This window comes from Ruegeria sp. O4 (assembly GCF_056535125.1).
The window spans coordinates 1-112,763 of record NZ_JBQERO010000002.1; the positions used below are offsets into that span (position 1 = coordinate 1).

A 112,763-nucleotide genomic window follows, 5' to 3' on the forward strand; every position below is an offset into this window, starting at 1 on the left:
ACTCAGCATTGGGCTGGAAAAGCCCTGTCGCATTCGAAAGGAAAGTGGCTTAAACGAGCACTTGGGGCGGCACAAAAACGGGACAGGTCCAAGAGCTCTCTGAATTCAGCGTTGCGTGGGTTCTTGAGAAAGCGCTCGATCTTGCCGAAATGGAGCATGGACTCTGCCTCTATGACCTGTTCGTAAAAATCTTTCGTCAATCCATTTATAGGGTTCTTCTTGGACTTGATCGAAATGGTGTCAAATGATTGCGCGCTGTCAAACGCCTCATCAATGTATGCATCCGAGTAAGAGTGGAGGGCAGAAATTACTTCAACTATGTCATCTGGTTGAAATGTGAAAGGCTGTACATCTCTGGAGTTTGGCAAAAGTTTCGCCAAGCTCGGCTTGCTTTCAAGCTCGAGGTTCAGGCGCTCTACACCAATGACATGTGCTGACTTCAATCCAAGAGCCATTAGCTCCTTATGGATTTTCCTTTCGGCCCCACCCGTTAGCTTCCGGTTGGCAAATAAAACATAGTGTTCACACATTTCATTGTTCACAAGCTTTTTGATGCGAGGGTATTCCTCTTTTTTGAGTGCTCTCTGAAATGACGTGTCCGAGTAGGAGGCGATTGGCGAAGCTGAGTGCTTCGCTTGCAGTACGAACTTTCCCTCCAATGGTAGGCTTTCGCTTGGGAACTTGTTTGCCGTACCTGTGAACTTGCCGTCTCTCCCACCGTCCGGGCCGGGTGCGAAAGGTGTTACGCCTTCGCCCAACCAATCAACTGATATTTTGACGCAAAGGTCTTCAAAATCATCGTCGCTGAGTTCGTATAGCCGGTAGTCTCTGCGCATAAATTGCCTGAATTTCAAATATTCTGCTCAACTTTGACGTTAGGTGATGAGGAATCATGAAGTCAAACCATTTAACCATTTCAACTCATTGACCCCGATCTCATCATGAGTGCCCGCTCTACTCGTAGCCACCAACCGTTTTCAATCTCGTAGCGTATAACCGGTCCCGCTCTGCGTTAAGGTCGAGCATGTCCGCTTCGGGCTGAAAATAGTGACTTCGCTTAAGTGACATTCGTATCCTCAACGATTGAACCAAGCCGTCATGTTTTAGAGTTATTTGTCGCCAAAAGCTTGATCAACCACTTGAAGCTTGACTTAACAGCGCATCGCGCCATCCGTTAACTGATGCTACGTAACTTGCTCCTGACAATTGTCGCGATTGCCTCTCTCTCGGCAACTCCTGTCGCGTCTGAGAAAATTGAAGTCGACCTGGAACTGGCCCTTCTTGTAGATGTTTCAAGGTCGATGACTGAGCGAGAACTCGAGATTCAGCGGCAGGGTTACGCCGCAGCCTTGATGTCGGATGAAGTTTTCGCCGCTGTTCAGTCGGGCCCTTTGCAACGGGTGGCTTTGACATACGTCGAGTGGGCGGGAACACAAGACGTTATTGTTGACTGGATGCTGTTAGAAACACGCGCTGATCTGGATGAGTTTGCGGGTGTTTTGACCACGCGTTTCGATCCCGCCTTGCGCCGCACTTCAATCTCTGAGGCCCTGATCTTCGGGGCATCGATGATCGAACGGAACGAATTCGAAGGTCTACGTAAAGTTATCGACGTTTCTGGCGACGGGCCTAACAATCAGGGTCGCCCGGTTTTGCAAGCCCGTGAGGCAGTATTGTCGAAGTCGATCACCATAAATGGGTTACCGCTGATGACCCGTGAGGGTATGGGGAGTCAGTGGCACCTCGACGATCTTGACGCCTACTACCGGAACTGTGTGACGGGCGGACTTGGTTCATTCGTAATCCCGGTGCTTGACTGGAAAGGCTTTGCGGAGGCCGTACGACGAAAATTGGTTCTGGAAATTGGATCAGCGCCAGCAATAGGAGAGGTTATGAAGGCGCAATACATCTCACCCTCAGACTATGACTGCCTGATTGGCGAGAAGATCTGGGAACGGAATCAACAAATCTGGAGCGAACCCTAGAAACGACCTTTGCATCAATCACCCGAGGCTCAATACTAAAAGCCAGCAGCAATTTCCTAAGGAAAACTAGTATTCTCCGCTTTCAATAGAAATGCACAGATGATGGTGAATCTTCCAAACGGTGTGAGTAGACAAACTTATTGACATCGATTTGCACGAACCGAGTGAAATTTGCACGCTTATGGGTAATTCGCATAGGGAAAACCATGGCTGGGGTGGTAGGATTCGAACCTACGATACACGGTACCAAAAACCGCTGCCTTACCACTTGGCTACACCCCAACGGTGAGCGGCTATCTACGATTGTTGATGGCAGGGTTCAAGAGCGTTTTGCAAAAAAAACGAGCGCCGTAAAATTTTTTTGAGGGCCTCTCATTTGGTGTCGATCAACACCGCTCCGGTACGGTTGCCTTCCTGTACCATCGCATGGGCGGCAGCGCATTCTTCCAGTGTAAAGACCTTATGTACGGGGCAGATCAATGCGCCATCAGCCAGTGCCTTGTGGAGTGTCTTTATTGCGGCGGCGCGCAAGTCTACGGGCAGCAGGTAGATCAGGACCGCCTCGAGTGTCACTGCCTTGAACATCATGGGTCCAAAGGGAAAGACGGGTGTCATATTCCGGGCAGATCCATATGCGTTGATACGGCCGTTTTCGGCGATGACGGCAATGTTGGTGTCAAGGTTCTGTCCAAATTCGACATCGACGATTCGACCAATTGCACGTCCATCATTTGCGTCGAGAATCTGATCCGAAAGGTGTTCACCGGAGTAGTCGAGAACGACATCTGCACCAGCTGCCTTGACCCGGTCAAAGCTGCGGGTGCTGGCCGTTGCGATCACTTTGGCTCCGGCCCATTTGGCAAGCTGGACAGCCAGATACCCGACAGTACCCGCCCCACCATGGATCAAAATGGTTTGCCCGCGCGGCGTGCCGCCCGAGAACACTGCGTGGCTTGCGGTAAGGCCCGGAATTCCAAGAATCGCTCCGGTTTCAAGTGACACCGTCTCGGGCAGTTCTACAGCCTGAGATTCAGGCAGGGTGATGTGGCTGGCAGCTGTACCGAACGCGCGTTGCCATTGCCCGTTCCAAATCCACACGCGCTGACCAATCCGCGTCGCGGGTACGCCATCGCCAACCGCTGTGATGACTCCAGCCCCGTCGCTGTGCGGAACGATCAGCGGAAACGGAGGTTCTGTGACACCCGGTCGGGTTCCCGCGCGGGCCTTGACGTCCGAGGGATTTACGCCGGAATAAGACAACTCGACCGTGACTTCACCCGGTCCAGGCGGAACTGGGGGAATATCCTGTATGCGCAAGACATCGACAGCGTCTCCGAAGGCTGAATAGGTGACTGCGCGCATAGGGTCCTCCGTTTAGGTCGAGTTAAGCGGCGATTGGGCCGGTAACTCAAACAGCTTGTCGCGCTTTTTCGGGGCGATGCGCAACCGCGGATACCGGAAATTGTCTTTCGCCTATTCCCGAATTTCGGAAGAATCGACGCCCCAAAGGTTCGATTTCAGTGTCCAGCCACGGTATCCGCCGGCGGTGATCCTGCACCAGTCCAGCGAACAGGCTCCAAGGCGCGCCACCACTCCGGTCTCGAAATGGGCATTCACGGGCGAGGTCGGGTCGGGGCGGGCATAAACAGGCAGCATCTCGGATTCGATCAGCACCGTTCGGACGCCAGACAACAAGGCATAGTGAACCCAGCCACCCGCGCCGTCGCGGTCTTGGACCTTGCGCCAGTTGCCGTATTCGGCAGTGACCTGCAGCGGCATGCCACGCCTTTTGAATACCCAATCGATTCGGTGGGTTAGGGATGGTCCGCGTCGCACGTTCCCTTCGGCTGCCTTCATCGACACATATCGGGGCAGGGGCAGGTTGGTGACCGATCCGCGTTTGACTTCGGCATGTGCGGCGCAGGCACCGAACATGACCAGAAATGCGGAAACTACCGCCAGAGATCGGCGTTTTACCGGTCGAATACCACTCACTGACTGCCCGCTCTTATGCCTGTTGATCCGGTTTTGAAAAAAGGTCGACTCAATGCCATTGGGGTTCTTGTGCCCCGCCTTATCCTGCGCCACGATGCCATGGCGCGCGTCCGTTTGCAAAGCAGTGGGAGAGCCGAGGTGCCAAGAGAACGTTTAAGTGTTGTCGTTACGCGACGGTTGCCTGAGGCAGTAGAAACCCGGTTAAGCGAATTGTTCGACGTGCGCCTGCGCGACGACGACACCCCAATGACGCGCGAAGAATTAGTAGCAGCGGTGCAGGATGCCGATGTGCTGGTGCCTACGGTGACCGATACCATTGATGGCGGGCTATTGGGTCAGGCAGGTGAAAAACTGCGGCTGATCGCCAATTACGGGGCCGGTGTCGACAATATCGATGTGGCGACGGCGCGGCAGCGCGGCATATTGGTGTCCAACACGCCCGGTGTGCTGACCGACGACACGGCAGATATGACCATGGCCCTGATTCTCGCTGTCACACGGCGCATTCCCGAAGGGTTGAGCGTCATGCAGCAAGGCGACTGGACCGGGTGGGCCCCCACCGCGTTTCTGGGTGGTCGCATTGGCGGGCGGCGTTTGGGTATTCTGGGCATGGGCCGGATCGGACAGGCCGTGGCCCGCCGCGCCAAGGCGTTTGGTATGCAGATCCATTATCACAACCGCCGCAGATTGCGCCCAGAGATTGAGCAAGAACTAGAGGCGACCTATTGGGAAAGCCTGGATCAGATGGTGGCGCGTATGGACGTGATATCAATCAACTGCCCATCGACGCCGTCGACCTTCCACCTGATGAACGCGCGCCGCCTAAAGCTGATGAAACCCTCGGCGGTGATCGTGAATACTTCGCGGGGTGAGGTTATTGACGAGAACGCTTTGACCCGGATGATCCGCGCGGGTGAAATTGCGGGCGCGGGGCTGGATGTCTACGAACAGGGAACCGGTGTGAACCCGCGCTTGCGGCAGTTGCCCAACGTGGTTCTGCTGCCGCATATGGGGTCGGCCACGCTGGAGGGCCGGGTTGAGATGGGTGAAAAGGTCATCATCAACATCAAAACCTTCGAAGATGGCCACCGCCCACCGGATCAGGTTGTGCCTGCGATGCTCTGACGCGTCGGAAAGGATCATGGATGGACGTGTTTGAAGGGGGATGCCGTTGTGGAAAACTGCGCGTCACGGCTTCGGGTTGTCCTCTTCGCGTCGGGATTTGCCATTGTCTGGACTGCCGCAAACACCACGGCGCGTTGTTTTATGCGGTGGCTATTTTTCCGGCGGATGCGGTTAAGATCACCGGAAATGTGAAAGGTTATTCTGACCGGTACTTTTGCCCTGATTGCGGATCTCCGGTATTTGCCCGAAGCGGTGCCGAAGTCGAAGTGCATCTGGGCTGTCTTGACGCGCCTGACCAATTCATACCGACATATGAATGCTGGACCAAACGGCGCGAGGCGTGGCTACCCGAATTTGCCGAGACAACCCGCTATGATCAGGATCGTCGCGCCGAAGAAACCGAACCGTAGGGGAAATGGCGAAACTTCGCTGTGATAACACGCTGCCATGCCTGATCGTTGCAGAGGGGGCAAAATCCTTACAGGATTGAAAATAAAGATTGTATTGGAGGGTTAGAACAGATGAGACATGTTTCAGCACTGCTGCTTACTACCGCACTTGCTATTTCGACACCGGGGTTCGCGCAGGAAACAGCCGATGCCGTTGCACCCGAAGCCGCGACAGAAGGGCAGGTTCAGGCGATGACCGACGAGGTTATTGCGGCCCTCGAAGCCAAGCTTGAGGGAGTCCCGGTCACATCCGAAAACTGGATGATAGCTGCGGCCAATCCGCTGGCGGTCGAGGCCGGGGCCAAAGTGCTGCGCGCGGGCGGGTCTGCCGCGGATGCGATGGTTGCCGTGCAGGTCGTGCTGGGGCTGGTCGAGCCGCAATCTTCTGGTCTGGGCGGGGGTGCGTTTCTGGTTTGGTACGACGCGGCCAGCGGGCAGATGACAACGCTGGACGGGCGCGAAACGGCCCCCCTTGCCGCTACCCCGACGCTGTTTCAGGATGAAAACGGCGAGCCGCTGAAATTCTTCGATGCGGTGGTGGGCGGATTGTCGGTGGGTACACCGGGTACGCCTGCACTGCTGGAAGAGGCGCATCGAAGATGGGGGCGCGCGTCTTGGCCCGGACTGTTTGCCGACGGAATCCGATTGGCGGATGAAGGGTTTCTGGTTTCCCCGCGTCTGGCCAGCCTTGTAGAAAACGATGCTGACCGCCTGTCGCGCTTTCCCGAAACAGCCGCATATTTCCTGCCTGACGGTCAGCCGTTGCAGCAGGGGCAGCGGTTGATGAACCCGGATTATGCCGAAACATTGCGCGTGCTGGCCAGCGATGGCGCTGCCGGTTTTTACGGAGGTGAGATCGCTGCGGATATCGTGCGAACTGTTCGCAATGCCCCAGGAAATCCCGGCGTTCTTGCAGGGGTGGATTTGGCGCTCTACCAGGTGATCGAACGTGAACCGGTCTGTGCCGAATACCGCGCCTACGAGGTTTGCGGCATGGGCCCGCCGTCGTCGGGTGCGCTGACCGTCGGGCAGATTCTGGGGATGTTGAACAGCTATGATCTTGCAGCAATGGGCGCTGAGAGCGCCGAGGCATGGCGCCTGATCGGCGATGCTTCGCGCCTCGCCTTTGCGGATCGTGGGCGGTACATGGCCGATAGCGATTTCATACCCATGCCCACCAAGGGGCTGGTTGATCCGGGTTATTTGACCCAGCGGGCAGCCTTGCTGGAAAGCGAGGTGGCCTTGTCCGAGGTCGCACCGGGCCAACCGGAATTTGACCATGCTTTGATTTGGGCGGACGACGTGTCGCTGGAGCTGCCGTCAACCTCGCATATCTCGATCGTGGACAGCTATGGCAATGTGCTGTCGATGACGACGACGATCGAGAATGGTTTTGGGTCGCGCCTGATGACAAACGGGTTCCTGCTGAACAACGAGCTTACTGATTTCTCGTTCAAGACACACAGCGACGGTGTGCCGATTGCCAACCGGCTGGAGCCTGGCAAGCGTCCGCGCTCATCCATGAGCCCGACCATCGTGTTGCAGGATGGCGAGCCGGTTCTGGCTATCGGGTCTCCGGGCGGCAGCCGGATTATCGGCTATGTCGCCAAGTCCATCATCGCCTGGGCCGATTGGGGATTGGACGTGCAGCAGGCGGTTTCCCTGCCTCATCTGGTCAACCGGTTCGGAACATATGATGTCGAGGCTGCGACTTCTGCGGAAGGATTTACAGACGCGCTTGCTCAGCTGGGTTTTGAAGTCAACGCACGCGACCTGACTTCGGGGCTGCACGCCATCGAAATCGGTGACGGGCTGAGCGGTGGTGCCGACCCGCGCCGCGAAGGGATTGCGCTGGGCGAATAGACCCTCGGTATTAGTGGGGATTGCCTGCTTTCAACGGGCCTTTTAGTCATAGGCTGAAAGGCCGAAATGTTTTGGGGCAGGGGAGGATGACAATGGTGCAGGCAACCGCATTGCCAAGGAATGAAGCTGGTATTGAAACCGTCATAAGCATTCTCAAGCAGCGCTTTGGCGACAGGTTGCAAACGGGTGCCGCTGTCCGTGAACAACATGGGCACACCACGACCTGGATCGAAAACCAAAGCCCCGATGCCGTGGTTTTCCCGCATTCGACGCAGGATGTTTCGGACATCGTCAAAACCTGCGCGGCGCACCGGGTGCCAGTGATCCCGTTCGGAACAGGAACATCACTGGAAGGGCATGTAAATGCGCCGGCGGGGGGCGTCTCGGTCGATCTGACACAAATGGATAGTGTGCTTGCAGTTCATGCCCAGGATCTGGATTGTGTCGTGCAGCCCGGTGTCACGCGCGAAGCGTTGAATACCCATCTGCGCGATCTGGGCCTGTTCTTTCCGATTGATCCCGGGGCGAATGCGTCGCTGGGTGGAATGGCTGCCACTCGCGCGTCGGGCACCAATGCGGTGCGCTATGGGACGATGAAGGACAACGTTCTCAGCCTTGAAGCCGTGATGCCAGACGGTCAGATCATCCGTACCGGGCACCGGGCCAAGAAATCTTCGGCCGGCTATGATCTGGCCCGTCTTCTGATCGGGGCGGAAGGCACGCTGGGAATCATCACCGAGCTGACATTGCGGTTGCAGGGTATCCCCGAAGCGATCAGTTCGGCCCGGTGTTCCTTTCCGACTGTCGATGCCGCGTGCCGTGCGGTGATGATGACGATTCAGTATGGCATCCCGGTTGCCCGGATCGAGTTGCTGGACGAGTTGTCGGTTCAGGCCGCCAACGCCTATTCCGGGCTGAGTCTGCCGGATACACCGTTGTTGTTGCTGGAGTTTCACGGCTCGGAAAGCGGTGCCACTGAGCAAGCTGAAACCTTTGGTCAGATCGCCGAAGAGTTTGGCGGCACGGATTTTGCAGCAACTTCGACCACCGAAGAACGGAACAAACTTTGGCAGGCGCGGCACGATATGTATTGGGCGTGTCTGCAATTGCGCCCCGGTGCGCGGGGTATTTCAACCGATGTCTGCGTACCGATCTCGCGCCTGGCCGAGTGTGTGACCGAGACGCAGAAGAAGGCTGCCGGCCTCGGCTTGTTGGCCCCCATCGTGGGCCATGTGGGGGACGGCAATTTCCATACGCTGCTGCTGATCGACATGGAAAACGTTGAAGAAGTTGCCAAGACCGAGGCGTTTGTCGGCTGGCTGAACGACATGGCGATATCCATGGAAGGCACGTGTACCGGTGAACATGGCATCGGGCAGGGAAAGAGACCGTATCTGACCAGGGAACTGGGCGCCGCCACGCGATACATGGCTGCGATCAAGGCCGCGCTGGACCCAGACAATATCATGAATCCCGGCAAGATCTTGTCGGATGACACGTAGCCATATTCACCCCCTGGTCCGTATTTGCGCCCTCAAAACGTCCACATGTCATGGTTTCAAAGGGTTGATGACAGAGGATGGTCGACATGAGCGTAAAATATCTGGCGGGGTTTGTAGCCATCTGCGGGTTGGCCGTTGTAGGGCTGGACTATGTTCAGCAAGCCAAAGCATCGGAAAGTGGTTTGGGCGTGAAAGAATATCTTGCCTCGGTCTCCTCGCGTGTCGGTCTTTCTGACGGCTGGTTCACGGCAGAGGCGCAGCCTTCGCCATCACAGGAACCGGCGGTGAAGAATCCCTCGGAAGAGAGTGGCAAATTAGTTTGCGTCTCGGTCGGAACAAGCAAACGTTGCCGTTCCGGTGGTTGAGGGCAGCGGTCCAACGAATGAATTGCGACCCGCTTTCGATATTCGGGTCGTTTTTTTCATATCACTGGTCGGATGAATGTCGCGCTATCCCCCTTAAGTACGCCATATGGTGTCAACTGATTTCAAGGGGAGACGCCCGGTTATGAAAACCCAAGTCAAAGCATTGGTCGTAGGCGGCGGCGCCGTTGGGACCTCGATTGCCTATCACCTGGCCAAAGCAGGCTGGGACGATGTGATGTTGATCGAACGGGACGAACTTACGTCCGGGTCCACCTGGCACGCCGCGGGCCTGTTGCCGCTGTTCAACATGTCTTATGCGACGACCCATATCCACAAGTATTCCGTGGATTTCTACAAGACGCTTGAGGAAGAAACCGGCCTGAATGCGGGCTTCGCGGTTGTGGGCAACCTGCGCATGGCACAGACGCAAGAGCGTATGGACGAATACATGCTCTATGCCTCGACCGCCGAAACCTGTGATGTGAAATACGAGTGGCTGACCCCGGACCAGATCAAGGAACGCTGGCCGCTGATCGAGACATCGGATCTGAAGGGCGCGATCTATCACACCGAGGACGGTTATATTAACCCTGCCGACGTGACCCAAGCGATGGCCAAGGGGGCCCGTCAGCGTGGCGTCGAAATCGTGCGCAAGATGCAGGCTGACGCCTTCCATTGGAACGGCACGCACTGGGAAGTGACCTGCACCAAGATGGTCGAAAAGGGCGGCAACCTGGTGCCTTCCGACGAGCAGGTCGTAATCACCGCCGAACATGTTGTGACCGCGTCGGGCAACCACGCGCAGCGCACTGCCAAGATGCTGGGCATCAAAATGCCTGCAATCCCGGTCGAACACACCTTTATCGTCATGGACAAAGACCCCGAGTTGGTCAAATGGCGCGAAGCAGGCAACCCAGAGCACCCCGTTGTCCGCGATGCCGACAACGAATCCTATGCACGTGAAGAACGCGGTGGCTGGATTCTTGGTATCTACGAACACGGCGCCCCTGCGCAGTTCGAATTCGGCGTTCCGGACAGCTTCCGCGCCGACCTGTTCCCGCTGGATCTGGACCGGATCGCCGAGCAGTACATGGCAATGGCCGAGCGCGTGCCGTCCTGTGCCGAATCCGGCCTGAAGGATGATTTCAACGGCCCGATCTGCTATACACCGGATGGCAACCCGCTGGTTGGTCCGGCTCCGGGTTTGCGCAACATGTGGCTGGCTGAGGGTTTCAGCTTTGGCATCACCGCTGCGGGCGGCACCGGCTATTATCTGGCACAGATGATGGTCGATGGCGAAGCCGAGATCGACATGGCATCGCTGGACCCTAAGCGTTACAGCAGCAACTGGATGACCACCGAGTTCGCGGCACGCAAGAATGAAGAATGCTACGAGCATGTCTACATCCTGCACCACCCGGATGAAGAGCGTGAAGCCTGCCGTCCGCTACGGACCGTTCCGGCCTATGATCGCCAGAAAGCCCGCGGTGCTCAATTCGGCTGGGTGAATGGCTGGGAACGCCCGAACTATTACGGCCCGCTGGACGCGCCCGAGAATTTCGACAAGGAAGCACGCTCGTTCCGCCGTGGCGGCTGGTGGCAATATGCCGTCGAAGAGGCCAAAGCGATCCGCGAAGGCGTTGGCCTGATCGACGCATCGGCCTTCACCAAGCATGTTGTCAAAGGCCCCGGTGCCACGCAGTTCCTGGATTGGTTCACCTGCAACAAGCTGCCCAAGGTCGGTCGTATCAACCTGACCTACGCGCTGACCTCGAATGGCACCACCCGCACCGAATACACCATCGTCCGCAATGGCGAGAACAACTACTACATCGTCTCTGCCGGTGCATGGACTGAGTACGACGCCGACTACCTGCGTAAAGCGGCCGAGGACAAGATGGCGGAGTTCGGTTACATCGAAATCCAGGACGTGACCACGCAATGGGGCGTCTTCGCCATCGCCGGACCCAAGTCGCGTGACGTTCTGAAAGAAGTCATCAAGGACGCCGATCCGGAAACCGCACTGTCCAACAAGCGCTTCCCATGGTTGTCGGCCCGTCAGATCGAACTGGGCATGTGCCCCGTGAACGCGATCCGCGTGGCCTATACCGGTGAGCTGGGCTGGGAACTGCACCATCCGATCGAGATGCAGAACTACCTGTTCGACCTGCTGGAAAAAGCCGGTGAAAAGCACGGCATGAAACTGGTCGGTGCCCGTGCCCAGAACTGGCTGCGTCAGGAGAAATCCTATCGCGCCTTTGGCACCGAGCTGGGCCGCGATGCGACCCCGCTGGAAGCCGACCTGCCGCGCTTTGTCGACCTGTCCAAGGACTTCCACGGCAAGGCCAAGCTGGAAGAGACCGGTGTGCGCGTCAAGTGCTGCACCTTGCTGATCGACGGTCCGGCCGATGCTGACCCGTGGGGCCGCGAGGCGCTGTATACGCCGGAAGGCGAGCGTGTAGGTCGACTGACCTCGGGCGGCTATTCTGTCGCGTTCGAGAAGTCGATCGGGATGGGCTATGTGAAGCCTGATCTGGCGGTCGAAGGCACCAAGCTGAAGGTCAAGATGCAGGACAAGTTGTGGGATGCTGTCGTGACATGCGACAGCCCCTATGATCCGAAAAACGAAACCATCCGCAAGGACGGCTGATCAATCTAAGGCCCCGGAATTTCCGGGGCCTTTTCTGTTGGTTACGCGGATAGTTCGTCGAAACATTCCAACGCCTTGGCAGCATACATCATGGCTGGTCCACCACCCATCTGAATAGCCATACCCAAAACGTCGGACACCTCTTCGCGCGTTGCGCCCGCTTTGACCAACGCATCGGTGTGCAGAGTAATGCAGGGCTCGCAGCGGAGCGACACCGACATGCCCAACGCAATAAATTCCTTGGTTTTATAGTCGAGCGTTCCGCCTTCCTTCACTGCCTTCCCAAGCGCGCCGAATGCGCGCGAAGTGTCGGGAATGGCCCCGTTGAGGTTGCGCAAACTGGTGCGCGTCGCCGAGAGCTTTTCTTGCCAAGCCATATTGAGTGCCTTTTTCATATAAGATAACGGGAATATGTGCGGGCAGTGGTAATTTGACTTTGATCTCGATCAGTTGGCCGGGCGCTCGGAAACAAATGCAAGGTTATTTGCGGGCATGTCGATGGTTTTCAGCACGCGCAACCCTACGTCCTGAAACAGGCCAAGCATATCTTCGTCATTCTTGTATCCAATGTGTGGATCTTGCCCGATCAGAGCCTCGTGAAACCTTTTGTCCCCGTCGCTTGTCAATTGGCCCGAGCGTTTGAATGGGCCGTACAAAACGAACCTCCCGTTTTCAGTCAGGGACTGAGCGATTTCGGCGAAAATGGTTCTGGTGTCCTGCCAACTGATCAAATGTATCAGGTTGATCAAGACAATCAGGTCCTGCGAAGGAAAGCGGGTATGCCAGCCCGAATTCGTTGCGTCCAGATGTTCGGCGCCTGCCACGTTGGGTAAGGCGCTGGCATAGGCGTCGATGCTATTGCGGCGCTCAGGGTCAGGTTCGGTGGGATGCCACGTCAGATCGGGCAGCAAATCAGCAAATCCACAGACATGCTGACCGGTTCCGCTTGCAATCTCCAGCGCGTGCCCGCGGCGCGGTGCCCAGTCTTGTAGCAACGCACAAAGCGCATCCAAGTTTCGCGTCGCTGCCGGGGCCACCAGTTTTCCATCCTCACCCGCGTTGGCGACACTCGCAGAGGGCGGTAGATTGCGTTTTATCATCTGTCCAACCTGTTTGGGGTCAGCGATTTGACGCTGTCTGGATCCAGCACCGGCGTGTTTCCAACGACCAGATCACACAACAACTGCGAAGCTGCCGGTGCTGTTTGGAAACCATACCCGCCTTGACCCGCAGACCAGATGAACGATGGATCAATCGGGTCAGGCCCAAGCACCAAGGTTCCATCTGGTGCGAAACTGCGCAATCCTGCCCAGTTTGTTTCGACGCGTGTTACTGGTTCGGTCATCAGTTCTTCATAGCGCGCCAGACCTTCGGCCAGCACCATATCGTCGGCATAGGCGTCCTGAGGTGGTACCGGGTCGGCTTCGGCAGGCGAAACAAGCAGCTTGCCCGCGTCCGGTTTGGCGTACCATGTTTCACCCGTGCCCAGCATCATGGGCCATCCGGATACATCATGGCCCCCGGGGGCGGGCAGCCGCGCCATTGATCGGCGGCGAGGAGTGATGCCGATAGGTGGTATCCCGGCAAGCATGGCGATCTCGTCCACCCATGCACCGGTCGCATTCACCAAATTGCGGGCTTCGAAGATTTGCCCGGCCTCGACCAGCCAATGCCGCTCTTTTCGAATACCGGTTACTTTGCTTTTCGTTGCAACGGTTCCTCCGTTCTGGCGAATGGCCCGCGCGAAGTCTTGCAACAGGCGATCGGTATCGATGTCAAACGCAGCTTCACTGATAGCCGCGAAACCCACCTTGGCCGGGTTCAGGATCGGAACGCTCGAAACCGCCTGATCGATGGGAATTCTTTCCATGTTCAGATCCTTGCGGTCGGCTTCGAAAACCACGCTTTGGTCAAACGAACCGATCAACATCAGTCCGCGCCGTGTCAGGTACCCACCGTTCTGTGTGTGCAGGAACGCGGTCCCAGCCGTGTTCAGCGCCACCACGGATGGCGGACCATAGCTTTGCTCAAACAGGGCTGCCGAGCGACCCGACGCGTGATACCCCAAGGCGTCTTCGGCCTCCAAAACCATCACGGTTCCATGTTCCGACAAGCGCGCGCCCGCACTCAACCCGGCAATTCCGCCCCCGATGACGAGGAAATCGATCATTATTTGTGTTCCTTCCGCAGCAGGTTCGCCACAAGTTTTCTGGGTTTCATTTAGCTCTCTGGGTCAAGCACTTGGCATTTCGAAGAATCTCCAAAATATATGCAGCCTTGAATTTGGGCTTCAACCCGTTCAAAGAAGTATCAAAACGAACAGGAGGGCAAGGTGACCGCAGCAGATCTTCATCCAATGGCCACTGGGCACATTCCCCGATATATCGTCGCAGCTGACGGAAGCGATTACCTTTTTTCGGCTATGGTCGTCTTCTTTGTCATTCTCGTGGTGCTGATCGGTGTTGGGTACCTGACGCTTCATTCGGTTCCGGAAAAAATGGCGCACGAGAACAACCATCCGCAATTTCAGTTGGTGGGCATTCTGGCACTGCTGGCCCTGTTTACACATAACGGGATATTCTGGATTGCCGCCGTACTGGTCGCAGGGTTTCAGTTTCCGGATTTCGCCTCCCCGCTTAGAAACATCGCCGATGCCATTCGTTCTCTTGGAGGTGCAAGTGCTCCGGAACCGGTGCCCGAGGCACCTGCTCCAACCCCTGGCGTTTCAGAAGTCACCGACGTGCAGGAGCAAAACACATGATTGAGACCCTGCTTTGCGCCCTGATCACGGTGCTGCCTGATTATCTGTTCCGCCGGTTTGTTCAGGGCAAACGTATCGGTCACGAGATCACCCTTTTCACCATGTGGTACGAATTGCGCTGGGGCCTTACGACCTGTGCCATTCTGGCGCTGACGGTAATCACCACGCTGTTCTATTTTCACCCAGCCAGTAAAACCGCAGCGTCCTATTTTCGAACCGTGACGATCCTGCCGCAACTTGGCGGTCGCGTTTCGGAAATATTCGTCAAGAATAACGAGTTGGTAACCGCTGGTCAGCCGATTTTCAGGATCGAAGATTTCAGCCAGGCAGCGCAGGTTCAGGCGGCAAATGCACAGATTGCACAGGTTCAGGCCTCGCTGCGCGTGGCTGAAACTGATCTGGCCGAGGCTGATGCCGGTATTGCCGGTGCCAAGGCGGCTTTGGCGCAGTCCTTGGAAGATCTTGAAAGAAATACGACCCTGCGCGACCAAGGTTCAAGCGCTGTCCGACTGACCGAGATTGAGCGGTTGGAAAACCTTGTTGCCGAGCGTGAGGCGCAGGTTGTTGCGGCCGAATCCAGACGTGCGGCAGTTGAACAGCAGATCGAGGAGCTGATCCCCGCGCAACTGGCCAGTGCCATAGCACAGCTGGACGCCGCGCAAACCGAGTTGGACAAAACACTGATTGTCGCCGGTGTTACCGGACGGGTCGAGCAGTTTAGCCTGCAAGTCGGTGATTACGTGAGCCCCTTGTTGCGTCCTGCTGGCATCCTCGTTCCATCGCATACCGGACATGACCGTTTTCAGGCGGCTTTCAACCAGCTGTCTGCTCAGGTGATCAAGCCAGGTATGATCGGTGAGTTGGGCTGCATGACCAAGCCTTTCACCGTTATCCCCACTGTGGTGGTCGAGGTGCAGGATGTCATACCGTCCGGCCAGATCCGTCCATCAGATGAATTGCGGGATGTACAGAACAATACTAATCCCGGATCAATTCTGGTCTTTATGGAGCCGCTGTATAAAGGTATGGCCGATGACATTCCTCCAGGCAGCAACTGTCTGGCCAATGTCTACACCGACAACCATGACCGTCTGGAACACGAGGATTTGGGCTTTTGGCAAGCTGCTTTCCTGCATGTGGTTGACACAATTGGCGTGGTCCATGCGGCAGGTTTGCGTTTGCGCCTGATCCTGATGCCGGTCAACACTCTGGTACTGACCGGGCATTGATCCGGCACCAGTAGAACAGTTCTTAAAGCGCCCGGCAGGTTCCTTGCCGGGCGCTTGCGTTCTTACAGTGCTGCTTTGAACAGCTGCGTCAGGTTTTCTTTGGTCAACTCAATCGGGTTCCCGCCGCATGAAGGGTCGATGATTGCGCCTTCGACGAGGGTTGGGATTGAGGTTTCGGTCACGCCGAGGTCTGCCAACTTTCGCGGGATACCAAGGCTGTCGTTGAATTCCTGCACAAAGGCGCGGAAGCCATCGAACCCGCCTTTGATGCCCAGATAGGCGGCAGCGTTCTGGAACCGGTCGGCGATGGCGGGGGCGTTAAAGTCCAGCACGGCAGGCATACAGACCGCGTTTGTGGTGCCGTGATGAGTGTTAAAGTGCGCGCCAACCGGGTGGCTCATGGCGTGGATCGCACCCAGTCCCTTCTGGAACGCGGTCGCGCCCATGGCCGCCGCGCTCATCATCTGGGCGCGGGCCTCAATGTCGTTGCCATCTGCGTAGGCGCGCGGCAGATAGTCTTTCACCAAACGCATACCTTCCAGTGCGATGCCCTGGCTCATCGGGTGATAAAGCGGGCTCGAATAGGCTTCGACGCAATGCGCGAAGGCGTCCAGACCGGTGCCTGCGGTGATGAATTTGGGCATCCCAACCGTCAGTTCCGGATCGCAGATCACCACCGTCGGCAGGACCTTGGGGTGGAAGATGATCTTCTTGGCGTGGGTCTCGGAATTGGTGATGACACTGGCACGACCAACCTCGGACCCGGTCCCCGCAGTCGTTGGAACCGCAATGATCGGCGCGATTGCATCCGCGTCGGCGCGGGTCCACCAGTCGCCGATATCCTCAAAGTCCCATACCGGGCGCGTCTGGCCGCACATGAAGGCGACCATCTTGCCCAGATCCAGCCCCGAGCCGCCGCCAAAGGCAATCACACCATCGTGCCCACCGGCCTTGTATGCCGCAACGCCTGCGTCGAGGTTTTTCTCATTTGGGTTTGGGTCCACATCACTGAATAGACCGCGGCCCAGACCAGCCGCCTCCATGATATCCAGCGTCGCCGATGTGATCGGCAGATCGGCCAACCCTTTGTCCGTGACCAGCAGAGGTTTCTTCATCCCGGCTGCGGCACAGGCTGCGGGCAGTTCCTTGATGCGCCCGGCACCAAATTTGATTGCGGTCGGATAGGACCAGTTTCCAACAAGTGACATGTCAGGTTTCCTTTGTGATTTGAGACCTGCTCGGGTGAGGGGGTCAGCCCCGAGCAGGCCGTCGTCCTTAGCCCGTGACCTTCTTCAGGTGGTAGGATTTTGGACGGGTGAGATTGTGATAGCCGATGACCGAAAGACCACCGCCGCGTCCGGTATTCTTGCAACCGGTCCAGCACAGCCCAGGATCCAGATAGTCGGCCCGGTTCATAAAGACGGTGCCGGTCTCGATCTGGTCGCCCACACGCGCCGCTCGGTCCACATCGCGGGTCCAAAGGCTGGCAGTCAGGCCAAATTCGCTGTCATTCATCAGCGCGATGGCCTCGGCATCCGAGGACACTTTCATGATGCCCACCACCGGGCCAAAGCTTTCGTCCCGCATCACCCGCATATCATGGGTGACATTGGTCAGGATCTGTGGCGTGAGATATGCGCCGCCGTCATCCTCGGGGAAGGCTTCAATATGCGCGACCGCACCGGCCTCAACCGCTTCGGCAATCTGCGCGCGCACCTCGTCAGCGAAACGCACATTGGCCATCGGACCAATAGTTGTTTCGGCGTCCAGCGGATTGCCCAGTTTGTAGCCTTTCACGATCTCAACGGCCTTGGCGACAAAGTCATCATACAGGCTTTCGTGAACGTAAATCCGCTCGATCCCACAGCAACACTGGCCCGAATTGAACATCGCGCCGTCGATCAACGTATCGACCGCCGCGTCCAGATCGGCGTCGTCCATGACATAACCCGGATCCTTGCCGCCCAGTTCGGTGCCCACGCCCGTAAAGGTCCCCGCCGCCGCACGCTCCATGGCCTGACCGCCACCGACCGAACCGGTGAAGTTCACAAAATCGAACGCGTTACCCGCGATTAGGTCATTGGTCACGTCGTGGCTGAGGAACACGTTCTGGAACACGTCTTCGGGCACCCCCGCCGAATGGAACGCCTGCGCCATCCGCTCACCAACCAACAAAGTCTGGGTTGCGTGCTTCAGAACAACCGTGTTGCCCGAGATCAGCGCGGGCGCCACCGTGTTGATCGCCGTCATGTAAGGATAGTTCCAAGGGGCAACTACAAAGACCACCCCATGCGGAATACGTTTGATATAGCGTTTGAAGGTTTCATCCTCGCCCACGGCAATATCGGCCAGTGACGTCTCGGCGATCTTTGCCATATGGCTGGCGCGTTCGTTGAATCCCCCAAACTCGCCGCCATAGCGCACCGGGCGGCCCATCATATGGGCCAGTTCCGGAACAATCTCATCATTCATCGCGCCAACAGCCGCGACACCCGCCATCACCAGATCAATCCGCTCCTGCAACGGCCGCGCTGCCCATCCGGCCTGTGCCGCCCGCGCCCGCGCCGCGCCCTCAAACGCAGCCTCCCGCGACAGCACCTCGCGTTCCGCATAAACCGATCCATCAATCGGCGAGACACATTGCAACATCTGCGCCATATCCACTCCATCTCTAAAGAGAGCAGGATCCCTGCTTCATCTGGCCATAAATATCCCGGGGTGCGCGAGGGGCTGGCCCCTCGCTTCCTCCATCTCAAGCCCGCTCAAAGCCGCGGGCAATTTCCCAATCGGTTACCACGCGTTCGAACTCCTCGATTTCAACCTCAGCCGCGCGGGTATAGTGATCGACAACGTCATCGCCCATGGCCGCGCGTAACATGGCCGAACCTTGCAGGGCGTTTCGTGCTGCACGCAGCGTGCCGGGGATCATTCCCGTCTCGCCCTGATAGACATCGCCCTTTGTCGGCGGCTGCAACTCCAGCCCTTCTTCGATCCCTGCGATCCCGGCCGCCAACATCCCTGCAATCGCCAGATAGGGGTTCATATCCGATCCCGGAATACGGCACTCGACCCGTATCGCCTTGGTTCCATCCCCGCACAGGCGGTACCCGGCCGTGCGGTTGTCTACCGACCAGATGATCCGCGTCGGTGCAAAGGTGCCCTTCATGAACCGCTTGTAGCTGTTGATGTACGGTGCCATGAAATACGTGTAATCAGCGGCGTATTTCAGCAGGCCGGCCATATAGCTTTTCATCAACGCCGACATGCCCAGCTCATCCGCCGCGTCATAGAACGCCGGTTGCCCATCCTTCCAAAGCGACTGATGCACATGCGACGAGCTGCCCACCCTTTCATGATGCCATTTTGGCAGGAAGGTCGCCGCATGACCGTGCTGCCAGGCGATCTCTTTCACCGCGTTCTTGGCGATCGAGTGATACTCTGCCGTGTCCATCGCAGGCGCATATTTGATGTTCAGTTCTTCCTGCCCGGCCTCGGCCTCACCTTTGGTGTTCTCGACCGGAATGCCCGCATCCCACAGGTGGTTCCGGATCGGGCGCATCACATGCTCTTCCTTGGTGGTCTGCAGAATGTGATAATCTTCGTTATAACCCGAGATCGGTTCCAGATCGCGGAACCCTTCCTTGCGGATTGCATCAAAACTTTTCGCGAACAGGAAGAATTCCAGCTCGGTGGCGCACATCGCCTCATACCCCATCGCCTTCAGGCGGTTCACCTGCTTTTTCAGGATCGAGCGCGGCGCATGTGGCACTTCCTCATGGGTGTGGTGATCCAGCACATCGCACATGACCATCGCGGTACCTTCCAGCCAGGGCACCGGGCGCAATGTGCTAAGGTCTGGCTTCATCACATAGTCGCCATAACCACGCTCCCAACTGGTCGAGGCATACCCATCCGGCGTCGCCATCTCGAGATCCGTGGCCAGCAGGTAGTTACAGCAATGCGTCTCTTCCCACGCGCCAGCCACAAAATGACCTGCATGAAAACGCTTGCCCATCAACCGACCCTGCATGTCAACCATGCAAACCAATACTGTGTCGATCGCGCCGTCTGCGACAAGCGATTTCAGGGTTTCGAAAGTCAGAGTTGCGGTCATGGAACAAACCTCATGCGTTGAGTAGGGGCGCCGCATGACAGCGCCCCTGTTTTGATATCAATCGAATGTGTAAGGTGCGCCGGCCTGGTTAATGACCGAGTTATACTCACGGAAGATGCCAACGATCTTCTGGTGAATTTCGCCTTCCTGTGCGACCTCGTCCCAGAATTCGATAGCGGCATTTTCCACTTCTTTCCATTCTGCCGCCGGAACCTGTCGCAACTGCAGTTTGTCGCCATTCGCGCGCAAGGCCGCTTCGCCGCCCCAATACCACTGGTTACGATAGGTGTGGCCTGCTTCGACACCTGCCATCACAACCGATTTCAGGTGGTCAGGCAACTCGGCCCAGCGTTCCTGGTTTGCAAACCAGGATCCGATCCACGCGCCTGAGATGTTGTTGGTCAGGAAATAGTCGGTCACATTGGCCCAGCCAACAGTGTAATCTTCAGTGATGCCCGACCAGGCCATTCCGTCCAACTCACCGGTTTGTACCGCCACTTCCGCGTCTTCGTAAGGGATATTGACTGGTACAACACCAAACTTGGCCAGGAAACGCCCGGCCGTCGGGAAGGTATAGAGCTTCAGCCCATCCAGGTCGCCAAGGCTCTTGATTTCCTTTTTGGTGTTAAAGTTGCAGGGGTCCTGACCCGCTGCCGACAGCCACGTCACGCCAACCTTCTCATATTCCGAGCGCCAGATATCAGCCAGACCGTACTGGTTGAACAGCACCGGAACGTCCAGAATATGCTTGGTGGCGAAGGGGAAATAACCACCGAACTGACGCAGCGGAGTAGGCGAAGCCATGGAATCGTCGTCTGAATGCACACCGTCAATCGTGCCGCGTTGCAGGGCCTGGAACAGTTCACCTGTCGGAACGATTTGGTCCGCATAGAACAGTTCGATCTCAAGTTCGCCATTGGCATTGGCGTTGATGTAATCGATGGCTGGCTTGGTCACATGTTCGCCCAATGCGCCACCGGCATAGGTCTGGAACCGCCACTTGATGGCGGATTGCGCTTTGACGATCGCAGGAGAGGCCAATGTGGCGGCCCCCGCCAGACCGGCGGAACTTAGAAATCTGCGTCTTGTAGTCATTGTCTTTCTCCTCTGTTTAGTCTTGCTGAACTTCGCCCCTTGCCGGGGTCTTGTGACTTAATTTCCATAGACATAATTCGGCAGCCAAAGCGCGATTTCAGGAAAGATGATGATTATGGCCAAGGCGCAGACCATCACCAGAACAAAAGGAACGATCGAACTGTAGATATCGCGCAGCGAAATCTCCGGGGGGGCCATCGCGCGCATCAGGAACAGGTTATAGCCGAATGGCGGCGTCATGTATGCGATCTGCGTGGTGATCGTATAAAGCACGCCGTACCAGATAAGATCAAAACCAAGCGCACCCACCAGCGGAACGTAAAGCGGTGCGACGATAACCAGCATGGCAGTATCGTCCAGAAACGTACCCATCAGGATAAAGCTGAGCTGCATGAGAACCAGGATCATCCACGGGGAAAGACCCAGTTTTTCGGTGAACAGGCTTTCGATTGCCTTGACCGCACCCAACCCGTCGAAGACAGCGCCAAAAGCCAGAGCCGCCAGAATGATCCACATGAACATACACGAGATGCCCAGGGTGTGCCGAATTGAATTCTCGAAAACCGTGCGTGTCAGCCGCCCTTTCAGAAAGGCAGCCAGCATGGCCGTAGTGGCGCCGATGGCGGAGGATTCCACCAACGAAGTCCAGCCGTTAACAAAAGGGACCATCATCACCATGAAAATGCCCAAGGGTAACAATCCGGCTTGCAACAGCAGCAGCTTTTCTCGCAACGGAATGTCGCGGTCTTCCGCGGGCAGGACCGGGCCGAGCGACGGGTTGATGCGGCAGCGGATGACAATGTAGATGATGAACATGGCCGCCATCATCAGCCCGGGTATCACTCCGGCAAGCCATAGCTGGCCAACGGGTTGCCGCGCGATCATGGCATAAAGAACCAGAACAACGGATGGTGGCACCAGAATCCCAAGGGATGATCCGGCCTGAATGACGCCGGTCACCATGCGCTTGTCATAGTTCCGGCGCAGCAATTCCGGCAAGGCGATCGTAGCGCCGATTGCCATACCTGCAACGGACAGCCCGTTCATTGCCGAGATCAGAACCATCAGCCCGATGGTTCCGACAGCCAGACCACCGGACAAGCCGCCCATCCAGACATGGAACATCTTGTAAAGGTCATCTGCGATCCGACTTTCGGAAAGGATGTATCCCATGAAGATGAACATGGGCAGTGTCAGCAGCGGGTACCACTTCATGACTTTGATCGCAGCGGCAAAACCCAAGTCGTAGCCGCCCCGATCCCCCCATAGGAACAAGGCCGAAACCACGGCGACACAGCCGATTGCACCAAAGACGCGCTGGCCGGTCAGCATCATAAGCATCATTGATGCGAACATCAGCAAGGCAATCATCTCGTATGACATCAGATTACCTCACGCGGGATATCGTCGCCGCACAGGCGCAAGATATCCTTGAACAACTCGGAAACGGCTTGCAGCAGCATCAGGAAGATACCGATAACCATGATCAGCTTGACCGGCCACAGGTAGGGCCGCCAGATCGTCGCGCTGCGCTCACCGCCATATTGGAAAGAATACATCAGGCTGTCCCATCCACCCCACAGCAAGATGAGCAGATAAATGATCAGGAATACGATTGTGAAGGCATCCGTCCAGGCCTTGCGGCGATGAGACCATTCGCCATAAAGCAGGTCCATTCGCACGTTTGACCCCATCTGGATCGAATAAGGGCCACCAAGCATATAGTAGGCCACCATGGCGAACTGAGCCATCTCGAGTGTCCAGAGCGACGGTACGAAAAAGGTTTTCGAGACCGAAGACCAGAACAGAATACCCATCATGACGAATATGCCGTACATGACGACGCGCCCGATCCAGCGGTTCGTTCGATCAATGACCGCCACGTAGCCCCGCAAGAACTTCATCTCGATACCTCAACTCTCATTGTTTCGCCTCTGTGTGCGAATACGCATCAATTACCGTTTGCAGGATCGGCGTCAGGATCCCGGCAATGCGGTCGACTCCCGTTGGAGTGTCGATGAGATCGTTTCGAACCTCGACCATGACATTCGGAAGCCCCCGACTGATCGCATGTTCCTGCAATGTATGCGTGACGCCATCCGTGGCAGAGTAAGGTTCGTTCAACGCGGCTTTCAGACCCGAGCCCTTGGCACAGCGCAGCATAAGTTGGGCCGCCCTGTCGTCTTCGTCATGAAGAATGCCCAGTTCGACTGATCGGGTCTTTCCATTGTAGACGGGCGTGAAGCTGTGCATCGTGACTACGACAGGCGGCCGCTCCCGTGCGTCCAGAGTAGACGACAACAGTTGTTTGAACGGCTCATAAACCTCGCGGATCCTTTGGGCACGTTGAGCGTCCGTCAGGCTTTCGTTGCCGGGGATGGAAAACACTTCGCTTACCTGCGGCATTGCATCTGCACGTTCAGGTGAGCGGTTGCAGTCGTAAACAAGTCGGCTGATGCAGGAATGAACCAGCGGCGCGTCCAAGGCCTTCGTCAGTTCGACCGAAAGCGCCAATGCGCCAATATCCCATGCTGCATGAGACAATGCTGCGTCCTCAGTCAGGCCCAATCCGTTCAATGACGCTGGGATGAATCGGCTAGCATGTTCGCATACCAAAACGCACTGCGCCCGGCCGTTGGCATTCTGCGCGCGGGCTGCTGGAGCTTCGGTTGGTAGTAGCATTGGTGTCTCGGAATCGTGGTGCATAAGAAGCATTTGTTACAGCAACCTCAGACCTGTCAAGAAAATTACTGTAGACAAAATTACAAACAATCATATCCTGTAAAAAATTTGAGAAATGAAGGTGCCGATGGCCACCGTTGCGAAACTTGTCAAACAGCGGATACAGGAAGAGCTTGACGATCTGACACGGTCAGAACGGCAGCTGGCCTCGGTACTTTTGCAGGATTATCCAATGACCGGCTTGCAATCGATCACCAAGCTGGCCGCTGCCGCGCAGGTCTCGACCCCGACGGTCATACGTATGGCACGCAAGCTGGGTTTCGACGGTTTTCCCGCCCTGCAGGACGCCCTGCGAGAAGAGGTGGCGGCACAGATCAAAAAGCCGATCTCGAAACGGGATGCCTGGGTTGTGGATGACGCGGCGGAGCATCCCACAACGCGGTTTGCGCAGGCTGTTTGGACAAATATGCGCCACACGCTGGAACGTCTGGACAAAGAGATGTTCGACACCGTTGCCCAGCTTCTGGCAAATACGGATCGCCATCTTTACGTCGTGGGCGGGCGTATCACGCGTTCAAATGCGGACTATCTGTTCAATCACATGCAGATTATTCGACCCAATGTGACGATGCTGGGCAATTCGGCAAACGTTTGGCCGCAGTACCTGCTTGATATGGATGAAACCTCGGTTCTGGTGATTTTTGATATCCGCCGATACGAGGCCTATCTCGAGAAATTGGCGCAGGTCGCATCAAGCCGCGGTGTGACGGTTATCCTGTTCACCGACCAATGGGGATCACCGATAGGCAAGACCGCCAACTACACCTTTCACGCACTGGTCGAGGCGCCATCCAGCTGGGATTCAACAATAGCGCTACAGCTGATATCGGAGACCCTGATCGCTGAAGTGCAAGAGGCACGGTGGGAAGAAAGCAAGGAACGCATCGAGGAACTTGAGCGGTTTTTCTCCTCGACGCGGATATTCCGCAGTCACGATTGAAGGCCGTACATCCACCGGGAAATATCACGGTTTTGGTCGCGCGAATTTTCACACTTCCCGCTTGACGCGCCCCGGCGCATGACTTAACCAGCGCAAACCATTTGCGGGTATAGCTTAATGGTAAAGCCCCTGCCTTCCAAGCAGGCTATGTCGGTTCGATTCCGTCTACCCGCTCCAATCCCCACTGATTTCTGCGTCAAATGGCCCTTATGGTTGGCTGTTTCTGGCAGGAATGCTTGACCGGAACGGCGGCTGGGGCCAAGAAAGCGTTCACTTTGTAGCGTTCAATACACAAGGGCCGGACATGGCAAGACAGACCGCCAATAAACCAGCACAATCAGCGGCTCCTGGCGCTAGCGAAGAGCGGGCCCGCTCAAGGAAGATCGGGGTGCTGCGGTCGCTCTGGCCTTTCATGAAACCCTACAGGCTATTGATGATCGGGGCGACACTGGCGCTGATCCTGACAGCCAGCATGACGCTGACCCTGCCATTGGCCGTGCGACGCGTTGTCGACAATTTCCGCATTCAGGACGGTGAATTGCTGGACTGGTACTTTTTGGCAGCGTTGGGCATTGCCGCTGTTCTGGCTGCGGGAACCGGTATCAGATATGCGTTGGTCACACGGTTGGGGGAACGTGTGGTTGCTGACATCCGCAAGGCTGTATTTGATCGCGTGATCGGCATGAGCCCCGAATTCTACGAACGTATTATGACCGGTGAAGTGCTGAGCAGGATTACCACCGACACGACCCTCATCCAATCGGTTCTAGGCTCATCTGTTTCCATCGCGCTGCGCAATATGCTGATGTTTATCGGCGGGCTGGTTCTGATGCTGTTGACCTCGGCCAAGCTGACCGGGCTTGTCTTGCTGCTTATCCCCGTGGTGGTGGTGCCGATATTGATTCTGGGTCGGCGTCTGCGCGTGATCAGCCGCGAAAACCAGGATTGGATTGCGGCGTCATCCGGAAACGCGGGCGAGGCATTGGGGGCGGTACAGACGGTGCAGGCCTTTACCCACGAACAAGCCAGCCGCCAGCAATTCGATGAGATGACCGAGATGTCCTATACTGTTTCACTGCGTCGGATTCAGACCCGTGCAGTGCTGACGGTGATTGTGATCTTTCTGGTATTTTCAGGTATCGTCGGCGTTCTGTGGATGGGTGCAAATGACGTGCGCAACGGTGTGATGACCGAAGGCGTTTTGATTCAATTCGTGATCTACTCGATCATCATGGCGGGTTCTGTTGCGGCCCTGTCCGAGATTTGGAGCGAGCTTCAGCGCGCAGCCGGAGCCACCGAGCGTCTTGTCGAATTGCTGAATGCCGAAGATACGGTTTCGGACCCCGTTAACCCCGCTCCTTTGCCAAAGGACGTCCGAGGCGAAATCCGGTTCGAAGATGTCAGTTTTCGCTATCCCGCGCGCCCTGATACAATCGCGCTGGATCACTTGTCGCTTCAGGTAAACCCGGGCGAGACCGTTGCCTTTGTCGGGCCGTCAGGGGCGGGCAAGACGACGATCATTCAATTGATTCAACGGTTCTATGACCCAAATTCGGGCCGGGTGATGTTGGATGGCCATGATCTGCGGGAATTGGATCGCACAGATTTCCGGAAGTATATGTCTTTGGTGCCGCAGGATCCGGTGATCTTTGCCGCCTCAGCCCGCGAAAACATTCGCTTCGGTCGTCTGGACGCAACGGATGCCGAAGTAGAAGCCGCAGCCCGTGCCGCCATCGCACATGATTTCATTGCCGCCTTGCCCGATGGGTATGACAGTTTTGTCGGCGAACGCGGTGTCATGCTGTCGGGTGGGCAAAAACAGCGTATCGCAATCGCTCGCGCCATTTTACGCGACGCACCTGTGCTGCTGCTGGACGAGGCGACCTCGGCCCTTGATGCGGAGAGTGAGCGTGCGGTGCAGGGCGCCGTGGATCAGATGCGTGCCGGCCGCACGACCCTGATTGTTGCGCACAGATTGGCGACCGTAAAGAAAGCCGACCGTATTGTCGTGCTGGAAGAAGGCCGTATCGTGGCGCAGGGCAGTCATGATGATCTGGTGTCCCAAGATGGGCTATATGCACGCCTTGCACGACTGCAGTTCACAGATGGCGTTGCGGCAGAATAGGAGTGACGCGCGGGCATTTGTCAATTCGCCGTAGCGTCATTCTACATTTTACCCCCTTTGAAGGCTAAGGCCTCGCTTGCGCGAGGGTTGTTTTGCTTCCATCTTGGTTGCGAACAACAAGCTCGTGCAAAAACACGGGAGAAAAACGGGAGGAACCACATGGCCTTTGTGGGATTGGAAGACAAGACGCGCATGGAACAGGAAATGTCGTGGGAGGATCGGGATCTGCCTGTCACCTTCCATCAGCTCCTGTCGCGCACGGCGGGGAAGTTCCCGAACCACAATGCCATCAGTTTTCAGCTTTTTTCTGGCCCCAATGACAAAGCCGAAACCCTGACCTGGTCTGAACTCCTGGGCAAGGTCAATCAGGCGGCAAACCTGTTTCGTTCGCTGGGTGTGGGCGAAAAAGACGTGGTGGCCTATGTGCTGCCAAACTGTAACGAAACACTGATTACCATGATGGGCGGTGCAGTTGCGGGGATTGTGAACCCGATCAATCCGCTGCTGGAGCCCGAGCAGATTGCGGCGATCCTGCGTGAGACAGGCGCCAAAGTGGTTGTTACATTGAAGTCTTTCCCGAAAACGGATGTTGCCCAGAAGGTGGAAGAGGCGGTGCGCCACGCGCCCAAAGTCAACACCATTCTGGAAATTGACCTGAATCGGTACCTGACGCCGCCCAAATCGTGGCTGGTTCCCTTCCTGCGCCCCAAGATGGGCGAAAAGGAAAAACTGGCACATGCGGACTACAAGAGTTTCAACAAGGAACTCGCTAAGCAACCAACGACGCTGACATTCGAGGACAGCAAGGACGATCGCGTTGCTTGTTTCTTCCACACTGGTGGGACCACCGGGATGCCCAAGGTGGCGCAGCATAAATACTCGGGCCTGATCTACAACGGCTGGCTGGGCAAAACACTGTTGTTTGACGAGAATGACGTCATCATGTGCCCGCTGCCGATGTTCCACGTCTTTGCAGTGCATGTGATCGTTATGGCCGCCGTGTCGTCGGGTGCGCATGTGATATTCCCGACACCTGCAGGTTATCGCGGTGACGGTGTATTCGACAATTTCTGGAAGCTGATCGAGCGCTGGAAGGTGAGCTTTATCATCACTGTTCCAACCGCGATATCAGCCAAGATGCAACGCCCGGTGGACGCAGATATCTCAAGTGTGAAAACCGCCTTTTCGGGTTCGGCGCCGCTGCCGGTGGAGTTGTTCCGCCGCTTCGAAGAGGCGACGGGCGTCACCATCGTCGAAGGCTACGGCCTGACCGAGGCCACCTGTCTGGTCTCGTGCAACCCCGTGGATGGCGAGAAAAAGATCGGTTCGATCGGTATTCCGTTCCCCTATACGGATGTCAAAATCCTGCTGGATGGGCCGGATGGGCCGACAGAGTGCGGCACTGATCAGATTGGTGAGATCTGCATCTCGAACCCCGGTGTGTACGCAGGCAACACGTATACTGAGGCCGACAAGAACATTGGTCTTTATCACTTTGACAAATACCTGCGTACGGGCGATCTGGGACGGTTTGACGAAGACGGCTACCTTTGGATCACCGGTCGCGCCAAGGACCTGATCATTCGCGGTGGTCACAATATCGATCCTGCTGAAATCGAAGAGGCGCTGCTGGGTCATAATGCAGTTGCCTTCGCGGGGGCGATCGGTCAGCCGGACGCGCATTCGGGCGAAGTGCCCTGTGCCTTTGTTGAATTGGTCGATGGGGCTTCGGTCACTGAAAATGAGCTGCTGGAGTATTGCAAGGTTCACGTGCATGAGCGTGCCGCGCAACCCAAGCATATAACCATTCTTGACGAGTTGCCGAAAACTGCCGTCGGCAAGGTGTTCAAGCCGGACCTGCGCAAACAGGCCATCACCCGCATTTACAACGGTGCTCTTGACGCTGCGGGGCTTGCTGCGCGGGTTGTTCTGGTGATCGACGATAAAAAGCGTGGCCTTGTCGCGCAGCTTGACGCGAACGGATCTTCGGAAGACGATGTCTCGAAAGTGCTGGGCGCATATACCCGGCCCTGGGAGTGGTCCAAATAAGCCGGAGGAACAATGGACTATGAACGCCTGATCGACGAAGAAACCTGGGCGTTCATACGCCGCACGGCCGAAAGCTATCCGGATGATGCGGTCGATTTGTCCATCGAGGACCAGCGTCGGGTCTATGTCACGATGTGCAAGCAGTTTCGCCAACCGCGCCCTGCCGGTGTCGAAACCCAGGACCTGTACGCCGATGGCGTGCCGGTCCGCCACTATACCGCCGGGCATCCGACCCGAACGGTTGTCTATTTTCATGGTGGTGGCTTTGTCGTTGGCGGGTTGGACAGCCACGATGATGTCTGTGCCGAATTTTGTGCGCAGACGGGATACCGCGTCGTTTCAGTTGACTACAGGCTGTGCCCTGAACATGTGCATCCGGCGCAGTTCCGAGATTGCTGGACGGCTGTGAAATGGGCGGCGACAGAGTATGGCGACCCGCTTGTCCTGGCCGGGGATAGTGCGGGAGGAAATCTGGCAGCAGCTATCGCCCACCATGCGCGCGGGCGGCTGGACAATATACTGGGGCAGGTGCTGATCTACCCCGGTTTTGGCGGAGACCAATCGCGCGGTTCATATCTTGAGCACGCCCATGCTCCTTTACTGACACTGGACGATATTAAATTCTACGAAACCGTCCGATACGCAGGTACCCCGCCTCAGGGCGATCCGACTTACGCGCCCTTACAGGACAATGATTTCTCGGAACTGCCGCCTACTGTTGTGATTACCGCTGATTGTGATCCGCTCCGTGATGACGGGAAGGTCTATTGCGAGCGGATCAGTGCAGCTGGTGGTCTGGCCCATTGGATCAACGAACCTGGCCTTGTCCATGGGTACCTGCGCGCGCGAACCTCGGTAAAGCGCGCAGCAGACAGTTTCGAACGGATTTCGATCGCAATCGAAGCGCTTGGGCAAGAAATCTGGCCCTACGACTGACGCCAGCCAGTTACTTCAGGAAAGGCTTAGCCTTCATCGTCTCTGCGAGGGGCGCACCCAAACGGTTCAGAATGGTCGGGGCCAATTGGACCTGATCTATCACGGTTTCAGCGTCAGGCCCGTCGGCATCACCGAAGTAATACAGCGCGGTTTCCTGTTGCAGTGGGCTGCGCCCACCGTGGTGTCCGCGCTCGTCCTGACCGTGATCGGCGGTGACGATCACCTCATACCCTAGTTGGCGCCAGCGTGGGATGAACGGGGCCAGCATCTCGTCTGCAACAAAACAGGCATGATCCATTTCCTCGCAGTCGTGATAGAAACGGTGACCCATGCTGTCCAGTGTGCAGGTGTGCAGGATGCCATAGTCCAACCCAAAGCGCAGACACAGATTGGTCAGGGTCGCAAACAGATCGACGTCGGACGGGGTCATCTGATTGTCTTTGCCGTAACCGGTCATGCTGTGAAAGCGACCGTGATTGATGGTCTGGCTCTCTGGCTCGTCATATTCGACGTCGCGGACATAGTCGAACGGGTGGCGGTTGAAGAACTGCGACCAAAAACTGTGCGTTACTGCCCCTGTCACGCCGCCGGCCTCACGTACCTGGCTAAAGATATCCTTGTGGCTCAGGCGAAAAACGTTGCCGTTTCCGGTGCAGCCGTGTTCTTGCGGGGTTACGCCCGTATGGATCGATGCATAGCAACTGGCCGAAGTTGAAGGCAGCACCGCGCGGTGCTTCCACACCCGAGCTTCGCCGCTGTCGACCCAGCCTTCGAGGTTGCCGAACAGGCGGCGGAAATTCCGGTATGGTACTCCGTCCAGGATGATCAATAGTAGTTTACGGTCCATGGTTCGGCCTTTTGATCTGAGTATTTCATGCGGACGATACGCGAGTTGAAACCATGCGCCTGCCAAATCGCGTCCCAAATAATAAATTCCCGACGTCAACCAAGATGCAAAACGCCGGGAATCCATTTCTTCAAAGTGATGTTACAGGCGCAGAGATCAGTTCCCCGCGCTTTCCATTTTGCGATGGGCAACGACCTCTTCCAGCCAGCCCAGATGCATCTCGGGCACCGAGCTCAGCAGAAGGTCTGTATAGTCGTCGAATGGCGGGCTGAGCACCTGGCTCTTTGGGCCATAGCGCGCCACGCGTCCCTGATACATCACCGCAATGCTGTCGCTGATCGCCCGAACCGTCGCCAGATCGTGGGTGATAAACAGGTAGGCCACATCCTCGATCTTCTGCAAATCCAGCAGCAGCTTGAGGATACCGTCCGCCACAAGCGGGTCGAGTGCCGATGTCACCTCGTCACAAATGATCATCTTGGGCTTGGCCGCCAAAGACCGCGCGATACACACGCGTTGCTTCTGGCCACCGGACAACTCGGCTGGGTAACGGTCGATGAACTTCTCGCCCAACTCGATCTCGTCCAGCAACTCGACAACCCGTTTGCGTTTTTCGGCACCGCGCATGTTGAAGTAGAACTCCAGCGGGCGCCCGATGATCGTGCCGACGGTCTGGCGCGGGTTCATTGCCACGTCAGCCATCTGATAGATCATCTGCAACTCGCGCAGGTCCTCGCGGGATCGTCCGGCAAGATCAGGCGAAAGCTTGCGTCCGGCAAACGTAATCTCGCCATCGCGCGGCGGCAACAGGCCGGTGATCACCCGGGCGAGTGTCGACTTACCAGAACCGGATTCGCCCACAACTGCCAGCGTCTGCCCCGGATGAAGCTCGACATTGACGTTGTGCAGCACGTCGAAATTCAATCCCTTGTAGCGCGCGGTGATACCGTCAACGCTCAACAGTGGTTCCGCTGTGGGCTGTTTTTCTTCGTGCTCGATCGAACGGACCGAGACCAGAGCTTGCGTGTACTCTTCCTGCGGGTTGTTGATGATCTGATCGGTTGACCCGTATTCAACCGTATTTCCCATCCGCAGAACCATGATTTCGTCGCTGACCTGCGCCACGACCGCAAGGTCGTGCGTGATGTAAAGAGCAGCAACACCGGTATCGCGAATGGCTTCTTTGATCGCCATCAGCACGTCGATCTGCGTGGTCACGTCCAGCGCCGTGGTAGGTTCATCGAACACCACCAGATCGGGTTCGGGGCACAGCGCCAGCGCAGTCATGCATCGCTGCAACTGTCCGCCTGAAACCTGGTGCGGGTAGCGGTCACCGATATTATCCGGGTCGGGTAGGCCTAGTTTGGCGAACAGTTCCCGCGCGCGGCCTTCGGCCTCTCTTCGCGAAAACTTCTTGTGCTCGACCGCAGCTTCGACAACCTGATCCATGATCTTCTTGGCCGGGTTGAACGACGCGGCAGCGGATTGCGACACATACGCAACCTCACCCCCGCGCAGGTTGCGGATATCGCCATGTGACGATTTCAGGATATCGCGCCCATTTACCCAAACCTCGCCGCCGGTGATTTCAACACCACCCCGGCCATAGGCCATGGAAGCGAGGCCGATGGTGGACTTACCGGCACCGGATTCTCCGATCAGCCCCAGCACCTTGCCGCGTTCGAGGTCAAAACTGACCCCGTGCACGATTTCGATGTCATGGGGTTTTTCACCCGGTGGATAGACCGTTGCACCGATCTTGAGGTCACGGACCTTGAGAAGGGTATCACTCATCCCCGGCCTCCTTTCAGCGATGTGGTTCGGTTCAGGATCCAGTCAGCCACAAGGTTGACCGAGATCGCGAGCGTCGCGATGGCAACAGCCGGGTACAAAGCTGCGCCAATGCCATACACGATGCCATCCTTGTTCTCTTTCACGATGCCGCCCCAGTCGGCCAGCGGGGGCTGGACGCCCAGCCCCAGAAACGAAAGGGTCGAGATGAAGAGGACCATAAAGATGAACCGCAGCCCGAACTCGGCCACCAGCGGTGACAGGGCGTTCGGCAGGATTTCACGGAAGATGATCCAGGCACGGCCTTCGCCGCGCAATTTGGCGGCCTCGACATAATCCATCACGTTGATGTCGACAGCAACCGATCGCGACAGGCGATACGGGCGTGTCGCGTCCAGAAGCCCCATCACCAGGATCAGGATCGGAACCGTCACCGGGACGATGGCCAGAATGACCAGCGCCAGGATCAGCGTCGGGATCGACATGACCAGATCAACTGCCCGGCTGAGCACCTGATCGGCCCAACCGCCCAGAACCGCAGCCAGCAAACCCAGCGACGTGCCGGTTACAAAGCTGAGGATCGTAGCCGCAGCAGCAATGAAGATGGTGGTGCGCCCGCCATAGATCATGCGTGTCAGTAGATCCCGACCGATATTGTCGGTGCCCAACAGGTGTTCGGCGCTTGATGGCTCCCACACATCGCCAACCACTTCGGCCATACCGTATGGTGCAATCAAAGGTGCGGCCAAGGCGACAAAGAAATAGAGACCTGTGAAAAACAGACCGATCATCGCCGAAATTGGAATATTCTTCATCATTTCGGATGCCTCAGTCTTGGGTTGGCCAGGATCGATACGATATCGGCCACCATGTTCAGCCCGATATAGACGGCGGCAAAGACCACACCACACGCCAGCACGACCGGCACGTCACGCTTGGTCACCGAGTCCACCAGGTATTGTCCCATGCCGGGATAAACGAACACCACTTCGACTACGACAACACCCACAACCAGATAGGCCAGGTTTAGCATCACCACGTTTACAATGGGCGAGATCGCGTTCGGAAAGGCGTGTCGCGCAATGACCTGAAAGTTTGACAACCCCTTCAGTTCCGCCGTTTCGATATAGGCCGACTGCATCAGGTTGAGGATCGCCGCGCGGGTCATGCGCATCATCTGCGCCAAGACCACCAGCGTCAGCACGAAAGCGGGCAACGCGATCGCATTGAGTTTTTGCCCGAATGACATCGAGTCGTTGATCATCGCAAGCGAGGAAAACCAGCCCAGCTTTACCGAGACATAGTAGATCACCACGTAGCCGATCAGAAACTCTGGTATCGACACTGTCGTAAGCGTGATGGCAGAGATCAGCTTGTCCGGCCAGCGGTTGCGGTAGCGGACTGCCAGCAGGCCCAGAAAGATGGCAAGGGGAACCGAAACCACGGCCGCGGCGCATGCCAGAAACAATGTGTTGCCCAACCGTTTGCCAATGCTTTCAGCAATGTCGAGCTTGTTGGTCAGGGACTGACCCAGATCACCCTGAACGATACCGCCCAGCCATTCGAAATAGCGGGTCAGGGCAGGCCGGTTCAGGCCCATTTCTTCGCGAAGGTTTGCAAGGGCCTCTGGGGTTGCGGACTGCCCCAGGACGGCTTGCGCTGCGTCTCCGGGAAGGGCTTCGGTCAGGCCAAAAATCAGAGCCGAAGCGCCAAACAGCAATAGGAGTCCCAGCGCAAGGCGCTGGGAAACCAGTTTGATGATAGGATGCATGATCCGTGGCCCGTTTTAGACGAACCACATTTTGCGGGACATGTTGCCGTTCATCATCTCTTGGTTCGGGTCTGATTCCCAACCATCCAGCTGATTACTGACGCCTTCAACAAAGTTGTTGAACATCGGGCAAATCAAGCCGCCTTCGTCGCGGACCATACGGCCCATCTGGCTATAGATGCCTTTGCGCTTTTCTGCATCCAGTTCTGCACGCGCCGAAAACAACAGATCGTCAAAGGCCTGAACTTTGAAACGAGTGTCGTTCCAATCCGCAGTTGACAGGTAAGCGGTAGTATACATCTGGTCTTGTACAGGGCGACCACCCCAGTACGACGCACAGAAGGGCTGGACGTTCCAGACTTCGGACCAGTAGCCATCGTTGGGCTCACGTTTGATTTCCAGCGGGATACCAGCCTGAGCGGCCGTCTGCTGGAACAGAGCTGCGGCGTCGACAGCACCTGGGAAGGCACCATCTGCAACACGCAGGATAATCGGCGAGCCATCATGGCCAGACTTTTTGTAGTGCTCGGCCGCCTTTTCGACACTGAACTCGCGCTGCTCGATTGTTTCGTCAAACAGTGGGTAGGCCGCGTTGATCGGCATATCATTACCGATCGAACCGTAGCCTCGCAGAACCTTGTCTACCAGGTCAGCCCGATTGATGGCGTATTTCAGCGCGGTGCGCAGTTCATTGTTATCAAACGGTGCCGTGTCGCAATGCATGATGAAGACATAGTGACCGCGACCAGCGGTAGAATGTACGGTCAGGTTGGGTGCGCGGCCCAACAGGTCGGCAACTTTGGGTTCCACGCGGTTGACCGCGTGGACCTGTCCGGATTGCAGGGCAGCGGTACGCGCAGTTGCGTCGTTGATGACGATGACTTCGACACTGTCGAAATTGCCGTAATCGCTGTTCCAGTGGTTTTCGTTCTTTGTAAACAAGTGACGCACACCGGGTTCGTCAACTTCCAATTTGTACGGTCCAGTCCCGATACCTGCCCCCGGATTATCCATACCGCCATCAGGCTGAATGATCAGGTGGTAATCGGCCATCAGATAGGGCAGGTCGGCGTTTGGCTCGGTCAGGGTGACCTGGAAGTTGTCGCCGTCAGCTTTCATTGACTCAATGCCCTTCATGATGCCCAGGGCACCGGACTTGGAGTCTTCGTTCGAGTGGCGCTGCATGGTTTTCAGCACGTCTTCGCTGGTCATAGTCTTGCCGTTGTGGAATTCGACACCCTGACGCAGCTTGAAAGTCCAAACCTTAGCGTCGGCGCTGCCTTCAACGCTTTCCGCCAGACGCGGCTCGATCGAGCCGTCTGGTGCAACTTCAACAAGCTGGTCACCAAACTGTTTGCCGTTCTGGAAGGGAACCGAGCTTGCGTAGGTCGCTGGGTCCAGAGAGTTAGTGGATTCACCACCCTGAAGACCAAATTTCAAATCACCGCCCTTTTTCGGCCCAGCAGCCCGAGCGGCGTCCGCGAACATTGTGCTGGCCATCGCAGCCGAAACACCCAGAGCCGCGGCTTTCCCCATGAATTCGCGGCGGGTCATTTTTCCGGCTGTGACCTGACCGGCCATATGCGTGATTTGTTCGTTCATCGATTATTCTCCCTATCGAGTGGTTTTAACCCTTTTCGGGTTTTTGTTGACGCATGAGTCAACGTTGGCTTATTTCGGCGGACCGGGCAAGGGTATTTCTCCTAGATGCCGAAGGCCGAAGCGCAAGTAACCTTGTTTGGCGCGATGCCCTTTCCACAAGAATACTATGATACAATTCTGTTTCAGGCCAGTTTCCGAGCCTTTGCGGTACGGCGCGGTGCGATATGCGTCAATTCATCCACGTATTGCGACAACCAGGTCCATGACATTGGTGCCGGTTGGCCCGGTTGTCAGCAAGGCTTGGGCTTTTTCCAGAAACGATCCGCTGTCAGCATTTCGAAGGGCGGTTATCCCGCTTTCGCTCCATGTTGCGCCGGTAATGATTCCCCCTGCCGCATTGGTCGGCCCGTCTGTGCCGTCCGTGCCGCCGACAACAACTGTAAGGTTTGGCTGCCCGGCAATCTCCTGTGCCAGTGCAAGTGCCAGCGCCTGGTTTCGCCCACCGCGCCCAGGGTGATCGGGCAAGACCACTGTCGGCTCTCCGCCGAAGACCATCACGCCCTTTTCCATGCCGCGCAGCAGTTGGCCGAGATGTGCGGCAACCTTCAGATAGTCGTCATGCAGCGCCTCTTCATCGGCCCAAACCTTTAGCCCAGCCGCTTCGGCGGCTTGTACAACCGCACTGCGGGCATGGGCGTTCGAGGCCACGATCCGCGTGACGGCCTCAAATGTGTGGCTGGAAGGCAAAGCGCCGATACCCGATCCAATGACATTGAGGTCGTCGCCCGGTACATCCGAGATGGCCAGAACGGTCGCGCGCGCGCCCGCAAAGTGCGACAGTAACCCCCCGCCTTTGATGCGGGACAGCTTGCGCCGCTCGGCGTTCATCGCACCGATATCCATCCCCTCTGAAAGCAACTTGCGGTTCAATGCTTCGAGATCGCTCAGTGATTTTCCGGGCAAAAGGTCTTCGGCCAGCGAAGATGCGCCACCCGACACCAGAAGCAGCACATGTGATCCGGGGTCCATCTGTTCCAGCGCCTTACGCAGAGCACGCCCGCCTTCAAGGCTGCGGTTGTCCGGAACCGGGTGCGAAGCTTCGATCACCTCGACAGTGTCCGGCAAGTCACGGCCGTGATCGTCCTTGGTCACAACAAGCGTGGGAACCGTGCCGAACCGCGCCAAGGCCGCCCGTGCCATGGCGGCGGCGGGCTTGCCTACGGCCAGAATACGGTCCGGTTTCGGGATGTCGTGCAGGGCGGCCTCGGTGGCGGTGTATCCGTCAACGGCCTCAACCCCGGCGCGCCAAAGTTGAACGGCTTGCTTTTCAGTATCCATCAAGTCTCCACCCAGATTGTGACCGGTCCGTCGTTGACAAGTTCAACGGCCATGTCGGCCCCGAATTGTCCAGTTTCCACCGCTACACCTTGCGCAGCAAGGTAGTTTGCGAAGGTGTTATACAGATGCTCGCCAAGTTCGGGCGGTGCTGCAGTTGAAAACCCCGGCCTGTTACCGCTTGTTGTATCTGCCGCCAGTGTAAACTGGCTGATCACCAAGGCTGACCCTTTTACATCCAGAAGCGAGCGGTTCATCTTGCCCGCATCGTCCTTGAAAATCCTGAGTCTGGCGGTTTTCCGGGCCAGTTTTTCAGCCTGGGCTTCATCGTCCCCCTGCATGGCGCAGACAAGAATCAAAAGCCCCGGACCGGATGCGCCAATGACATTGCCATCGACCGATACTTTGGCTTGCGAAACTCTTTGCAGCAATGCGCGCACGCGGTTCCCCCCCTTGGCGATTATCTTGCCTGAGCGATGGTTTAGACGCGCCAGTCGACAAAGTCACCCAGCACGGCACGATCTGTACGAAAGTTATTTGCGGGGTGCTTTCCGTCCGAATACCCAAAGGAAATCGCGCACAGGATCAGGCGGTCTTCCGAGATCCGAAAATATCTGTGCAGGAACGGGCCATACGCGGCTAATGCGGCCTGAGGAATGGTTGCCACACCCAACGCCTGCGCTGCCAACGAAAAAGCCGTAACAAACCCTCCGCAATCCATTGCGCCATATGGCCCAAGTTCCGCCGGGCTTGAGACGATGGCGCAATGCGGTGCATCGAACAGAGCGAAATTGCGCATCATTTGTCGGGCCGATCCTGCCCGGTCCCCGCGTTCCACACCGACGGCTTCATAGAGCGCCCAACCGCACGCGCGGCGGCGGTCTTGATAGACGCCGGAGTATGACGCGGGAAACGGAAGATCGGGGGCCGGTACGCCTGTTTCAGCTTCGTTTTGCATCGCAGCACGGAACCTGTCGGTCTCTGCGCCGCTTGTGATTACCAATTGCCACGGCTGCGCGTTACACCAGCTTGGGACCCGGGCCGCGCTGGCCACGATTTGTTCGATCTGCTCGTTTGGTACAGGGTCGGGCAGGAAGGCCCGGCAGGAATGGCGATTTTTCAGAAGGTTATTCAGTTCTGCAAATGACACGGGCGCCTCGTTTCTACGTCTCGACACTTAGGATGATCATGCCACGCCAGATGTACAAGAGACCGCTATTGCTGCCCGTTGGCTGCCAGATACCCGACAACCCCGGCTACGAGCAGGCCCAGAATAACGGCAATCGTGATCTTGATGGCTGACCAGGGGCGTTCCCCCTGAACCCGCCCGGTTCGGCCGTTCACCACAAATCGATAGGTTTGCCCGCGATATTTGTATGCCGCCAGCCAGATCGGTAGCAGAATATGCTTGAACGTGACGTCTCGTACCTCGGTGTCTACCGTGTGGATACGCTGCTTGTCGCCCCCAATATCGAAACGAACATCCCGTTCGATCACGCGCGCCATGTGCGCGCGGGCCTCGCTGTAGCCCTCTTTCAATTCGACCGTATACGCTTCGGCGCGAAACCCGGCGAGGTATTCTGGCTGGTAAGGCTCCAGCGCAGGCAGATCCCAAGGCTGCAGCGCGTCGGTGTAAGCCTTGGGCAGCGACTGCGAGGCCAGCACCAGGACGTCATCAAAAAACCGCGCAACACGACCCGATTTGGGTGACCAGCGCACCTTTGGAACCTGCTGCTGAACCCGTTTACCGTCCCGCATCACTGTGTGGGTTTCATAATAGATCACGCCGCGCTCACCACGGTAGGCGGACTTGGTGTCGGCATCAAAGGTCCAGTACGGAACATAGATGCCCTGCATCTTGCGGCCCTTGCGGGCATAGTCCTTCAACCCGTTTGGCGCGAACCATAACCGACCCAGCCAATCGCTCATCGCCTTGTGCGCCTCGCGCTCGTCGAAAGCAAAAGGCAGAACACCCTTTGGCTTGATATGCCGGTTCACGCCGGTGTCAGTTACCACCGGCGTGGCACAGAACGGGCATTCCGCAGCGTGCGTGTTGGGGTCGAATTCAACCTGCGCCGCGCAGTTCGGGCAGGACAGAACGCGCGTCTGTTCCAGCTCGCTGTCAGGCAGACGGTCCGCAATGGCCGCGTCAAAATCCAGTTCGCGCAGGCTGGCACCTTGCCATGGGCCCGATCCGATTGGTTCCGAATGACCACAATGATCACATGTCAGCGTACCATTGCTAGGGCTGAACCGATAATCCGCACCGCATTGCTGGCAGGGAAAGCGGTGCTCTGCAAGGTCAGGGGCGTTTGTCATACGTTACCCAATAGTGTCAGGTCAGATGGAGGAGTCTTGCGCTTCGGTCAGGCCCCCGGCGGCGGTGGCGGCAGAATGGTGAACAGTTGCGCCAGTTCCTGCACGTCACCGGCCTTTTTCCAGCCGTCCTGGCCCGCGGTCCAAACAAAGGTGTCGCGCGTCAGATCACCCTCGCTGGCCATTCGGCCCATCCTGGCTTTGGAGTATGGGCCGCTGGTCTGCCCATCCACGGCGATATGCCAAACATGCTCGACCGGCGGCGGCGGCGGGGCCGCATGAGTTGACGGTCGTGGGGCAGCGGGGGCGGGCGATCCCCACGGGCCGCTTGGCTGGGCCGCTGCCATGTTTGACATCTGCTGTGCCATCGCCATGCCCATTCCCATGCCAAGACCTGCGCCCATGCCACCGCCTTGGCTGGGGTTGCTGGCCGCAGCCGTCATTGCCTCTGCTGCGGAATACTGTGTGAATTTGCCCAGATCTCCGGCCAATCCCATCGAGGTCCGCTTGTCCAATGCGGCCTCGACCGCCGGAGGAAGCGAAATATTCTCGATGTAGAATTCCGGCATCTCCAGCCCATAGCCTTCCAACACCGGGGAAACTTCAGCCGCGATCAATTTGCCCAGATCAGCCGTGTTCGCCGCCATGTCCAATACAGGAATACCTGACCCCGAAATAACGCGGCTGAACTCCTGCACGATGATGTTGCGGACCTGAAAGCTGATCTCGCTCATGGTGAATTCGCCGTCGGTTCCGACGATTTCCACAAGGAACCTGGCCGGGTCTTTGACCCGAACGGTATAGGTACCATAGGCGCGTATGCGTGTCGGCCCGAACTCGGGGTCGCGCAGCATGATCGGGTTCTTGGTCCCCCATTTCAGGTCGTTGAACCGGGTCGTATTGACGAAGTAGATCTCGGACTTGAACGGCGACTGAAAGCCATGATCCCAGTGCTGCAACGTGGTCAGGATCGGCATGTTGTTGGTCTCTAGCATATAGAGACCTGGCGTGAACACATCCGCCAACTGCCCTTCATGCACAAATACGGCCGCCTGACCTTCGCGCACAGTCAGCTTGGCACCGTATTTGATTTCATGGCCTTCACGCTCGAACCGCCAGACCATGGTGTCGCGAGTGTCGTCAACCCAATGGATGACGTCAATGAATTCTCCGGTCAGAAAATCGAATATTCCCATTTGGGTTCTCCTGTCCTTGGTGTCAGAGCGGTTGCCCCATCATTTCCCGGGCTATGACATGCACGATGGGGCGGGCCTGATCGACTGTCACGCCGGGCTCCAGCCGCTTGTCATAAAGCATTGTCAGCAGTTTTTCGTCATGGCTCGTCAGCAGGGCAAACTCGTCATCATCATTGAAGATCGATGGGCGCGCTGCCGGGCTGTCGTTCGACAATCCCAGTCCCTGTGCGATTTCTTCGTGGATACAGCTGCGGCGGACCAGATCGGTCAGCTCGGCCCGGATCAACGCAACGGCGCGCACATATTTGTACGGAGACGCCGTTGTCGCCGAGGCAAAAACAAAACAATCGAAATTCGATCTCGGATTTGCGACCAGATCAAGCGAAGCCTGACTGATATTCGGGATCAGCTGTTTCAGTCGGGACACCACATAGGTGCTGTCGTCCTTGCCCGCGAAGAAGACGTGGAAGTTAGCGTTTCGGGAGACCACGGAAATCGGATGATCCGTCAGCCTCGCCAGGCGCGAGGCAAAGGATTGAACCCGTTCCGCATCTTGTTCCCGAACAGCGGGCAGCACGGAAGGCCCAAACTCAGTCTGGATGCGCACCGGCCCCGACCACCGGCTGAGTTGCCCGTCTGTCTGGCGGGAACCGATGGAAACGTTTTGGGTCGGATATTCGCTGTAGAACGCAATCGCTTCGAAATTTCGCGCCAGATCCTGGGCGTCATAAGGCGTATCGGGGCCGCCCCCGTCTGTCCGCAATAACCCCCGGACCAGAAGGTCGCGTTCGACACGCTGGTAAAACCGCGCCAGATCCTGACTTGCGGCAGATGGCGGTACATAGGCATTCGCCGCAACAGAAACAGGCGCCGGGCGCGCTTGTGGTGCAATCGAGGATGTCAGTGTTTCATCGCAATTGGCCAAAGCCAAAAACGCCGCCATCCCCAACCCCAGTTTCAGATATGTAATATCCCGCACGCCCAGTTCAGCCTCAGCCGGGGACAGCGGTTCCGGCGTTGTCGCCGGTCCCGTCTCGTCGCGCCTTGGCGGATGCCAGAGTGTCGCGCAGTTCCGCCTCCATCTTCTGCAACTCGGCCTCGGCGGCAGCACGTTTGGCTTTTCCTTCATCCGCAATGGCAAGGCTTTCGTTGATGGTACCGATCAGGTCTGCGTTGGCCTTTTTGACCGCTTCGATATCGAACACGCCGCGTTCCATTTCCTCGCGGATCATCTTGTTCGACTGGCGCAGATTGGCAGCATTCGAAGTCAAAAGCTCGTTGGTCAAATCGTTGGCGTCGCGCACCGCGGCGGCAGCTTCGGCGCTGCGCTGAATGGTGACGGCCTGTGCCAGTTGCGTTTCCCACAGCGGCACGGTGTTCACCAGCGTCGAGTTGATCTTTGTGACCAGCGACTTGTCGTTCTCCTGCACCAGCCGGATCGACGGCAGCGACTGCATCGTGACCTGACGCGTCAGTTTCAGATCGTGCACGCGGCGCTCCAGATCGTCACGCGCGGCGCGCATGTCACGCAGTTCCTGCGCTTTCATCACCTGTTCTTCTTCTGGCGCGGCCTGAACGGCGGCTTCCCTTTCGGGGATGTCATGGCTGTCCAACTCGGTCAGCTTTTCTTCACCCGCCGCGATATACAGCGCCAGTTCATCGTAAAAACCCAGAGTTTTCTCGTACAGCAGGTCCAGCGATTTGATGTCCTTGAGCAGTGTATGTTCATGTCCCAGAAGATCGTCGGTTATGCGGTCGATCTGCTCCTGAACTTCTTCAAACTGAGCGGTAAATTTCGCAAATGGTGCGGCTCTGCCCAGCAGCCTTTCCCACCAGCTGCGCTCGCGGCGCACGTCCAGCTCACTGACCGAAAATCCGCGGATCGTGGTCACGATATTGCGCAGGCTGTCTCCTGCCGGGCCAACATCCTTGTTGCGCACATCCGCAAGCATGGCCTGACTGATTTCCTGCAATTCGGCCTGAGCGGAAGACCCGAAAGCAACAATCGAGTTGGTGTTGCCCATGTCAATCTCGTCCATGCGCTTGCGGATCTCGGCACTCACGGGTTCATCGGCTTCTTCAAGCGAGATAACCTCGGCCTTTGGTTCGGGCAGGGCAACTGCGGTGACTTCCTGCACCAGTGTTTCGGCCTGAGCCGCCTTGTTCTTGATCTCATCGGACATGGGGATGTTCCTCGCTCAAATAATGGCCGGTCAGTCCAACCGGACGCCTTCGCGCTGCAATCTTTCGCGCAGCACGTCGATTTCGACCGTCAGATCACTGCGGTCATCCAATAGCATTTTCCGCGTACGCGCGGCGAAATTCTGTTCCAGATCATCCAGTAGCGCGACGTAGTCTGTCATCGCCTGCGCATCGCGGGTCCGGGCATAGACATCGGCGAACTTGACAGTCGCATCACGCGCGCCCTGTAGATAAACCGTCATGTATTTTCGCGCGCCAGCCAGATCGCGGGGGTCTTCCTCGACCGTTCGAAAAAGGTCACGTGCGGTGTCCTGAAACCGTTCCAAACGGGCTTCGATCCGGCGATCACCCGCGCGTTTGATGGCGTCCGTCATCTCGGAAAGACGGTTTTCCGCATCCTCAACGACCCGGGCAACGCGATCTTGCTGAAAGGTGTCAATTCCTTCCATGCCCTTGTCCTTCATCGGATCAAACCCGAAGGAGGCCGAGTGCAGCACGGTTGCTGCAGCGCCGAACAAGACAGGGGCAAGCAGGCTGACTTGCGACGCCGTTTCCGCATTCAGAAACTCGGTCCGGTAGGACGCAAGAGCGGCGCCCAGACCTGTCAGAAGGCTGGCAAAGATTTTACGGGGAAACGCAGGCCGGCGGGCAGCCTTACGGGCGTTAAACGCGGCTTCGGCCCGCAGACCTTCCCGCAGTAAAAACGCAGCTGCCGTCAGCAGGCCAGCTGCGATCAGACCAATGGTCATGCCTATCGCGCCGTCGTTCAGCGACAGAAACACCAATGGGATGGCCGGTATGAACAGGACATTGGCACGCGCGCCCGCAGGTTCGACCCGCGCGCCATCGAATTGCCCACGGGGCTGAAGAGTGTCGCCGGACGTATCATCCTGAGGGCTGTATTTGCCGCCAAATCGCTTTGCCATGCGTTACAAGCCCCCAAGCACGCCTGTGCACACGCCAAACAAAAGCACCAGCAATACGGCGTAGGCGAATTTTTGCACTCCGCTTCCGGACATCACGCTCCCCAAATAGCAGCAATCACAGAAAATTTAGGGGATACGCAGGCTTGGCGCTAGGGGGAAGGTTGCCGAACCTGCATCACTTGCGGGGATTCTTGCCGATGGGCGGGCGTTTTCTTTGTGGTCGCGTCGGGCGTTTGGGGGGCGCTTCGGGTTTGGCATCCGAATCCAGCCCAAGTTGATCGCGCATAACGCGGCGGCGGATTTCTTCGACTTCTCCCGGCTTCAGATTGCCCAATTGGAACGGGCCGTAAGAAACCCGCAACAAACGGTTCACATTAAAACCGATATCTTCCATGGCCCGACGGATTTCTCGGTTCTTTCCTTCGCGCAGACCGATGGTCAGCCAGGCATTGGCCCCTTGCTGGCGATCCAGCGTGACGGTCATCGGCTGGAACCGCTCTCCCTCAATCACCAGACCTTTGCGCAGCGGTTCGAAATCTTCGTCTTTCGGGCGGCCGTTTACCCGCACACGGTATTTGCGCAACCAGCCGGTCGCGGGCAGTTCGAGCTTGCGCTTGATAGCACCGTCATTAGTCAGCAGCAGCAGACCTTCGGAATTCAGGTCAAGCCGACCAACACTCATCACCCGCGGCATGTCTTCGGGCAGCTTGTCGAAAATCGTATCGCGCCCTTTTTCGTCGCGGGTTGTCGTAACCAGCCCAGCAGGCTTGTGATACAGCCACAAACGCGAGGGTTCCGGTTCCGAGACCGGTTTGCCGTCGACAATGATCTTGTCTTTCGCCGTCACGTTCAGGGCGGGGCTGTCGATGGTCTTGCCATTCACAGCCACGCGGCCAGCTTCGATCATGCGCTCGGCCTCGCGCCGCGACGCGACGCCAGCGCGGGCCAGGACTTTGGCGATCCGGTCGCCGGGAGGAGGGGTCTTGTTCATGTCTGGGCCATACCCTATCCCGCGCGCTTGCGAAAGGCAGGTTTCTGATGCAGTCAGGGGCATGATGTTCAAATCGCATATGGAACAGGCACTGAGTGAGGCGCGCGCTGCAGCGGATCGCGGCGAAGTGCCCGTTGGCGCGGTCATTGTCGGGCCGGACGGCTCTGTTGTGGCGCAGGCAGGAAACCGGACGCGTGAGTTGAACGACCCAACGGCGCATGCAGAAATCCTGGCTTTGCGCGCGGCCTGTGCCCATGCTGGATCTGAAAGACTGCCCGGACATGATATCTATGTCACACTGGAACCCTGCGCCATGTGCGCAGCGGCCCTGGCGGCCGCGCGTATCCGGCGCGTTTATTACGGGGCTTCCGATCCCAAATCCGGCGGCGTGGCCCATGGCGCGAGGGTTTTTTCCCACCCGCAAGCGCATCACAAGCCCGAGGTCTATGACGGCATAGCCGCCAAAGAATGTGAAACCCTGCTGCTGGATTTTTTCGCGGAAAAACGAATAGAAAAATGACCGTGATCTGACAGGACGGCCACTGTCAGTTCCAGTCCAGGCGATACACTGTCTGCTGCCCGCCGAACCCTTTCAGTGCAACCGATTTTGGCGAACTGAACCTCAGACCGCCCTCCGGGTTGACCAGCAATCTGGTCACGTCGGTGACATGAATTTCATTCGGGCCACTTACGTCTGTCACGCGCGCCGCCTTATTGACGACGGACCCGAAGAAATCCTCATCTTTCTGTATGACGTCGCCGGTATGAATTCCAATCCGCAGACCCAGAGGTGTTTCGGAATTTGCCAATGCGTTCTTTCTTTGCAGCTCGATTGCTGCCTGAATCGCATCCTGGACCGTCGGGAAGATCGACATCGTGCCATCCCCAAGGGATTTGACCAGTCGTCCCTGATGGGCTTGGATAAGGTGTTCAGCCAGATCAAAATGACCGGAAATAAGCTGGGCCCATTTTTTGTCACCCAAGTGCCGGGTGATATCTGACGACCCGACAATGTCAGTGAACATGACCGAAGCGGTTCCCTCGGTCTGATCCTGTGTGAACTCCTGTTTTGCGGCTTCGATCAGTGCATTCAACACCGAATGCTCGATGCCGATCTTTTCCATGTTCGAGGTCGGGTTAGACACATGCAGCTGCACCATTTTCCAGACGCCGTCTTCCAGATGCAGAACAAATGTAAAGCGGTGCCAGGCTGAATTGCCGTTCGAATGAAAGGTCAGCGTCGCTTCGCAAAATGCCCAGCCTACATCCCCACATTCAAAGGCTTCCAGCGAATGTTCCTGCCAGTCATAGTCCGGGATTTCGTTGGTGTGATCGGCGAAGCCACGCCGAAACACCTGCCCGGACCATGCCTCTTCATCCGCCGAGCCCTGATACCGCAGGTGTTCCGAGGATGACAGCATGTTGACCAGCACAGCCCGATCCTTGTCATGAACGGCTTGATTCCATCGCCGTACAACTGCGATCAGTTCCGGTGAAGGGACAATGTCGCTGGTCATATCATCCCTACAGCTTTATCGCCTGCATAACCTGCGGTTCGATGACGTCTACACCCGGCAAAGCACCTTCCAGAGCCTGAGCGGATTGCTCAAGAATCGGGAAGGTCTTGTAGTGGCAGGGAATTACCGTCTTGAAGTTGAAGTATCTTTTGGCGGCGTAGGCGGCAGCTTTCATATCCATGGTGAAATGCCCGCCCGCTGACAGGATGCCAATATCGGGTTTGTAGTAATCCCCCAACCAGTCCATGTCGGCCATGATGTCGGTATCACCTGAAACATAAAGCATGCGCCCCTCGGCACTGATCATAAAGCCGACCTCGCTGCCGCCCGTGCGCAGGCCGTCCGGTGTCGAAAAGGTCGAGCTGTGAGAGGCCGGGACCATTGTTACCATGACCCCGTTCAGGTTGACCGTGCCGCCCTTGTTGAAACCAATGGTCTCGATGCTTTCGGCTTCGGCCCAGTACCCCATCAGGTCATATTGTCCCACAACCGGAATCTTCAGGTGTTTGGCCAAAGGCAGAACGTCGACGACATGGTCAAAATGCGTATGGGTCAGAAGGATGTGGGTGGCGCCACCAACGGCGGCGTCATGCTGTTCCTCGGGCAAGACCGGGTTGCCGGTCAGCCAGGGGTCGATTAGCAGCACCTGTCCCTGGGTTTCGATACGGAAACTTCCATGGCCCAACCAGATAATGTTCATAATTATTTCCTCCCAATCATTCTGTTGGCGGCAGCCTAACATCGGATAAGTAAATTTCCATGGATTGGTTTCGTGAAATAGACGGGTACTGCGAGCGGCTGTCTCCAGCCTACTGGGCCGAGCCCGTTAACGCGGTCACAAACGCTGCTTTTCTGATTTGCGCATGGGTCATGTGGAGGCGCGTGCGCAATCAGAACATGCCGCTGGCCAAGGTTTTGGTGGCGCTTCTGGCGATCGTCGGGTTTGGCAGTTACCTGTTCCACACGCATGCGCAGGTATGGGCGGCTTTGGCGGATGTCGCGCCCATACTGTTGTTCATATTGGTCTATGTTTTTGCGGTGAATAAAGACATCTGGAGGATGCCTTTGGGGGTGGCGTTCGGGGGAATGCTTCTTTTTCTTCCCTATGCGACGGCTGCTGTCCCACTGTTCCAACATGTTCCGGGGCTTGGAGGGTCGGCGGTTTATGCGCCAGTCCCTTTGCTGATCCTGATCTATGCTGTTCTTTTGCGCGGCCGTGATCCGATTCTGGCCAAAGGAATGACAATCGGGGCGTTGATCCTGATCCTGTCGATAACTTTCCGTGCCCTCGATATGCGTTTCTGCGGCCAATGGCCGGTGGGGACACATTTCATGTGGCATCTCCTGAATGCCATTTTGCTGGGCTGGATGATCGAAGTGTATCGAGCGGCCCTCATCAGGGGCCGCGTCACCCAAACTCGTGGATCATGAGCATATGGCGCGGAGGCCTGTCGTTACCAACCTTAAGACTTATTATTCGGTCGATGAAACGGCGTTGGCCTTTTCTCAGTCTTGAAAGGCTGCGGCCAGATGATCCGGCAGGTCGAATTCGCTTATAACCCGTGCGCGGCCCTCGGGCGACATCTTGCGGGCAGTCTTTTCAACAATGCTCTGGATTTTCTCGGCTGAGTGTTTCGCCGCAAAGGGTTGGAAATACCATTTCAGAAACACAAAGCAGATCACATCTTCCAGCGCCTGCACCTCTGCATCGCGTTTGATGCCTTGCTTGCGCAACATGCGACCCGCGGCTTCGGCCTGCTCAGTGTCATAGCCTTCTTGGGTCATCAAACTCATCACCACGTCCGCGTGGTGTACACCTTGCGCCTTGCGCCAGGCCAGATAACCCGCCCGACCTTCCGGGAATTCATTGCGGGCAAGTTTCCACCGCTCCACATGTTGACCACGCGCCGCAATCTGCAAGGCGTCGGACGCGCCCGGAAACAGGCGGTCAAGCTCTGCGCTCATGCGCTCGCCGTAAAGCTGCGCTTCGGGGCGGCCATCATCGCGGTTGGGGTCATTTGCATTCGCCGCATCGATGGCATCCAGGACCGCTTGTTTTTGCGTGTTCATCAGCTGCTCCACTTGCTTGTCAGAACCGCAAGTGCCTTATGCAGTTCCCTTTTGGTATTTGCAGCAATGCTAACGACTCGCTTTGGGCTGTGCACCCTCGAATATGCTTTTTGGCCGGGTCGGAGAGGGGAAATCCGACCCAGCCGGAACCTGCGCATCACTTTGCAGGTTTAACCTTGTCCTGAGTGACCGGTTCCGTCACGGGCGAGGGGAAGGTCAAAGTGCGTGTCAGGTTGCTTGTGTCGATACCCAAGGCCATGGCCGGTGCGGCCAAAAAGGTGGCGGACAAGACTGCGGCAATCATCAGGGGTTTCATGTTTTTCTCCGGTTTGCGTTGTGTCGCACAACTAGAAATGAACAGTACAGTTCAGTTTTCAAGGACAATATTGAACTAATTAGTTTACTTTTTTGCATACCACTCATTCAGTTTTGAATGGCGGGTGTCATGCGGTGGATCTCAAACTCGGGACGGCCCATGGCGCAGCGGTCTTGCGACTGCCGCAACAGACAGGTAAACGCCCCATAACGTAGATGAGGGAAGCCGATGTCGATTGACCAAAGCACCGCCGCCAAAGTGGCCAAACTGGCCCGGATCAAGGTCGAGGATGACGCGCTGCCGGCGCTGGCATCCGAGTTCAACACAATCCTCGGGTTCATCGAACAGCTGAACGAAGTGGATGTCGAAGGTGTCGAGCCGATGGTCTCGGTCACGCCGATGCGGCTGAAACGCCGTAAGGACGAGGTAACCGACGGCAACCAGCAGGGCAAGGTGCTGGCCAACGCCCCTGACGCCCGCGAAGGGTTCTTCGCAGTTCCCAAAGTGGTGGAGTAAGACATGAGCGAGCTGAACAAACTGGGTCTGGCCGAGGCGCGCGATGCGCTGCGCTCAGGTGACGTCACTTCTGTCGAGCTGACCGACGCCTGCCTGAAAGCCATTGACGAGGCAGATGCGCTGAACGCCATTGTCCACAAGACACCCGAACTTGCAATGGAGCGCGCCAAGGCTGCGGATGAGCGGATCCAGCGTGGCGACGCACCGTCGATGTGTGGCCTGCCGATCGGCATCAAGGATCTGTTTTGCACCAAGGGTGTGCCCTCGCAGGCGGCGTCGAAAATCCTGGAAGGGTTCAAGCCGGAATACGAATCCACCGTTTCTCAGCAACTGGCCGACGCAGGCGCGGTGATGCTGGGAAAACTGAACATGGACGAATTCGCCATGGGATCGTCCAATGAAACATCGACCTATGGCAATGCGGTCAGCCCGTGGCGCCGTGGCAACGATGATGCGCAACTGACACCGGGCGGCTCGTCTGGCGGGTCTGCGTCTGCCGTGGCTGCTGATTTGTGCCTGGCTGCGACAGGTACCGACACCGGAGGCTCGATCCGCCAGCCTGCGGCCTTCGTTGGCATCACGGGCATCAAACCCACCTATGGTCGTTGCTCGCGGTGGGGTATCGTCGCCTTTGCGTCCTCGCTGGATCAGGCAGGACCAATGACCAAGAACGTGCGTGATGCAGCGATCATGCTGGAAACCATGTGCGGACATGACCCCAAGGATTCGACCAGTGCCGAACTGGCGGTCCCGAATTTCGAGGCCATGCTGACCGGTGACATCAAGGGCAAGAAGATCGGTATCCCGAAAGAGTACCGTATGGACGGTATGCCCGCCGAGATCGAAAAACTCTGGGCCGATGGCGCAGCGATGCTGAAAGCCGCGGGGGCCGAGATTGTCGACATCTCGCTTCCGCACACCAAATACGCGCTGCCCGCCTATTACGTGATTGCTCCGGCCGAGGCATCTTCGAACCTCGCCCGCTATGACGGTGTTCGCTATGGTCGCCGTGCACAGCTCGCGCAGGGCGATGGCATCACCGAGATGTACGAAAAGACCCGCGCCGAAGGTTTTGGCCCCGAGGTGCAGCGCCGCGTGATGGTCGGCACATATGTGCTGTCCGCAGGTTTCTATGACGCCTATTACAATCGCGCGCGCCGGGTCCGGACCCTGATCAAGAAAGACTTCGAAGACGTGTTCGCCGCAGGCATCGATGCCATTCTGACACCGGCAACCCCTTCGGCGGCTTTCGGTCTGGGGGAAATGACCGAGGCGGACCCTGTTCAAATGTATTTGAACGACGTCTTTACGGTTACCGTGAACCTCGCTGGCTTGCCCGGTATCTCGGTCCCCGCAGGGCTGGATGCACAAGGTCTTCCCTTGGGGTTGCAGCTGATCGGGCGCCCGTGGGAAGAAGGTGACTTGCTCAACACCGCTTATGCGCTGGAAACCGCAGCCGGTTTTGTGGCCAAGCCCGGCAAATGGTGGTAAGCCTTCGGGCAAGTGAATTACTGAAGACGGAGCCAAACAATGCGTGTTTTGCTTTTGGTCCCGGCCCTGACACTGGCTGCGGCCTGCACCAATGTCGCGCCGTTGACCAGCACGGGTTTCAACACGCCTGAATATCAGGCGCAGCGCGAGGCTCAATTGGCGGGCCAGGGCGGGGCGGTCAATCCGCTGCTGGCTCCGGTCGATGTTTCCCAGCAACCACTGGGCACACCGGGATCATCGACCTTTGCAACAGGTGAGAATGCGGACATCGCCAACCAGACCGCCGCAGCGTTGGCCAGCACGTCCGGGCAATCCTCGGTCTCCGCGTCGCCGTCTTCCGGCTCCAACAGCAGCGCAATCTCTGACGAGCAGGACTTCGCAGCCGTGTCCGAGAGGCGCAGCATCCAATCCGATGCCGCCCGGATTGAGCAAAACCGCCAGACCTACGAAGTCGTCGCGCCAACCGCCGTGCCTGAGCGGACGGCGAGCGGCCAACCGAATATCGTACAATATGCGCTGAGCACCTCCAATCCGGTGGGCACGCAACTCTACAGCCGTTCCGGTTTCAACCTGCAAGCCAAGTCACAGCGGAACTGCGCGCAATTCCCGTCACCGGATCAGGCTCAGATCGAATTCCTGTCCAATGGCGGTCCGCAACGTGACCGCAAGGGTCTGGACCCGGATGGCGACGGCTATGCCTGTGGCTGGGACCCCAGCCCGTTCCGCAGTGCCGTTAACAACTGACGCCTTAACGCCGATCTGGCATCCGTCTCCGAATTTCGGCAAGCGCCGGGGCGGGATGGTGCCATCCTTGATCGTGATCCACTATACGGCCATGGACGGTGCGCAGGCGGCTCTGGATCGCCTATGCGACCCGGCTTCCGAAGTTTCGGCTCATTACCTGATCGGGGGTGATGGCACCCTGTGGCAAATGGTGCGTGAAGAAGATCGCGCCTGGCATGCCGGCGCAGGGGAATGGGACGGCAAGGACGACATCAACTCGCGCTCGGTTGGGATTGAACTGGATAACACCGGCAAACATCCGTTCTCGCAGCCGCAAATGGCGGTGCTGGAACAGTTGTTGCCCCTGATCATGACCCGCTGGTCCATTGCGTCGTCCGGGGTCATTGGGCATTCCGATATGGCGCCCGGCCGTAAATGCGATCCTGGGCCGCGCTTCGACTGGAACAGGCTCGAAAAGCAAGCGCTGGCCAAACCGCGCGGCACAGGAGTTGATCCGATGTCACCCGATGCAGAAGCATTTCGCGCCTCTGCTCGGATGGCAGGTTTCACCGCCCCCGTGGACGATGCAAAACTGCTGGCCGCTGTCCGGTTGCGATTTCGCCCCTGGGCGAAAGGTCCGCTGGACATGGCGGATATGAATGCGGTCACCCCGTCGGACACAACAACCTGATCCGCTCTTCATCTGGCCAAAAATATCCCGGGGTTGAATTGGCCGCAGGCCAAGAAGGGGCTGGCCCCTTCTCGGGCCTGTCAGCTCTTGACGCCGCAGACCGCAAAGCTTACCCAGCCCGGGCGCGGAGGGCCGGATGGCCGCTGGGGCGTATGCCCGAGAGGAAAGTCCGGACTCCACAAGACAACGGTGCCGGGTAACGCCCGGGCGGGGCAACCCGACGGAAAGCGCCACAGAAATCAGACCGCCCAGAGCCTCGGCCGCGGGTAAGGGTGAAACGGTGGGGTAAGAGCCCACCGCGCCGCTGGCAACAGTGGCGGCACGGCAAGCCCCACCGGGAGCAATGCCAAATAGGGTCCCCGCGCGGGCCGGTCGGCGCAAGCCGATACCGCCGCTAAGCGCGTCTTGGCCGAGAGGGACCGGGTTGGCAGCTTGAGCCGTGCAGCAATGCACGGCCTAGAGGAATGGTCATCGAAGGGGGCAACCCCGGAACAAGATCCGGCTTACAGGCCCTCCGCGCGTATCTACTTATCCTCCGGGCGGCGTGTAGGTCCCCGCCAATCTTGCGGCTTTCTCAGTGACCGAAACGAACTCGTCCGCAGTCCAGGCCCGAACCGTTTCTATGTTCGTGACCGCACCCGATGCCGCGACCGCCATGCCGACCGCCACAGCATCTGTTCCGTCCGGCGCTTCGCTGATCACGACCACGTCGTTGCTGCCGGTTGTCATGTAGAAGGATAGCAGTCGACCGCCGACTTTCTCCAGCAATGCTTTCACTGGGCCGGTACGGTTCTCGGGCTTTTGCAGCATGCCTTTGACACCAGCTTGCGAATAAGTTGCGTAGGTAATGAAAACAGGCATTGGTACCTCCTTTTTAACGAGAAATCACAGGGCCTTTCAGTCAGCCGCCCCGGGGGCCGTCTTGCGTCAGATACCGGAGATCAACGGTGCCGCGATGTGCCAAAGACCTGCTCCGATAAGCGCCACACCTGACACCGGCGCCAGCCACCGGGCTGTCGGCAGAAGCTTTTCCAGCGCGACATAGGCGGCAATGCCAACGATCCAGTAGAGGTTCATGATCCCTCCGACGAACAGCAGCAGCATCAACGCCCAGCAGCATCCCAGGCAATACGTGCCGTGCAGGGCTCCGGTTCTGAGCGCGCCGAAGGGTCCGGGCCGGTTGTGACCGGCCAGAAACCTTGCGGGGCTTTGGCAGTAACGAAGGCACGCATTCTTCAAACTTGAAAACTGATAGAACCCGGCAGCCAGCAGAACACTTCCCGCGAAAGGGCCAGAGCGGATTGTCATCATCGGCCCGCTCGACAGCCCGATATGTTCCAGTCCCCACTGCAATGCCGTTGCAGTCAGGCTGAACGCACCCCAGGTCACCAGATAGCCCAACAGGAAACACAGGCTGAACGTTGCGGCGCGGTCTTTCTCAGGGCCCATGCGCTTTGTCGCTGCAAACAAAAGCACGGCTGGCGCGGCACTTGGGGTCATCATGGCAATCATCATGATCCACCACATCAGGAAGATGAGCAGAGTGTAACCGAAGCTCCAGGCGGTTGCGGAACCCATCTGCATGGGCTCCCCAACCGGCCCTGCCATGCGGGTCATTTCGACCGCAGACATTTTCATCCCGACGCCGGCAACTGTGTACCAGGTGGCAGCAAGAATGATCAGAAGGACGCTGCCCAACACGATTGCATTGTCCTGCTTCAACAGCCGCTCAATCGCCCCGGCAGGGGCTGTCGCACTCTGTCTGGTCATGAAAGAGTCTCCGGCTACGCGCCCAGAACACCGTGACCCGAGAGGTTCAGATGTGCGAGATGGGCGTGCGTGGCATCAAAGGTAAGGCTGATTTCGCCGCCCGTTGTTTTGGCCGACCCCGAGGCAGCCTCTGCGTGGCGGTACTCAAAGCCGTTCGGCAACTGGATCGATGCCCTGTGCGCGGCGCCCGATACGATATGTGGAATCGGGCTGACCTCGACGTCGAAGACCCCCGGAACATTGGCGTAGCCGCTACGATCATCGCGGTTCCAGTTCAATTCGATTGGGACAAAAAGCGTATCATATTTCGTCGGGGCCATCGCACTGTAAACGTACCACATGGTCGCCATTTCATCGGTGTCTTCGCCGGTCATGATGGCCTGCAATGCTGCGCGCTGTTCGGCTGTAGCACTTTCGTCAATGATCAGTTGCATCTGACCATTGCCTTCGTGGATCGGTCCCGGCCAGTGATAAACACCTGCTGCCCGCAAACCGGCCAGATCAGTATCGCCATAATGCCCGCTTTCGATGTCGAAAACGACAACAGCCTCGCAATTTCCGTGTGATGGAAGAACGCTGAATTGGCAGGGACAGCCGAAATTGCAATTACAATTGGCCAGTTCTTCGCCCTGAATAACCCATTCTGTCATGATAGCCCCCCAAGAAAAGCTGCGTAAAACAACACTGCTCCGCGCGGGCATTACCTGTTCACACTGCCTTGGTCGTCGAGCCTGAAGTTGGCCTCTTGGACGTATCAGTTGCGGCAAACCTATCACGATATCGTGATATGTACAAACTTACTCACTGTCTTTTGGTCCTCATCGGCTTGGAAATTCAGTCCGGAATCCCGTGGGGGTTGAACGTGGTATTCGCCTTTGCATTCCTTTGATAGAACTGGGGCGTATTTTGAAAAACCGGGAGGATTGTCATGAGCTTTATGAAGACACTTGCGTCCGTTGCAGTTGGTTTCGCGGCTGCGAAGGGGATGGAGAAATACCAGAAAATGGGCGGAATGGCTGGCTTGCAGGACATGATGCAAGGCGCAGGCGGCGGCCTTGGTATGGATCAGCTTGGCAAAATGGCCGAACAGTTCGGCCTTCCCGGAGGTGCGACAGGCCTTCAGGACATGATGGGTAAGATGGGGCTGGGTGGCAGTGCCGCAGGTGCCGCAGGTGCCGCCGGTCTTGGCGGGCTTTTGAATGCGATACAGGGGGCGGCCAGAACTGGCAGCCAGCAGACCACCGACATGATGGAGACGGTGTTTGGCGGAACACCAGCCGGGGCTGCCATGGAAGCTCAGGCCAAGCTCATGTTGCGGGCGATGATCCAGGCGGCAAAGGCAGACGGCGAGCTGGACGAGCACGAGAAAGAAACGATCCTCGGAGAGTTGGGCGATGACATCAGTGACGAGGAACGCGCATTCGTGCAGGAACAACTGAACGCACCTGTCGACGTCATGGGTCTGGCAGCTGATTCTGGGGCACCGCTCAGAACGCAGATTTATGCGACATCTCTGGCGGCAATACGGTTGGACAATGATCGTGAGGCCGCATATTTGCGGCAATTGTCCACTGCGCTGGGTCTTTCGGACAGTGAAAGAGACCAGATTCACAGCTATATGGGTGCGCCAACGTTACCGGGTTAAATCTGTGCCCGATTCCTGGGCTGGGATCGTCCGATTGGCCTTGACATGCACAGCGTAGCGCGTAAAAGCGCACGCTCATAGGAATTCAACCGAAAGGCCCCTGCCTTTCCGGACGCAGGAGATAACCATGGCGAAGCCGACGACAATCAAGATCCGTCTGAACTCGACCGCGGGCACGGGCCACTTCTACGTGACCAAAAAGAACGCACGCACCATGACCGAGAAAATGACCATTCGTAAATACGATCCGGTCGTTCGGAAGCATGTCGAGTACAAGGAAGGCAAGATCAAGTAATCTTTCCGTTCCATTTGGACTTTCCAAAAAGGCTCTGCTTGGCAGAGCCTTTTTTTGTGCTGAATTCCGGTGCTTGGTCGCCAATTACGTCAACATGCCCATCTGGGGCCGTTGCAGGAGCGCATCAGCCACCGATGCAATCGCATTGGCTGTGGCTTGCTTTTTGTGCCGACCTGCAAGTACGCTTGAGCAAACCGCCACAAAATGTTGACCGCCATGAAAAAAATCTTGTTATCCACAATAGCCGTTCTGACTTTGGCGGCTTGTGAAGACCCGTTCAACCGTGAAGGTGTCGGGTTTACCGGAATCGATGGCGAACCCCGCACGATTTCCGACGTTCCCGGAGCCGTCGCATTTCTGCCGCCTGAAACGAATGTCCCGGCTGAGCTGGCAGAACTTCAGACCGTTACTCTATTGGCTGATGAAGTGGACCCCTCCAAGGTGGCAGCCGTTGCTATCGATAATGGCGGGCGGACGCCGGACAATGCGGTCCAGCTACAGGGCAGCGATACGAACCTGTTCCTGAGCACCGTCAGTGTCAACGGAACCTTGTTTGGTGTCCTTCGCACGCCGACGAACAGCGTAAAGGTCGATAACTCGATCGGTGTTGGTTTTGCGCAAGAGGCCGAGCGTTTTACCGGGTGCCTGCCTGCTGGTGATGTGTTCCGCAAAGGCACGTCCGAGCGTAGTTCGGGCTTTGCGGTGCCGTTGAACTGCAGCTAAGTCTCATACCTTCTGATGTATCAAGCCCTCGCCGATCTGGTGGGGGCTTTTCTTATCTGGGTACGCGCGGACGCCGTAGCTTTGTCTGGAAGGACTTGTGCATCGGGCAAGCGCAATCATCAGTTGGTTCTAAACGAAAAAAGGCCGGTCTGATGACCGGCCTTTTCCCTTACATTGGTTTGCAATTACTCGCGGTTACCCAAGAATTGCAGCAGGAACATGAACAGGTTGATGAAGTCCAGGTACAGGTTCAACGCGCCCATGATAGCGGCCTTGCCCAGCCATTCCTGATCGCCACTATGGGCCATTTGCAGGTATGTGTTCTTGATATTCTGGGTGTCATAAGCAGTCAGGCCCGCGAAGATCAGAACGCCGATGGCCGAGATTGCAAAGGCAACCGCCGAAGATGCCAGAAAGATGTTCACAACCATCGCGACGATCAGGCCGATCAGGCCCATCATCAGGAAAGTGCCCATGGCGGACAAGTCTTTCTTGGTTGTGTAACCATACAGGGAAAGGCCTGCGAACGCGATTGCGGTGATCAGGAAGACCTGAATGACCGACTCACCGGTGAAAACAAGGAAGATCCAGCTGATCGAAACGCCCATCACCGCTGCAAAAACGTAGAACACCAGCTGTGCGGCGGCCGCCGACATACGGTTGATCCCGGCACTGAAGCCGAAGACAAACAGCAGGGGTGCAAACATGATGACCCAGCGCAGGGGCGATGCGTAAATGCTGTAGCCCAGCGATGTCAGATAGGTATCGGCATTCAACTGTGCCGCCGCGGCTGACGGATCGCTTGTGGTTGCCAGGCCCGCGATGGCCCAGGCTGCTGCGAATGTGATGAGCATGCCTACGGACATAGTGCCATAGACTTTGTTCATATGGGCGCGCAGGCCCTCATCAATCTCGGCAGCGCGCGCGCCGGCCGCCGTCCGGATCGTGTCGAATTGTGCCATCAAAGGGTCTCCCTTTACATAATTATGCAGCCCCCCGGCTGTGCGGGAAGCGTTCTAGGCAAATATCGGCAACTCAGGGCTGTGTTTCAAGTATTTACCGCGGAAAACCAACTAATTTACGCAACAAAAGTGGCGATCCGTAACAAGTGACCGCCACTCATGAACTAAAGATTTGTATTTGCATCATTTCTGCCAGAATTCCGGCGCGTCCCAGACGAAGCGTCTGGCTTCGGCATCGGCCTCTGATCTGGAGATTCCGATGTCCTGAAGGGCGCGATTATCAAGTCGCGCCAGCTGGTGGCGTTGACGCTTCAGGGAAACAGCATGCCTGATGATAGTGCTGAGTGATTGCTTTTTCTGCTTGCAGGGGCGATGAATGGCAATTTGGGTCATATTTATTGTCCTTTCGTCTCTTTTCGATGGTTTCGCTTGTCTTCATCAATTTCCTTGATTGATATGGGGGAGTATGACATATTTTGAAAACGAATATTTTTGATGAAACCCATAAGGAATTGTGAAGATGCGGAATCTGGACATCACAACCCTGCGCTCATTTGTTGCTGTGGCAGATCAGGGTGGGGTGACGCGCGCTGCAGGTTTCCTGCATCTGACGCAATCTGCGGTCTCGATGCAGTTGAAACGGCTGGAAGAGTTGCTTGGCCTGCAGTTGCTGGACCGCAGTGGCAGAACGATTGCCCTGACCGCGTCCGGTGAACAATTGCTGGCTTATGCGCGCCGCATGATCGCACTGAATGATGAGGTCATCTCGAAACTGACCGATCAGGCCTTTGAAGGTGAGGTGGTGTTGGGGGTTCCTCACGACATAGTTTACCCGGCCATCCCAAGGGTCCTGCAACGATTTAACGCGGATTTCCCGCGGGTCAGAGTTCAGCTGGTGTCGTCTTATTCCTTGCAGTTGAAAGAGATGTACCAACGCGGTGAATGTGACGTGATCCTGACCACGGAACCGTCGTCGGTGGATGGTGCGGAAACCATTGCAGAGCTGCCCTTGCGCTGGATAGGTGCACCGGGCGGGTCAGCCTGGCGCAAGCGTCCGCTACCTTTGGCACTTGGACGTCGCTGCTTGTTTCGACCACAGGTGATATCCGCGCTGGATGCAGCCGGTATTCCCTGGGAGTTGTCGGTGGAAACTGAAAACGACCGCACAATCGAGGCCACAGTCAGTGCTGATCTGGCAGTGTATGCGGCACTGGAAGGTACCGAAGCCGCACATCTTGAGCAGATCGAAGGCGGCGGTGCGCTACCGGACCTGCCTGCGCATATGATCAACCTGTATGGTGGCGAGCCGGGTCGAGACGCGGTTGTCGAAGCACTGGCGCAGTTGGTGCGTCAGAACTTCCGCCTGCTTGCGGGAACGCAACTGCGTGCCGTGGTGGGCTGATTGCGGTCAGGGGGTGATCACGATTTTGCCCGTCGATTTCCGCTCTTTCAGCAACCGCAGGCCCTGCGCGACCTCATCAAGAGGCAAGACGTGGCTTATGTGCGGATTGACACGGCCCTCGGCGTGCCAGCGGAAAAGGGTGCCAAAGCTTTCGCGCACGGCTTCCGGCCGGAACTTCAAATACCCGCCAATGTAAAAGCCGATCACGGTCAGGTTCTTGACCAGCAGATGATTGGCGGGGATTTGCGGAACATCTCCCCCGGCAAATCCGATGGGCAGCAGGCGGCCTTCGGGGTTGGTGGCGCGAAAGGCCGCCTTGAACACATCGCCGCCGATTGCGTCATAAACGACATCCGCGCCGCCAAGCGATCTGACCCGATCCCTCAGATCCTCTGAGGCATCAATCAGGTAGTCGGCCCCTGCGGCGCGTGCAACGGCCAGCTTTTCGAGGCCGCGGGCCTGTGCGATGACGGTGGCGCCCATGAGCTTGCCGATTTCAACTGCGGTCAGCCCGACACCGCCCGCTGCGCCGGTAACCAGAAGCGTCTCGCCGGGTTGCAGTCGGGCGCGGTGGTCAAGCGCCATGTGGCTGGTGCCATAGGCAATCTGGATCGCAGCGGCGTCTTCGAAACGGGTCGTGTCCGGCAGCGGGATCGCGCGATCGGCGTCGAAAACGCCATATTCTGCCAGACCGCCCTGACCGGAATAGACGGCGATCCGATCGCCCGGTTTCAGGGTGGACACACCTGGACCGATGGTATCCACGACACCGGCGATTTCCATACCCAAAGTAAACGGCGCAGGCGGTGTATCCTGATACGTGCCTTTCTGCATCAGCAGATCAGCGAAATTCAACCCGCAGGCTTTGATCGCAACCCGTACCTGACCCTCACCCGGCTCGGGTTTCGGTACATCGCACAGCTGGGCAACTGCCCCGTCAGATCTAATACAATAGGCCTTCATTTGGTTCCTCACGTGCTTGGGGCATAGGCACGTGAGCTGTGCGAGATGTCAATTCCTTATGCGCGGCGTCATGAAACGCCTGAAAATCTGTCGCATGTCCAGCCGGGCCACGCGAACAGCGGGCAGGGCATTTGACGCATACAACCACAGCCCTTGTGAGGGGGGATCGACTCAACCAGCTTGAAAAAAAATTCAAAACCGGCAATATTGGCAAGCAGTGCTGGTAACGGGGGACGGCACAGTCCGGATTTGGGGGCGGTTAAGGAAGCCCCTATTGGTATTGCGATCTCGGACGTCGCACGATCCCGTACAAATGTGTGTGTAGTAGAGGAGAATACCAATGACTCATCACGTCGATGTCCATGTGGGCAAGCGCGTTCGGCATCGCCGCTGGCTGATTGGGATGACCCAGCAACAATTGGCGCAGCAAGTTGGTATCAAGTTTCAGCAAATCCAGAAATATGAGACCGGAGCCAACCGAATCAGCGCGTCCCGCCTGTGGGACATTGCCGAGGCATTGGACGTACCGGTCAGCTTCTTCTTTGAAGGTCTGGAAGAGGCCCAGAAAAGCAGCGCGGAAAAGAAATCTGTTCCAGCCGATCTGATGGGCGATAAAGAAGCCCTGGATCTAGTTCGCTCTTACTACGCAATTCCGGAAAACCAGCGCCGCCGCCTGTTTGAACTTGCACGTGTCCTCAGCGACGTCGCCTGATCAGACCGGCTTGACTTTGTCAGGTAATGCCCGCACCAGAGTGCCATGCATCCGGCGAGTTTAAGCGACATTGAAATTGCAGAAGAAATGGCCGAAGCGGCACGCGCGGCCATTCTTCCTTTTTTCCGTCAGACCAATCTGGAAACTGCGAACAAGCTGACCGAAGGGTTTGACCCCGTCACCGTAGCGGATCGGGCCGCTGAAAAAGCCATGCGAGAGGTGCTGTCCCGATTGCGCCCTGAAGATGGCGTATTGGGTGAAGAATACGGTGCGCACAAGGGCAGCAGTGGCCGAACCTGGGTTCTGGACCCCATCGACGGCACGCGCGGGTTTATCAGTGGCACACCAACCTGGGGCGTTCTGATCGCGCTCAGCACAGCAGACGGGCCGATCATGGGGGTGATTGATCAGCCCTACATTGGCGAACGCTTTGTCGGATCGACAGCTGGTGCGCAGCTTACAGGGCCACAGGGGACCAGAAAGCTGCAAACACGGGGGACGAAATCTCTGGCGCAGGCGACGCTGTTCACCACTTTTCCTGAAGTCGGCACCCCGGATGACCGGGCCGGGTTTCAGGCCGTGTCGGAGCAGGTGCAACTGACTCGATATGGAATGGACTGCTACGCTTATGCCTTGTTGGCCGCAGGGCAAGCAGATCTGGTGATCGAAGCAGGGCTGAACTCATATGACATTCAGGCCCCTATCGCGGTTATTCAGGCGGCAGGCGGAATTGTGACCGATTGGCAAGGCGGCCCGGCGCATGAGGGCGGTCGAGCATTGGCCGCAGCCAACGCAGAAATACATGCAGAGGCACTTCAGATCCTGCGTCGGTTCTGAAACCTGTTGTCGCAGATCCCGATGGCGGGTACATAATACCCGGTCGGTTCTTGAGCCCGTTTTCCGCCGACCTTCGCACTCCTTGCAAGAGACGGGCAGATGCAGGAGCGCGACATGACAGAAATCCTACTCAAAAACGCTGATCTGATCCTGACGATGGACGAGTCCCGGCAGGAACTCCCCGCGGCGGACATTCTGATCCGCGACGGCCAGATCGCGGGGATCGGGCACGGATTGCAAACACAAGGCGAGGTTCACGATGTTTCGGGCTGTCTGGTGACACCCGGGTTAGTGAACACCCATCACCATCTTTACCAAACGTTGACCCGCGCGGTGCCGGGCGGGCAGGATGCATTGCTGTTCGGGTGGCTTCAGACACTCTATCCGATTTGGGCGAAGTTCGGACCAGACGAGATGTTCACCTCGGCCCAGATCGGTTTGGCAGAGCTGGCGCTGTCAGGCTGTACGCTCAGTTCTGATCACCTGTACCTCTATCCCAATGGTTCACGGCTGGAGGACACGATTGCTGCCGCATCCGAGTTGGGGATGCGATTTCACCCGACACGTGGCGCGATGAGCATTGGTGAAAGCGATGGCGGCCTGCCTCCGGACAGTCTGGTGGAAGAAGAAACTGCCATTCTGGACGACATGATCCGCGTCGTGGATGCATTTCACGATCCGTCAGAAGGGTCGATGTGCCGCGTAGGTCTTGCCCCGTGTTCACCGTTTTCCGTCAGCCGGGACCTGATGCGAGATGCAGCCCTTCTGGCACGGGACAAAGGCGTGATGTTGCATACACATCTGGCTGAAAACGATGAAGATATCGCCTATTCACAGGCTCAGTTCGGCTGTCGACCCGGTCAATACGCCGAAGATCTGAGTTGGACCGGCCCGGATGTCTGGCACGCTCATTGCGTCAAGCTGGACGGGGCCGAGATTGATCTGTTTTCGCGCACCAAAACTGGTGTCGCTCATTGCCCATGTTCGAACTGCCGTCTGGGATCAGGCATCGCGCCGGTGCGGGCGATGCGCGATGCGGGGGTAAAGGTAGGCCTCGGCGCTGATGGCTCGGCCAGTAATGACAACGGTAATCTGATGCTTGAGGCCCGGCAGGCGCTGCTGTTGCAACGGGTGGTCAATGGGGCGGATGCGATGTCGGCCCGCGAAGCATTGGAGATTGCAACCCGCGGCGGGGCCGATGTGCTGGGGCGTCCCGATTGCGGGCGGCTTATGCCGGGAAAACGCGCGGATGTCGCTGTCTGGGATATGCGCAGTATCGAATGCGCAGGCAGCTGGGACCCGGCAGCTCTGCTTCTGGCCGGTCCGATGCAAGTAAAGCACCTGTTTGTCGAAGGCCGCCAGATCGTGCGGGATGGGCATATCACGACGATTGACCTGCCCCGCGTGATTGAGCGTCAAAACAGTCTTGCCAAGGGGTTGCAGGCCTAAGCGGCCTGCCGCCCACCAATCCAGACCTCGGCCACAGCCCGATCATCACCCATCATGATGGTCGGGAAGATTGCCTCCCAAACATCGTTTGCACAAGCTTCGCGCTGGGCGATGGCCGGGGTCGAGGCGAGATCAATCACGACCAGATCCGCCTCCATTCCCGGAGCAATGTTGCCGATGCAATCATCCATCCGCAGGCTGCGCGCCGACCCGACTGTACCCAGCCACAGCAATTGCGCCGGATGCAGGGGGCGCCCACGCAACTGACCGATTTCATATGCGGCAGCCATGGTGCGAAGCATTGAAAAACTTGATCCGCCACCGGTATCCGTTGCCAAACCGATCCGGTGGCCATCGTGGATCAAGCCGTTCATGTCGAACAGACCCGACCCTATGAAGGTGTTCGAGGTGGGGCAGTGGATCAATGACGCATCAACCTCGCGCAGACGATCGCGTTCCCGGTCTTCCAGATGGATGACATGCCCATAAAGTCCGTTCTGCCCCAGCAGCCCGAACTTTTCGTAAGTGTCCAGATAGTCCCGCGCATCGGGGAACAGGGAGCGGACCCACTCGATTTCGTCTGTCTGCTCGCTCAGGTGTGTTTGCATCAGGCAATGGGGATGCTCCGCCCAAAGCGCGCCCATGGCCTCAAGCTGTTCAGGGGTGGACGTAGGTGAAAACCGGGGCGTGATGGCATAGGACAGGCGGTCGACACGGTGCCATTTCTCAAGCAGAGCGGCAGATTGGTCATAGGCGGTCTGGGCCGTGTCACGCAGACCTTCAGGCGCATTGCGATCCATGCAGGTCTTGCCCGCGACCACGCGCTGTCCCCGTTGTTGCGCGGCAGTGAAAAAGGCATCCACGCTTTCGGGGTGGATGGTGCAAAAACTGCACATCGTCGTTGTGCCATGGGCGGCAGTCAGATCCAGATAACGGTTGGCGATTTCAGAGGCGTATTCAGGATCACCAAACTTCATCTCTTCGGGGAAGGTGTAGGTGTTCAGCCAGTCGATCAACCGCTTACCCCAACTGGCAATCATGGCCGTCTGTGGGTAGTGCACATGCGGGTCAACGAAACCCGCAATGATCAGGTGATTGCCATGGTCCTTGATGACAGCATCAGGGTGACGCCGCATCAGCGCTTCAGACGCGCCGACATCAGCAACGCGCCCTTTGTCAATCACGACAGCTTCGTCCAGTCGGGTCGCTTCGGTTGGCTCTCCGTCAAAGGGTGAGCCTGTGAAACTCAGAACGCGCCCTTTCAAAAGCGTCTTTTGCGCCATTTGCCCTGTTCTCCACCTGTTTGGGACCGCGCTGTAGCATAGGCAGACGAAAGAAGTGGGTAAATCGGCGCATTGTCATTGTTTTCTGGTAGCTGCTTCTTCTATTTAGGGGCCAATCGCCGAAAGAAGGGGGCAGCGCATGACGACAGGCAGTGATCAAGCCGAACACGATCTGCCCCACGACGAAGACGCGTATGCACTGGATCGCCGGACAGTGGCGGCGATCCTATACGCCGTCGATGTGGATGATCGCGACAAGCTGATTGAGCTGATGGAGCCACTGCACGCGGCTGATATCGCTGACCTACTGGAGCAGATCAATCCTTATGACCGGGCGCGGCTGATCCGGCTTTATGACAAGGAATTTGACGGCGACATCCTGTCGGAACTGGACGAAGCGGTCCGCGAGGAAATCATCTCCGTCCTGACCCCCGAGGTTCTGGCGGAAGCCGTGCGCGAGATGGAAAGCGACGACGTCGTTGACCTTCTGGAAGATCTTGAGGAACCGCAGCAGGAAGCCATTCTGGGCGCGCTCGAAGATTCCGAGCGGCTAGCGGCGCAACAGGCGCTTGCTTATCCCGAGAATTCGGCTGGTCGTTTGATGCAGCGCGAGGTCGTCATGGCGCCCGAGCATTGGACCGTCGGTCAGGCCATCGACTTCATGCGTGCCAATGATGATTTGCCCGAGCAGTTCTATCATGTTGTTCTGGTCGATCCGCGCCTGAAACCAACAGCGCAGGTGACATTGGGCAAGCTGATGGCGTCCCGTCGTGAGGTGCCGTTGCGCGATCTGGCGGAAGAGGAGTTTCACATCATCCCCGTTGATCAGGACGAGGAGGACGTGGCTTACGCCTTCAACCAGTATCACCTGATCTCGGCCCCAGTAGTGGATGCCGATGGGCGTCTGGTTGGTGTGATCACCATCGATGACGCGATGGTCGTTCTGGATGAAGAGCACGAAGAAGACATCCTGCGCCTTGCCGGTGTGAGCGACGAAAGCTCTCTGTCCGACAGTGTAGCGGCCACCAGCCGCCGGCGACTGCCCTGGCTGGCGGTAAACCTGTGCACGGCAATCTGTGCTTCGTTGGTAATCTCGCAATTTGCGGCGGCAATTGACCAGCTTGTCGCGCTGGCCATCCTGATGCCGATTGTTGCATCCATGGGGGGCAATGCGGGTACTCAGTCGCTGACCGTTGCAGTGCGCGCACTGGCGACGCGCGATCTGACCAATTCAAACGTGATGCGCGTTATCAGGCGGGAACTGCTGGTGGGCGTGTTGAACGGGCTCTGTTTTGCCATTGTACTGGGGACCGTGGGGATGCTGTGGTTCGGTTCACCTTGGCTGGGTGTCGTGATTGGGTCAGCCTTGGTCGTGAACATGATCATCGCGGGCTTTGCAGGTACGGTAGTACCGGTAGTGCTGGATCGTCTGGGAATTGACCCGGCGCTGGCGTCAGGAACCTTTGTGACAACCACAACCGATGTCATGGGGTTCTTCATCTTTCTTGGGCTTGCCAGTGTGGTGCTATTGTGACCGATCTGACTGAAATCAAAGCAGCTGCACGCAAAGCGGCATTTGCGCGCCGCAAGGTCGCGTTCGACACGCGTGTTCCCGGTGCAGCCGGACGTTTGTCCGAGGTTCTGGCGGGTTATCGCGGTGTGCCCTTGTCAGGCTACATGCCGATCCGGACCGAGATCGACCCGGTATCCGCCATGGCTGAAGCTGCGGCTTATGGGCCTGTTGGTGTTCCAGTGATCCAAGCCGCTGGAAAACCGCTGAAATTTTCGCGCTGGACGCCAGAAGGACCGCTGAAAGATGGCCCATTCGGTGCCAGAGTGCCCGAGGTCGATGATTATTTCGACCCCGAGATCCTGATCGTGCCGCTGGTGGCTTTTGATGCCAACGGCGGGCGTCTGGGATATGGCGGTGGATTTTATGATCGCACGCTGGAAGGATTGCGAGGCAAGCGCGCGACACTGGCAATCGGTTTCGCTTTTGACGCGCAAGAGGCGCAGGATCTGCCACTGGAGCCGACCGATCAGCCGCTGGACATGGTTGTCACGGAAAGCCGGGTGCTGACGTTCTAGCTGCTACTGTTCGAAATGGCTGCGCAAGTAATCCCAGGCATCCACCTCGGTGCCTTCCTTCAGGATGCAGACACCAAAGACGCTTCCGTCTTCGTTCTTCCGAAGTTGGTAAACTCCATCATTCTCGACGCAAAAGGTTGCCGCGGGATTGGGCATGGATGTCTTTGTGCCTTGCGCCATAACGCCCGAAGCGACCACAAGGCCGAATGTCAATATTGCCAATAACTTCACAACATGTCCTTTTGATATAAGCGCATGGCTAAGACTTTGCCACGCCTGCAAGCAATTTCAAGTTCGGGCTCAACTTAAATTTCACGGTTCCGCCTTGTTATTGCCCAGCACAGCCCCTACGACCCGGATAATGAGGATTTTGTTTCTTGGTGATGTCATGGGGCGCGCGGGGCGCGCGGCCGTTCAGCAGCATTTGCCGCGCCTGCGCGATGAATGGCGGCTGGATTTCGTTGTGGTCAATGGCGAAAACGCGTCGAACGGCATGGGGTTGAGCGGCGATCACGCCAAGCTGCTGCTGGATGCCGGTGCAGATTGCCTGACATTGGGCGACCATGCGTTCGACCAGAAAGACATGCTGCAATATATCGAGAAAGAACAGCGCATCGTGCGCCCGGTGAACTATGCCAAGGGCGCGCCGGGGCGGGGGCACCGGCTGTTCAACGCACCCGGAGGGCGCAAGGTTCTGGTGGTGCAGGTGTTGGGGCAGGTCTTTATGAAACGGCCATTCGACGACCCGTTCTCGGCCATAGAGCCCATCCTGAAATCGCACCCCAGGGGCGGGCAGGCACAAGCCATCATTGTCGATATGCATTGTGAGGCGACGTCCGAGAAGATGGCCATGGGTCACTATTGCGACAAGCGCGCCAGCCTTGTGGTGGGCACACATACCCATGTACCGACAGCGGATTCGCAGATTCTGCCGGGCGGCACAGGCTATCTGACGGATGCGGGCATGTGCGGCGACTATGACTCGGTCATTGGTATGGACAAGCAGGAACCGATGCGCCGGTTCATAACCGGGATGCCCAAGACCCGGTTTACCCCTGCCAATGGCGAGGCCACGCTGAGCGGAGTGTTCGTCGAAACGGATGATCGCGACGGTCAGGCCAAATCTGTTCGCATGGTGCGCGTTGGTGGGCGTTTGGAACAAGCCGGGCCTGATTAACGAACGTCGGGCTTGCCCTGCCACGCGCAATGCGTGAAACTGCATGTCATCAGGCGCTTGGGCCAGGGTTCGGACAGAATACCACGAATGAATTTCCTTTCACTGACAGAGACGGGCAGCGCAATTCTGGCGCTGCTGATTGTTGCGAGCATGTTCGTCATGTTCCTGCGCGAGGTTTATCCGACCGAGGTCGTGGCCATCGGCGGTGTCTCACTGATGCTGGTCACAGGGATATTGCCCTATCAAAGCGCGCTGGCGGTCTTGTCCAATCCCGCGCCCTGGACGATTGGGGCGATGTTCATCATCATGGGGGCCTTGGTGCGGACCGGGGCCTTGGACGCCTTCACGTCGACCGCGCAAAGGCAGGCGCAGGTCAACCCGCGCATTGCCATCGGTTTGCTGATGGGATTTGTCGTGCTGGCCTCGGCTTTTGTGTCGAATACACCCGTTGTTGTGGTCATGATCCCGGTTTTTGTTCAGATCGCCCGCACGCTGAACGTACCCGCGTCAAAGCTGCTAATTCCGCTCAGCTATGCCGCTATTCTTGGCGGGACACTGACATTGATCGGAACGTCCACCAACCTGCTGGTGGATGGTGTGGCCCGCGCGCAGGGGATGAAAGCCTTTTCGATATTCGAGGTCACGCCGCTGGGGATTGCACTGGTGATCTACGGCATGATCTATCTGCGCTTCATCGCCCCCAGATTACTGCCCGAGCGGGACAGCATGGCCTCGCTGCTCAGCGACCGGTCCAGAATGAAGTTTTTCACCGAAGCGGTCATTCCGCCCGACAGCAACCTGATCGGGCGTGAAGTGACCGGTGTTCAGTTGTTCAAACGTCCCGGCGTGCGTCTGATCGACGTGGTCCGGGGCGATGAATCACTGCGGCGCAATCTGAAGGGCGTTGAATTGCAGGTCGGTGACCGCGTGGTCCTGCGGACCGAGATGACCGAACTTCTGAGCCTTCAGACCAACAAAGAGCTCAAGCGCGTGGATCAGGTTTCCGCTGTCGAGACCAAGACAGTCGAGGTTCTGATCACACCCGGATGCCGGATGGTGGGGCGGACATTGGGAATGCTGCGGTTGCGGCGCCGGTACGGTGTCTATGTTCTGGCCGTTCACCGCCGCAATCAGAATATTGGTCGCCAGTTGGATGATCTGGTGGTGCGGGTAGGGGATACACTACTGCTGGAGGGCGCCCCGGCAGATATCCAGCGCCTTGCGGCGGACATGGATATGGTGGATGTCAGCCAGCCTTCTGCACGCGCCTTCCGTCGCAGCCATGCGCCAATTGCAATTGGCGCGCTGGTCGGGATCGTCGTCCTTGCAGCGCTGGGTGTCGCGCCGATCCTGCTGTTGTCGATTGTGGCCGTAGCCGTGGTTCTTCTGACCCGCTGCATCGACGCGGACGAGGCGTTCTCCTTTGTCGAAGGTCGCCTGTTGGCGCTGATCTTCGCAATGCTCGCCATCGGTGCGTCACTGGACAGCTCTGGCGCGGTTTCACTGATTGTCGAGGCCGTGGCGCCGGGACTAAGCGCTCTGCCGCCCTTCCTGATCATCTGGGCGATCTACCTGCTGACCTCGGTGCTGACCGAACTGGTCTCCAACAATGCGGTCGCGGTTGTGGTCACGCCTATAGCTATCGGGCTGGCCCAGGCCGTCGGAATGGACCCGCGCCCGTTGGTGGTTGCCGTTATGGTGGCGGCTTCGGCGTCCTTTGCAACACCGATCGGATACCAGACCAACATGATGGTCTACGGCCCTGGCGGCTACAGGTTCACCGATTTCATGAAGGTGGGTGTTCCGCTAAATCTGACGGTCGGATTGCTGGCATCCCTGCTTATTCCATTGATCTGGCCTTTGTGATTTCGGCGCAGAATTGCCACTTTGTCGAAGCACATCTTGCAAAGACCCAAGGGCACACGATCTTTTGCAAAGAGGGTTTGCAAAAGGAATTGACCTATGCAGCAATTAAGTCGCGCAATATGGGTGGGTGCAGCAACTTGGGCAGCGTTAAGCGGTGTCGCCATTGCCGGTGCAGTTGAAGGGACCGCCACATACCGAGAGCGCATTGCACTGCCACCGGACGCAACCCTTTATGTCGAGCTTCAGGATATCTCGCTGGCCGATGCTCCCGCTGTCACGCTTGCCGCGCAACGGTATGCGCTGAGCGGGGTGCCCGCACAGTTCAAATTGACCTATGACGATGCACTGATCATGGATGCTCATCGCTATAGCGTTCGGGCATCTGTGATGCAGGGGCAAAACCTGCTGTTCACCACAGATACCGTTTACCCCGTTCTGACGAATGGGGCAGAAAATGCCGCTGATCTTCTGTTGGTTCAGGTCCAGGGGCAGGGGGCGGCAACGCTGGACAACACCCAATGGGCCGCCTCGGGCCTGAATGGTGCGCCTGTCGAATCCGAGAAACGCCCCGAGCTTGTCTTTGGTCAGGATGGGGTTTTTTCAGGAAGCAGCGGCTGCAACCGGTTCAGCGGTCAGGCCGAGATTTCCGGTAATCGCATTGCGTTTCCAGACAACATGGCGGCAACACTCATGGCGTGCCCGCCCCCGCTGGACGCGGTTGAGCGGCAATTCCTGCAAGCCTTGCAAAACGTTACGACATTCGCGATGCAGGGCAACGCTCTGGCTCTGCTAGATGCGCAGGGCCAGCCGGTGATCAAACTGGTGCGCAAGTAACAGGGAAAGTGCGTCAGGCGACGGCCCTTGAACGCCCGGCATTGCGACCGGAAAAGATGCAGCCGCCCAGGAATGTGCCTTCCAGCGCGTTGTAGCCGTGATAGCCGCCACCGCCGAATCCGGCGACTTCGCCAGCAGCGAACAGGCCCGGTACGACATTGCCGTCTGATCCAATCATCTGACTGTCCAGATTGGTCTGCAACCCACCCAGAGATTTGCGTGTCAGAATATGCAGCTTGACGGCAATCAGCGGGCCGTTGGCCGGATCCAGAAACTTATGCGGTTTGGCTGTGCGGATCAGTTTATCTCCGCGATAATTGCGCGCGGCAAGGATCGCCATCATCTGCGCATCTTTCGAAAAAGGGTTGTCGACCTGCGAATCCCGGGCTTCGATCTGGGCACGCAGTTGAGCCTCATCTATCGGAGTGTCGCCCAGATGGTTCATGCCGTTGACCAGTTCGGTCAGCGTGTTGGCAACAACAAAGTCCTCACCCTTTTCCTTGAACGCCTCGACCGGAGCAGTTGCGCTGGAACCTGACAGAATGCGCTGGCGGATAACCTCTTTCCAGCTGCCCGAAGTGAAGTCGGGGTTTTGTTCCGACCCGGACAGCGCAAATTCCTTTTTGATCACCTTCTGGGTCAGAACGAACCAGCTGTATTCATATCCGGTTTTCAGGATCTCACGCAGTGTCCCCAATGTGTCGAACCCCGGCAAACAGGGCGGTGCCAGGCGGTTGCCCCTGGCGTCAAACCACATTGAACTTGGGCCGGGCAGGATGCGAATGCCGTGGGCGGGCCAGATCGGGTCCCAGTTGCGGACGCCTTCGGTGTAATGCCACATCCGATCACCATTGATGACATGGCCCCCCGCTTTTTCGCTGATTGCGATCATGCGGCCATCAACGTGAAAGGGTACCCCTGCAACCATGTCTTTGGGAGGCTCACCCAAACGGTCCCGGGGCCAATTTTGACGCACCATGTCAAAATTGCCGCCAATACCGCCGGAGGTGACGATGATCGACGGGGCATAAACTTCGAACTCGCCAACCTCATCGCGGTTGGTTTTGCCACCGCGCTGGGAGGTGTCATCGGCCAGAATTTCTCCGGAAACACCTTTGGCGGTTCCGTTCTGCATGATGATATGGCTGACCTGGTGGCGGAACTTCATCTGGATCAATCCGGCGCTGACATGGTCGCGGACACGTCGGATAAAGTGTTCAAGAACGCCGGGGCCGGTGCCCCATGTGATGTGAAAGCGCGGGACCGAGTTGCCGTGCCCCGTCGCATAAGACCCGCCACGTTCGGCCCAGCCAACGACCGGAAACCAGCGCAGGCCCATTTCGTGCAGCCACTGACGCATCTCGCCAGCCGCAAACTCGATATAGGCTTCGGCCCATTTGCGGGGCCATGCGTCTTCGTCACGGTCAAACTGTGCGCTGCCCATCCAGTCGCGCAACGCCAGATCGTGGCTGTCGCGTATACCCATGCGGCGCTGTTCGGGGGTGTCGACCATGAACAGTCCACCAAGGCTCCAGAACGCCTGACCGCCCAGAAAGGTTTCGGGTTCCTGATCGAGTATGATTACCTTTTTGCCTCGGTCGCCCAGTTCGGCTGCGGCGGCCAATCCGGCCAGACCAGCACCGATTACGATCGCATCAGCAGTGTTGTTTGTCATAACGGTCCTTTCAGCGCCTGCGGAACCAGACAAGAAACGGCAGAACCACGGCGTACATCGTAATGCCATAAACCGCCGAGGGCAGGGCCAGCGGGCTGAACCCGCTTTCGGTATTCGTGATCAGCGCCGCCAGTGTAATGCCCAGCGTGGAGTTTTGAATACCGGTTTCGATCGAGATCGTCTTGCACTCATTCCAGGACAGGTTTGATATCCGCGCAAGCCCCAGCCCGATGAACAGCAGGGTGATATTCAAAGAAATCAAGCCTGCGCCCATGATGCCAAGATTGTCGACGAACAATTGCCAGTTCCCGGCCAGTGCCGCGGCAACGATCAGCACGAACAAAACGGTCGCGAGCGTTGACAATCCCGGCTCTACGCGGTTTGCAAACTCCGTTGCAAAGTAGCGAATTCCGACCCCGATTGCCACAGGCAGCGTTGTTATCAGAAACAATGCAACAGCCAGCCCGGTGATCGAAACCTCGGGGGCTTCGTCGCCCATGAAGTGCCTGATCGACCACGCGGCCAGTATTGGTATTGTCACCATCGACAAAAGGCTGATCACGGCGGTCAGGCTGACCGAAAGCGCGACATCGGCTTTGGCGAGCTTGGAGAGGATGTTGCTGGTTACGCCGCCCGGGCAAAAACTGAGCAGCATGAAACCAACCGCGATCTCGGGGGGCAATCCAAAGATTGTGACCGTCACAAAGGCTGCGACTGGCAAGAGAACAATCTGGCTTACCGCCCCGATGGCAAAGGCGCGTCGCCGGCTCAGGACACGACGGAAGTCTGCCACCTCCAGCCCGATGCCCAGAGACAACATGATAATGGCAAGCGACACCGGCAAGCCGACATTCAAAAGCAAATCCAAGGACAACCCCTCCCAAAGTTGCGTCAGATCAGCCTATGCGAGGGGGCAAGGCGCAGGCAACCGCGCCGTTGGGTCACTCGTATCGCTGGACGAAACGGCGCAGGATTTCGCCGGGTTGCGTAACCTCTGCCGAATGGCAATGGTCGATCAGTTTCTGCGCGTCTTCGGGCGGGAAGTAGCCATGGTTCTTGTAGATGTTGATGCGTTGTTCAAAGTCTTTGGCATCGGCTTCCGGGTGGAACTGAGTGGCATAGACGTTCTGGCCCCAGCGGATCATCTGGAACGGGCAGGGGTCGGACGCAACAAGGTGAACGCAGCCCTCGGGCAGGGTTTGAACCGCTTCTTTGTGACCAACAAAAGCATCAAAGGTGGCGTCCAATTCTGCGGTAAGCGGGTCTTGTTGTCCTTCGGGGGTCAGGCGGCACCTGGATGGTCCCACAGGCTCGCCATACCGGGCTTTGCTGACGTTGCCATCCAAATGTACGGCCAGAATACCAAGGCCATAGCAGCACCCCATGAAGGGGTGATCCAGCGCGGTAATCTGCGGCATCAAACCCAGGATTGCGGCTTCGATCCGCGCATCCGTCGCAGATTTGGTTGCGGGGTCATCACTGACGCATCCCGGCCCACCGCCTACGATGACACCGGCATAGTCCGTAACATCCAGCCCTTCAGGCAGGTCGTCGCAATCCAGACGGATGCGGTGTGTGCGTTCGGGCGATAACCCGCTGCGGTTCAGGATCGAAGCATATTCTGCGTCGGAGGCATCCGTTTCCGGGCGCAGTTGCAGGATCAAAAAGCGTTTCATGAACAGCCTTTACCCGTCACAGCGGCCAAAAGACAAGGATGGCGGGGACGGAAACCGCGATGATCAGAGCCTCAAGCGGCAGGCCCATGCGCCAGTAGTCGCCAAAATGATAGCCGCCGGGGCCCAGAACCAGCGTGTTGTTCTTGTGACCGATAGGCGTCAGGAACGCAGCCGAGGCCGCAACGGCCACGGTCATCAGGAACGGGTCGGGCGACACCCCGAGCGTTTGGGCCATCTGGATGCCCACCGGGGCCGCGACGATGGCGGTGGCGGTGTTGTTCAGGACATCCGACAAGGTCATCGTCACGACCATCAGTACGGTCAGGATCGCCCATGCAGGCAGGCCGTTGGTCAGCTGGATCAGCGCATTGGCAATTAGCTCGGTGCCGCCGGATGTCTCCAAAGCGCTGCCCAGAGGGATCATCGAACCCAGCAGCACGACAACGGGCCATTCGATGTGGTTATAGATCTCCGTGATTGGCATGACCTTGGTCAGCACATAGGCAATGACGACAAGCCCCAATGCGACGGGAAGGTAAATCAACCCGACACTGGCCGCAAAGACGGCAGCGGCAAACAGACCGATGGCCAACCAGGCCTTATCGTTTGCCGTCACGTTCAATCCGCGTTCGGCCAGTGGCAGACACCCCAGCCAATCGGTCACATCAGCGCTGCGATCACGAGGGCAAAGCAGCAGCAGGATGTCTCCCGGTTGAACCTCGGTCTTGCGAACCTGTTCGGTGATCTGACGACCCTGACGCGAGATGCCCATCAGGACGGTACTTTGGCGCCAGGCCAACCCGATACCCTGCGCAGTACGGCCGGTTATGCGCGCGCTTTCGGGAACGACCACTTCGATTACTTCCAGACCTTCACCCTCGGCAGTCAGCAGCTCCTGCCGTCGTGTGTCCGAGAAATCCAGTTTCAGCGCTGAACGGAACTCGTCCAGCGCCTCCGGGCGCGCTTCCAGTACCAGCGCGTCGCCATCGTTCAGTGTGGCATGGGTTGACCGGCCATATCGCCGTTTCCCATCCCGGATCAGGCCGATGATAGCCACGTCGGATTTTTCGGCCGTTTCATAAAGTTCGCTGACCCGTTTACCGATATGTGCAGAGCCCGGCGGGATCGTCAGTTCGGCAATGTATTCGGCCAGCACCTCGGATGTTTCTTGTTGTACGCCGCGATTGGGGATCAATCGCCATCCGATCAGCGCGACAAATGCCAGACCGGCAATCGCTGCAATTCCACCAACAGGGGCGAAATCGAACATGTGAAACGGCTCACCCAGTGTTTCCTGCCGGATCGAGGCGATGATGATATTCGGCGGGGTGCCGATCAGGGTGACCATGCCCCCCAGAATGGTGGCAAAGCTCAGGGGCATCAGGGACAGACCCGGGGGCCGACCCGCTTTGCGCGCGGTCTGAATATCCACGGGCATCAGCAGGGCAAGCGCCGCGACATTGTTCATGAAGGCCGACAGAATCGCACTGATCCCGCCCATCAGGGCGATATGTGCGCCCAGCCCCCGTGACGCATCAACCAGAGTGCGGGTGATCAGAAAGACCGCACCCGACCTGACCAAGCCGGCAGAGACCACAAGCACCAGCGCGACGATAATGGTCGCCGGGTGGCCAAAGCCCGCAAAGGCGCCACCCACCGGCACAACACCCAGCACGACGCCGATCATAAGCGCGGCAAAAGCCACAAGGTCGTATCGAAACCGACCCCAAAGCAGCATCCCGAAGACAGTGATGAAAAGGGCAAAAAGTATGATCTGATCTGTCGTCATGCCGTCACCATACAAGGCGGTGAGGTCGTCGCAAGCCGCTCTCTTGATCCTGCCCCCCGCAAACGTCTATATGAGCGCCGAACACGCAAACATGATGACGAGGACGCACTATGGCAGGCCACTCCAAATGGGCCAACATCCAGCACCGCAAGGGGCGTCAGGACGCCGCGCGGTCCAAACTGTTTTCCAAACTGTCAAAAGAGATCACCGTGGCCGCCAAGATGGGCGACCCCGATCCCGACAAGAACCCGCGCCTGCGTCTGGCGGTGAAAGAAGCCAAGTCGAACTCGGTCCCCAAGGACGTGATCGACCGCGCGATCAAGAAATCCCAAGCGGGTGAAGGCGACGATTACGAAGAAATCCGCTATGAGGGCTATGGGCCCAATGGTGTTGCGGTAATTGTCGAAACCATGACCGACAACCGCAACCGGACCGCATCGACCGTTCGTTCCACGTTCTCGAAGAACGGTGGCAATCTGGGCGAGACCGGCTCGGTTGGGTTCATGTTTGACCGCAAGGGTGAGGTCATTTACCCGGCAGATGCTGGCGATGCCGACACGATTTTTGAGGCCGCCATTGAGGCCGGAGCCGAAGACGTCGAAAGCTCGGAAGACGGTCACATCATCTGGTGCGCCGATACCGATCTGAACGATGTCTCCTCTGCATTGGAAACCGCGCTTGGAGAATCAGAATCCACCAAGCTAGTCTGGAAACCGACCACAACGACGGAACTAGGCCTGGAAGACATGCAAAAGCTGATGAAGCTGGTCGATGCTTTGGAAGACGATGACGACGTGCAGCGTGTCACGACCAATTTCGAAGCCACCGACGAGGTCATGGCGCAGCTTTAAGCTGACCCAATACCAACTCATTGAAACCCGGTCGCAACGGCCGGGTTTTTTGTTTTTTGATGGTCTTATTGAATTATTGGCTGAAACAATCGATGCACTTAGGCTGAAAGTGCGGGAAATACAGAAAACACGAAGACACAGTACGAATGACATCCGAAACTTCCGATCAGACCAAGCGCAACGTGCCCGTCCTGGCCGGGCAAAGTATCCTGTCTCAGGTCGCGTGGACGCTCGGCAGCCCGTCGGTTGTTTTGCCGTTTTTAGCCGTTTCCTTCGAGTTGCCGATGTTTGTAGCAGGGGCACTGGTGTCGGTGCGGATGGTCGGTTGCTTGATTGCCGACTTCTTTCTGGCGCAACCCGTTGCAGCAAGAAGCCGGAAGAAACATGCAATTGCGTTGACCGAAGCGGTCATTGGCGCCTGTCTGGTTCTGGCAATAGCTGCGGCCGCGACCGGGGCTGTCCCATTGATCGCAGTGGTTTTCCTGTCTGTATTTCTTGTGATCGGGCTTGTCAGCGAAGTGCAGACCTTGATGCTTACGGATCTGCTAGGGGACCATGTTCAGGCGCGTTCGCGCATGATCATGCAATATCTACAGCTTGGTGCAGGGGGGCTATGTGCCATTGGCCTTGCGTTGCTGGTGCATCAGATCACCAAGGATAATCCACCCTTTTCGCGCCATTCAGTCATGATTGGCGTTTCGGTTTTATTCTTCCTGCTGTCTGGTCTGTTCATGCTGGCGATAACAGAAACCGCGCGTGAGGTCGCGCCGACGACACCGCAGGAGTCCGAAAGGGGCATTTCGATTAAGGCGAATATCAAGGGTGTTCTGGGCATGTTCGAATACCAGTGGTTCCGGAGCTATATGATCATGCGTCTGCCCTTGGTTGCTGTGTCGCTGTCCGTTCCGTTCTTCGCGCTCATCGCAGCCGAAGCGCATCACAGCTCGACACAGGGATTGACCGCGATGATCGTTTCTTCCGCTTCGGGATATCTTGTATCGGGCCCTCTGTGGCAAATCATCAACATGAAATCCCATCGTGCGGTCATGGTGGTCGGGACATTGATGGTCGCCGCAACAGGCAGTGTTCTTTTGGTGTTCCACTATTTGGGCATCGACCATCAGATTCACTTGCATGCAATTGCACTGTTCGTTGTCACCGTTGCTGTGACCGGGACCAGCAGTGCGCGTAAGCTCTATTTTCTGGATGTGGCACCCAAAGAGCAGCGGGTGCGGGGATCGGCGGCGGTCAAGGCGTTCGCGCGTTTAACCGCGGTGTTGTTGTCTGCGGGCCTTGCCGCTGTCGCCCATATGCACGAGGTCGCGATGGCCGTCGCATTCATCGTCGTCGCCAGTCTGGTGTCCTGTATAAACTGCTACCGCATGATGCAACCAGAACGGAAAAAGGCGGAACAGCCCTCGAATTGAGTTTTTGGCGAGCGTCGCGAAAGCCTCAGAAGAAGGATGAAATCTCTTCCAGGGGTTTCTTGAGTTTTGCCACAGCAGGCACAGTCGCTCCTTCTGACGGGTGTCCCACCGCGATAATCATGGTTGGTTTTTCCGACGCGGGCCGGTCCAGCGCGTCGTTCAGAAACCGCATCGGGTTTGGGGTGTGGGTCAGGGTGCTGAGGCCCGCGTGATGAAGCGCGGCAATCAGAAAGCCGGTGGCAATGTTCACACTTTCCGGGACGTAGTAGTTCTTGTACCGCGTTCCATCCTCGAATTGCCCCCAGCGCTGGGCAAAAACCACGATCAGCCAGGGGGCGATTGTCAGATGTTCTTTGACCGCGTTGGTGCCGATGGGCTCCAGTGCCTTGATCCATTCATCCCCGGCGCCACCTGCGTAGAATCGGCGTTCTTCTTCTTCGGCTTCTTCCCGGATGCGGTGTTTCAGGGCAGGGTCCGAGATGGCTGCAAAATGCCAGGGTTGGTGATTGGCGCCTGACGGCGCGGTACCCGCGGTGCTCAGGCTGGTTTCGATTACCTCACGGGCAACGGGGCGGGGGCTGAAATCCCGTACAGTATGACGCTGACGCATCTTTTCGTAAAATGCCTGCGCCGCGCCCAGCATGTCTGTATCGCTGATGTCGCATCGATCCGGCAGGGGAATGGGGTCATAGCTAAGAGCGTCACGTGAGAACATCGGTTCCTCCGAAAATGTCGTGTTTGTTTAGTCGCTTTGAGGCGGAAGCAAAATCCGTTCTGAAGCTTTTTTGACAGCCTGGGTCAGTGGTTTGAGTGCGGGCGCGAGAACACGCCCAACCTGCCAGCTCAGCGCGACATCCAACGGCGCATCAGGTACGATGGGGCGCAACAGCCCTTGTTTCAAAGCCTCCTGCACCAGAGCCGCGGGGTTCATACCCCACCCAAGCCCGGCAATCGCCGCGTCCACAAATCCTTGTGAAGAAGGCAGGAAATGAGACGGGGGTGACAGACGTTTGCCAGTGTGTTGAACAATCCAGGCCCTTTGCAGCCCGTCCTTTTGGTTGAAAACCAGGCAGGGTGCCTTGCCCAGCTCTGCCTCGGTCACTTCGTCCCGAAACCAGGTGTTAATGAAATCCGGGCTGGCTGTTGGCAGATACTGCAACACGCCCAATGGGATCGCGTCGCACCCGGTCACTGTCTGACCACCAACAGTGACGGCGGCGCTCACCTCGCCCCGCCGCAGCCAGTCTGCGGAATGATCCTGATCGTCGATCACCAGATCGAAAAGCATGTCAGGCACCTGCGCCATCGCATCAACAAACCAGGTGGCCAGACTGTCTGCCGGTACGGCAATGCGGACGCGGGCGGACCTTGGTTCCTGCTCCAGCGTCAGTTCTCGAACCAGCTGTGCCTCAAGCAGTCCGACATCTTCCGCGTAACGGGCAATGCGCAGCCCGGCGGGCGTTCCTGTGCAAGGGCTGCCCCGATGTATCAGGGTGGCTCCAATCCGATCCTCAAGCGCCCTGATCCGCTGGGATATCGCCGAGGGTGTCACCGCCAGCTCTGCCGCAGCCGCATCAAAGCTGCCATGGCGCAGAATGGCAGACAAAGCGGACAGGTGAAGAGGATCAAGCAGCATTAGCCAGGCTTAACTTGGGATAACATCTTTAATTTGATAGATCGCACCGACGGCCTTAGTCAACGTCTTGCAGTAGTAGGAGATCCCATGCCCACGTCCATAATCGCCGGTTTCGCGCTGGGTTTCAGTCTGATTCTCGCCATCGGGGCACAGAACGCCTTTATTCTGCGACAGGGGCTGCGGCGTGAACATGTGTTCCTTCTGTGCCTGACCTGCTCAATGTCCGACGCGGTTTTGATCGTTGCAGGTGTCACGGGGTTAGGGACCCTGACCCATTCAGCTCCCTGGTTTGAACTTGTAATGCGATATGGCGGGGCCGCTTTTCTGACGTGGTATGGGCTGCGCAGCTTCGGGTCTGCCCTGCGGGGTGGCGCGGTGATGGAAGCGGGCAACGGTCCGCGAACCAGCCTCAAAACCGCGATGCTTACCGCTCTCGCCTTCACCTGGCTGAACCCGCATGTCTATCTGGACACAGTGGTTCTGATCGGCTCTATCTCGGCACAGTATGATAACCGGGTCGGATTTGCCATTGGGGCAGTCACTTCCAGCTTTGTCTTCTTCTTTTCACTTGGATACGGCGCTGGTGTTTTGTCTCCGGTGTTTGCGCGCCCGCGCGCCTGGCAGGTGCTGGATGCAGTGATCGGTGTCGTAATGCTGGGTATCGCACTGAAACTTGTTGTCATGTGAAGGGTTGTTCCCGACAGGGTTTCGGTGTTCAACCTAAGCCATGACATCGTTAGCCGTTTCGTCGCGCCCGCTTGCCGCTATGTTCTGGATGTTTGCCGCCGGGCTGTCCTTTGTTGTGATGACCGCATTGGTCAAATCTCTGGGCACGACGATGAATCCGATCCAGGCCGCATTCCTGCGTTATGCGCTGGGATTGGTGTTTCTGTTACCGGCCTTGCGGTCGATCATGGCGACCCGGCTGACACCCCGCCTGCTGACGCTGTTCGGTTTGCGCGGTGTAGTACACGCGATTGCTGTCATGCTTTGGTTCTTCGCCATGACACAAATTCCCTTGGCCGAAGTCACTGCGATGAACTACATGACGCCGGTTTATGTCACCTTGGGTGCAGCCCTGTTTCTGGGTGAGAAGTTGGCTTTTCGCAGGGTCGCCGCGATTCTGGTCGCTTTGGTGGGCGTGCTGGTCATCCTGCGCCCCGGGTTTCGCGAAGTCTCACAAGGTCACCTTGCCATGCTCGGAACGGCCCTGATGCTAAGCGGGTCCTATTTGCTGGCCAAGCTTCTTGTCCGCGACGTTCCACCTTCGGTTGTTGTGGCGCATCTGTCCATCTGGGTAACCATAGCCTTGATCCCCTTTGCGGTTGCCGTCTGGACCCGGCCCAGTATGCAAGAACTCGGGGTTCTGTTTCTGGTGGCCAGCTTTGCGACCGCAGGTCATTACTTCATGACATTGGCGTTGCAGGCCGCGCCTGTGGCCGTCACACAACCCGTCACTTTCCTGCAGTTGATCTGGGCCACGCTTGTGGGTGCAGCAATCTTCCACGAAAGCGTCGACCTTTGGGTTGTGGCTGGCGGAACCCTGATACTGGGCGCTGTAAGCTTCATCTCATGGCGCGAGTTCATGTTGAACCGGCGGGACTTGACGCCTCCCAGTATTGCGCCGAAGCTGTAACAAGACATCTCAGTGTTTACATTAATTGACGAGTCAATAAAAACATCCTAGCTTGGTCGCATGACACCTGTATGGGGAAAGCGATGCCAAAAGTTGGAATGGAGCCGATCCGCAAGGACGCGATTGTTCGAGCGACGATTGCTGAACTGGGTGTCAAGAAATCCCTGGATGTAACCGTAAGCCAGATTGCCAAACGCGCGGGCATGTCCAGCGCATTGGCACACCATTATTTTGGCGGAAAGGATCAGATATTTCTGGCCGCAATGCGTCAGATCCTCGCCGACTTCAGCGACGAAGCCAGGGCCCAGTTGAAAGCGGCCAAACCGGGCAATCGGGCAGAGGCGATTATCCACGCCTGTTTTGCCCCTTCGTGTTTCACACCTGACGTGACTGCCGCCTGGATGACGTTTTATGTGTTGGCGCAAACCAACAGTGACGCGCTGCGATTGTGGCAGATCTATCAGGCGCGCATCAGATCGAATCTGGTTCATGCCCTGCGTCCAAGGATGCTGGATCCGGTTGAGGCTGCCGAGAATATGATTGCCCTGATTGACGGGCTCTATATTCGCGCAGCACTCAGCGCCCCGGAAGAACCGCAACTGGCCGTGAACCACGCTATGCGCGTGCTCGATACTCTGCTCGAGGCTGAAAAATGACAAAACCAAACATTCTGATCCTGATGGTGGATCAGCTGAACGGAACCCTCTTTCCCGACGGTCCCGCTGACTGGCTTCATGCTCCGAACCTGAAGAAACTGGCCGAACGGTCGACCCGCTTTGCCAACGCTTATACTGCGTCGCCGCTTTGCGCGCCGGGGCGGGCCAGCTTCATGTCCGGTCAATTACCCTCACGCACCGGCGTCTACGACAACGCGGCAGAGTTCCGCAGCGATATCCCAACTTACGCACACCATTTGCGCAGGGCCGGCTATTACACCTGTCTGTCAGGCAAAATGCACTTTGTCGGCCCGGACCAGATGCACGGGTTTGAGGATCGCCTGACAACTGATATCTACCCGGCCGATTTTGGCTGGACACCGGATTACCGCAAACCGGGCGAGCGGATCGACTGGTGGTATCACAACATGGGATCGGTGACCGGCGCGGGTGTTGCCGAGATTTCCAACCAGATGGAGTATGATGACGAGGTCGCCTATAACGCCAAGGCCAAACTGTATGACCTTGCGCGCGGCAAGGATGACCGCCCATGGTGCGTGACGGTCAGCTTCACCCATCCGCATGATCCCTATGTCGCCCGGCGCAAATACTGGGACCTCTACGAGGATTGCGAGCATCTGCTGCCTGAAATCGCTGATATTGGCTATGAAAACCAGGATCCTCACGCCAAGCGAATCTTCGACGCCAATGACTGGCGTAGCTTCGACATCACCGAGGAAGACATTCGCAAGTCCCGCCGTGCCTATTTCGCCAACATCACATATCTCGATGACAAGATCGGTGAAATCCTCGAAGTGCTGGAAACGACACGGCAAGAGGCGATCATCCTGTTCGTCTCGGATCACGGTGACATGCTGGGTGAACGGGGCTTGTGGTTCAAGATGAACTTCTACGAAGGCTCGGCGCGCGTTCCTTTGATGATTTCATCCCCGGATTTGCTTGCGGGGCGGATCGATACACCGGTTTCTACCATTGATGTCACACCCACACTCGGGGCTCTGGCAGGTGTTGACATGGCCGAGATCGCCCCATGGACGGACGGTGAAAACCTGGTGCCGCTGGCGCAAGGCGGGGAACGAACCGCACCTGTGGCCATGGAATACGCGGCCGAGGCATCGTATGCGCCGCTGGTGTCGCTGCGCTATGGCAAGTGGAAATACAATCGATGCGCGCTGGACCCGGATCAATTGTTTGATCTCGAGGCAGACCCGCATGAACTGACCAATCTGGCAGACAGCCCCGAACATGCGGGCACGCTGCAAACCCTGCGCGCAAAGTCCGAGACCCGCTGGGATTTGGAGCGCTTCGACGCGGATGTCCGTGCCAGTCAGGCGCGACGCTGGGTCGTGTATGAGGCACTGCGGCAAGGCGGATATTACCCATGGGATTATCAGCCGCTGCAAAAAGCGTCCGAACGCTACATGCGCAATCATATGGATCTGAACATCGTCGAGGAAAATGCCCGGTTCCCACGCGGCGAGTAACCTCTTCATCTTTTTAAAAATACTCCCGCCGGAGGCGTCACACCCGGCGGGCGAGGAGTTGTGAATATGGAAGCAGATTTTGTCATCGTTGGCGCAGGGTCCGCAGGCTGCGCAATGGCATATCGTCTGAGCGAAGGTGGGGCCTCGGTCCTGGTGATCGAGCACGGTGGCACCGACATGGGGCCGTTTATCCAGATGCCTGCCGCGCTCAGCTATCCGATGAACATGTCGCGCTATGACTGGGGATATCAGTCCGAGCCCGAACCGCATCTTAACAACCGCCGTCTGGCCTGCCCGCGCGGCAAGGTGATCGGCGGGTCGTCGTCGATCAACGGCATGGTCTATGTGCGCGGTCACGCACGCGATTTCGACACCTGGGCCGAGATGGGGGCTGACGGTTGGTCTTATGCGGATGTGCTGCCCTATTACAAACGCATGGAGACATGGCATGACGGCGGCCATGGGGGCGATCCGGCCTGGCGCGGCACTGACGGCCCATTGCACGTGTCGCGCGGTCCCCGCGCAAACCCACTGTTTCAGGCCTTTGTCGATGCAGGCCAGCAGGCGGGATACGAGGTCACCGGCGACTATAACGGAGAAAAGCAGGAAGGCTTTGGCCCGATGGAGCAGACCGTCTGGAAAGGGCGGCGCTGGTCGGCGGCAAATGCCTATCTGAAGCCCGCGCTCAAACGCGACAATTGTGATATCGTGCGGGGTCTTGCGTCTCGGGTTGTTATGGAAAACGGTCGCGCCACTGGCGTGGAATTGATCCGTGGCGGCAAGAAAGAAATCATCAAGGCCCGGCGCGAGGTCGTTCTGGCCGCGTCCTCGATCAACTCGCCCAAGCTGCTTATGCTGTCCGGTATCGGACCGGGCGCGCATCTGGCCGAGCATGGGATCGACGTCGTTGCGGATCGTCCGGGGGTGGGTGCGAACCTTCAGGACCATCTGGAGCTGTATATTCAACAAGCTTCGCTACAGCCGATCACGCTCTATAAGCACTGGAACCTGTTCAGCAAAGGCCTGATCGGGGCGCAATGGTTGTTTACCAAGACAGGTTTGGGCGCATCGAATCAGTTTGAAAGCGCGGCGTTCATCAGGTCGAAATCGGGTGTGGAATATCCCGACATTCAGTACCACTTTCTGCCGATCGCAGTTCGCTATGACGGGCAGGCAGCGGCAGAGGGGCACGGGTTCCAGGCGCATGTCGGCCCGATGCGGTCCCCGTCGCGCGGGGCGGTCACATTGCGCTCTGCCCAAGCCGCAGACGCGCCGGTGATCAAGTTCAACTACATGAGTCACGAAGAAGATTGGGAAGATTTCCGCACTTGTATCCGGCTGACCCGTGAAATCTTTGGGCAAAACGCCTTCAAACCCTATGCGGGCAAGGAAATTCAGCCGGGTGCCGCTGTGCAAACGGATGAAGAGCTGAACGCCTTTATCGCGGAACATGCCGAAAGCGCCTATCACCCCTGCGGCACCTGCCGGATGGGGCGTGCGGATGACAAAGGTGCGGTGGTCGATCCCGAGGGTCGCGTCATCGGCGTGGACGGGCTGCGCGTCGCGGACAGTTCGATTTTCCCGCAGATCACCAACGGCAATCTCAACGCGCCCTCGATCATGGTTGGCGAGAAAGTATCGGATTCTTTGCTGGGCAAAGACCCGTTGCCCAAGGCCAATGACCGCCCGTGGATTCACCCCGGCTGGGCAACCGCTCAGCGTTAATCCTTCTGAACTGCCCCCGGTTGAATGCGTAAATTTTCGGCGGTTGCCGGGGGTATGCTGGCAAAAAGTTCAGTGTTCCTGTCCAGATAAGCCTGAGCCACGTTTCAGAACAACTTGCCCCCTGCACGGCAGGATGGCGCGTGGCGTTGTTTTGAAATTCGCGGGATTATTACGGCTAGTTGATCCGGGTCAAAGCGAAAGCCCGATCACGCTTCTATCACTGATTTGCAACGACATATGAAGGAGCGAACAGAGATGTCTCACACCCCGCATGAACTGGCCGAAGAGTTTCCGGACAAAGTTGAACTGATGAGCCAGCTCAAGCAGTCGGATGCGCATTTTGCCCGGCTGGCCGATGAGTATCATGAGGTCAACCGCGAAGTACACCGCGCCGAAACCAATGTCGAACCCATGGAGGAGCTGGCCGAGGTTGATCTGCGAAAAAAACGCGCCGCGCTAAAGGATGAGATCTGGGCGATCCTGTCCAAGGCTTAAACCACTGGCGGGGGCTCTGCCCCCGTCGTGACCAGAGACGCGACTGCGGTGGGATAATAAATCAGACTAAGATCAGGTCACTTCATAGGGCAGGGTGCCGCGAATATGGGTGTCGATGCTCAGACGACGTTCCAGCGGCGGAACCGAACGCTGGTGACATGTTTGCCGCTCGCAGATGCGGCAGGAAATACCGATGGGCTCGTAGGCACTGGCATTGTTGATGTCGAGGTTGTCGGCATAAACAAGCGCCGGGGCATGACGGACCTCGCATCCCAGCGCTATGGCGTACCGTCTGACCGGCGCACCGAACGAGCCCCCCGATTTTGAGACATCCCGCGCCAGCGAGATATAGCGAACACCATCAGGCGTTTCCGCCAGCTGCCGCAGGAAATGACCGGGTGTTTCAAAGGCCCGATGCACGTTCCAAAGCGGGCAAGCCCCACCAAAGCGCGCAAATTGCAGGCGTGTGGCCGAGTGCCGCTTGGTGATCGTCCCCGCCTGATCAACCCGAACGAAGAAGAACGGGATGCCCTTGGCGCCGGGACGCTGTAGTGTCGACAGCCGATGTGCAACCTGCTCGACCGACGCGCCGAACCGGTTGCTGAGCAGCTCCAGATCGTGACGCTCTTCCTGAGCGGCGGTCAAAAACGCGGTATAAGGCATCAGAGAGGCACCAGCGAAATAGTTGGCAAGACCGATCTTGGCGATGGCGCGGGCTTCGTCGCTTTGGAATTTGGCGAAATCCAGCGTCGCCTCCAGCAACTGGTCCTGACTGATCAGCGCGACCTGCAACAGAAGCTGGAACACCTGCGTCTGCGGCGCTGCACGGGAGGACAGGCGCAAAATTTTGCTGTCGACATCATAAGCGCGCAATGGGCCCATATCTGAAAAAACCACCTGAATTCCGCGCTCTGAAAGGCTGCTCAGGGCGGCTTGCCGGATACCGCCGGGGCCGTCGGCGCGGTTGGCAAACAGTTCCGCTGCCCTGTCCACGGCGTCGATGTAGTTGTCGCAATAATGGAAGAAATCGCGCACTTCTTCCCAAGGGCTGGCCTGAATACGCGCATCTTCGCGCCCCAAAGCCTCGTCCAGCGAGGCAAGGCGTTCATGTGTCTGCCGGTAGGTTTTGTGCAATTCGATAAACGCGCGCGCCAGGGCGGGGGCGTTGGATGCGGTCAGGCGCAGATCGGCCAGAGGGGGCTGTATGTCGGCAAAAACTGGATCGGCCAGCGCCTCGCGCATGTCTGAAACAAGACGTTCGCTGTCGCCGGTGCTGAGTTCGGTAACATCCATTCCGAACTCCTGCGCCAGAGCCAGCACAACCGTGGTCGAGATCGGCCGGTTGTTGTTTTCCATCTGGTTCAGATAGGGCAGTGAAACGCCCAGTTTGGCGGCAAATTCACGCTGCGTCAGGGTCAGGCGCGTTCGCATTTCGCGCAGTTTCGCGCCGGCATAGAGCTTTTGGGTGGCCATTGGGTGCCTTTGCAAGTTTTCCAATTTCCGAGGTTAACTTTGCAAAGTCATTGGGGCAAGCGATTACAGCCCCAATTGCCGTTCTCTTCGTACGACAGTTGAAATTGCGACGATTGCCAGAACGCCTGTTGCCAGCATCAGCCAAAGCAGCGGCATCGCGCCGGTTTCACGTGTCAGCAGGGCACCTGCCAGCGCGCTCAGCCCGGCGCCGCCACCTAACATAATGGCGCCACTCAGGCCCGAGGCGGTTGCAGCCAGTTGAGGGCGCACTGATAGCGCGCCCGAGGTTGCGTTGGGGATGACCATGCCATTGCCGACGCCCACAAATGTCATGAACCCAAAGAAACTGAGTGCGGTTCCACGGTCGGCCAGAAACAGCAATGCCGACACAGCGACGCCAAACGCATTGAGCAGGCTTCCCCATAGCACCATGCGGTTCACACCGAACCGCACTGAAAAACGCCCGCTCATGAAATTGCCAACAAAATACCCAACCGCAGGTGCGCCAAAATAAATGCCAACCTGTGCCGCGCTCAACCCGAACAATTCGGTGCCGATGAAAGGTGCGCCGCCGAGATAGGCGAAAAACGAACCCGATGAGAAGGCACAAGCCAGTGAATATCCCCAGAACCGTGGCGAGGTCAGAAGTTCGGGGTATTCCTTGAATTGCTGGACAAGCGTTTTGCCACTTTTTGCCGATGTTTCCCCAAAGTCCGAATAGGTCAGTGCCATAGTCAGCAGACCTACGGCAAAGGGCAGCCAGAAATTCGCTTTCCAACCAAAGCTCACTTCCAGTAAGCCGCCGATGGCAGGGCCAATCATCGGAACCACGGCCATGCCCATCGTTACATAACCGATCATTGAGGCAGCTTGGTCCTGATCGTACATATCCCGCACCGCTGCGCGGCTGAGAACCATACCGACGACCACTACCGCCTGACACATCCTGAACGCCAGAAAAACCGTGGCATTGGGGGCGAAGATGCACCCAAGGGTCGCCATCAGGAACAGGCCAAGGCCCCACAGTAAAACTGGTCTGCGTCCTGCCTGATCCGCAATTGGACCTATAAGAATTTGCAGAATGGCATTGATCAGCAGATAAAGCGCAATCGACAGCTGCATGACCTTGTAATCGGTTTCGAAATACTCGGCCATGTTTGGCAGGCTGGGCAGAAACAGGTTCATGCTCAGGGCGGACAGGCCCGAGAGTAAAACAAGCGTCGCCAATGTGGGTGGTGTGCGGTGGACCGCGTCAGAGCTGAACTGCATGGTTCACATGTATAGCCGTGGATTTACGGAATGCCAGCCATTCGCAAAATTGCCTGCGAGAATTCGCAGTTTTGCAATTATCCAAATTACTGTTGCTGAAATTTTGCAAATTTGCCGAAAATAGCTTTGGATGAGCGGCCCAAACAGGTAGGGTCCCGTCAAATTTATAAGGGGATAGTCGTCATGAAAGACATTCTTTCCGAACTGGAAGGCCGCCGCGATAACGCGCGTCTGGGCGGTGGGCAGAAACGGATCGATGCCCAGCACGCACGCGGCAAACTGACCGCGCGTGAACGGATCGAACTGCTGTTGGACGAGGGCAGCTTTGAAGAGTTTGACATGTTTGTCAGCCACCGCTGCACCGATTTCGGGATGGAAAAACAAAAGCCTGCGGGTGACGGTGTTGTCACCGGTTGGGGCACGATCAACGGGCGCATGGTTTATGTGTTCAGCCAGGATTTTACCGTCTTTGGCGGATCGCTGTCGGAAACCCATGCTCAGAAGATCTGCAAGATTATGGACATGGCGGTCCAGAACGGTGCCCCGGTGATCGGAATCAACGATTCGGGCGGCGCGCGCATCCAGGAAGGTGTGGCTTCGCTGGCGGGTTATGCCGAAGTGTTCCAGCGCAACATCATGGCATCGGGTGTGGTGCCGCAGATCAGCGTAATCATGGGGCCCTGCGCGGGTGGTGCGGTGTACAGCCCGGCGATGACCGACTTTATCTTCATGGTCAAAGACACCTCTTACATGTTCGTGACCGGCCCGGATGTGGTGAAGACCGTAACCAACGAAGTGGTGACTGCCGAGGAACTGGGGGGGGCCTCGACCCATACCAAGAAATCCTCAGTCGCTGATGGCGCGTTCGAAAACGACGTCGAAGCTTTGGCCGAGGTGCGGCGCCTGGTGGACTTCCTGCCCCTCAACAACCGCGAAAAGCCGCCCGTGCGCCCGTTCTTTGACGAACCCGGCCGGATCGAGGCTTCGCTGGACACTCTTGTGCCAGAGAATCCGAACACGCCCTACGACATGAAGGAACTCATCGCCAAAGTGGCGGACGAGGGCGATTTCTATGAAATTCAGGAAGATTTTGCCAAGAACATCATTACCGGGTTCATCCGGCTGGAAGGTCAGACCGTAGGCGTCGTCGCAAACCAGCCGATGGTGTTGGCCGGGTGTCTGGATATCGACTCGTCGCGCAAGGCTGCACGCTTTGTGCGCTTCTGTGACTGCTTCGAAATCCCGATCCTGACACTGGTCGACGTTCCTGGCTTCCTGCCGGGAACAAGCCAGGAATATGGCGGTGTCATCAAGCATGGGGCCAAGTTGCTCTTTGCCTATGGTGAGGCAACTGTGCCGAAGGTGACGGTGATTACCCGAAAGGCTTATGGCGGTGCTTACGACGTTATGGCCTCCAAGCATTTGCGCGGTGATTTCAACTATGCCTGGCCCACCGCCGAAATTGCGGTCATGGGGGCCAAAGGGGCGACCGAGATCATTCATCGCGCCGATCTGGGGGATGCCGACAAGATCGCATCGCATACCAAGGATTACGAAGACCGATTTGCAAATCCCTTCGTGGCAGCCGAGCGCGGCTTCATCGATGAGGTGATCATGCCGCATTCGACCCGCCGTCGTGTATCCCGGGCATTTGCCAGCTTGCGCGGCAAACAGCTGAAGAACCCGTGGAAAAAGCACGACAATATCCCGCTGTGATCCATCTAGGGGCGGGATGGCCCGCCCCGCTCAATCTTTGACCGTCACAGCGGTTCCGAGGCTGAAACCCCCTCAAATTGAGGCGGAATTGACAAAAACCGGCAAATAGTTGAATGATCCGACCCGTCAGACATAGAACCGCGCAGACTAATCGTACTGCGCGCGCGACCCCGGAAGGAGGAGCTCGCCGCTGGTGGGTCCGGGGTCGCGCCATTTGTCTGGTTGCTCTCGCCTTCAGCCATCCTGCTTTTGCAGACTCCGATACGTTGTTGCCGGTTCCGTCGGGCCAGCCAGTGCAACTGAGCGATGTCCTGCTGGACAACAACCCTGGCGAGCTTTGGCTGCGCTTTCGCTTTATCGCGCCCAGAATAGGCGCGTCAGTAGGGCGGATTGGGTATGATGTGGCGTCGAAGGATATGGAGCACCTGTGCCAGATTCTGGCCATTCCATATGTCGCTCAGCATGAATTGCATCCGGCGCGGGTCGTGATCTCTTTGTCCGATCGCCCGGTAGAGTTTGGCGATGCCGCCCCTGATGCGACCCAGTTTTTTGAGGCCTACCGGCTGGAGCAGTCCCGGTGTATCTGGGAGGGGCTTTGACCATGACCGCAAGACGCCATGAGTACAAAGCATCTCAGACCAACTGTGCGGCTTTGGAGGTGCGCATCATGACCCCATCCTTTTTCGGGCTCGAATTGCTTTTGTCTGCAAGTATGACACAGGGGGGCCTTTCATGCTGAAGCATCGTGGTTTTCCCGGTCGCCTTTCAGGCACCGACTTTCAGTTCACCATCCGTCGCGCCAACCCAAAGGGCGTTACACCGTTAACGCAGCGCGAGCGGTTTCGGGATCGTAAACCTGCGGACAGGCGCGCTGATATTGCGTTCATGGAGGCTCTTTGGGCCCATTTCGGTGACCAGCCGTTCGAACGGGGCAATCTGGATGCGGGGCGTTTGAGCTGGCTATTCGGGCGCGAAGTCATCGCGGCAGAAGATCCCTTTGATCCGGCCAGTTATGATGCCTTGCTCGTTATCGACGTAAACGCTGCGCGCGCATCCTTCCCGGACATCATCGACGGGATGGACTGATTGTGACATTCGCAGCCGCACATAAACCAATCATGGCCGGTTTCGGGAAAATCCTGCCCGAAACCGGGCAGGATTTATGTGTGGTCTCAGAAGTTCAACTGGGCCGCAAGCTGAACGCGGCTACCATCAAAGGTTCTGCCGGTGGGCGCGTCGTTCCGCTCGCCATAGATGTATTCGGCGCTGAGCGTCAGACTGTCTGTCGCCTTGTAGAACGCGTTGACATGGATCGTTTCCAGCTCGGTGAAGGACAGCGTGCCGGTCGAGGTCGGCAGATCATAATCTTCGCGCCCGTAGGCAATGCCGACATTCCACTTTGCACCGATGTCCTGCCTGAATTCCACGGTGTAGCCATCCACATCGTTGGCCTGCCCACCGACAATGGCATCGCCGAGACCGATCAGGTACGGGCCAAGTGCCTCACCTGTGACGTAGTTGACTTGGAACAACCCGCCTTGCCAGGGGCGAATGCCGCCGGAAAACGTAAAGCCGGTTTGATCCACTTCGACATTGCCGGAATTGGCTTTACCGTACAAAACGGCACCACGGGCAATGTACGTACCGTCGTTATATTCCGCCGAGGCCGTCAGGACGGGATCATCGGAATTCGACCCGCTGACGTTCTCTTCGATCGAGACCGCAAACTGTGCATTGCTGCCAAGCTGTCCGGTGTATCTCAGCTGTGGGACACGAGCGAATGCGATACCCACGGGGCCGTTGAATTCGACAGTGGTCGGGTAGGTGTCCAATGGTTGGAAGTTGGTCCAGTACTGACCAATCAGGAACTGATCGCCGATGGTGATGTTGGCATGGCGAATGCGCAATTCAGCCGTGCCGCCGGAACCGAACAGGTCAAGCTCAAGCTGTCCGCCAATGTCACCGATCCCGCTTGGGGTGGTGGTACGCAATCCGATCCGAGATTGGCGAACGGTTGCCCCGAAGGTGCCGTCGGTTGCGGCCGAGGGTTCACCGATAACATTCACGAACGCCGTATCCCCCTGATCGTAGTCGAAGTCATAGAAGAAATCGGCCTTCACGTATCCGTAAACGTCCAAAACGGTGTTGCCGATGCGGAAATCTCCGTTGGCGGGGCCGCTTTTGTCGGCTTCCAGCGCCTCGACCCGGGCGCGCAAAGCGTCGAGTTCGGCCTGGGTCTGGGCGTCCTGGGCAGCAGCAAACGTGCCGGTCACACTGAGCGCAGAGGCAGCGAGCAGGAGTGCCTTTTTTCTAGTCATAGTCATGTGGGTGTTCCTTTGAGTGCGAGTGTGCCCAAGGACCGTTTCACGCAGCAGAAATCTTTGGAAATCACGAGAAAGAGAATAGAACCATCTGATTTCTCAATAAAATGTGCCTTTTTCGACTTCTTGAATCACAGCGTCTTGAACCTGTCATCTAACGCGCTGTTGCGCCGTAATTCCTTCGCCGGTGGAGTGGCGGCGATTCGTGATGCTGCAACCGCAGAAAGCATCGGAAGCGACCCATTTTGTAACGAAACTGTGACGGTGAACGGGGCTTTCGTGCTGGTAATTCACTTGAATGCTGTCGGCACGATGTTGCGCGCCATGTTGTGGCTTGGGCAGAAACCAGCCGAGTTGTCCCAGGGAAACAATACTGTGTTTGCTCAACAGATTGTGCCGTGCAAACTGAATGGGCCGTGCGGCTCTACTTTGCCTGCGCCGCACATGCACCTACTATTCCGTACCCCTTCCTTGCGCGGGCAGGCTTGTGTTCCCCACATAGACCTGTCCGCGTTTTTCTTTTTGGCTTCCACGGCCAAAGAGAAGCGAAAACCTGCACAAAACCTGCCTGCAATTGCATTGATATTGAATAACAGGCCCCATTTCGCGCATCTGATCCCAAACGAACCAAGAAACCTAAAAGGGCAGACACAATGCGATTCTCGAAACTCATCCTTGTTGCGGCGACCTGTGCGGGTCTGGCCGCGTGCGGTGACACCACGGGCGAACAGGCACTCCTCGGCGGTGGTGCCGGGGCTGTGGGGGCCGCGGTCCTCAATGCCGACCCGCTGTTTGGCGCGGCCGTCGGCGCAGCGGGCAACGTGCTGTACTGCAAGACACAGAACAACTGTAACTAACGCATATCCTTCGGGGCGCCTGGCGCCTCAGCCATCATTGCGCATCACGCCGTCGTGGGGATCGTACCCTGCGGCGGCGTTTTGCGTTTCCGGAACACCAAGCCAAAGGACGTTTCATGTTCAATAAGATCCTGATCGCCAACCGGGGCGAGATCGCCTGCCGGGTCATCAAGACCGCCCGCAAGATGGGTATCGGCACCGTTGCCATTTATTCGGACGCGGACAAGAACGCGCTGCATGTGTCGATGGCCGACCAAGCCGTGCATATCGGTCCGCCCCCGGCGAACCAGTCCTACATTGTGATCGACAAGGTCATGGATGCCATCCGTCAAAGCGGTGCGCAGGCGGTTCATCCCGGCTATGGCTTCCTGTCGGAGAACTCGAAGTTCGCCGAAGCGCTCGAGGCCGAAGGTGTTGCCTTTGTTGGGCCCCCTGTCGGTGCAATCGAAAGCATGGGCGACAAGATTACTTCGAAGAAGATCGCACAGGAGGCCGGAGTTTCGACCGTTCCGGGTTACATGGGGCTGATCGAGGACGCGGACGAGGCGGTCAAGATCTCGAACGACATCGGTTATCCGGTCATGATCAAGGCCAGCGCCGGTGGTGGTGGCAAGGGTATGCGCATCGCGTGGAGCGATGAAGAGGCGCGCGAAGGCTTTCAGTCGTCCAAGAACGAAGCCGCAAACTCGTTCGGAGATGACCGGATCTTCATCGAAAAATTCGTAACCCAACCGCGCCATATCGAAATTCAGGTTCTGTGCGACAGTCACGGAAATGGCATCTACCTGGGCGAGCGTGAATGCTCGATCCAGCGCCGGAACCAGAAAGTGGTGGAAGAGGCACCGTCACCCTTCCTTGATCCTGAAACCCGCAAGGCGATGGGTGAACAGGCTGTCGCTCTGGCCAAGGCCGTGAACTACGCAAGTGCAGGTACGGTCGAGTTCATCGTGGACGGAAACAAGAACTTCTACTTCCTCGAAATGAATACGCGCCTGCAAGTGGAACATCCTGTTACGGAACTGATCACCGGCGTCGATCTGGTCGAGCAGATGATCCGTGTCGCAGCGGGTGAAAAGCTATCGATAACGCAGGATGACGTGACCCTGACCGGCTGGGCGATTGAAAACCGTCTGTATGCGGAAGACCCGTATCGCAACTTCCTGCCGTCGATCGGTCGGCTGACCCGGTATCGCCCGCCGCAGGAAACTTCGGCTGGTCCGTTGCTGGTCAACGGCAAATGGCAGGGTGAAGCACCCGATGGTGAAACCGCCGTGCGCAACGATACCGGCGTCTACGAGGGCGGCGAGATCAGCATGTATTACGACCCGATGATCGCCAAGCTCTGCACTTGGGCGCCGACCCGCGAAAAAGCAATCGAGGCGATGCGCGTGGCGTTGGACAGTTTCGAAGTGGAAGGCATCGGTCACAACCTGCCGTTCCTGTCGGCAGTGATGGATCATCCGAAGTTTGTAAGCGGTGACATGACAACGGCCTTTATCGCTGAAGAATATCCAGACGGGTTCGAGGGCGTAACGTTGCCCGAAGTGGATCTGCGCCGGATTGCTGCATCCTGCGCCGCGATGCACCGCGTCGCCGAAATCCGGCGCACCCGCGTGTCGGGCCGGATGGACAATCACGAACGCAAAGTAGGCAAGCGCTGGGTTGTGACATTGCAGGGGCAGGATTTCGCCGTGCAGGTCAATGCCGACAAAGAGGGGTCAACGGTCAAGTTTGACGACGGATCGTCCCTGCGTGTCGCGTCGGACTGGACGCCGGGCGATCAACTTGCGGTTCTGGACGTGGATGGCAGCCCGCTGGTTCTGAAAATCGGCAAGGTCTCGGGCGGTTTCCGCGTTCGCAACCGCGGCGCGGACTTGAAAGTACATGTGCGCCGCCCACGGCAGGCGGAACTGGCCAAACTGATGCCGGAAAAACTGCCGCCTGATACCTCGAAGTTGCTGCTCTGCCCAATGCCGGGCCTAGTCGTGAAGGTCGATGTCGAAGTGGGGCAGGAAGTGCAGGAAGGTCAGGCGCTTTGCACGATTGAGGCGATGAAGATGGAAAACATCCTGCGTGCCGAAAAGAGGGGCGTGGTGGCCAAAGTCAATGCAGGCCCCGGTGACAGCCTTGCTGTGGACGACGTGATCATCGAGTTCGAGTGACCATGTTGGCGCTTTCGATATACATTCCAACGTTCCCGGCGCATCGCGCCGGGGCCATTGGGTGTGGCGAAAGCGTTCAGCCCCCTTCGCGCCGGTCGCGGATCTCGCGTTCGCGCAGGGGGGTCTTGTCGATAGATCTGCCAATCTCACGCACGCTCCACGGGCTGGGTTTGCGCAATTTGACCACGCCGTCCTTGTCGACGAACACCATCTGGAAACCACGCGGTCGCAGCTTGGTCCGGATCGGGGACCGGGCAGACGGGTCCGTGTCTGTTAGCACGATGACATCGCGGTCGCGCATGGCTGCTTCTTCTGCGACAAGCATATCGATCTGCTGCTGGAACCGCGGATCGGCAGGCGTGTCAGCAAAAACCACGATGGGGCGTTTGACCCACAAGAACTCGCTGAGTTCACTTTCACCCACCGGGCGGACAAAACTGTCATCAGACGGCGCGGTTCCGTCTGCCGCCAGGGCAGCCAGAGGGATTAGTGCCGAGAAAACAAAGGCAAGCGTGCGTGTCATGTGGCCTCCTGTTCTTTCGAATATAGCCCCTGTGCCCGCGATTGCGACCGGCGATTTGCGCCGGGTGACCACATTTTCGCGCTTGCGCCTGAATGAACAGGCCAAGTGCAGGACTTTGGCGCGGACGCTTTCAGCGACCGCCATCCGTATTGACGAGAGGAAATCGAAATGACCGACACGAAGGACTGGAAAGCGCTTGCCGAGAAAGAGCTGCGCGGACGTCCGTTGGACGACCTGACCAAGGAAACGCTGGAAGGTATCGCGGTCAAACCGCTTTACACCCAGGAAGACACCGCCGATCTGCCGCATATGGGGTCTTTGCCGGGATTTGGCCCGTTTACCCGCGGTGTCAAGGCCACGATGTATGCGGGCCGTCCTTGGACGATCCGTCAGTATGCGGGTTTCTCAACCGCCGAGGAGTCGAACGCGTTTTATCGACGCAACCTGGCAGCAGGCCAGCAAGGCGTTTCGGTTGCCTTCGATCTGGCGACACATCGCGGCTATGACAGTGATCACCCACGCGTTGTTGGCGATGTCGGTAAGGCAGGCGTTGCCATCGACAGTGTCGAGGATATGAAGATCCTGTTTGACGGCATCCCGCTGGACAAGGTCTCGGTCTCGATGACCATGAATGGCGCGGTTGTTCCGATCCTGGCAAGTTTCATCGTTGCGGGTGAAGAACAGGGTCACGACAAGTCTGTCCTTTCCGGCACCATTCAGAACGACATTCTGAAAGAATTCATGGTGCGCAACACCTATATCTACCCGCCTGAACCGTCGATGAAGATCATCTCGGACATCATCGAATACACGTCGAATGAGATGCCCAAGTTCAACTCGATCTCGATCTCGGGCTATCACATGCAAGAGGCCGGGGCGAACCTTGTTCAGGAACTGGCCTATACGCTGGCCGATGGGCGCGAATACGTCCGTGCCGCGACTGAGGCCGGAATGGACGTGGACAAGTTCGCGGGCCGTTTGTCGTTCTTCTTCGCCATCGGCATGAATTTCTTCATGGAGATCGCCAAACTGCGCGCCGCACGCACGCTCTGGCACCGGGTAATGACCGAGTTTGGGGCAAAGTCCGAACGGTCGAAAATGCTGCGCACCCATTGCCAGACTTCCGGCGTTTCGCTTCAGGAACAGGACCCTTACAACAATGTCATCCGCACCGCCTATGAAGCGATGAGCGCAGTTCTGGGTGGCACCCAATCGCTGCATACAAATGCTCTGGACGAGGCAATTGCGCTGCCCACCGATTTTTCGGCCCGCATCGCGCGGAACACACAGCTCGTGCTTCAGGAAGAAACCGGTGTAACAGATGTGGTCGATCCTCTGGCCGGTTCTTACTATGTTGAAAGCCTGACCAATGAACTGGTCGAAAAAGCCTGGGCCCTGATGGAAGAGGTCGAGGAGATGGGTGGCATGACCAAGGCGGTTGCCTCGGGTATGCCCAAGCTGCGCATCGAGGAAAGCGCAGCCCGCCGTCAGGCCATGATCGACCGGGGCGACGAAGTGATCGTCGGCGTCAACAAGTACCGCAAGGAACAGGAAGACCCGATCGACATTCTGGATGTCGACAACGTCGCCGTGCGTGAGGCGCAGGTGGCGCGGCTGGAACGCATTCGCGCAACCCGTGATGAAGCCGCGTGCCAAGCCGCGCTGGACGCCCTGACCAAGACCGCCCAGGAGGGCGGAAACCTGCTGGCCGCTGCGGTCGAAGCCGCCCGCGCCCGTGCATCCGTAGGAGAGATCAGCATGGCAATGGAGAAAGAATTCGGCCGCCATCGCGCCGAGGTGAAAACCCTGGCCGGTGTCTATGGCGCTGCTTATGAGGGCGACGAAGGCTTTGCCGCGATCCAGAAATCCATCGAGGACTTTGCCGAGGCCGAGGGCCGCCGCCCCCGTCTTCTGGTGGTCAAAATGGGGCAGGACGGGCATGATCGCGGTGCCAAGGTTATCGCCACGGCCTTTGCAGATATCGGGTTCGACGTGGACGTTGGCCCGCTGTTCCAGACACCTGCCGAGGCCGCGCAGGACGCGGTGGACAATGACGTACATGTGGTCGGCATTTCCTCACAGGCGGCGGGGCATAAAACACTGGCACCGCAGCTGGTGGAAGAGCTGAAGAAAGCAGGGGCCGACGATATCATCGTGATCTGTGGTGGGGTGATCCCGCAACAGGATTACCAGTTCCTGTATGACCATGGGGTCAAGGCTATCTTTGGTCCGGGCACCAACATTCCCGAGGCCGCTCAGGACATTCTGCGCCTGATCCGCGAAGCGCGGCCCTGACACAAGGCAAGTCTTTCAACGAAAGCTCTTGTGATCCTGCGCCAATGGCGAAAACATGCGGCCGGATCCCTTTGGGTCCGGTCGTTTTCGCAGGAGGGTGCACATGTTACTCGATCATCTGGCCGTCGCGGGCGAAACGCTTGAAGAAGCGTCTGCGCATATCGAACAGGCGCTTGGTGTTGCACTGCAACCCGGTGGGAAACACGAAAAATTCGGGACACATAACAGGCTGCTGGGGCTCAGAGACGGGCTCTATCTGGAAGCGATTGCCATCGATCCGCAGGCGCAGCCTCCGGGCAGGCCGCGATGGTTCGATCTGGACAATTTTCAGGGCGGCCCGCGTTTGACGAACTGGATATGCCGGGTCGAGGATATCGAGGCCACACTGTCGATCTTTCCCGATGGCACCGGAGAGCCCATCGACCTGACCCGCGGCGCGTTGCAATGGCGCATGGCGGTTCCGCCAACGGGGCGTTTGCCGTTCGACAATCTGTTTCCCGCCCTTATCGAATGGCAGGGCGACCTGCACCCGGCAAACATGTTGCAGGACAGCGCGTGCCGGTTGCGGCGTCTGGTTGTCTATCACCCCGATGCCCTGACACTGGCCCGTCGACTGGGTGAGCTGGATCTTGTTGTGTTCGATACCGGCCCCGCGGCTTTGCAGGCAGAAATTGAGACACCTCATGGGCTGCGGGTGCTGGAATGAACATTCGCCCGGCCACAGCGTCAGATGCTCCAGCCATTGCCCGGATCACCAATGCGATCATCCGGGACACTTTGGTCACTTTCACGACGGACGAACGCAGCGCCGCCCAGATTGCCGAAGATATCAAGGCACGCTCGCCCGGTTTTCTGGTTGCCGAGCACGACAGCCACGTTATCGGCTTTGCCACATATGGCCCTTTCCGCACCGGGCCCGGTTATGCGCAAACCTGCGAACATACGATCCAGCTGTCACCGGATGCGTGGGGCAAAGGGCTGGGACGTGCGTTGATGTCAGAGCTGGAGGAAGTCGCGCAAGCCCAAGGCGTTCATGTTCTGGTCGCGGGCATATCCTCGGCCAATCCGGGGGCTGAGGCGTTTCATGCCGCACTTGGCTATTCGAAAGTCGGGGTGATGCCCGAAGTCGGCTTTAAGTTCGGCCAGCGGCTGGACCTTGTGCTGATGCAGAAAATTCTTGGTGCTGAATGACCTGTTGCACCTGACAGTCCCGAATTGTGACGCTAGGGTGCGGTCATGTCGATCTGGACTCGCATATCCGATGCGCTCAGCGCGCTTGCCCAGGGCGAAAGCCTGACCGCAGTTTTTGAAAAACTACGCTCGCCACCGGAACGGTCCGTGGCCTTTACGATTGCGGTCATCGCACTGGGTGCCAAAATGGCCAAGGCAGACGGTCAGGTGACCCGTGATGAGGTCACCGCCTTTCGCGACGTGTTTCAGATCGCGCGCGAAGATGAGGAAGGTGCAGCCCGCGTCTTCAACATGGCCCGTACGGACGTGGCGGGATATCAGGACTACGCCCGCAAAATTGCCCGCATGTTTTCCGAAGACAGCACAACCCTGTGTGACCTGATGGAAGGTCTTTTTCACATCGCGATGGCGGATGGTTTCTATCATCCGAACGAAAACGCGTTTCTCGAAGATGTCAGCCAGATTTTCGGGCAAACCGACGCGCAGTTCAAAGCACTGCGGGCGCGCTTTGTTCCGGATGCGCCAAACGATCCTTACACGGTTCTGGGCGTTCCACATGACATGCCGCTGCCCGACATTCGCAATGTCTGGCGGCAGCTGGTTCGGGAAACGCACCCCGACGCCATGATGGCCCGGGGTGTCCCCGAAGAGGCGATCCGGCTGGCCGAGAAAAAGATGATCGACATCAATCGCGCCTGGGATGAAATCAACGGCGCGCGGGCCTGATCAGATGCGGCTGGCGACCTATAATATCGAATGGTTCGCCAATCTGTTTGACCAGAAAGACAGGCTGATCGTCGATGACAGCTGGTCCGGCAGGCACGACGTCACCAAAGCGCAGCAGATCGAAGCGATTGCCAAGGTTCTGACTGCCATTGACGCTGATGCGATTGTAATCGTCGAGGCGCCCAACACGGGCAGACGCCAGAACACGGTTCGGGCCCTGCAAGCCTTTGCCGAAGCGTTCGACTTGCGCACGTCTGATGCGGTGATGGGCTATGCAAACGACACGCATCAGGAACTGGCATTGCTCTATGACAGAACGGTGCTGAGTGTTCGCCACGATCCCAAGGGAGATATTGCAGATACCACAGCCCCCCGGTTCGATGGTGTATTCAAAATCGACCTCGACATTGATGCGACCGAGGATGTCGTGCGGTTCTCCAAACCGCCGATGGAACTGGCGGTGACGACGCAAGCGGGGCACAACATCCGCCTGATCGGGGCACATCTGAAATCCAAGGCACCGCACGGTGCCGAATCGCGGGACGAGGCGATCCGGATTTCGATTGCCAATCGCCGCAAACAGCTGGCGCAAGCGATCTGGCTTGCACGGCGCGTCGAATGGCATGTTGCGCAAAAACAGCCCGTCATTTTGCTGGGCGATCTGAACGATGGCCCCGGGCTGGATGAGTTTGAGCACCTCTTTGGCCGCTCGTCGGTCGAGGTGTTGCTGCAAGCCGGATTGTTCGACCCGAACGCCGTCACAGCCTACAGGTTTCGGCCCGGGCCGGTGCCTGCTACTGCGCGCTTTGCCCGCCCGGAAGAAGGTAAATTTCTGGACGCATTACTGGATTACATAATGATTACCACGGACCTGCAAGCATATCGCCCGTCCTGGCGTATCTGGCACCCGTTTCAGGATGCCGCCTGTTGGGCTGAACCGGAATTGCGGCAGGCGCTTTTGACGGCCTCCGATCATTTTCCGGTCACGCTTGATATTGAACTGTGACCTTTCCAGCCTGCCACACGGGCCTTATATGTCAGGTATGAAACGCATCTTGCTGATCAGTACGATCTCAGTGTTCCTTGCCGCGCCTGCAATGGCACAGGAAGACAATGAAAAATCCCTGATGGAACAGGGGGCCGAACTGTTTTTCGAAGGTCTGCGCAAGGAAATGGAACCGGCATTGGAAAACTTGCTGGGTCTGGCAGAAGAGTTTGGCCCGGCGATGCAGTCATTCTTGCAGCAGATGGGCCCGGCGCTTGCTGAACTGGCGGCTGAGGTCAAGGACTGGAGCGTTTATGAACCACCCGAGATTCTGCCCAATGGCGATATCATTATCCGCAGAAAACCGACCCAAGAGCCATCTGAGCCTGAAAAGCGGGATATCGAGGTGCCCGAAGGACCTACAGATATCTGACCCGCTCAAGAGTTCAGCCTTTGACAATCACGCGAGTCTGAGATTTCAGCGCTGCTGCCAAGGCGCTTAACCGGGCTTCTGCCACTTCGCTGAACAGGGGGGCTGCGGCCTCGGGCAGATACAGTTCCAGCTCTCGCTTTTTGGGGAAAAACTTGAGCTGCCCCATATTGGCATCGTTGTGCATCCACAGCATCGCGCCAAACCGCATGGCCTTGCCCAAAATCTCGGCCTGTTTCTGGCTTTTTTCATCCAGCAATTCGTAAAGCCGAGAGAACCGATTGCCTTCCCGTTTGTTGCGATAGCGGTGTTGCAGTGCCAATCCGATGAAGACACGCTCGGAATGCTTCAAACCACCCAGATTGGCGCGCGTGACGTTGTCGAAACACACCTCGGCCCGATAGTCGGGATGCGCGCGCCAGCTTACATCGTGCAGCAGGCAGGCCGCCTTGATCAGGCGCACTCTGCTGGGCGGTGCCGATCTGAACAGCGGGATGACAAAATCATAGAGATTGCTGCCAAATCCGGGCAGGCGCGCGTCCTTGGCTTCCGAGAACCGGCTGGCTTCGATCAGCGGGTCGCGATCGCGCACTTCCTGCGGCATCTGCTCATATAGCAACCCCTCGCGAATCCCATAGCTTGAGATGGCGATATCTTTGGGTTTGAACGTGCGGATCAGCCGCGCCAGAACGTCCATCGCATACGGGATAAGCGCCATGCGCGAGCTCGACACGCCCGCCTGAGCACGCAGCTTTTCACCATCGTGTTTTTCGATGTATTTGATCGTCTCGCGCACCTGTTTGGTGGTCATGCGGTATTCATGCAGAACGTTCAGCGGATAGCCCCGCCGCAGCATGTCCAGCCGCGCAAAGGCGCGCCAGCTGCCGCCGACCAGAAACAAACGGTCTCGCTGCTGGCCCATCTGATTGCGCAGATCCTCCATCGTTTCCTTGATATGCGCTTTTCGCGCGCGCCGCCCGCCTTTGATGTCGCGCAGTTTCAGCGGCCCAAGCGGCGAGGTTACGCGACGGCCGACCTGACCACCGCCGATTTCGGCCAATTCCATCGACGATCCGCCAATATCGCAGATCAGCCCATAAGCTCCGGGCCATCCCAACAGGACACCCTGCGCCGACAGGCGGGCTTCTTCGTCACCGTCAATGATAGACACCTGCAAACCGGTTTCAGCCTGCACCTGATCGCAAAACTCGGGCCCATCCGAGGCTTCGCGCACAGCAGCGGTGGCGACAACATGCAAACCGGGCAAATCCAGATCCATTGCCAGGTGCTGGAACCGTCGTAGTGCCGACAAGGCGCGTTCGCGGCCACGCGGGTTCAGTCGCCCGGTTTCGGACAGGCCCGCCCCCAGTTCGCACATGACCTTTTCATTGTAGAAATAGGCCGGTGATCGGGCCGCCCCGTCGAAAATGACCATCCGGACCGAGTTCGACCCGACATCGACAACCCCGACGCGCGACAGCGCCCGTGCGTCCGGTTTGTCAAACAGGGGCTTTCCGAACGTTCCCCAGTCCGGGATATCGGTTTTGACGGTCTGATCCATGTGTGTTCCAGATAGTTCTGCCTGAGGATGCGAAATTGACGTCAGCGGGTCAATCATTGGTCTCGACCTCATCCGGGGCCGTGTTCAGTACGCGAATGGCAAGCGCGCGTGTAATGTCGCGTTTTTCAGCCAGGGCCAGTTGGTCCAGTTGGGATACAACGTCGGCTGCGCTTTCAAACCGCCGGTCCATATGCTTGACAAGATAGGCGATGACATCGGGGCCGGGGTTGAGCTGCCTGTCGACAAACAGCTTGGCAAGTACTGCGCCCAGCAATGCGTCATCGGGCGGATCCAGTGCGACGTGATGCGCGCCTTCGACCCGGCTTTGCAGATCGGCCAGCGGCAACGCCCAGAATTTGGGCGCAAGACGGCCGGTCATCAGCAGGGGGTGCCCTTCGGCCAGAACAAGATTGTGCAGGTGGAACAGCGTTTTTTGCTGCTCGATATCACCGGCAATCAAAGGCACGTCTTCGACCGCAATCGGCATACGCGCCAGGTCTGGCACATCGTCATATCGCAGGTCGCTGGCCTGAAGGATACGCCCGCCGGTTTCAGCGGCCCAGACATGGGCCAGATGGGTTTTGCCCGCACCGGCAGGTCCGCTCAGCACCAGTTTGTTGCCAGGCCAGGACGTGGCCGAGATCATTGCCACCGCCAGCGCATTTGCCGGTGACACAAAGAAATCCTCTCGCCCGAGCGCAGTTTTGGCGGGCAGATCAAAGCTGAGTTGTCGGGCCATTTACTCGGTTTCCTGATCCAGACCTTCAAGACCAGTGTACAATCTGCTGTCGAGGTATAGCGATGTGGCAAAGCGGGCCAGCACGCCCAATGCTGCGGCGACCGGGACAGCGATTAGCATGCCGACGAAGCCGAACAGCGCGCCAAAGACCGACAGGGCCAGCAGGAGCCAAACCGGGTGCAGCCCGACAGAGCTGCCGACCAGCTTGGGTGTCAGGAAATTGCCTTCGGTGACCTGCCCAACGGCAAAGATACCCGCGATAAGCCCGATATGAGCCCAGTCACCCCAGAACTGAAACAGCGCAAGCCCGATGGCCAGCGAGCCTCCGATAAGGGCGCCCAGATAGGGTATGAACGTGACCAGGCCCGCGATAAAACCCACAATCAGGCCGAATTGCAGACCAGCAAGCATCAGTGCAACCGCGTAATAGGTGCCAAGGATCAAGCAGACCGTTCCCATGCCGCGCACGAACGAGGCCAGAACCGCATCGATCTCACCCGCCAGCCGCCTGATGATGGGGGCGTGGTCACGTGGCAGCAGCTCTCCGATGCGGGCGGTCATGCGATCCCAGTCCAACAGCAAGTAGACGGCCACAACCGGCACAATGACCAACAGAACAACGATGTTGATCGCGGAACCCAGCGAGGACAGCACCGTCTGCATAACGTCCCCGGTCTTGGATTTCAGCGTTTCGCCAAAGGACACCAGCATCGCGTGCGTGCTCGATTCCCGGTCAAGCAAGGACGGGAACTGTTTTTCTATGAAACTGCGCAATTGTTTGAACAGATCAGGCAGTACATCGACAAGATCCAGCAACTGGGTGATCAGCGCAGGGACCACCATCAGAATTGCCAGTACAAATCCCAGAACACCGACGACCGTGATGACAGCCGTGGCGGCCATACGCGACAGGCCCAGCCGCTCCAGCCGGTCAGCGACCGGATCAAGGAAATAGGCAATGGCCCCACCGATGACAAAAGGCAACAAGACATCCCCAAGCGCCCACAGGATCAACGCGAAAACCGCAGCGGCGATGCTCCAGTATCTCAGCTGATCCTTAACCGGCAAAGCCATGGCGATCCCCTTGTTCAGGCCCTTGCAGGTGTTCTTGGCGCATCAAAGCCCATGATGCAAGCGGTTCATGGCGCTTGCGTTTACAGGAGTCAGCCGCGCAACGTTCCCAATTCCGGGGTGTCTTCGGTGGCGGTTTCGTCGGGCCAGTTGGTGCGCCAAATCTCGGCCGACCAGTGACCGCAATGAACCGCCGGACGGTCAAAGCCGGGCAGGGGCGGCAGCAAAGGCGCGACGACGACGTCGTGACGGGGCACCGCGAAATAGGGAAAAGAATACCGTTCCTGACCCGATCGGTTCACAACCCGATGCGGCGTGGATTTCAACCGCCCGCCCGACCACAGCTCCAGCATGTCACCGATATTCACCACGAAACCACTGGGCGGGCAATCGGGCGTGATCCAGCCGCCGTTGCGGGTCTGCACCTCAAGCCCGCCCACCGGATCGGGGGCAATGATGGTCAAGGCGTCGGTATCCTTGTGCGGATGGATGCCATAGCCTGCCTCATCTTCGGCCTGAGGCGGGTAATGCAACAGGGTCATGTTGGTCATCGGGTCCCGGAATGCACCGCGCAGCGAGTCGGCTTTCAAATCCAACCCTGCTTCTAACGCGCCCAGCAACAGATCGGTGACGCGATCCAGTTGCCGCCAGTAACCCAGAATGACCTCTTTCGCACCGGGTACACCGTCGGGCCAGAGGTTTGGCCCGTATAACGCGCAATCCTCACGCACCGGGTCGTCTGCTGCGACCTCGTGATGCAGTTTGTACCCCTCGTATTTGTCGGCTTTGCCCGAGCCATCATTGGGTGTGAAAAACCCCATGGGTATATAGCCGCGATAGTTGGCGCGGGTGATGGCCTGATCCCATTTTTGCGCGTCATCGACGGCAAAAATCTGTCGGGTGATCTGGCGTACCTGATCCACGGTCTGCCGGGATACGCCTGTCCCGGTGATCGACAAAAAGCCGATCCCCTGACAGGCCGCAAGGATGTAACGGACCGTCGCGTCATAGGCTGCGGTTCCCGGGGCAGTCAAAGGCGCGATATCAATCGTTGGGATACTGTCCATCAGTGAATCCTCACCCCCTGGCGTTGCAATTCAGCGCGAACCGGTGCCAGATTCAGCTGGTCCAGCTCCTGATTGCTTTTCAGTGAGACCGCAGCGGCGATGCCCGCGCCCTGACCTAAGACCGCGCAACAAGCCATGTTTCGGGTTGCGGCATGTGCCACCCGGTCCGCGCCATGCGACCGTCCTGCAACCAGCAGGCCTTTGATGCCCTTGGGCAGCATCGAGCGATAAGGGATTTGCATGTACCGCCCCGTAGTTGGCAGGATCAGGATGCCATAGCCGTCGATGAACTCGGGATAGATGCCGATCGTATCCTCGAACCGGCCCTGATGGCGGGCATCGTTTTCGGTCATGTTGTAGACCGCGTCGATCTTGCGGGTGTCGCGGATGCCGATGGTCATACCGAAATTCCGCAAACGTGCGTTTTCGCAACCGGGCATGAACCGTCGCAGCGCCTCGATGGCCAGCATGGTCTGGCGGCGACCTTCAATCTCGCCGCGCGTCAGGCTGTCGGGATCGGTGCCGTCAACCTCGGCCAGATGGATGAGGTTCATGTATGTCAGCTCGCCCGTGTCATGCATCGCGCCCCAGGTGCCGGCGATGGTGTTCAGATGCGGCGGGATCAGCCCCTGATCGATTGCTTGCTGGAACGGTTTGTGCACGAAGGGTGAGAACATGTCGTCCTCTTTACCCGAGGTCTCAATGTTCCACTCTCCGCCACCGCCCCAGTCCTTGTAGGTCTGCGGGTCAGCTTTCACACCTTCCATGAAGGCGCGTTTATCTACGCCCGCCAGATGGAACATGACCGAAGCCGCCATCATGTCCTCGCGCGGAGTTTTGTGGGTCGGCGCGCCCGAACGATGGGCCACATCCGCGTCGCCGGTGGCATCGATGACGACCTTGGCCAAAATCGCTTCGCGCCCGGCTTTGGATTCTGTGATGACGCCGGTGATCCGGTCGCCTTCCAGGATCGGGGCCACGAAATGCCGATGCAACATCGGATGCACACCCGCTTCTTCGACCAGCTTGTCGGCGACCAGTTTGAAGCCTTCGCTGTCCAGCTCATAGCTCAGCGACTGGCTTTCCGGAACGGCGGCGCCCATCTCCTTGGCGCGGGTTTCGAATTCCATCCCGATGCCGCCTGCCTCGACGGTTTGCTCGTGCCGGTACCAGGCAAATCCTTCGACGCCGACCGCTGTGATGTTGCCACCCATGCAGCCGAACCGATCAATCAAAGATACCTCGGCCCCCGCACGTGCCGCTGCAAGCGCTGCGGCCAACCCGGCGGGGCCGGAACCGACGACCAGAACATCGGTTTGATGAATGACGGGGATTTGGCGTGCGGGTTCCTGAATGGTCTGCATTGGCGCCTCATGGAATTTGCGTTTCCGCTACCATTGGGATTCCCGATTGGCGGGTCAATCAAAAAACCGACTGCCGCAAGGTCGGAAAAACACCAATGCGCGATTGCCCCCGGCGGGGCTTTGGCATAATCACCTGTCCAGTCGAATTCTTACCTTTGAAGGTCCGTCCATGCGCCTGAGCCGTTACTTTCTGCCCGTTCTCAAGGAAACCCCGTCCGAGGCTCAGATCGTCAGCCACCGGCTGATGCTGCGTGCAGGGATGATCAAGCAGGCCTCTGCCGGGATTTATTCCTGGTTGCCGCTGGGCTTCAAAGTGCTGCGCAAGCTGGAAAACATCGTCCACGAGGAACAGGCGCGGGCCGGTCACATCGCGATCCAGATGCCCATCATCCAGTCGGCGGATCTGTGGCGTGAATCCGGGCGCTATGACGATTACGGTCAGGAGATGCTGCGGATGAAGGACCGGCATGACCGGGACATGCTGTTCACGCCGACGGCCGAAGAACTGGTGACAGATATCTTCCGTGGCCACGTCAGTAGCTACAAGGACCTGCCGCTGACGCTCTACCAGATCCAGTGGAAGTTTCGCGATGAAATCCGCCCGCGTTTCGGCGTGATGCGGGGCCGTGAATTCTACATGAAGGACGGATACAATTTCGACCTGACCAAGGAAGATGCGCTGCACGCCTATAACCGCCATCTGGTCAGCTATCTGCGCACTTATGAACGGATGGGACTTCAGGCGATTCCGATGCGCGCCGATTCAGGCCCCATCGGTGGTGATGACACGCATGAGTTCCTGGTTCTGGCCGATACCGGTGAATCCGAAGTTTTCTATGACAGCGCTGTCACTGATCTGACCTTTGGCGATCGCGACATCGATTATGACAACCGCGAACAGTGTCAGGCCATTTTGGAAGAGTTCACTTCGAAATACGCGCGCACTGACGAAACCCATGATGAAGCGCTGTTCAACCAGATACCCGAAGAACGCCGCCGCGTGGCGCGCGGCATCGAGGTGGGCCAAATCTTCTACTTTGGCACCAAATACTCCGATCCCTTGGGTGCAACTGTCCAAGGCCCGGATGGCAAACCGGTTCCGGTTCACATGGGCAGCCATGGTATCGGTGTCAGCCGCCTTGTCGGTGCGATCATCGAGGCCAGCCATGACGATAAGGGCATCATCTGGCCTGAGGGCGTGACCCCGTTCCATTGCGGTATCGTCAACCTCAAGCAGGGCGATGAAGAAGCCGATGCAGCCTGTGACAAGATCTACACGGCGCTGACGGCTTTGGGTCTGGAGCCGCTCTATGACGACCGCAACGAACGCGCAGGCGGCAAATTCGCCACGATGGACCTGATCGGTCTGCCCTGGCGCATCACGGTTGGCCCGCGTGGTCTGAAGAATGGTGTGGTTGAACTGACCTGCCGCCGTACCGGCGAAAGCGAGGAACTGAGCCCCGAGGCGGCCGTTACCAAAGTTGCTGAGATTTACCAGCAGATCGCCTGAGCCACCATCCGTTGCTGCATTAAGCAGGCGTTGAAACACGCCCCGTGATCTGGAAGGGGTGCCGGAGGCTCAGATCTGGCGGCCCTTCCCAAGCTACCTGAATTGACCGCGTCAGTCGGCAGGTTCTCAGTTTTGATCCGACGTCGGGCGCTCGGCCAGGACGTCTCCGTTGGCTCCGTCACCTGTCGCCACAACAATCGGGCGGCCAAGGCGGCTGATCAGTTCGCGAAACTCGATATCCAGAAAGCGCAATCCGCAAATCCGCGCATCAGTTGCCCGATCCGTGATACACAAACGGCCTTGACGGAAAACCAGACGATATCCTTTGTCTTTCAGGATGTCTGCCAAATTGCCCCAGCTTGCTGCGGTGACAAAGATCGGCCGGATGGCCGCGCGCAGCAAGGCTGCGGTCTCACAATCCAATTCTGTTGAAGCCTGACGGGTCGAAATTGCACCCGCGCCATTGGTTGAAATTCGTAAATTCATTGAGCGACCCCCGCTCTTTAAATGTGTTCCCCCATGGTTAGGGTGGCAAAGTTTCTGAAAATAATCAAAAAGAGTAATAAAATTTCGCACTTATTGTTGCCTTTACGATTCAGTGGCTCACGATGTGCGATGATTAACGTCATACCTGAAACAATCACCTTCTGTCTGTGATGCGCTTCACAACTCATGGTGTAGCGCCCGAATTAGAAGACACCTGTTTTGCACGTGTATTTTGGTCATGTCCTGCAACGATTCGGCTCTTTCAGGCTGAGGAGCCAGTTCAGAGTGACAACCGGCTTGACCATTGGGCGAAATGCCGAAAGGGTCGCCGCAAACAAGAAAACCCGGAGCAGGCATGGCCAAGACACCCCCGCCCTTTGCCCCTTTTGAATGGAAAATCGCCTGGCGATATCTGCGCGCGCGCAGGGCCGAAGGCGGTGTCAGCGTGATGACATGGATCTCTTTGATCGGGATCACGCTTGCCGTGTTTGCGCTGATTGCAACGCTGGCTGTCCGTTCAGGTTTTCGCTCTGAATTCGTCGGCACCATTCTGGGTGCCAATGCGCATGTGACGGTCTATTCCTCGGGTGAATTTGACGCGCAGGGCCGGGTGGATCGAACAATTGCCGACTACAAGGAACGCACCGACCGCATAGCGCAGGTGCCCGGAGTTGAGCGTGCCGCACCGCTGGTGAAGGGGCAGGTGCTGATCACCAACCGCGACAGCAGCAGCGGGGTCGAGGTGTTTGGCATCCGACCCGACGATCTGCTCGACTTGCCGGGTATCGCGCAGGCGGAACAGGCGGCGGGGGACCTGTCGGACTTCCAGACGGGTGAGGATGTCATCGCCATTGGATCGGGTGTGGCCCGCAGCATCGGGGTCACTGTCGGGGATGTGGTCAAACTGACCTCGCCCAACGGGGTCAAAACCGCCTTTGGCACGTCGCCGCGCGTGAATGCCTATCGCGTTGTCTATGTGTTTTCGGCCGGTCGCTATGACATCGACCGCACCCGCGTCTACATGCCGTTTTCGCAGGCGCAGGGCTTTTTCAACCGTGAAGGTGTGGCGGATGAGATAGAAGTGATGGTGGACAAGCCCGAAGATCTTGGCCCGATCCTGATTCCCATTCTTGAGGCGTCGGGCGAGCGCAGCCAGATCTGGACATGGCAGGACGCATCCGGCGGCTTTCTGCGCGCGCTCGAGGTTGAGGATAATGTGATGTTCATCATCCTGTCGATCCTCGTTCTGATTGCTGCGATGAACATCGTTTCGGGCCTGATTATGCTGGTAAAGAACAAGGGGCGCGATATCGGAATCCTGCGCACGATCGGCCTGAGCGAAGGATCGGTTCTGCGCGTCTTTTTCATCTGCGGTGCGTTCACCGGCCTGATCGGCACTGCAATGGGGGTTATCCTGGGATGCCTCTTTGCAATCTACATTGATCCGATTTTCTCATTCGTAAACTACGTGATGGGCGGTGGCGTGTGGGATCCGTCGATCCGTGTCATCTACGCCCTGCCGGCCGAACTGCATCTGAGCGATGTGCTCAAGGCGACGGGCCTGTCGCTTGGCCTGTCTTTCATCGTCACCTATTTCCCCGCCCGCCGCGCGGCGCGGCTGAACCCGGTCGAGGCGCTGCGCTATGAATGATGTCACCTTGCGACTGAACGGTCTGACCAAGACCTACCTCAAAGGCACACCGGGCGAGGTGCAGGTTCTGCGCGGGGTCGACCTCGAACTGCGCGCGGGTGAGGCTGTGGCCATGGTTGCGCCGTCAGGGGCGGGTAAATCGACGCTTCTGCACATCGCCGGTCTGCTGGATAGGCCTGACAACGGAACCGTGGAAATCGGGGGGCAGAATGTGAACGGCAAGGGCGACCGAACCAGAACGGCGTTGCGTCGGCAGGATATCGGGTTCGTATATCAGTTCCATCACCTGCTGCCCGAGTTTACGGCGCTGGAAAACATCACATTGCCGCAACTGGCCAATGGCGCGTCCGAAAAAGCTGCTCAGGCACGGGCATTGGACTTGCTGGACCGTGTGGGCGTCGCCCCGCGCGCCAGCCACCGCCCTGCGGCGCTGTCGGGCGGTGAACAACAACGCGTGGCTTTTTGCCGGGCGCTTGCCAACGCGCCGCGTGTTTTGCTGGCTGACGAACCGACAGGCAATCTGGACCCTGAAACTTCGGATCAGGTGTTCGATGCGCTGATGACACTGGTGCGGGACGAGGGATTGTCGGCGTTGATCGCGACCCACAACCTCGAACTGGCGGCGCGCATGGACCGAATGGTCCGGCTTGAGGGCGGCGTGCTCAGGCCAGTTGAGTGATTGCAACACCGATGGCCATGACCGCGATACCACTCGCCCGCATCAGGGTGAGTGGCGCCACCTGTGCGCCGAACAGGCCGAAGTGATCGATTGCCGCGGCACTGATCAATTGCCCCAACAGGACAAAGAACACGGCGTTTCCCACACCGAAATGCGGGGCGACATGGGTGATCGACAACACATAGAATGCAATCAGGATGCCAGCGAACAACAGGTGTTTCGGGGCCTGCGCAACCTTGGACAAGGCTGCAAAACCGGGAAACAACAGCATGGTCAGCACCGAGGCGGCCAGGGCAATTGCAAACAGCACCACAGCTGCCGTTGTCGGTGATCCGATGACCTTGCCAAGGGCCGCGTTAAGAGCGGCCAGTATCGGAATTCCAAATCCGGCGGCCAGCATGATGGCTGCGTATTGTGTCATTGCCCGAACCCTCTGCACCTGTTTCGTTGATCTGGATCATTGCGCCCATATGCCTGTCGGGCAACCCTGCAAATGTCAATTGTGACAGGAGGATACGATGTTCAAGGCAACGATCGGTATGCTGGTTCTCGGGGTTTCGGCTGCTGCCGCACAGGCTGCTTGGGCGCAGGATGCCGTGACCGGAGAGGAACTCTATTTGCATTACTGCGCGACCTGTCACGGGATTGACGCAACCGGGCAGGGGCCGATGGCCAGTGTGCTGGTTGTTCAGCCGTCCGATCTGACCGCATTGTCCAGCGAAAGCGGGGTGTTCCCGACCGCCCGCGTTGTCGCCCGCATCGACGGCAGGGATCCGCTGGTCAGCCATGGCAGCCCGATGCCGGTCTATGGCCCTTATTTCGACGGGCAGGACACATCCATGAAAACACCGGAAGGTCAGCCGATCCTGACCAGCCAGCCGATCGTTGATCTGGTGGCATATCTGGAAACCCTGCAGCGCGCCCGGAACTAACTGCAAATCCCCTCGATCCTGGCTTCGCTCCACGGGATCAGGACCGGGCGCTCGCGCCCCTGTTCCGGCAAGGGCGACAGATCAAAATGGGCACCCAGCATGTCATGAAGTCTTTTGGTGCGCTTGGCCTGAGGGGCCAGCGCGCGACAGCACACATATTCTTCGACGATCGCGCCCTGCTGTTCGAACCCGTAGGTCAGAAAATCCGGAGAAGTTTCGAGGTCGAACAGATACGGATCCCTTCGGCCCCCATGTTCCGCCGCAGCGCGCAGGGGATGGTAACCCGTGGTCCGGCGATTCTGCCATTGCCAGACATGCGTCAGCTCATGGGCCAAAAGCATCGCGGCCAGCAGGTTCATCTGATCCGGAAATTCCGACATATAGTCCTCCAGATACCAGTCGCGGGCAAAGTAGACTTTGTTGAACAGGGCCACGGCGGCAGGTTTGCCCGT

Annotated in this window: 111 protein-coding genes, 2 tRNA genes and 1 other RNA gene (1 of these 114 running past the window's edge); 56 read left to right on the forward strand and 58 right to left on the reverse strand. The window is 57.8% G+C overall.

The window, feature by feature from the left end; translation table 11 throughout:
• Positions 1–2 precede the first annotated feature (2 nt).
• Positions 3–836 carry an ABC-three component system protein gene (locus ACR0J7_RS04200; protein WP_480913396.1) on the reverse strand — a complete coding sequence of 278 codons (834 nt, stop codon included), beginning with the start codon at positions 834–836 and terminating at the stop codon, positions 3–5.
• Positions 837–1,181: 345 nt separating this feature from the next.
• Between ACR0J7_RS04200 and ACR0J7_RS04205 the strand changes: the two genes are divergently transcribed.
• Positions 1,182–1,985 (forward strand): DUF1194 domain-containing protein, encoded by an 804-nt coding sequence (locus ACR0J7_RS04205; protein ID WP_170352253.1) that lies wholly within the window; start codon positions 1,182–1,184, stop codon positions 1,983–1,985.
• Between the two features lie 207 nt (positions 1,986–2,192).
• On the opposite strand, the gene ACR0J7_RS04210 is transcribed toward ACR0J7_RS04205, so the two are convergent.
• The 3 genes from ACR0J7_RS04210 to ACR0J7_RS04220 all read right to left on the reverse strand — a co-directional run bounded on the left by ACR0J7_RS04210 (position 2,193) and on the right by ACR0J7_RS04220 (position 3,920).
• Positions 2,193–2,267 (reverse strand) — tRNA-Gln (locus ACR0J7_RS04210).
• Positions 2,268–2,357: 90 nt separating this feature from the next.
• Positions 2,358–3,347, reverse strand: a complete 990-nt coding sequence (locus ACR0J7_RS04215) for an NADPH:quinone reductase (protein ID WP_480773125.1) — start codon at positions 3,345–3,347, stop codon at positions 2,358–2,360.
• 111 nt (positions 3,348–3,458) lie between these two features.
• Positions 3,459–3,920, reverse strand: coding sequence for an SH3 domain-containing protein (locus tag ACR0J7_RS04220; RefSeq protein WP_480482350.1), 462 nt, complete (start codon positions 3,918–3,920; stop codon positions 3,459–3,461).
• A gap of 198 nt (positions 3,921–4,118) precedes the next feature.
• Between ACR0J7_RS04220 and ACR0J7_RS04225 the strand changes: the two genes are divergently transcribed.
• From ACR0J7_RS04225 to ACR0J7_RS04250, 6 genes are all read left to right on the forward strand, one after another.
• The gene (locus ACR0J7_RS04225) at positions 4,119–5,105 is read left to right on the forward strand and encodes a 2-hydroxyacid dehydrogenase (protein ID WP_480482079.1); all 987 of its coding nucleotides are present in this window, start codon (positions 4,119–4,121) and stop codon (positions 5,103–5,105) included.
• 20 nt (positions 5,106–5,125) lie between these two features.
• A complete protein-coding gene (locus tag ACR0J7_RS04230) occupies positions 5,126–5,515 on the forward strand; it encodes a GFA family protein (RefSeq protein WP_480773126.1) in 390 nt (129 codons plus the stop codon).
• A gap of 111 nt (positions 5,516–5,626) precedes the next feature.
• Positions 5,627–7,417: a gamma-glutamyltransferase gene (gene ggt / locus ACR0J7_RS04235; protein ID WP_480831435.1), complete on the forward strand. Its 1,791-nt coding sequence runs from the start codon at positions 5,627–5,629 to the stop codon at positions 7,415–7,417.
• Positions 7,418–7,509: 92 nt separating this feature from the next.
• On the forward strand, positions 7,510–8,919 hold the full coding sequence (locus ACR0J7_RS04240; RefSeq protein WP_480773128.1) for an FAD-binding oxidoreductase: 1,410 nt from the start codon (positions 7,510–7,512) through the stop codon (positions 8,917–8,919).
• Between the two features lie 86 nt (positions 8,920–9,005).
• Positions 9,006–9,284, forward strand: a complete 279-nt coding sequence (locus ACR0J7_RS04245; protein ID WP_480482071.1) for a hypothetical protein — start codon at positions 9,006–9,008, stop codon at positions 9,282–9,284.
• Between the two features lie 142 nt (positions 9,285–9,426).
• Positions 9,427–11,934, forward strand: a complete 2,508-nt coding sequence (locus tag ACR0J7_RS04250; protein WP_480486434.1) for a GcvT family protein — start codon at positions 9,427–9,429, stop codon at positions 11,932–11,934.
• Positions 11,935–11,975: 41 nt separating this feature from the next.
• Here the strand turns inward: ACR0J7_RS04250 and ACR0J7_RS04255 are convergent, their stop codons facing one another.
• From ACR0J7_RS04255 to ACR0J7_RS04265, 3 genes are all read right to left on the reverse strand, one after another.
• Complete coding sequence (locus ACR0J7_RS04255; protein ID WP_209504659.1) at positions 11,976–12,311, reverse strand: carboxymuconolactone decarboxylase family protein; 336 nt, start codon at positions 12,309–12,311, stop codon at positions 11,976–11,978.
• 69 nt (positions 12,312–12,380) lie between these two features.
• On the reverse strand, positions 12,381–13,034 hold the full coding sequence (locus ACR0J7_RS04260) for a DUF938 domain-containing protein (protein WP_480537375.1): 654 nt from the start codon (positions 13,032–13,034) through the stop codon (positions 12,381–12,383).
• Complete coding sequence (locus ACR0J7_RS04265; protein WP_480482063.1) at positions 13,031–14,104, reverse strand: NAD(P)/FAD-dependent oxidoreductase; 1,074 nt, start codon at positions 14,102–14,104, stop codon at positions 13,031–13,033. Before ACR0J7_RS04265 ends, ACR0J7_RS04260 begins: the two co-directional genes overlap by 4 nt.
• Before the next feature lie 162 nt (positions 14,105–14,266).
• On the opposite strand from ACR0J7_RS04265, the gene ACR0J7_RS04270 reads away from it, so the two are divergent.
• Together ACR0J7_RS04270 and ACR0J7_RS04275 are read left to right on the forward strand one after the other, a co-directional pair.
• Positions 14,267–14,695 (forward strand): hypothetical protein, encoded by a 429-nt coding sequence (locus tag ACR0J7_RS04270; protein ID WP_480482061.1) that lies wholly within the window; start codon positions 14,267–14,269, stop codon positions 14,693–14,695.
• Positions 14,692–15,924 (forward strand): HlyD family secretion protein, encoded by a 1,233-nt coding sequence (locus ACR0J7_RS04275; protein WP_267364709.1) that lies wholly within the window; start codon positions 14,692–14,694, stop codon positions 15,922–15,924. Before ACR0J7_RS04270 ends, ACR0J7_RS04275 begins: the two co-directional genes overlap by 4 nt.
• Before the next feature lie 62 nt (positions 15,925–15,986).
• Here ACR0J7_RS04275 and ACR0J7_RS04280 read toward each other — a convergent pair whose 3' ends face one another.
• From ACR0J7_RS04280 to ACR0J7_RS04310, 7 genes are all read right to left on the reverse strand, one after another.
• A complete protein-coding gene (locus tag ACR0J7_RS04280; protein ID WP_480545790.1) occupies positions 15,987–17,132 on the reverse strand; it encodes an iron-containing alcohol dehydrogenase in 1,146 nt (381 codons plus the stop codon).
• A 67-nt stretch (positions 17,133–17,199) separates the two neighbouring features.
• Entirely contained in the window at positions 17,200–18,582 is a 1,383-nt protein-coding gene (locus ACR0J7_RS04285; protein WP_480913399.1) for an aldehyde dehydrogenase family protein, read from the reverse strand.
• A gap of 94 nt (positions 18,583–18,676) precedes the next feature.
• Complete coding sequence (locus ACR0J7_RS04290) at positions 18,677–20,038, reverse strand: glutamine synthetase family protein (protein WP_209504653.1); 1,362 nt, start codon at positions 20,036–20,038, stop codon at positions 18,677–18,679.
• A 57-nt stretch (positions 20,039–20,095) separates the two neighbouring features.
• Positions 20,096–21,133 carry a TRAP transporter substrate-binding protein gene (locus ACR0J7_RS04295; RefSeq protein ID WP_209504652.1) on the reverse strand — a complete coding sequence of 346 codons (1,038 nt, stop codon included), beginning with the start codon at positions 21,131–21,133 and terminating at the stop codon, positions 20,096–20,098.
• A gap of 57 nt (positions 21,134–21,190) precedes the next feature.
• The gene (locus tag ACR0J7_RS04300) at positions 21,191–22,516 is read right to left on the reverse strand and encodes a TRAP transporter large permease (protein WP_267367377.1); all 1,326 of its coding nucleotides are present in this window, start codon (positions 22,514–22,516) and stop codon (positions 21,191–21,193) included.
• The gene (locus tag ACR0J7_RS04305) at positions 22,516–23,037 is read right to left on the reverse strand and encodes a TRAP transporter small permease subunit (RefSeq protein WP_480486424.1); all 522 of its coding nucleotides are present in this window, start codon (positions 23,035–23,037) and stop codon (positions 22,516–22,518) included. Before ACR0J7_RS04305 ends, ACR0J7_RS04300 begins: the two co-directional genes overlap by 1 nt.
• A gap of 16 nt (positions 23,038–23,053) precedes the next feature.
• Positions 23,054–23,848, reverse strand: coding sequence for an N-formylglutamate amidohydrolase (locus ACR0J7_RS04310; RefSeq protein WP_480492630.1), 795 nt, complete (start codon positions 23,846–23,848; stop codon positions 23,054–23,056).
• Positions 23,849–23,942: 94 nt separating this feature from the next.
• On the opposite strand from ACR0J7_RS04310, the gene ACR0J7_RS04315 reads away from it, so the two are divergent.
• The 5 genes from ACR0J7_RS04315 (at position 23,943) to ACR0J7_RS04335 (ending at position 29,925) form a co-directional block, all read left to right on the forward strand.
• Positions 23,943–24,815, forward strand: a complete 873-nt coding sequence (locus ACR0J7_RS04315) for a MurR/RpiR family transcriptional regulator (RefSeq protein ID WP_480482048.1) — start codon at positions 23,943–23,945, stop codon at positions 24,813–24,815.
• A 103-nt stretch (positions 24,816–24,918) separates the two neighbouring features.
• A tRNA-Gly gene (locus ACR0J7_RS04320) sits at positions 24,919–24,992 on the forward strand.
• Between the two features lie 127 nt (positions 24,993–25,119).
• Positions 25,120–26,940 (forward strand): ABC transporter transmembrane domain-containing protein, encoded by a 1,821-nt coding sequence (locus tag ACR0J7_RS04325; RefSeq protein WP_480869714.1) that lies wholly within the window; start codon positions 25,120–25,122, stop codon positions 26,938–26,940.
• Positions 26,941–27,099: 159 nt separating this feature from the next.
• Positions 27,100–28,989: an acyl-CoA synthetase gene (locus ACR0J7_RS04330; protein ID WP_480913401.1), complete on the forward strand. Its 1,890-nt coding sequence runs from the start codon at positions 27,100–27,102 to the stop codon at positions 28,987–28,989.
• Between the two features lie 12 nt (positions 28,990–29,001).
• Positions 29,002–29,925, forward strand: coding sequence for an alpha/beta hydrolase (locus ACR0J7_RS04335; RefSeq protein WP_480913403.1), 924 nt, complete (start codon positions 29,002–29,004; stop codon positions 29,923–29,925).
• Positions 29,926–29,935: 10 nt separating this feature from the next.
• Here ACR0J7_RS04335 and ACR0J7_RS04340 read toward each other — a convergent pair whose 3' ends face one another.
• From ACR0J7_RS04340 to ACR0J7_RS04405, 14 genes are all read right to left on the reverse strand, one after another.
• Positions 29,936–30,772: an alkaline phosphatase family protein gene (locus tag ACR0J7_RS04340; protein WP_267364868.1), complete on the reverse strand. Its 837-nt coding sequence runs from the start codon at positions 30,770–30,772 to the stop codon at positions 29,936–29,938.
• Between the two features lie 156 nt (positions 30,773–30,928).
• Positions 30,929–32,566 carry an ABC transporter ATP-binding protein gene (locus tag ACR0J7_RS04345; protein WP_480506186.1) on the reverse strand — a complete coding sequence of 546 codons (1,638 nt, stop codon included), beginning with the start codon at positions 32,564–32,566 and terminating at the stop codon, positions 30,929–30,931.
• Entirely contained in the window at positions 32,563–33,378 is an 816-nt protein-coding gene (locus ACR0J7_RS04350; protein ID WP_209504928.1) for an ABC transporter permease, read from the reverse strand. Before ACR0J7_RS04350 ends, ACR0J7_RS04345 begins: the two co-directional genes overlap by 4 nt.
• On the reverse strand, positions 33,378–34,334 hold the full coding sequence (locus tag ACR0J7_RS04355) for an ABC transporter permease (protein ID WP_209504642.1): 957 nt from the start codon (positions 34,332–34,334) through the stop codon (positions 33,378–33,380). The genes ACR0J7_RS04350 and ACR0J7_RS04355 overlap by 1 nt, the downstream gene beginning before the upstream one ends.
• 15 nt (positions 34,335–34,349) lie before the next feature.
• On the reverse strand, positions 34,350–35,936 hold the full coding sequence (locus tag ACR0J7_RS04360; RefSeq protein WP_480482037.1) for an ABC transporter substrate-binding protein: 1,587 nt from the start codon (positions 35,934–35,936) through the stop codon (positions 34,350–34,352).
• Between the two features lie 234 nt (positions 35,937–36,170).
• The gene (locus ACR0J7_RS04365) at positions 36,171–37,274 is read right to left on the reverse strand and encodes a glycerate kinase type-2 family protein (RefSeq protein WP_480913404.1); all 1,104 of its coding nucleotides are present in this window, start codon (positions 37,272–37,274) and stop codon (positions 36,171–36,173) included.
• The gene (dtd, locus tag ACR0J7_RS04370) at positions 37,274–37,711 is read right to left on the reverse strand and encodes a D-aminoacyl-tRNA deacylase (protein WP_480475727.1); all 438 of its coding nucleotides are present in this window, start codon (positions 37,709–37,711) and stop codon (positions 37,274–37,276) included. Before dtd ends, ACR0J7_RS04365 begins: the two co-directional genes overlap by 1 nt.
• A gap of 41 nt (positions 37,712–37,752) precedes the next feature.
• Complete coding sequence (locus tag ACR0J7_RS04375) at positions 37,753–38,421, reverse strand: nitroreductase (protein ID WP_480913406.1); 669 nt, start codon at positions 38,419–38,421, stop codon at positions 37,753–37,755.
• Between the two features lie 65 nt (positions 38,422–38,486).
• Positions 38,487–39,590 carry a TFIIB-type zinc finger domain-containing protein gene (locus tag ACR0J7_RS04380; protein ID WP_480506191.1) on the reverse strand — a complete coding sequence of 368 codons (1,104 nt, stop codon included), beginning with the start codon at positions 39,588–39,590 and terminating at the stop codon, positions 38,487–38,489.
• Positions 39,591–39,637: 47 nt separating this feature from the next.
• A complete protein-coding gene (locus ACR0J7_RS04385) occupies positions 39,638–40,783 on the reverse strand; it encodes an SPFH domain-containing protein (protein ID WP_480506192.1) in 1,146 nt (381 codons plus the stop codon).
• 22 nt (positions 40,784–40,805) lie between these two features.
• On the reverse strand, positions 40,806–41,726 hold the full coding sequence (locus tag ACR0J7_RS04390; RefSeq protein ID WP_480482348.1) for a DUF2927 domain-containing protein: 921 nt from the start codon (positions 41,724–41,726) through the stop codon (positions 40,806–40,808).
• A 49-nt stretch (positions 41,727–41,775) separates the two neighbouring features.
• Positions 41,776–42,966, reverse strand: a complete 1,191-nt coding sequence (locus tag ACR0J7_RS04395; RefSeq protein WP_480582816.1) for a toxic anion resistance protein — start codon at positions 42,964–42,966, stop codon at positions 41,776–41,778.
• 30 nt (positions 42,967–42,996) lie between these two features.
• Complete coding sequence (locus ACR0J7_RS04400; RefSeq protein WP_480909997.1) at positions 42,997–43,911, reverse strand: 5-bromo-4-chloroindolyl phosphate hydrolysis family protein; 915 nt, start codon at positions 43,909–43,911, stop codon at positions 42,997–42,999.
• 175 nt (positions 43,912–44,086) lie between these two features.
• Positions 44,087–44,965 (reverse strand): pseudouridine synthase, encoded by an 879-nt coding sequence (locus ACR0J7_RS04405; protein ID WP_480913408.1) that lies wholly within the window; start codon positions 44,963–44,965, stop codon positions 44,087–44,089.
• Here ACR0J7_RS04405 and ACR0J7_RS04410 point away from each other — a divergent pair.
• Positions 44,964–45,422, forward strand: a complete 459-nt coding sequence (locus ACR0J7_RS04410) for a nucleoside deaminase (protein ID WP_480913410.1) — start codon at positions 44,964–44,966, stop codon at positions 45,420–45,422. The genes ACR0J7_RS04405 and ACR0J7_RS04410 overlap by 2 nt on opposite strands.
• 25 nt (positions 45,423–45,447) lie before the next feature.
• Here the strand turns inward: ACR0J7_RS04410 and ACR0J7_RS04415 are convergent, their stop codons facing one another.
• Both ACR0J7_RS04415 and ACR0J7_RS04420 read right to left on the reverse strand, forming a co-directional pair.
• Positions 45,448–46,419, reverse strand: coding sequence for an adenylate/guanylate cyclase domain-containing protein (locus tag ACR0J7_RS04415; RefSeq protein WP_480831471.1), 972 nt, complete (start codon positions 46,417–46,419; stop codon positions 45,448–45,450).
• A gap of 7 nt (positions 46,420–46,426) precedes the next feature.
• Positions 46,427–47,119, reverse strand: coding sequence for a metal-dependent hydrolase (locus tag ACR0J7_RS04420; RefSeq protein WP_480913412.1), 693 nt, complete (start codon positions 47,117–47,119; stop codon positions 46,427–46,429).
• A gap of 59 nt (positions 47,120–47,178) precedes the next feature.
• Between ACR0J7_RS04420 and ACR0J7_RS04425 the strand changes: the two genes are divergently transcribed.
• Positions 47,179–47,850, forward strand: coding sequence for a ceramidase domain-containing protein (locus ACR0J7_RS04425; RefSeq protein ID WP_480773144.1), 672 nt, complete (start codon positions 47,179–47,181; stop codon positions 47,848–47,850).
• A 75-nt stretch (positions 47,851–47,925) separates the two neighbouring features.
• On the opposite strand, the gene ACR0J7_RS04430 is transcribed toward ACR0J7_RS04425, so the two are convergent.
• Positions 47,926–48,489 (reverse strand): DUF4202 domain-containing protein, encoded by a 564-nt coding sequence (locus ACR0J7_RS04430; RefSeq protein WP_480557663.1) that lies wholly within the window; start codon positions 48,487–48,489, stop codon positions 47,926–47,928.
• Positions 48,490–48,646: 157 nt separating this feature from the next.
• Positions 48,647–48,805: a hypothetical protein gene (locus ACR0J7_RS04435; RefSeq protein WP_209504628.1), complete on the reverse strand. Its 159-nt coding sequence runs from the start codon at positions 48,803–48,805 to the stop codon at positions 48,647–48,649.
• Between the two features lie 228 nt (positions 48,806–49,033).
• Here ACR0J7_RS04435 and gatC point away from each other — a divergent pair, with 228 nt between their 5' ends.
• The 5 genes from gatC to rnpB all read left to right on the forward strand — a co-directional run bounded on the left by gatC (position 49,034) and on the right by rnpB (position 52,748).
• Positions 49,034–49,321 carry an Asp-tRNA(Asn)/Glu-tRNA(Gln) amidotransferase subunit GatC gene (gatC, locus tag ACR0J7_RS04440; RefSeq protein WP_267365979.1) on the forward strand — a complete coding sequence of 96 codons (288 nt, stop codon included), beginning with the start codon at positions 49,034–49,036 and terminating at the stop codon, positions 49,319–49,321.
• A gap of 3 nt (positions 49,322–49,324) precedes the next feature.
• Entirely contained in the window at positions 49,325–50,812 is a 1,488-nt protein-coding gene (gatA, locus tag ACR0J7_RS04445) for an Asp-tRNA(Asn)/Glu-tRNA(Gln) amidotransferase subunit GatA (protein ID WP_480913414.1), read from the forward strand.
• A 39-nt stretch (positions 50,813–50,851) separates the two neighbouring features.
• Positions 50,852–51,556: a hypothetical protein gene (locus ACR0J7_RS04450; protein WP_480913416.1), complete on the forward strand. Its 705-nt coding sequence runs from the start codon at positions 50,852–50,854 to the stop codon at positions 51,554–51,556.
• A 55-nt stretch (positions 51,557–51,611) separates the two neighbouring features.
• Positions 51,612–52,226, forward strand: coding sequence for an N-acetylmuramoyl-L-alanine amidase (locus tag ACR0J7_RS04455; RefSeq protein WP_480482346.1), 615 nt, complete (start codon positions 51,612–51,614; stop codon positions 52,224–52,226).
• A 124-nt stretch (positions 52,227–52,350) separates the two neighbouring features.
• Positions 52,351–52,748, forward strand: an RNA gene (gene rnpB / locus ACR0J7_RS04460) — RNase P RNA component class A.
• Between the two features lie 6 nt (positions 52,749–52,754).
• On the opposite strand, the gene ACR0J7_RS04465 is transcribed toward rnpB, so the two are convergent.
• The 3 genes from ACR0J7_RS04465 to ACR0J7_RS04475 all read right to left on the reverse strand — a co-directional run bounded on the left by ACR0J7_RS04465 (position 52,755) and on the right by ACR0J7_RS04475 (position 54,646).
• A complete protein-coding gene (locus tag ACR0J7_RS04465) occupies positions 52,755–53,087 on the reverse strand; it encodes a GYD domain-containing protein (protein WP_209504623.1) in 333 nt (110 codons plus the stop codon).
• A 66-nt stretch (positions 53,088–53,153) separates the two neighbouring features.
• The gene (locus ACR0J7_RS04470) at positions 53,154–53,996 is read right to left on the reverse strand and encodes a DUF2182 domain-containing protein (RefSeq protein WP_480773146.1); all 843 of its coding nucleotides are present in this window, start codon (positions 53,994–53,996) and stop codon (positions 53,154–53,156) included.
• A gap of 14 nt (positions 53,997–54,010) precedes the next feature.
• Entirely contained in the window at positions 54,011–54,646 is a 636-nt protein-coding gene (locus ACR0J7_RS04475; RefSeq protein ID WP_480482006.1) for a DUF1326 domain-containing protein, read from the reverse strand.
• A gap of 278 nt (positions 54,647–54,924) precedes the next feature.
• Here ACR0J7_RS04475 and ACR0J7_RS04480 point away from each other — a divergent pair, with 278 nt between their 5' ends.
• The 3 genes from ACR0J7_RS04480 (at position 54,925) to ACR0J7_RS04490 (ending at position 56,659) form a co-directional block, all read left to right on the forward strand.
• Complete coding sequence (locus ACR0J7_RS04480; RefSeq protein WP_480913418.1) at positions 54,925–55,641, forward strand: DUF533 domain-containing protein; 717 nt, start codon at positions 54,925–54,927, stop codon at positions 55,639–55,641.
• A gap of 127 nt (positions 55,642–55,768) precedes the next feature.
• Positions 55,769–55,936 carry a 50S ribosomal protein L33 gene (rpmG, locus tag ACR0J7_RS04485; RefSeq protein ID WP_037309480.1) on the forward strand — a complete coding sequence of 56 codons (168 nt, stop codon included), beginning with the start codon at positions 55,769–55,771 and terminating at the stop codon, positions 55,934–55,936.
• Between the two features lie 216 nt (positions 55,937–56,152).
• Positions 56,153–56,659 (forward strand): hypothetical protein, encoded by a 507-nt coding sequence (locus tag ACR0J7_RS04490; RefSeq protein WP_209504619.1) that lies wholly within the window; start codon positions 56,153–56,155, stop codon positions 56,657–56,659.
• Positions 56,660–56,844: 185 nt separating this feature from the next.
• Here ACR0J7_RS04490 and ACR0J7_RS04495 read toward each other — a convergent pair whose 3' ends face one another.
• Positions 56,845–57,621, reverse strand: coding sequence for a Bax inhibitor-1/YccA family protein (locus ACR0J7_RS04495; RefSeq protein ID WP_209504618.1), 777 nt, complete (start codon positions 57,619–57,621; stop codon positions 56,845–56,847).
• Positions 57,622–57,804: 183 nt separating this feature from the next.
• Positions 57,805–58,014, reverse strand: coding sequence for a DUF1127 domain-containing protein (locus tag ACR0J7_RS04500; protein ID WP_480899136.1), 210 nt, complete (start codon positions 58,012–58,014; stop codon positions 57,805–57,807).
• 127 nt (positions 58,015–58,141) lie between these two features.
• On the opposite strand from ACR0J7_RS04500, the gene ACR0J7_RS04505 reads away from it, so the two are divergent.
• A complete protein-coding gene (locus tag ACR0J7_RS04505) occupies positions 58,142–59,023 on the forward strand; it encodes a LysR family transcriptional regulator (protein WP_209597892.1) in 882 nt (293 codons plus the stop codon).
• Positions 59,024–59,029: 6 nt separating this feature from the next.
• Here ACR0J7_RS04505 and ACR0J7_RS04510 read toward each other — a convergent pair whose 3' ends face one another.
• A complete protein-coding gene (locus ACR0J7_RS04510; protein WP_480913419.1) occupies positions 59,030–59,986 on the reverse strand; it encodes an NADPH:quinone oxidoreductase family protein in 957 nt (318 codons plus the stop codon).
• A gap of 340 nt (positions 59,987–60,326) precedes the next feature.
• Between ACR0J7_RS04510 and ACR0J7_RS04515 the strand changes: the two genes are divergently transcribed.
• The 3 genes from ACR0J7_RS04515 to ACR0J7_RS04525 all read left to right on the forward strand — a co-directional run bounded on the left by ACR0J7_RS04515 (position 60,327) and on the right by ACR0J7_RS04525 (position 62,984).
• Positions 60,327–60,698, forward strand: a complete 372-nt coding sequence (locus ACR0J7_RS04515) for a helix-turn-helix domain-containing protein (protein WP_267365354.1) — start codon at positions 60,327–60,329, stop codon at positions 60,696–60,698.
• Positions 60,699–60,743: 45 nt separating this feature from the next.
• Positions 60,744–61,535 carry a histidinol-phosphatase gene (gene hisN / locus ACR0J7_RS04520; RefSeq protein ID WP_480545776.1) on the forward strand — a complete coding sequence of 264 codons (792 nt, stop codon included), beginning with the start codon at positions 60,744–60,746 and terminating at the stop codon, positions 61,533–61,535.
• Positions 61,536–61,649: 114 nt separating this feature from the next.
• Complete coding sequence (locus tag ACR0J7_RS04525; RefSeq protein ID WP_480869742.1) at positions 61,650–62,984, forward strand: 8-oxoguanine deaminase; 1,335 nt, start codon at positions 61,650–61,652, stop codon at positions 62,982–62,984.
• Here the strand turns inward: ACR0J7_RS04525 and guaD are convergent.
• Positions 62,981–64,267 carry a guanine deaminase gene (gene guaD / locus ACR0J7_RS04530; protein WP_480773152.1) on the reverse strand — a complete coding sequence of 429 codons (1,287 nt, stop codon included), beginning with the start codon at positions 64,265–64,267 and terminating at the stop codon, positions 62,981–62,983. The genes ACR0J7_RS04525 and guaD overlap by 4 nt on opposite strands.
• 139 nt (positions 64,268–64,406) lie before the next feature.
• Between guaD and mgtE the strand changes: the two genes are divergently transcribed.
• Positions 64,407–65,801, forward strand: coding sequence for a magnesium transporter (mgtE, locus tag ACR0J7_RS04535; RefSeq protein WP_480869744.1), 1,395 nt, complete (start codon positions 64,407–64,409; stop codon positions 65,799–65,801).
• A complete protein-coding gene (locus ACR0J7_RS04540) occupies positions 65,798–66,355 on the forward strand; it encodes a 5-formyltetrahydrofolate cyclo-ligase (protein ID WP_480582870.1) in 558 nt (185 codons plus the stop codon). Before mgtE ends, ACR0J7_RS04540 begins: the two co-directional genes overlap by 4 nt.
• A 3-nt stretch (positions 66,356–66,358) precedes the next feature.
• On the opposite strand, the gene ACR0J7_RS04545 is transcribed toward ACR0J7_RS04540, so the two are convergent.
• Positions 66,359–66,568 carry a putative hemolysin gene (locus tag ACR0J7_RS04545; RefSeq protein ID WP_480899132.1) on the reverse strand — a complete coding sequence of 70 codons (210 nt, stop codon included), beginning with the start codon at positions 66,566–66,568 and terminating at the stop codon, positions 66,359–66,361.
• Between the two features lie 148 nt (positions 66,569–66,716).
• On the opposite strand from ACR0J7_RS04545, the gene ACR0J7_RS04550 reads away from it, so the two are divergent.
• The 3 genes from ACR0J7_RS04550 (at position 66,717) to ACR0J7_RS04560 (ending at position 70,232) form a co-directional block, all read left to right on the forward strand.
• Entirely contained in the window at positions 66,717–67,532 is an 816-nt protein-coding gene (locus ACR0J7_RS04550; RefSeq protein WP_209504607.1) for a TIGR00282 family metallophosphoesterase, read from the forward strand.
• An 87-nt stretch (positions 67,533–67,619) separates the two neighbouring features.
• A complete protein-coding gene (locus ACR0J7_RS04555; protein ID WP_480582873.1) occupies positions 67,620–69,398 on the forward strand; it encodes an SLC13 family permease in 1,779 nt (592 codons plus the stop codon).
• Positions 69,399–69,494: 96 nt separating this feature from the next.
• A complete protein-coding gene (locus ACR0J7_RS04560) occupies positions 69,495–70,232 on the forward strand; it encodes a YbaY family lipoprotein (protein ID WP_480481986.1) in 738 nt (245 codons plus the stop codon).
• A 13-nt stretch (positions 70,233–70,245) separates the two neighbouring features.
• On the opposite strand, the gene ACR0J7_RS04565 is transcribed toward ACR0J7_RS04560, so the two are convergent.
• The 4 genes from ACR0J7_RS04565 to ACR0J7_RS04580 all read right to left on the reverse strand — a co-directional run bounded on the left by ACR0J7_RS04565 (position 70,246) and on the right by ACR0J7_RS04580 (position 75,372).
• Positions 70,246–71,907 carry an FAD-binding dehydrogenase gene (locus ACR0J7_RS04565; protein ID WP_480486379.1) on the reverse strand — a complete coding sequence of 554 codons (1,662 nt, stop codon included), beginning with the start codon at positions 71,905–71,907 and terminating at the stop codon, positions 70,246–70,248.
• 10 nt (positions 71,908–71,917) lie between these two features.
• Positions 71,918–72,775, reverse strand: coding sequence for a bile acid:sodium symporter family protein (locus ACR0J7_RS04570; RefSeq protein ID WP_480486378.1), 858 nt, complete (start codon positions 72,773–72,775; stop codon positions 71,918–71,920).
• A gap of 73 nt (positions 72,776–72,848) precedes the next feature.
• Entirely contained in the window at positions 72,849–73,583 is a 735-nt protein-coding gene (locus ACR0J7_RS04575) for a glutamine amidotransferase (protein WP_209504602.1), read from the reverse strand.
• A 16-nt stretch (positions 73,584–73,599) separates the two neighbouring features.
• Positions 73,600–75,372, reverse strand: coding sequence for an SLC13 family permease (locus tag ACR0J7_RS04580; RefSeq protein ID WP_480899128.1), 1,773 nt, complete (start codon positions 75,370–75,372; stop codon positions 73,600–73,602).
• 110 nt (positions 75,373–75,482) lie between these two features.
• Here ACR0J7_RS04580 and ACR0J7_RS04585 point away from each other — a divergent pair, with 110 nt between their 5' ends.
• Together ACR0J7_RS04585 and ACR0J7_RS04590 are read left to right on the forward strand one after the other, a co-directional pair.
• Complete coding sequence (locus ACR0J7_RS04585; RefSeq protein WP_480481976.1) at positions 75,483–76,223, forward strand: YebC/PmpR family DNA-binding transcriptional regulator; 741 nt, start codon at positions 75,483–75,485, stop codon at positions 76,221–76,223.
• Between the two features lie 146 nt (positions 76,224–76,369).
• Positions 76,370–77,650 (forward strand): MFS transporter, encoded by a 1,281-nt coding sequence (locus ACR0J7_RS04590; RefSeq protein ID WP_480475807.1) that lies wholly within the window; start codon positions 76,370–76,372, stop codon positions 77,648–77,650.
• Between the two features lie 25 nt (positions 77,651–77,675).
• On the opposite strand, the gene ACR0J7_RS04595 is transcribed toward ACR0J7_RS04590, so the two are convergent.
• Together ACR0J7_RS04595 and ACR0J7_RS04600 are read right to left on the reverse strand one after the other, a co-directional pair.
• Complete coding sequence (locus ACR0J7_RS04595; protein WP_480475809.1) at positions 77,676–78,365, reverse strand: nitroreductase family protein; 690 nt, start codon at positions 78,363–78,365, stop codon at positions 77,676–77,678.
• Between the two features lie 27 nt (positions 78,366–78,392).
• A complete protein-coding gene (locus ACR0J7_RS04600; protein ID WP_480913421.1) occupies positions 78,393–79,286 on the reverse strand; it encodes a LysR family transcriptional regulator ArgP in 894 nt (297 codons plus the stop codon).
• 87 nt (positions 79,287–79,373) lie between these two features.
• Between ACR0J7_RS04600 and ACR0J7_RS04605 the strand changes: the two genes are divergently transcribed.
• From ACR0J7_RS04605 to ACR0J7_RS04630, 6 genes are all read left to right on the forward strand, one after another.
• The gene (locus ACR0J7_RS04605) at positions 79,374–79,973 is read left to right on the forward strand and encodes a LysE/ArgO family amino acid transporter (RefSeq protein WP_480913422.1); all 600 of its coding nucleotides are present in this window, start codon (positions 79,374–79,376) and stop codon (positions 79,971–79,973) included.
• 40 nt (positions 79,974–80,013) lie between these two features.
• Complete coding sequence (locus ACR0J7_RS04610) at positions 80,014–80,922, forward strand: DMT family transporter (RefSeq protein WP_480475815.1); 909 nt, start codon at positions 80,014–80,016, stop codon at positions 80,920–80,922.
• An 83-nt stretch (positions 80,923–81,005) separates the two neighbouring features.
• Entirely contained in the window at positions 81,006–81,578 is a 573-nt protein-coding gene (gene betI / locus ACR0J7_RS04615) for a choline-binding transcriptional repressor BetI (RefSeq protein WP_480475817.1), read from the forward strand.
• Positions 81,575–83,083 (forward strand): choline-sulfatase, encoded by a 1,509-nt coding sequence (gene betC, locus ACR0J7_RS04620; RefSeq protein ID WP_480913424.1) that lies wholly within the window; start codon positions 81,575–81,577, stop codon positions 83,081–83,083. The genes betI and betC overlap by 4 nt, the downstream gene beginning before the upstream one ends.
• Positions 83,084–83,149: 66 nt before the next feature.
• Complete coding sequence (gene betA, locus ACR0J7_RS04625; protein WP_480913426.1) at positions 83,150–84,808, forward strand: choline dehydrogenase; 1,659 nt, start codon at positions 83,150–83,152, stop codon at positions 84,806–84,808.
• Positions 84,809–85,063: 255 nt separating this feature from the next.
• Positions 85,064–85,303, forward strand: a complete 240-nt coding sequence (locus tag ACR0J7_RS04630) for an HP1242/YdcH family protein (protein WP_209504591.1) — start codon at positions 85,064–85,066, stop codon at positions 85,301–85,303.
• A 72-nt stretch (positions 85,304–85,375) separates the two neighbouring features.
• Here the strand turns inward: ACR0J7_RS04630 and ACR0J7_RS04635 are convergent, their stop codons facing one another.
• A complete protein-coding gene (locus tag ACR0J7_RS04635) occupies positions 85,376–86,776 on the reverse strand; it encodes a helix-turn-helix domain-containing protein (protein WP_209504590.1) in 1,401 nt (466 codons plus the stop codon).
• A gap of 63 nt (positions 86,777–86,839) precedes the next feature.
• Positions 86,840–88,045 (reverse strand): multidrug effflux MFS transporter, encoded by a 1,206-nt coding sequence (locus ACR0J7_RS04640; protein ID WP_480899115.1) that lies wholly within the window; start codon positions 88,043–88,045, stop codon positions 86,840–86,842.
• A 183-nt stretch (positions 88,046–88,228) separates the two neighbouring features.
• Between ACR0J7_RS04640 and ACR0J7_RS04645 the strand changes: the two genes are divergently transcribed.
• The 3 genes from ACR0J7_RS04645 (at position 88,229) to ACR0J7_RS04655 (ending at position 90,847) form a co-directional block, all read left to right on the forward strand.
• Positions 88,229–89,761 carry an acyl-CoA carboxylase subunit beta gene (locus ACR0J7_RS04645; protein ID WP_209597857.1) on the forward strand — a complete coding sequence of 511 codons (1,533 nt, stop codon included), beginning with the start codon at positions 88,229–88,231 and terminating at the stop codon, positions 89,759–89,761.
• 269 nt (positions 89,762–90,030) lie between these two features.
• Positions 90,031–90,360 carry a DUF6497 family protein gene (locus tag ACR0J7_RS04650; protein ID WP_480492721.1) on the forward strand — a complete coding sequence of 110 codons (330 nt, stop codon included), beginning with the start codon at positions 90,031–90,033 and terminating at the stop codon, positions 90,358–90,360.
• A 133-nt stretch (positions 90,361–90,493) separates the two neighbouring features.
• Positions 90,494–90,847: a hypothetical protein gene (locus tag ACR0J7_RS04655; protein WP_480481958.1), complete on the forward strand. Its 354-nt coding sequence runs from the start codon at positions 90,494–90,496 to the stop codon at positions 90,845–90,847.
• Positions 90,848–90,933: 86 nt separating this feature from the next.
• Here the strand turns inward: ACR0J7_RS04655 and ACR0J7_RS04660 are convergent, their stop codons facing one another.
• Entirely contained in the window at positions 90,934–92,085 is a 1,152-nt protein-coding gene (locus ACR0J7_RS04660) for a DcaP family trimeric outer membrane transporter (RefSeq protein ID WP_480913428.1), read from the reverse strand.
• Between the two features lie 650 nt (positions 92,086–92,735).
• On the opposite strand from ACR0J7_RS04660, the gene ACR0J7_RS04665 reads away from it, so the two are divergent.
• The gene (locus ACR0J7_RS04665) at positions 92,736–92,939 is read left to right on the forward strand and encodes a hypothetical protein (protein WP_209504584.1); all 204 of its coding nucleotides are present in this window, start codon (positions 92,736–92,738) and stop codon (positions 92,937–92,939) included.
• A 116-nt stretch (positions 92,940–93,055) separates the two neighbouring features.
• Positions 93,056–95,101: an ATP-binding protein gene (locus tag ACR0J7_RS04670; protein ID WP_480913430.1), complete on the forward strand. Its 2,046-nt coding sequence runs from the start codon at positions 93,056–93,058 to the stop codon at positions 95,099–95,101.
• 76 nt (positions 95,102–95,177) lie between these two features.
• Here the strand turns inward: ACR0J7_RS04670 and ACR0J7_RS04675 are convergent, their stop codons facing one another.
• Positions 95,178–95,624, reverse strand: a complete 447-nt coding sequence (locus tag ACR0J7_RS04675; RefSeq protein WP_480475841.1) for a DUF4174 domain-containing protein — start codon at positions 95,622–95,624, stop codon at positions 95,178–95,180.
• A gap of 168 nt (positions 95,625–95,792) precedes the next feature.
• On the opposite strand from ACR0J7_RS04675, the gene scpA reads away from it, so the two are divergent.
• The 6 genes from scpA (at position 95,793) to ACR0J7_RS04705 (ending at position 101,254) form a co-directional block, all read left to right on the forward strand.
• Positions 95,793–97,919 (forward strand): methylmalonyl-CoA mutase, encoded by a 2,127-nt coding sequence (scpA, locus tag ACR0J7_RS04680; protein WP_480899110.1) that lies wholly within the window; start codon positions 95,793–95,795, stop codon positions 97,917–97,919.
• A 103-nt stretch (positions 97,920–98,022) separates the two neighbouring features.
• Positions 98,023–98,625 carry a VOC family protein gene (locus tag ACR0J7_RS04685; protein WP_480481949.1) on the forward strand — a complete coding sequence of 201 codons (603 nt, stop codon included), beginning with the start codon at positions 98,023–98,025 and terminating at the stop codon, positions 98,623–98,625.
• On the forward strand, positions 98,622–99,110 hold the full coding sequence (locus tag ACR0J7_RS04690; protein WP_480481948.1) for an N-acetyltransferase family protein: 489 nt from the start codon (positions 98,622–98,624) through the stop codon (positions 99,108–99,110). Before ACR0J7_RS04685 ends, ACR0J7_RS04690 begins: the two co-directional genes overlap by 4 nt.
• 45 nt (positions 99,111–99,155) lie before the next feature.
• Complete coding sequence (locus tag ACR0J7_RS04695) at positions 99,156–99,836, forward strand: molecular chaperone DjiA (protein ID WP_267365678.1); 681 nt, start codon at positions 99,156–99,158, stop codon at positions 99,834–99,836.
• A gap of 4 nt (positions 99,837–99,840) precedes the next feature.
• Entirely contained in the window at positions 99,841–100,842 is a 1,002-nt protein-coding gene (locus ACR0J7_RS04700; RefSeq protein WP_480545819.1) for an endonuclease/exonuclease/phosphatase family protein, read from the forward strand.
• A gap of 37 nt (positions 100,843–100,879) precedes the next feature.
• Complete coding sequence (locus ACR0J7_RS04705) at positions 100,880–101,254, forward strand: hypothetical protein (RefSeq protein WP_480481945.1); 375 nt, start codon at positions 100,880–100,882, stop codon at positions 101,252–101,254.
• Between the two features lie 13 nt (positions 101,255–101,267).
• On the opposite strand, the gene ACR0J7_RS04710 is transcribed toward ACR0J7_RS04705, so the two are convergent.
• From ACR0J7_RS04710 to ACR0J7_RS04730, 5 genes are all read right to left on the reverse strand, one after another.
• Entirely contained in the window at positions 101,268–102,812 is a 1,545-nt protein-coding gene (locus tag ACR0J7_RS04710; RefSeq protein WP_480537395.1) for a Ppx/GppA family phosphatase, read from the reverse strand.
• Positions 102,813–102,861: 49 nt separating this feature from the next.
• A complete protein-coding gene (locus ACR0J7_RS04715) occupies positions 102,862–103,551 on the reverse strand; it encodes an HdaA/DnaA family protein (RefSeq protein ID WP_480913432.1) in 690 nt (229 codons plus the stop codon).
• The gene (locus ACR0J7_RS04720; protein ID WP_480506227.1) at positions 103,552–104,625 is read right to left on the reverse strand and encodes an AI-2E family transporter; all 1,074 of its coding nucleotides are present in this window, start codon (positions 104,623–104,625) and stop codon (positions 103,552–103,554) included. It abuts the gene before it with no gap.
• An 89-nt stretch (positions 104,626–104,714) separates the two neighbouring features.
• A complete protein-coding gene (locus ACR0J7_RS04725; RefSeq protein WP_480913434.1) occupies positions 104,715–105,689 on the reverse strand; it encodes an isopenicillin N synthase family dioxygenase in 975 nt (324 codons plus the stop codon).
• Complete coding sequence (locus ACR0J7_RS04730) at positions 105,689–107,053, reverse strand: FAD-dependent oxidoreductase (protein WP_480486350.1); 1,365 nt, start codon at positions 107,051–107,053, stop codon at positions 105,689–105,691. Before ACR0J7_RS04730 ends, ACR0J7_RS04725 begins: the two co-directional genes overlap by 1 nt.
• 169 nt (positions 107,054–107,222) lie before the next feature.
• On the opposite strand from ACR0J7_RS04730, the gene proS reads away from it, so the two are divergent.
• Positions 107,223–108,563 carry a proline--tRNA ligase gene (gene proS, locus ACR0J7_RS04735; RefSeq protein WP_480481934.1) on the forward strand — a complete coding sequence of 447 codons (1,341 nt, stop codon included), beginning with the start codon at positions 107,223–107,225 and terminating at the stop codon, positions 108,561–108,563.
• A 126-nt stretch (positions 108,564–108,689) separates the two neighbouring features.
• On the opposite strand, the gene ACR0J7_RS04740 is transcribed toward proS, so the two are convergent.
• On the reverse strand, positions 108,690–109,049 hold the full coding sequence (locus ACR0J7_RS04740; RefSeq protein ID WP_267366022.1) for a hypothetical protein: 360 nt from the start codon (positions 109,047–109,049) through the stop codon (positions 108,690–108,692).
• A gap of 355 nt (positions 109,050–109,404) precedes the next feature.
• Between ACR0J7_RS04740 and ACR0J7_RS04745 the strand changes: the two genes are divergently transcribed.
• Positions 109,405–110,700 carry a lipoprotein-releasing ABC transporter permease subunit gene (locus ACR0J7_RS04745; protein ID WP_480913436.1) on the forward strand — a complete coding sequence of 432 codons (1,296 nt, stop codon included), beginning with the start codon at positions 109,405–109,407 and terminating at the stop codon, positions 110,698–110,700.
• Entirely contained in the window at positions 110,693–111,379 is a 687-nt protein-coding gene (locus tag ACR0J7_RS04750) for an ABC transporter ATP-binding protein (protein ID WP_480486346.1), read from the forward strand. Before ACR0J7_RS04745 ends, ACR0J7_RS04750 begins: the two co-directional genes overlap by 8 nt.
• Here ACR0J7_RS04750 and ACR0J7_RS04755 read toward each other — a convergent pair.
• The gene (locus ACR0J7_RS04755; protein ID WP_480486344.1) at positions 111,363–111,800 is read right to left on the reverse strand and encodes a DMT family transporter; all 438 of its coding nucleotides are present in this window, start codon (positions 111,798–111,800) and stop codon (positions 111,363–111,365) included. The two genes, ACR0J7_RS04750 and ACR0J7_RS04755, sit on opposite strands and share 17 nt — an antisense overlap.
• 97 nt (positions 111,801–111,897) lie before the next feature.
• On the opposite strand from ACR0J7_RS04755, the gene ACR0J7_RS04760 reads away from it, so the two are divergent.
• Positions 111,898–112,311 carry a c-type cytochrome gene (locus tag ACR0J7_RS04760; RefSeq protein WP_480582952.1) on the forward strand — a complete coding sequence of 138 codons (414 nt, stop codon included), beginning with the start codon at positions 111,898–111,900 and terminating at the stop codon, positions 112,309–112,311.
• On the opposite strand, the gene ACR0J7_RS04765 is transcribed toward ACR0J7_RS04760, so the two are convergent.
• On the reverse strand, positions 112,308–112,763 hold the 3' portion of the coding sequence (locus ACR0J7_RS04765) for a hypothetical protein (protein ID WP_480773173.1). 231 nt of this gene lie beyond the right edge of the window; only the last 456 of its 687 coding nucleotides appear in the window; its start codon lies off the right edge, out of view; the stop codon is at positions 112,308–112,310. The genes ACR0J7_RS04760 and ACR0J7_RS04765 overlap by 4 nt on opposite strands.

Bases quoted from the DNA above. Each gene is read 5' to 3' on its own strand.
- ACR0J7_RS04200 (WP_480913396.1), bottom strand. From the start codon at position 836: ATGCGCAGAGACTACCGGCTATACGAACTCAGCGACGATGATTTTGAA.
- ACR0J7_RS04205 (WP_170352253.1), top strand. From the start codon at position 1,182: ATGCTACGTAACTTGCTCCTGACAATTGTCGCGATTGCCTCTCTCTCG.
- ACR0J7_RS04215 (WP_480773125.1), bottom strand. From the start codon at position 3,347: ATGCGCGCAGTCACCTATTCAGCCTTCGGAGACGCTGTCGATGTCTTG.
- ACR0J7_RS04220 (WP_480482350.1), bottom strand. From the start codon at position 3,920: ATGTTCGGTGCCTGCGCCGCACATGCCGAAGTCAAACGCGGATCGGTC.
- ACR0J7_RS04230 (WP_480773126.1), top strand. From the start codon at position 5,126: ATGGACGTGTTTGAAGGGGGATGCCGTTGTGGAAAACTGCGCGTCACG.
- ggt (WP_480831435.1), top strand. From the start codon at position 5,627: ATGAGACATGTTTCAGCACTGCTGCTTACTACCGCACTTGCTATTTCG.
- ACR0J7_RS04240 (WP_480773128.1), top strand. From the start codon at position 7,510: ATGGTGCAGGCAACCGCATTGCCAAGGAATGAAGCTGGTATTGAAACC.
- ACR0J7_RS04245 (WP_480482071.1), top strand. From the start codon at position 9,006: ATGAGCGTAAAATATCTGGCGGGGTTTGTAGCCATCTGCGGGTTGGCC.
- ACR0J7_RS04250 (WP_480486434.1), top strand. From the start codon at position 9,427: ATGAAAACCCAAGTCAAAGCATTGGTCGTAGGCGGCGGCGCCGTTGGG.
- ACR0J7_RS04255 (WP_209504659.1), bottom strand. From the start codon at position 12,311: ATGGCTTGGCAAGAAAAGCTCTCGGCGACGCGCACCAGTTTGCGCAAC.
- ACR0J7_RS04260 (WP_480537375.1), bottom strand. From the start codon at position 13,034: ATGATAAAACGCAATCTACCGCCCTCTGCGAGTGTCGCCAACGCGGGT.
- ACR0J7_RS04265 (WP_480482063.1), bottom strand. From the start codon at position 14,104: ATGATCGATTTCCTCGTCATCGGGGGCGGAATTGCCGGGTTGAGTGCG.
- ACR0J7_RS04275 (WP_267364709.1), top strand. From the start codon at position 14,692: ATGATTGAGACCCTGCTTTGCGCCCTGATCACGGTGCTGCCTGATTAT.
- ACR0J7_RS04280 (WP_480545790.1), bottom strand. From the start codon at position 17,132: ATGTCACTTGTTGGAAACTGGTCCTATCCGACCGCAATCAAATTTGGT.
- ACR0J7_RS04285 (WP_480913399.1), bottom strand. From the start codon at position 18,582: ATGGCGCAGATGTTGCAATGTGTCTCGCCGATTGATGGATCGGTTTAT.
- ACR0J7_RS04290 (WP_209504653.1), bottom strand. From the start codon at position 20,038: ATGACCGCAACTCTGACTTTCGAAACCCTGAAATCGCTTGTCGCAGAC.
- ACR0J7_RS04295 (WP_209504652.1), bottom strand. From the start codon at position 21,133: ATGACTACAAGACGCAGATTTCTAAGTTCCGCCGGTCTGGCGGGGGCC.
- ACR0J7_RS04300 (WP_267367377.1), bottom strand. From the start codon at position 22,516: ATGTCATACGAGATGATTGCCTTGCTGATGTTCGCATCAATGATGCTT.
- ACR0J7_RS04305 (WP_480486424.1), bottom strand. From the start codon at position 23,037: ATGAAGTTCTTGCGGGGCTACGTGGCGGTCATTGATCGAACGAACCGC.
- ACR0J7_RS04310 (WP_480492630.1), bottom strand. From the start codon at position 23,848: ATGCTTCTTATGCACCACGATTCCGAGACACCAATGCTACTACCAACC.
- ACR0J7_RS04315 (WP_480482048.1), top strand. From the start codon at position 23,943: ATGGCCACCGTTGCGAAACTTGTCAAACAGCGGATACAGGAAGAGCTT.
- ACR0J7_RS04325 (WP_480869714.1), top strand. From the start codon at position 25,120: ATGGCAAGACAGACCGCCAATAAACCAGCACAATCAGCGGCTCCTGGC.
- ACR0J7_RS04330 (WP_480913401.1), top strand. From the start codon at position 27,100: ATGGCCTTTGTGGGATTGGAAGACAAGACGCGCATGGAACAGGAAATG.
- ACR0J7_RS04335 (WP_480913403.1), top strand. From the start codon at position 29,002: ATGGACTATGAACGCCTGATCGACGAAGAAACCTGGGCGTTCATACGC.
- ACR0J7_RS04340 (WP_267364868.1), bottom strand. From the start codon at position 30,772: ATGGACCGTAAACTACTATTGATCATCCTGGACGGAGTACCATACCGG.
- ACR0J7_RS04345 (WP_480506186.1), bottom strand. From the start codon at position 32,566: ATGAGTGATACCCTTCTCAAGGTCCGTGACCTCAAGATCGGTGCAACG.
- ACR0J7_RS04350 (WP_209504928.1), bottom strand. From the start codon at position 33,378: ATGAAGAATATTCCAATTTCGGCGATGATCGGTCTGTTTTTCACAGGT.
- ACR0J7_RS04355 (WP_209504642.1), bottom strand. From the start codon at position 34,334: ATGCATCCTATCATCAAACTGGTTTCCCAGCGCCTTGCGCTGGGACTC.
- ACR0J7_RS04360 (WP_480482037.1), bottom strand. From the start codon at position 35,936: ATGAACGAACAAATCACGCATATGGCCGGTCAGGTCACAGCCGGAAAA.
- ACR0J7_RS04365 (WP_480913404.1), bottom strand. From the start codon at position 37,274: ATGGATACTGAAAAGCAAGCCGTTCAACTTTGGCGCGCCGGGGTTGAG.
- ACR0J7_RS04380 (WP_480506191.1), bottom strand. From the start codon at position 39,590: ATGACAAACGCCCCTGACCTTGCAGAGCACCGCTTTCCCTGCCAGCAA.
- ACR0J7_RS04385 (WP_480506192.1), bottom strand. From the start codon at position 40,783: ATGGGAATATTCGATTTTCTGACCGGAGAATTCATTGACGTCATCCAT.
- ACR0J7_RS04390 (WP_480482348.1), bottom strand. From the start codon at position 41,726: ATGGCGGCGTTTTTGGCTTTGGCCAATTGCGATGAAACACTGACATCC.
- ACR0J7_RS04395 (WP_480582816.1), bottom strand. From the start codon at position 42,966: ATGTCCGATGAGATCAAGAACAAGGCGGCTCAGGCCGAAACACTGGTG.
- ACR0J7_RS04400 (WP_480909997.1), bottom strand. From the start codon at position 43,911: ATGGCAAAGCGATTTGGCGGCAAATACAGCCCTCAGGATGATACGTCC.
- ACR0J7_RS04410 (WP_480913410.1), top strand. From the start codon at position 44,964: ATGATGTTCAAATCGCATATGGAACAGGCACTGAGTGAGGCGCGCGCT.
- ACR0J7_RS04405 (WP_480913408.1), bottom strand. From the start codon at position 44,965: ATGCCCCTGACTGCATCAGAAACCTGCCTTTCGCAAGCGCGCGGGATA.
- ACR0J7_RS04415 (WP_480831471.1), bottom strand. From the start codon at position 46,419: ATGACCAGCGACATTGTCCCTTCACCGGAACTGATCGCAGTTGTACGG.
- ACR0J7_RS04420 (WP_480913412.1), bottom strand. From the start codon at position 47,119: ATGAACATTATCTGGTTGGGCCATGGAAGTTTCCGTATCGAAACCCAG.
- ACR0J7_RS04425 (WP_480773144.1), top strand. From the start codon at position 47,179: ATGGATTGGTTTCGTGAAATAGACGGGTACTGCGAGCGGCTGTCTCCA.
- ACR0J7_RS04430 (WP_480557663.1), bottom strand. From the start codon at position 48,489: ATGAACACGCAAAAACAAGCGGTCCTGGATGCCATCGATGCGGCGAAT.
- ACR0J7_RS04435 (WP_209504628.1), bottom strand. From the start codon at position 48,805: ATGAAACCCCTGATGATTGCCGCAGTCTTGTCCGCCACCTTTTTGGCC.
- gatC (WP_267365979.1), top strand. From the start codon at position 49,034: ATGTCGATTGACCAAAGCACCGCCGCCAAAGTGGCCAAACTGGCCCGG.
- gatA (WP_480913414.1), top strand. From the start codon at position 49,325: ATGAGCGAGCTGAACAAACTGGGTCTGGCCGAGGCGCGCGATGCGCTG.
- ACR0J7_RS04450 (WP_480913416.1), top strand. From the start codon at position 50,852: ATGCGTGTTTTGCTTTTGGTCCCGGCCCTGACACTGGCTGCGGCCTGC.
- ACR0J7_RS04455 (WP_480482346.1), top strand. From the start codon at position 51,612: ATGGTGCCATCCTTGATCGTGATCCACTATACGGCCATGGACGGTGCG.
- ACR0J7_RS04465 (WP_209504623.1), bottom strand. From the start codon at position 53,087: ATGCCTGTTTTCATTACCTACGCAACTTATTCGCAAGCTGGTGTCAAA.
- ACR0J7_RS04470 (WP_480773146.1), bottom strand. From the start codon at position 53,996: ATGACCAGACAGAGTGCGACAGCCCCTGCCGGGGCGATTGAGCGGCTG.
- ACR0J7_RS04475 (WP_480482006.1), bottom strand. From the start codon at position 54,646: ATGACAGAATGGGTTATTCAGGGCGAAGAACTGGCCAATTGTAATTGC.
- ACR0J7_RS04480 (WP_480913418.1), top strand. From the start codon at position 54,925: ATGAGCTTTATGAAGACACTTGCGTCCGTTGCAGTTGGTTTCGCGGCT.
- rpmG (WP_037309480.1), top strand. From the start codon at position 55,769: ATGGCGAAGCCGACGACAATCAAGATCCGTCTGAACTCGACCGCGGGC.
- ACR0J7_RS04490 (WP_209504619.1), top strand. From the start codon at position 56,153: ATGAAAAAAATCTTGTTATCCACAATAGCCGTTCTGACTTTGGCGGCT.
- ACR0J7_RS04495 (WP_209504618.1), bottom strand. From the start codon at position 57,621: ATGGCACAATTCGACACGATCCGGACGGCGGCCGGCGCGCGCGCTGCC.
- ACR0J7_RS04500 (WP_480899136.1), bottom strand. From the start codon at position 58,014: ATGACCCAAATTGCCATTCATCGCCCCTGCAAGCAGAAAAAGCAATCA.
- ACR0J7_RS04505 (WP_209597892.1), top strand. From the start codon at position 58,142: ATGCGGAATCTGGACATCACAACCCTGCGCTCATTTGTTGCTGTGGCA.
- ACR0J7_RS04510 (WP_480913419.1), bottom strand. From the start codon at position 59,986: ATGAAGGCCTATTGTATTAGATCTGACGGGGCAGTTGCCCAGCTGTGC.
- ACR0J7_RS04515 (WP_267365354.1), top strand. From the start codon at position 60,327: ATGACTCATCACGTCGATGTCCATGTGGGCAAGCGCGTTCGGCATCGC.
- hisN (WP_480545776.1), top strand. From the start codon at position 60,744: ATGCATCCGGCGAGTTTAAGCGACATTGAAATTGCAGAAGAAATGGCC.
- ACR0J7_RS04525 (WP_480869742.1), top strand. From the start codon at position 61,650: ATGACAGAAATCCTACTCAAAAACGCTGATCTGATCCTGACGATGGAC.
- guaD (WP_480773152.1), bottom strand. From the start codon at position 64,267: ATGGCGCAAAAGACGCTTTTGAAAGGGCGCGTTCTGAGTTTCACAGGC.
- mgtE (WP_480869744.1), top strand. From the start codon at position 64,407: ATGACGACAGGCAGTGATCAAGCCGAACACGATCTGCCCCACGACGAA.
- ACR0J7_RS04550 (WP_209504607.1), top strand. From the start codon at position 66,717: ATGAGGATTTTGTTTCTTGGTGATGTCATGGGGCGCGCGGGGCGCGCG.
- ACR0J7_RS04555 (WP_480582873.1), top strand. From the start codon at position 67,620: ATGAATTTCCTTTCACTGACAGAGACGGGCAGCGCAATTCTGGCGCTG.
- ACR0J7_RS04560 (WP_480481986.1), top strand. From the start codon at position 69,495: ATGCAGCAATTAAGTCGCGCAATATGGGTGGGTGCAGCAACTTGGGCA.
- ACR0J7_RS04565 (WP_480486379.1), bottom strand. From the start codon at position 71,907: ATGACAAACAACACTGCTGATGCGATCGTAATCGGTGCTGGTCTGGCC.
- ACR0J7_RS04575 (WP_209504602.1), bottom strand. From the start codon at position 73,583: ATGAAACGCTTTTTGATCCTGCAACTGCGCCCGGAAACGGATGCCTCC.
- ACR0J7_RS04580 (WP_480899128.1), bottom strand. From the start codon at position 75,372: ATGACGACAGATCAGATCATACTTTTTGCCCTTTTCATCACTGTCTTC.
- ACR0J7_RS04585 (WP_480481976.1), top strand. From the start codon at position 75,483: ATGGCAGGCCACTCCAAATGGGCCAACATCCAGCACCGCAAGGGGCGT.
- ACR0J7_RS04590 (WP_480475807.1), top strand. From the start codon at position 76,370: ATGACATCCGAAACTTCCGATCAGACCAAGCGCAACGTGCCCGTCCTG.
- ACR0J7_RS04595 (WP_480475809.1), bottom strand. From the start codon at position 78,365: ATGTTCTCACGTGACGCTCTTAGCTATGACCCCATTCCCCTGCCGGAT.
- ACR0J7_RS04600 (WP_480913421.1), bottom strand. From the start codon at position 79,286: ATGCTGCTTGATCCTCTTCACCTGTCCGCTTTGTCTGCCATTCTGCGC.
- ACR0J7_RS04605 (WP_480913422.1), top strand. From the start codon at position 79,374: ATGCCCACGTCCATAATCGCCGGTTTCGCGCTGGGTTTCAGTCTGATT.
- ACR0J7_RS04610 (WP_480475815.1), top strand. From the start codon at position 80,014: ATGACATCGTTAGCCGTTTCGTCGCGCCCGCTTGCCGCTATGTTCTGG.
- betI (WP_480475817.1), top strand. From the start codon at position 81,006: ATGCCAAAAGTTGGAATGGAGCCGATCCGCAAGGACGCGATTGTTCGA.
- betC (WP_480913424.1), top strand. From the start codon at position 81,575: ATGACAAAACCAAACATTCTGATCCTGATGGTGGATCAGCTGAACGGA.
- betA (WP_480913426.1), top strand. From the start codon at position 83,150: ATGGAAGCAGATTTTGTCATCGTTGGCGCAGGGTCCGCAGGCTGCGCA.
- ACR0J7_RS04630 (WP_209504591.1), top strand. From the start codon at position 85,064: ATGTCTCACACCCCGCATGAACTGGCCGAAGAGTTTCCGGACAAAGTT.
- ACR0J7_RS04635 (WP_209504590.1), bottom strand. From the start codon at position 86,776: ATGGCCACCCAAAAGCTCTATGCCGGCGCGAAACTGCGCGAAATGCGA.
- ACR0J7_RS04640 (WP_480899115.1), bottom strand. From the start codon at position 88,045: ATGCAGTTCAGCTCTGACGCGGTCCACCGCACACCACCCACATTGGCG.
- ACR0J7_RS04645 (WP_209597857.1), top strand. From the start codon at position 88,229: ATGAAAGACATTCTTTCCGAACTGGAAGGCCGCCGCGATAACGCGCGT.
- ACR0J7_RS04655 (WP_480481958.1), top strand. From the start codon at position 90,494: ATGCTGAAGCATCGTGGTTTTCCCGGTCGCCTTTCAGGCACCGACTTT.
- ACR0J7_RS04660 (WP_480913428.1), bottom strand. From the start codon at position 92,085: ATGACTATGACTAGAAAAAAGGCACTCCTGCTCGCTGCCTCTGCGCTC.
- ACR0J7_RS04665 (WP_209504584.1), top strand. From the start codon at position 92,736: ATGCGATTCTCGAAACTCATCCTTGTTGCGGCGACCTGTGCGGGTCTG.
- ACR0J7_RS04670 (WP_480913430.1), top strand. From the start codon at position 93,056: ATGTTCAATAAGATCCTGATCGCCAACCGGGGCGAGATCGCCTGCCGG.
- ACR0J7_RS04675 (WP_480475841.1), bottom strand. From the start codon at position 95,624: ATGACACGCACGCTTGCCTTTGTTTTCTCGGCACTAATCCCTCTGGCT.
- scpA (WP_480899110.1), top strand. From the start codon at position 95,793: ATGACCGACACGAAGGACTGGAAAGCGCTTGCCGAGAAAGAGCTGCGC.
- ACR0J7_RS04685 (WP_480481949.1), top strand. From the start codon at position 98,023: ATGTTACTCGATCATCTGGCCGTCGCGGGCGAAACGCTTGAAGAAGCG.
- ACR0J7_RS04690 (WP_480481948.1), top strand. From the start codon at position 98,622: ATGAACATTCGCCCGGCCACAGCGTCAGATGCTCCAGCCATTGCCCGG.
- ACR0J7_RS04695 (WP_267365678.1), top strand. From the start codon at position 99,156: ATGTCGATCTGGACTCGCATATCCGATGCGCTCAGCGCGCTTGCCCAG.
- ACR0J7_RS04700 (WP_480545819.1), top strand. From the start codon at position 99,841: ATGCGGCTGGCGACCTATAATATCGAATGGTTCGCCAATCTGTTTGAC.
- ACR0J7_RS04705 (WP_480481945.1), top strand. From the start codon at position 100,880: ATGAAACGCATCTTGCTGATCAGTACGATCTCAGTGTTCCTTGCCGCG.
- ACR0J7_RS04710 (WP_480537395.1), bottom strand. From the start codon at position 102,812: ATGGATCAGACCGTCAAAACCGATATCCCGGACTGGGGAACGTTCGGA.
- ACR0J7_RS04715 (WP_480913432.1), bottom strand. From the start codon at position 103,551: ATGGCCCGACAACTCAGCTTTGATCTGCCCGCCAAAACTGCGCTCGGG.
- ACR0J7_RS04720 (WP_480506227.1), bottom strand. From the start codon at position 104,625: ATGGCTTTGCCGGTTAAGGATCAGCTGAGATACTGGAGCATCGCCGCT.
- ACR0J7_RS04725 (WP_480913434.1), bottom strand. From the start codon at position 105,689: ATGGACAGTATCCCAACGATTGATATCGCGCCTTTGACTGCCCCGGGA.
- ACR0J7_RS04730 (WP_480486350.1), bottom strand. From the start codon at position 107,053: ATGCAGACCATTCAGGAACCCGCACGCCAAATCCCCGTCATTCATCAA.
- proS (WP_480481934.1), top strand. From the start codon at position 107,223: ATGCGCCTGAGCCGTTACTTTCTGCCCGTTCTCAAGGAAACCCCGTCC.
- ACR0J7_RS04740 (WP_267366022.1), bottom strand. From the start codon at position 109,049: ATGAATTTACGAATTTCAACCAATGGCGCGGGTGCAATTTCGACCCGT.
- ACR0J7_RS04745 (WP_480913436.1), top strand. From the start codon at position 109,405: ATGGCCAAGACACCCCCGCCCTTTGCCCCTTTTGAATGGAAAATCGCC.
- ACR0J7_RS04750 (WP_480486346.1), top strand. From the start codon at position 110,693: ATGAATGATGTCACCTTGCGACTGAACGGTCTGACCAAGACCTACCTC.
- ACR0J7_RS04755 (WP_480486344.1), bottom strand. From the start codon at position 111,800: ATGACACAATACGCAGCCATCATGCTGGCCGCCGGATTTGGAATTCCG.
- ACR0J7_RS04760 (WP_480582952.1), top strand. From the start codon at position 111,898: ATGTTCAAGGCAACGATCGGTATGCTGGTTCTCGGGGTTTCGGCTGCT.